Origin of the sequence: Arthrobacter sp. GMC3, from assembly GCF_002929305.1 — a bacterium.
Classification (GTDB): Bacteria; Actinomycetota; Actinomycetes; order Actinomycetales; family Micrococcaceae; genus Specibacter.
The window spans coordinates 19,963-135,305 of record NZ_PJIO01000004.1 but is presented as its reverse complement, the minus strand read 5'-3'; the positions used below and the strand labels follow the sequence as shown (position 1 = coordinate 135,305).

Below are 115,343 nucleotides of genomic sequence, written 5' to 3'. Positions count from 1 at the left end.
CGGACCACAAGCCCGTCGGCCAGCGCGTCCAGGCTCTCATTAATCTCGGTCAGCGGCTTGGTGTCGGTGTGCAGCAGTTCGATCGGCAAGCTGCCATCGCGCCACATTTGAATGTAGGCGGGGATGTCACGAACGGGGTCGGCGTCGCCCATATAGGAGCCGATCAGCCGCTTGCCTGTGCCGGCGAATTGGAGCGCCTGCACGGTGAGCATGGCGTCGGGGTGGGGCAGGCCCACCGAGACCAGGGCCCCTCCCCGGTCCAGCAGCGCCAGGCACGCTTCCATGACCTTGGCACTGCCCACGGCCTCGATGGCGACGTCGACGCCGCCGCCGGCATGTGCGGCCACGAGCCCGGGCGCCTCTGCCGGGGATCCGGCGAAGTGGGCGCCACAGCGCAAGGCCAGGGCCTGTTTTTCCGGGAGCGGGTCAATGGCAATGACGGTGACGCCGGGGATCTGGACGGCTGCCATGACGGCGGCAAGGCCCACCGCCCCCATGCCGAACACAATCACCGACTGGCCTGGGGCCACCTTCGCGGAGTGGATCACGGCCCCCATGCCGGTCAGTGCGGCACAGCCAAACATCGCGGCAACGTCGAAGGGTACCTCGTGGTCAATCACCACCACGGATTCGCGGGCCACCACGGCATATTCGGAGAATGCGGAGACGCCCAGGTGGTGGTTGATCCGCTCCCCCGACTGCGAGCGCAGCACTGACTCACCGTGCAGTAGGTCGCCGCTGCCGTTGGACTCTGCGCCGCGATGGCACAGTGCCGGGCGCCCGTTCGTGCAGGCTTTGCAGCTGCCGCAGCTGGGGACAAACACCAGCACCACGCGGTCGCCAACGTTGACGCCCGCCACGCCGGGTCCGATGTCGGCCACGGTTCCGCTTGCCTCATGTCCCAACGCCATGGGCAGGGGGCGGGTCCTGGAACCGTTGATGACGGAAAGGTCGGAGTGGCACAGGCTGGCGCGTTCGATCTTGACCAGCACTTCCCCTGCGCGTGGACTGGGGACCGGCACCTTTTCAAGGGTCAGCGGCGTGCTGTGCGCGTAGGGCCGTCCGGCACCGGCGACGCGCAGCACGGCGCTGGTCATCAGCGCCGGCTCACTCATGGGTGCTTCCCTCATAGCTTTCAATGCGGCGGCTGGCCAGTTTGGGGATGATCTGGCCCAGGCCGATCTCCTTGAAGTGCTGGTACTCCCGGTGCGCGGCAAAGCCGGCCGCATCCGTGTAGCGTTCCAGGATCACGATGTGTGCCGCGTCCTGTGCGCCTTGGAAGAAGTCGTAGGAAATATTGGCCGCCTCGGTCCGGCTTGCCGCGGCAAGCTGACCCAACAGTTCCAGCACGTTTTCCACTTCATCGGGCTGCGGGATGTAGTGGGCAATAACTTGAAAATAGTTTGTGGACATCTTTGTGATCCTCAGGTTGGGGTGACGTTGTTTTACTGGCGCCCGGCCATGTCCCACAGTTCCGGGCTGCTGGAGGAGACGCCGGTGGCGCCTGCACGCAGGGCGGCGGCCACGTCCGCTCCGGTTTTGATGAAACCGGCGGCAATGTAGGGTGACAGCGCACGAATTTCGCCCGCCTCCAGGTGGGAAACCACGGGCCACGGCATGATTTGTACCAGCGCCGGCTTGCTTTGTTCCACGGCAAGTGCGCTGCGGGGCAGGTTGGAACGGTCGGTGACGAAAACCTTGTGCATGGTCACCATGCCCACGGCGTTGGCGCGCTGGATAAGCGCCGTCTTGGTGCTGACCACACCCGGCACGCCAATCTTTTTCAGGTACTCCACAGCACCCCTGTCCTGGCCCAGCCCGGAGCAGGCATCAATGTTCACGAATGTGAACTTGCCTGCCCCGGACAGGACAGTGATGAGCCCTTCGAGTTCGTGGAGTGCCACGCTGGCCAAAATGCACACCCTGCACTCCGAGGCCAGAAAACTGGGGACATTCTCCACACCAAACACGGCGGCAATCACCGGGTTTCGTGCCAACGTTGCCGCCAGTTCCTCGGGAATCTCAGCCATGGGTTATGCGCTCGCTTTCTGGGGTGCGTGAAGGGGTGTCAACCAGGGGTTACAACCCCAGTTTGCCCGGGTTCAGCAGGTTTTTGGGGTCCAACGCGGCTTTGATGCTGCGCAGCACGGCAAATCCGGTACCCAGGGACCGTTCCATGTAGGGTGCTCGCAACAGTCCCACACCGTGGTGGTGGCTGAGCGTGGCACCGTGCTTGATGATGACATCGTTCGCCGCATCCCAGGCCGCGCGGTACCACTGGGCCCTCCGGTCAACGTCCACGTCCCCACGCATGGAGAAGTACAGGCAAGCGCCATCAACGTAGGCGTGCGACTGGTGTGCCGAGCCCGCCAGTGTGCCGGGTACGGCGTTGACCGCAGCGACCACGTCGTCGTAAATGGAGGCCAGGTCCTTCCACGGGCCAATCATTTCCAAGGTGTCAGCCACCAGGCCCGGGCTGCGTTTGAAGCCCTCGGCGCTCTTGCCGGTGAGGTAGCGGGTGTCCAGCCAGCGCTCAAAGATGGCGTCGCCGTCGAGCTTTCTGCCGGTCTCGGCGCACACCCGCTCACTGATTGCCAGGGTCGCCTCCACTGATTCCTTGGCTCCCTCATCGGCCACCAGCAGCACGTTGGTCTCGGGCAGGGCGAACTGCACGCCGCTTTCGAGGTTGTCGTACAGGCGCAGTGCCGCGGGTGTGCCGCCCTGCTGCATGATCTGCCGGCAGGCCTCCAAGCCCTCCGCGAAGGTGTCGAATCCGTAGGCGATGGCGCGGCCGTGGTCGGGCAGGCGGTGCAGTTGGAACCGGATGGTTGTCACCACGCCCAGGGTCCCCTCGGAGCCGATGAACAGTTGCAGGAGGTCGGGCCCGACGGCGGCGCGGGAGCTGTTGCCCAGGGTCACCAGATCGCCGTTGGCCAGGACCACGTCCATGCCAAAGACCATGTCCTCGATCTTGCCGTAGCGGGTGGACAGCTGGCCGGCGCCCCGGCAGGCCACCCATCCGCCCACCGTGCTGATGGCGTAAGACGACGGCCAGTGCCCCATGGTCATGCCATACTCGGACTGGATCTTCTCCTCGAAGATGTCCCCGAACACGCCCGCTTCAACTTCGATGATCTGGCTTTCGGCATCGAAGCTGCCGAACTTGTCCAGGCCACAGACGTCAAGGACGATCCCGCCGGCTAGGGGCAGCGCTGCGCCGGTGACGTTGGAGCGACCGGCGGAAACGGTGACGGGGATGTTGTGGGCGTGGGAGATGCGCATGACGGCCTGCACCTGCTCCGTGCTGGAAACGGCCACAATCACCGACTCCGGGGCGGCTGGGCGGCCGCTGGTCTCGGCGATCATGGTGGCGGCCCACCAGTCGCGGGTGCCGTCGGCCACCTGGGTGGGATCGGTTAGCACTGAATCGGCCACTGCGGCCAGCTCCGTCAGGACCTCGGTGGGAACGGGAACCGGTGTGCCACCAAAGACGGGGTCCCCGGATACCGGGCCGAGGTTTTGTGCGAAGGCCGGCTGGGTGGGGGCCCCCACCGTGTAGTTGCCCCGGTTGTAGCCGCGCTTAACTGCTTCTTTGCTGATCATGATTACTTTTCTCCCATGAGGATGGCGCGTTCATGCGCTGTTTGGTTTCGGTAGGAGGCCACCTGGGCCTCAACTTCTAGTGCGGGCAGGTCAAGTTCCTTCATCAGTAGCTCGCCCACCCGTTCGGCCGCGACGGCGGAGGCGTCGCGGGCCATCATGCGGGACCGGGTGCGGCGCGAGAGGATGTCATCGACGCTGCGAGCCATTTCGTGGCGTGCGGAGTACACCACCTCGGCCTCCAGGTACGGGAGCCCTTCCACGATTGGCTTGCCGAGACTGGGGTCGCTGGCCAGGATGTCCGTGACGAACCTGGCCTCAGTGCCGTAGCGCTCCCCTAGATGTGATGCCAGCCCGCCGGAGGCCACAATCGCCTCGGCGTCGTAGCCGGCGGCGCCGAGCAGGTAGGCGGACTTGGTCCGGCAGCGCCGGTTTTCGCCCAGCACCTTTTGCGCGGCGTCGACTGTCTGCTCGGCCATGTGCCGGGAGGTGGTCAGTTTTCCGCCCACCACCGTGACCAGGCCGTCGGGGTCGGTGCGGATCTCGTGGTTGCGCTTGACCTCGATGGTCTTGCCTCCGGGGGGTGCCACGAGTGGGCGGCAGCCGCCGATGCTGCCCACCACGTCCTCGGGCTCGATGTCGATGTTCAGTGCCGTGCGGGCGCCGTCGAGCAGGAAATCCATTTCCTCCCGGGTGCAGTTCACATCGTCAAGGTTTCCGTTGTAGTCCTCATCCGTGGTGCCCAGGTAGGAGGTGTCCCCCCACCGGGTGATGGTGGCGCGCCGGTTGCGGCCGGGGACGGGAATGGTGACGGTGCAGTCGTTGCGGATTTTGGTCCACGGGACGGCAATATGCACGCCCTTGGCGGGGCGGATGGAGGGCGCGTCCACGTCCTTGCCGGCCCCGGTCCAGTCACGCAGCCACACGCCCGTCGCCACCACGACGGCGCCGGCATGGGCACGGATCTCCTGTCCGTCCACTTCGGCCACGATCCCGCTGACCTTGCCACCGTCACGGGTGACATCGGTGACCTTGGCACCGTTGAGGACTACGCCGCCGTGGAAGGCGGCCGTGCGGGCCAGGGCCAGGGTTAGGCGCGCGTCATCGGCCCGCGCGTCGTAGTACATGAAGCCGCTTTCAAGCTTCTCCGCCTTGAACGTGGGGCAGTGTGCCAGCACCTCGTTTTTGGTCAGCTTCTGGTGGATGACGCCTTCGCGCCAGCCCCCGGCCAGGTCATAGGTCCACAGCAGGCTTTCAAAACCTGCGGCCAGGCGGCGGTCAAAAACGCCGTTGTCGGAGAGCACAGGGAACAGGAACGGAAGGCGCTGAACCAGGTGCTGGGCGTTCTTGCGCAGCCGCTGGCGTTCCAGGAGGGAGTGGCGTACCAGTGGCAGGTTCCCCTGCTCGATGTAGCGCAGCCCGCCGTGGATCATTTTCGAGGACTTTGAGGACGTGCCGGAGGCAAAGTCGTCTTTTTCCAGCAGTGCCACCTTGTAGCCGCGAAGGGCCGCGTCCATGGCGGTGTAGGCGCCGGTGACGCCGCCGCCCACCACAATGATGTCGAAATGCCCGTTGTCCAGGCGGTCAATTTGTTCACCGCGGCCCAGGGCGAGCGGGGTGTCCGAGACCATTTTGGCCCGGCCCATTTTTGGTTTGCGTGAAGGAAGGGAAATCATGGTGTATATACCTCTGTCGAGAGTTTTTTTGCTTAAGTTGTGCGGCTGGCCGCGAATGCGGTGGCTATTCGGGGTGCACCAATGCCAGTTCACTGGCGATGCGTGCCTTCCAGATATTGCGCCGCTGCAGCCGTTCGGCCGCCGAAATCTGTGGTTCAAACGTGTCGCCAGGGCCCAGCGCGGCAATCGCGTCCTGCAGGGAGTCCCAGAGGAGCCCGTCGGATCCGGCCATGAAGGCGGCACCACGCAGGGTGGCGAACTCGGTGCCGGGGCGTCGCCGCATGGGCAGGCCGGTCAGGTCAGCCTGCATTTGGATCAGTGCGTCGCTGCCGGAGAGACCGCCGCCCACAATAATTTCGGTGACGGCCATTCCTGCCACGTCGGCGTTCGCCTCAACACTGCTGGCCACGGAGTGTGCGATCCCTTCAAGCACCGCATAGGCCACTTCCGCCCGGGTATTGGCCATGGAGAGCCCGGTCAGGGATGCCCGGGCTTCCGGCTCGACCACGGGGGTGCGGATGCCAGTCAACGTGGGAATGAACATGACACCGTTTGAGCCCTGCACGGTGGCGGCCAGTTCGCTGATCTTCTTGGCCGATTCAAACCAGCCCAGGGCGTTGCACACCCAGTCCAGAGCCGAACCAGTGGTGGCGGTGAAGGTTTCCACCGCGTAGACGGTCTCGTGGTGGCGGCGCCACCCCGCCATGGTCAAGGTCCCGTCGTATAGCCCGGGTTTCAGTGGTGGGGTGGTGCCTATGAGCATGTCCACAAAGCTGCCGGTCCCATGCCCGCACATGGCCTGACCCGCGTCGAGGCAGCCCAATCCCACGGTGCTGGCGTGCTGGTCACCCATGGCGGCCAGGATGGGAACGCTGACGCCCACAATTTCATGGTTGGTATGGCCCAACAGGTCCGCATCCTGCCTTAGTTCAGGCAACAGATCCAAGGGACAGCCCAGTGCCGCAATCCAACCGGCCTCATATTCATGTGCCGCCAGGTTGTAGGCCCCCGCCGACGTCGCATTGGAGGACGTCGCAAAATAGGAACGTTCCGCGCTCAGGCTCCACAGCAGCCAGGTTTCTATGGTGCCAAAACCCAGCCTGCCCTCACGGTAGGCCGCCGCAACTGCCGGTGATTCACGGAGGTGGTGCGCCGCCCAGAGGTAGGGAGAGCGCACCCCCACTGGCCGGCCGACCGAGGCCAGCAACCGCTCGTTCCACACCGGCCCCAAATCCGCCAGCTCCTGCGCATAGCGGTTGTCCTGCCACACCATGGCGGGCACCAGGGCGACGCCGGTGGAAGTGTCCCACAGCACCGCCGTCGCCCTTTGCGTGGCGATGGCGAGCGCCTTGATCTCGACGCCGGATGCCACCGCCTGTGCCACCACGGCCTTGACGGCGTCAACGCTTTTGCGCAGGATCTCGTTGGCGTCCTGTTCCACCACTCCGGGGCGGGGACTGCTGACCGAGAGGTGCCGGTATTCCAGGCCATGCACGCCGCCGTCGGCCGTGATCCAGGCGGCACGGGTGCCGGTGGTGCCTTCGTCAATGGTCAAGATTGCCGGAATTCGCATTGCTGACACTCCCTAGTTGGCTAACGCGGCGTCACGGGCCACATCAGACTTGAAAGCGGGTGCGTTGGTCTCCTCATCGGGGCTGATGGAGGTCCTGGTGGGGTCCCACTTGATCACGGTGCACACGATGCAGGCGATCAACGGCACTACGGAGAGGATCAGGAATGTCGGGCCCAGTCCCAGATCCTCCTTCAGGATCGGGAAGACCAGCAAGCCCAGGGCCGCACCGGTGCTGCCGATCGCACCAATCACACCGTTGGCGCCGGCGCGAAGTTCACTGCGGAAGGACAAGGTGGACAGGCTCTTGCCGTTGGCGCCCGGACCACCGGAATGGAAGAGGATGAACAGGGACGGCACCAGGAACGCCAGGAAGATTGGCATTGACTGGTAGAAGAAGCCCATGATCACCAGCATGACAAACACGGCGCCAAAGCCCAGGGCGGATGCCTTGCGCAGGCCAAAGAACTTGCCGATCTTCGGTGACATGAAACCGCCCACAATGCCGAACAGGTTGAAGACGAGGGCACCCAGGGTGGCGACTACAAAGTCCTGGCCGAACAAGGTCAAGCTGATGATGGGCAGGTACCAGCCCACGGCAAAGTATTGGATGGACTGGGCCATCTGTACGGTGCCAGCCAGGATGGTGCGTGGCAGGTAGATGCCGCGGAAGATCAGGGCGATGTTGGCGAAGCCCTTGGTGGCCTGGTTCAGGATTGGGGTTCGGTCCTCTAGATCGGCGGCGACGAAGGGTTCCTTGTAGATCTTGGTCATGTACATGGCAGCACGCTCCAGCTGGCCCTTGCGGGCGGCCCAGGTGGGGCTTTCCACCAGGTAGGAGACCTGGAAGATGAACAGGATCAGGGCCACCACACCGGCGGAGCCAACGGCGAAACGCCAGATCGAGGCCCCCACGCCCATGTTGTAGAACAGGACGGCAAGGATCAAGTTGGAGCTGACGGCCGTGTACCAGACACCCTGCCAGGTGTTCAGGCGGCTCTTGAAGCGGGCCGGGGTGAATTCGGCCAGCAGGGCCATGGCGATGGCAAAGTCGATGCCGTAGGCTGCGCCCACAAAGAAGCGGCCCAGCAGCACCATTTCAAAGCCGGGGGCAAAAGCTGCCAGCCCGGCACCAATGAGAGCCAGCACCTTGGCAATGATCAACGGGGGTATGCGGCCGTACTTATCTGCCAGCCAGCCGCCGATCGGGTTGAAGACAATGGCTACCCACGACGCTAGCGAGGTGAGGGTGGCCACCTGGAGTGCGGACAGGTGAAGGTCCTTGGTCATCGGCCCCAGACCGGCGGCCAGTGCCGAGTTGGAGAACGCATCCAGGAACAGCCCGCCGAGGGCCAGCCACCAGATGAGGCCTGCCCGGCCGGAAATTTTGGGACGGGAATCGATGTATGCCACAACGTCGTGCACACCTCGAAGAACAATATTTGACAACGGTGTCACCTTTTCGCTCGTGAAACCGTGCCCGCTGGAAATACTGTTCCTATCACCCGAAAAAGTTCATGAAAAAAGGGCAGAACGTGACCTCCAACAGGAGGTCTCATATTCTTACCCTGACAAATGAGACTCTAGTCACAAGTTGGAGTTTTGGCAACTGCACGGCGGAACCCGCTACCGCTCCCCGTTAACGCGCCCCGGAGAACAGGCGCGTTAACGGGGAGCGGTAGCGGGTTTCCAGACGGAGCGCTTCGGGAACGCACGGTTGCCCGGAAACACTCCACAGTTTCCAGCGATTGCCCCCTGCCGCCGATAGAGTAAGTCCAACATCCCGCCACTCTGAGGAGTCCCCGTGAACTTAGCCTGCACCGCCGTCGTCCGGAACGGCCGCTAATGAGGATTGTGGACTTTGTGGTGATCGTCCTGATCGGCATAGCGGGCCTATTGTTCTTGCTGCTGCAGTCATGGCTGGCTGCCACCGTGGTCCGTCGCGTGGTGGGGGTTCCTATCGGCTGGCCGCGCTCCATCGTGGTGGGCTTCATCATGAGCGCCACCATGGGCGTGACGGTGCAGTACCTGTTCCGCGCCGGGACGGGCCAGAACACCAACGGCTTGAACGTGGCCCCGGCGGCTGCCGTGATGTTTCTGGTGCTGGCCGTCGGCTGGATCTTTGCCCTCGGGGTAGGTGCCCTAGTGTTCATAGAGGCGGCGTTCCCCACCGGAACCCTGCCACGGTTCGGCTCGCTTTTTACCGGCTGGAAGGCCAGGCGACGGCGCGGACGGCGCTATTCCGACGTCGTCGCGATCGCCGTGCGCCATGGGCTCGGCTCGCGTTTGCGCGGCTTTGGTCAAGGCGACAGCACCGAGCGGGAGGCCACGACGGCCCGCGCATTGCGCAATGCGCTCAACGAGGCCGGGGTGACATTCGTGAAGCTGGGCCAGATGCTCTCCACCCGCCGGGACCTGCTTCCGCCAAGCTACATCCGCGAGTTGGAGAGCCTGCAAACCAAAGCAAGCCCGGAGCCGTGGGAGCGGATTTCCGCGGCAATCCAGGAACGCCTTGTACGCCCGGTCTCCGAGGTTTTTGCCGACATCAACCCCACCCCACTGGCTGCGGCCTCGGTGGCCCAAGTGCACCAGGCGACCCTGCTGGACGGGACCTCGGTGGTCATCAAGGTCCAGCGGCCGGGGGCGTTGGAGCAGGTCAGCCTGGACACGGACATCATCTTGCGACTCGCCCGCTGGCTAAACAAGACCACCCCGTGGGGCAAGTCGCTGGGCGTGTACGCCCTGGCGAAGGGCTTTGCCGGGTCATTGGAAGAGGAGCTGGACTACCGGATCGAGCTGGAAAACATGCGCAGCATTGAGCATGCCCTTGCTACGTCGGGCAATTACTCCGTTACGGTCCCCCACGCGTACCCGGAGTTCTCCAGCGAACGGCTGCTGGTCATGGACACCTTGCCCGGGCGCCCGGTCGGCTCTGCCGGCACCGTGCTCGCCGGGATGACCGGGGAGGAACGTAGCGCCCTGGCGCAAACCTTGCTCGGCGCCACCCTTGAGCAGATCATTTCCGACGGCGTATTCCACGCAGATCTGCACGCGGGCAACATCTTCATCACCCCGGAAGGGACCCTGGGCCTGCTGGACTTCGGCGCCGTGGGCCGCCTTGACCCGGCCACCCAAACCGCACTTGGGATGATGCTCTACTCCATTGACAAGAACGACAGTGCGGGCGCCACCGACGCGCTAATTGAGCTGCTCGACCGCCCCGAGGACCTGGATGAACGGGCGTTGGAGCGGGAACTGGGGCAGCTACTCACCCGTTACCGTGTGGGTTTCGGCTCCGGCGGCAGCCAGAAGATGTTCGGCGACCTGATGTCCTTGATCATCGCCTACAGGTTCGCGGTCCCCGCCCAGATTGGGGCCGCCTTCCGGGCGCTTGCCGCCGTCGAGGGTGCCCTGCAAATCATCGACCCCACCATGGATCTGGTGGCAGCCGCCCGCACTGAAGGCACCCGGCTGATGTCCGGAAAATTCAAGCTTGGCAGCGTCAAGGACGAGTTCGAACAGCGCGCCATGCAGCTACTTCCGCTGCTCAACCGTCTCCCCCGACGCCTGAACAGAATCAGCGAGGATCTAGAACACGGGCGCTTCAACATGAACGTTCGCGTCCTGGCCCACCCCTCGGACCGGCGCTACCTGACAGGATTGTTTCAACAACTGATCGTCGCCATTTTGGCCGGATCTGCGGTGCTGGGCTCCATCATACTCATCACCAGCCATGAGGGACCCCTGGTGACGGGGCAAATTCACTTGTACGGAGTCCTGGGCTTCGCCCTACTTTTCGGCGGGTTCGTGCTGGGCATGAGGGCCCTGATGCTGGTTTTCAAGCGCGACGTCGACGACTAACTAGGCCGTTTACGCCAGCGCGGCGGCTACCGCGGCCTCGGCGTGGAGTTTGGTCGTGGAGAACACGGGCAGCGCAGAATCCTCGGCACCAATCAACAGCTCAATCTCGGTACAGCCAAGAATGACGCCCTGTGCCGCCTTGTCCTGGAGATCGTTGATGATGCGCTGGTACTCACGGCGGGACTCGTCCCGGATGACACCGACCACCAGTTCCTCGTAGATCACTCGATTGACGATCACCCGGTCTTCCGGGGAAGGAATCAAAACTTGCAGTCCGCGCGATTTCAGGCGGTCAATGTAGAAGTTCTCTTCCGTCGTGAAACGCGTACCCAACAGGCCAACGGTGTCCACCCCAGCATTTATCACTGCCTGCGCTGTGACGTCGGCCAGGTGCAAGAACTCAATGCCCACTGCGGCCTCGATGGTCTCCGCCACCTTGTGCATGGTGTTGGTGCACAACACAAGAAGTTCGGCCCCGGCAGCTTCAAGGAGCTGGGCCTCTGCGGAGAGCAGTTTGGCCGCGCCGTCCCAGTCTCCGGCACTCTGCATGTGCTCGATTTCGGCGAAGTCGACCGATGCCAGCACGCAGCGGGCGGAGTGCAGGCCGCCCAATTCTTCCTTGATACGTTCGTTGATGAGCTGGTAGTACAGGGCAGTGCTCTCCCAGCTCATCCCGCCCAATAGGCCGATCTTCTTCATGATCCTTCTCCGATCGTCCGCGACTTTTCACTCATCCTAGTTTCGACCAGTCGCCACCTGTGAGATATGGCGGCTTAGAAGCCGGTAAGTCGCCATATCTCACGGCTCGATTCCGGGTTTCAAACCCAGGCGGCGGGGTTAAGCCGCACTGAGGCCCATGAGGGAGAGAATACTGGCCGCGCGGCGTCTTCCGCTGGTTCGCCCTTGAGGACGATCGTGACCCCAACGTCTAGTTCGGCGACACCGTCGGCCGGCATTTTCACTGGAGCTAGGACGTCATTGTTTATTTCTTCTCCTTGGGTAAAGTACCAAACCACAACTTTTGCCCAACAAAAAAAGGACCCGAACATGCAGCGGGTTCGCTTCATGATCGGATCCTGCCTGGGTGACCAGTTACATATCCTTGGTTCCAAGTGTGCGGAATCCATGAGACCTGCGTCAAATCTGCTCCCGGGATCCTCCTCCCTGGCCAGGGTGAGTGCGGGGGCACCGGTAGACTCCCTGAACATGAACGCCGAGACTCCCACAGCCGAAAAAACCATCCACGCCGTTTTCCTTGATGTTGATGGCACATATGCCGACTACGGGATTGTCCCCGAAGGCCATGTGCGCGCAGTCCAGGCGGCGCGCGCGGCCGGCCACAAGGTCCTGCTGTGCACCGGCCGGCCGGTGTCCATGCTCCCCGAACACATCCTGGAGGCAGGCTTTGACGGCCTGGTTGCCAGCGCCGGAGCCTATGTGGAGGTGGCTGGCGAAGTGCTGCTGGACAGGCGTTTCCCGGCGGATCTGGCTGCCCGAACGGTGGCCGCCCTTGACGCACACCACGCCGTCTACATCCTTGAGGCCCAGGATGCGCTCCATGTGCCCGCGGCAGCTACGGATCGTCTGCGCGCCATCATCGAGGGTCACTTCAAAAAAACTGCGGATGGCCAGCCCAAGGGTTCCTCCGCCATTCTGGGCTCGGTGCAGCCCATCGGCGAATTGCTGCCCCCGTTCGCCAAGGCCTCGGTCTTCGAGTCCCCGATCCCCATGGACGTGCTGGCCTCAGAAATTGGTGCGGACATCGCCGTCGTCGCCAACTCGATTGCCGCCGAGGGCACGCACGCGGGCGAGCTGTTCCAGCGCGGCATCAGCAAGGCCGACGGCGTCGGTATTGCCATTGCGTTCCTTGGCATTGACCGGGCGGCCACCATCGCATTCGGTGACGGTGAAAACGACCTGGAGATGATCGCCTACGCCGGAATTGGGGTTGCGATTGAGGGCTCACACCCCGGGCTGGTGGCCCTGGCTGACCGCACGGCCCTGCCGCCGAGCCAGGAGGGAATCGCTGCGGCCTTCGCGGATCTTGGGCTGATCTAAGCAGCCCGAGGCCTCGCGTGTAATCCGGCACAATTTGCTGGTGACGCGAATCACGGGTAACGTAAGCCGCGCAGGCAATGCTGCCTGTAAGGATTGTTACTCGGTCACGAGGCAAGACCTGAGATGTGCGCCAGACGCATATCTTGGGTCTTTTTTTGTGCCCGAAAGACGGAACGGACAGAAAGGACTGCCATGGTTTCCGTGAATTACCGAACATTGGCCGCAGACATCCTGGAGGGTGTTGGCGGAGAAGGCAACGTGGCAGCAGCCACCCACTGCGCAACGAGGCTGCGGTTGAAACTGCGCGACGACGCGAAGGCCGACACCGCCGCCGTCGAAAAGCTGCCCGGTGTTATCACCGTCATGAAGGCCGGAGGCCAGTACCAGGTGGTCATCGGCAACGACGTCCCCACAGTGTTCGCGGAACTGGGCAAGATCAGCCGTTTCGGCAGCGACGACGCCGCCGAGGAGGCAACGCCCGAGAAGGGCAACATTTTCAACCGTTTCATCCAGATGGTTTCGGCCATCTTCCAGCCGATCCTGTGGCCCCTGGCTGCCGCCGGATTGTTCAAGGCGTTCCTGACCCTGGCCGCCAACTTCGGTTGGCTGGCACCTGCGGACTCCACTTATGTGGTCCTGAATGCCTCCGCCGACGCCCTGTTCTACTTCCTGCCGCTGTTCCTGGCCATCACGGCGGCCAAACGCTTCAAGGCAAATCAGTTCACCGCCATGGCCATTGCCGGCGCGCTGGTCTACCCGTCCATCGTGGCTTTGAACGGCACCCAGGCGAACTTCGCTGGCATTCCGTTCTCCGTCATGAACTACACCAGCTCGGTCATCCCGATCATCATCGCGGTCTGGCTGCAGGGTTACTTGGAGCGCTTCCTGCTCAAGGTGCTGCCATCGGCCATCCGCAACTTCATGACCCCGCTGCTGGCCATGGCCATCATGGTTCCGCTGACGTTGCTGACAGTGGGCCCGGCGACGATTTTCCTGGCCAATGGCCTTTCCTCCGGCATCACAGCCACGTTCACCTTCGCACCGTGGCTGGCGGGCGCCCTGCTGGGTGGCTTCTGGCAGGTCTTCGTGGTCTTCGGCCTGCATTGGGGCCTGATTCCGGTCATGCTCAATGACATTGCCACCGTTGGCTTCTCCGTCATGATGGCACCGCTGTTGCCGGCCGTTCTGTCCCAGTCCGCCGCCATGCTCGCCGTTGCCCTGCGCAGCCACAGCGCCAAGCGACGCGAAGTTGCCGCCCCGGCAGCGTTCTCTGGATTCCTGGCCGGCGTGACCGAACCGGGCATCTATGGTGTCAACCTGCCCCTGAAGAAGCCGTTCTACTTCGGCATCGCCGGCGGAGCCGTGGGCGGCGCCATCGTAGCCATGGGCGGTAGTGCAGCCAGTGCTTTCGTCTTCCCGTCCCTGATCGGCCTCCCGGCCTTTACCGCCGTCGGCAGCTTCGTCACCCTGCTGCTGGGCACGGCCGTGGCCATCGCCATCGGCTTCTTGCTGACGTTCTTCTTTGGCCCCCGCGAAACCCCTGACACGGTCGACGCCGGTGCTGCCGCTGGCTCTGCCGACGCCCCCACCAAGGAAGCCACCACCGCAACGACAACTGGCAACACCGTGGTCCTCGCCCCCGTGGCCGGCACCGCCGTCGCCCTTTCCGAAGTGCCGGACAAGGTCTTCGCCTCCGGTGCCATGGGCGCCGGGATGGCTATCATCCCCGAACAGGACACGGTCCACTCCCCCATTTCGGGCACTGTAAAGGTGGCCATGAAGTCAGGGCACGCCTATGGCCTGAAAACCGACGACGGCGTGGAGGTCCTGGTACACATCGGCATCGACACCGTGCAAATGAACGGCGAAGGCTTCACCCCTGCGGTGGTGCGCGGTCAGCGCGTGGAGGCCGGGGATCTGCTGGCCACCATCGACCGGGACAAGATCCGCGAGGCCGGTTTCAGCGACATGACCATCATGGTGGTGACCAACACCAAGAACCTGACCGCCGTCGTGCCTGTTGGCGAGGGGCACCTGGACCTCGGTGTTCCCGCCCTGGATATCGAACTCTAAGCAACGAAAAGGACCGTAGACCATGAGCAACGCAGTAACCAAGCCAGCCACCGGGCCGTTCCCTCAGGGATTCCTCTGGGGCGGCGCCACGGCCGCCAACCAGATTGAAGGCGCCTACGCCACCGGCGGCAAGGGCCTATCCATCCAGGACGTCATGCCCAAGGGCATCACCACCGCGCCCACTGAGGGCCCCACGCCTGACAACCTCAAGCAGGTGGCCATTGACTTCTACAACCGCTACGAAGAAGACATCGCCCTCTTCGCCGAGATGGGCTTCAAGGTCTACCGTTTCTCCATTGCGTGGAGCCGCATCTTCCCCAACGGCGACGACGCCGAGCCCAACGAAGAGGGTCTGGCCTTCTACGGCCGAGTTCTGGATGAGCTGGAAAAACACGGGATTGAGCCGATGGTGACCATCAGCCACTACGAGACGCCACTTAACTTGGCGCGCAGCTACGGGGGTTGGACCAACCGGGCGCTGATCGGCTTCTATGAGCGCTACTGCCAGGTTTTGTTTGAGCGTTTCGGCAGCCGCGTGAAGTACTGGCTGACGTTCAACGAAATTAACTCGGTAACTCACGAGCCGTTCATGTCCGGTGGCATTCCCACGCCAAAGGCCGAACTGACGGACACCGATTTGTACCAGGCCATCCACCACGAGCTGGTCGCCTCCGCACGCGCCACCAAGCTGGCCCGGGAAATCATGCCGGCCGCGCAGGTGGGCTGCATGATCCTGGCGCTGCCGGTGTATCCACTCACACCGCACCCGGACGACGTGGTCGCGGCCATGGACACGGCCCACGGAAGCTACGCTTTTGGTGACATTCACTGCCGTGGCGCTTACCCGGGCTATATGTTGCGCTTCTTCCGTGACAACGGGATCGAGCTGGACATCACCGCACAGGACACCGAAGACCTGAAGAACACGGTGGACTTTGTGTCCTTCAGCTACTACATGAGCGTCTGCGAAACGGCCGATCCGGCCGCGGAAAAGGGTCCCGGCAACATCATGGGTGGCGTGCCGAACCCCACGCTTCAGGCATCGGAGTGGGGCTGGCAGATTGACCCGCAGGGCCTTCGCGTTGTCATGAATGACTACTGGGAACGCTGGCAGAAGCCGCTGTTCATCGTGGAGAACGGCATCGGCGCCAAGGATGTCCTGGTTGAGGTTGACGGGGTGCCCACCGTGGAAGATGACTACCGGATCGACTACATGAACGACCACCTGGTGCAGGCCCGCGAGGCCGTTGCCGACGGCGTCGAGGTCATGGGTTACACCTCCTGGGGCTGCATTGACGTGGTTAGCGCCTCCACGGCACAGCTGAGCAAGCGTTACGGGTTCATCTACGTGGACCGCAACGACGACGGATCGGGCTCGCTGAACCGCTACAAGAAGAAGTCGTTTGACTGGTACGCCGGCATCATCGCCAGCAACGGTGCAACGCTAAGCTAGCACCTAGGGGCGGGGCCGCACAGGCCCCGTCCCTTCCACAATTCAAGTCAGGGAAAGTTACGGCATGGAAATCCTGCGCGTGTTCAACAACAACGTTGTCCTTGCCCGCGAAGCCGGCGGAAACGGCCGCGAGGTGATACTCACCGGGCGCGGCCTGGGCTTCCAGGCAAAACCTGGCCAAAAGGTGGACCCGTCGCAGATAGTGCGCATCTTTGTCCCGGAGGACGGCCGCAACCCGGACAACTTTGGCGCCATGATTGCCTCCATCCCTGCAGAGCATCTGGCCCTAGCTGAAGCCGCCCTCGAGGCGGGACGGGCGGAGCTGGCCATTCCCAACAGCACCGTGCTTGCCGTAACGCTCGCCGATCACCTCAGCTTTGCCATCAAGCGCCTCCACGACGGCATCGAGTTCGAGTACCCGCTCCGGGCCGAGGTATCACACCTCTATCCGGCAGAGCTGCGGGCCGCCCAACGCATGCTCGAGCACGTCAACGCCTCCCTGGACACCCCGCTGGATGACGGGGAAGCTGTCTCGATCGCCATGCACCTAGTCAATGCCGGATTCGCCGTCGGAGACTTGTCATTCACCTATCAAATGACGGGCGTTTTTTCCCAGCTTTTTGAGGTGATTGAACAGGCAGCCGGACGGCCCATTGACCGCGACACCGTCAACGCGGCCCGGTTCATCACCCACCTGCGCTATTTCTTTGTGCGCGCCGCCTCTGGCAAACAGCTGGATGAGGGTGCCGGGAAGTTGAGCACCGCCATTAGAGACTCCTACCCTGACGCCTACGCAACGGCCATCAGGTTGCAAAGCGTCCTGGAACTTCGACTCGGCGAGCCGCTGGCCGAGGACGAAACCACCTATCTGACCCTCCACGTAGCCCGGCTGATGACCGAAGACCGCGGCTAACTTCCCTTTTTTGCGAGCCGTGAGATATGGCGGGATAAACCCCGCTAAGTAGCCAAATCTCACGGCTCGCGCTCTCCGAGGGCCCTGTCATGACCGGCAGCCAGGTGGTGAAGGCCAAGGCCGCTGGATTATTCGGTGACTTCGCGGAGCAACCGCCACCGGTTCTGCTTCGTGGGGGCGCCGTCGCCCAGAAACTTTCCGGTTCGGGTTCCTATTCCCTGCGCATTACGGCTTCCAGAACTATTGATGGGACGGGGCGTCCGTGACATGCTGAAGAATCTCATTAGGAGGAAACATGCAACGGATCGTGCCCAACGTGTGGTGCCAAGGCAACGCTGCGGAGGTCGGAGATTTCTACTCCGCAGTACTTCCGAACACGGCAGCCGAGGTAACAATGTCTTATCCGGCCGATAACTTGCCGGACTTCCAACGTGATTTTGCCGGGCAACCACTCATCGTGGATGTGAGTGTTTCTGGATACCAGATCCGCCTCATCAATGCCGGGACCGAGTTCAGCCCAACACCTGCGCTGTCGTTCATCCTGAACATGGATCCACTATTCTTCGACGGCGGCGAGGATGAGGCGCGCACCCGCCTCCATAGCATCTGGGATGCTTTCGCCGACGGTGGCGAGGTTCGCATGGCATTGGGCGAGTACCCGCACAGCAAACTGTACGGCTGGGTCGAAGACCGCTTCGGTGTGAACTGGCAGCTCATGCTGACCAACCCTGCCGGTGAGCGGCGAGCAATGGTGATTCCCCAATTGTTATTCACCGGCCCAGTGGCCCACGCCCAGCAGGCCATCGATCTTTACACCGGGCTTTTTCCCGATTCGGGCACCGGAATGGTGGTGCCCCAACCGGGAGACACCGGCGGCCTCATGTTCGCCGAATTCAAGCTTGCCGGCCAGTGGTTTTCCGCCATGGATGGCGGCACGGACCACGACTTCACGTTCACACCGGGTCTCTCGTTGTCGTCCGACTGCGCTGACCAGGCTGAGATCGATACATTGTGGGAGGCGCTTTCTGCCGTGCCGGAGGCCGAACAATGCGGCTGGTCCGTCGATCGCTTTGGCGTGAGCTGGCAAATCGTCCCGCAAAAAATGGATGAGCTAGTGCAACGACCCGGCGCTTACCAGCGGATGCTCACTATGAAGAAGATCGTCATTGCCGAGCTGTGAAGATTCGCGATCCTGACACGTTATCTCGGCAGGCGCCCGGGGCCTGGTGCCGGGCAGCTTGCTCCGGGGTGACTCTTTTTCCTTGGCCGCCCTAGCCGCATGTTTTGGTGGCAACAGCAGGTGTCGCCTTCCTTGTTGGCGGGGCCGCTGCAGATGGGAACTAGTCTGACGTGGCTACGGACTGGCGAGATTTCTCACGACGGTCCATGACGAGCAGACCAATGACGGCAATGGCGGCGAAGGCTGCGGGAATAATGAAGACAAGGGGAAGTCCTATTGCGGCGACGCCTAGGCCACCGGCAAGTCCGCCAATCGCCGAGCTGACCGCCGTCGAACTGAGAAAGATTGCGGATGCTGTTGCTACGGCGGCGGGTAAGAGGCGCTGGGCAACGATGATTCCGAGTGCGGCGAACACACCCCAGACGGCGCCCATGAGGATTTGCCCGGCAAAAAGGCCGGCGGGAGTGCCAGTGGTGGCGAAGCAAATGTTCGCGGCCACACCGCAGGCTGCGGCGATAGCCATGAGCCGGGTCATGCCGATGCGGCGGCCAAAGATCACGGCAAGAGGCATAAGGGCAAGTTCGACGAGCGGCTGAATGCCAATGATCGCGCCGCTCAGTGCAGGAGCGAGATGTAACTGTTCGTTCATGTAGAGAGGGAGGTACGCATATTTCACCGACTCTCCCGCATAAACGCAAACGTACAGTGCCGTGAAGGCTAGTAGCGGCAGCATGGCACGGAAGGGCGGAGCCCCAGGGGGAAGTGCCGAAATTTCAGGCGCAGACGCCGGTGGGGTTCCACGGAGAGTTCCCAGGGGAATGATCTGCGCGAGCGTCGCAACGGCGACCACCACGAACATAGCGCGGAAGCCGGCATAGGCGGCAAGGAAGGACCCGAGTACGGGACCAATGACCCAGCCGGCGGTGAGTGCCATCCGCACGATCGCGACGACGCCGTCGTTGGCCGAAGTGGGGCGCGCGGCGAGCTGGTCATGAATCGCGGCGAACAGCTGGGATGTCGCAGCACCGGCGAACCCGAGCACGACGAAGCTGATAACGAAGGGCATCCACAGTTCGGTGGAGAACGCGATGCCCATCCATCCAGCGAATCCGGCGATGGCGCAGATTCGGAAGAGTCCAAGGCGTTTCCCGCTTCGGTCCGATCGCGATCCGACAACGTATCCGGCAATCGGGGCCGTGAGGTTGGTGAGGTAGTAGAGCCCGGCAACAGGGAGCGACGCGCCAAGCTCGGTGACCAGAAACGAGGCAATGAGGGGTGCGGCGGCGGAGATCCCCAGACCTGAGAGGAATAAGGCCAGCGTTGCTGCTTTGTAGAGCGGCTGTGCGAGCACCAGCCGCAGGGCCGAGGTTTTCGCGGCGTCGGTCACCACATCGACTGGTGATGTCCTGGTCATTGGGCGGCTCCTGAATATTTGCCATGAGTGTGGTGGTCGGACCACTGTGAGACGGTCTTCATTGAATTCTCCAGATGAGCGAGTACCGGCGTCAGACGGTGATGACTTCGACTCCCATGGCCCGGAGTTCATCAAGCACTTCAGCGGGGGCCGTCTCGTCGGTAACGACGACGTCGATGTCATGGAGGCTGCACGTTATGGACATTGCCGATCGAGTGAACTTCGCACCTTCAGCAATGAGCACGATTCGGCGTCCGGCGCCGATCATTGCACGTTTTGCGGCCGCATCCTCGAGGTCGTGTGCCGTGACGCCGTCGTCAATCGAGGCACCGCAGCAGCTGAGGAAGATCGTGTCGAAACGGAGCCCGCGGAGTGACTGCTCAACAAGGGGGCCCACGATCGAACCCTCTTCGGGATTCACCGAACCCCCGGGGAGAATAACGCGTGCGCTTGGGCTTCCGGCCAAGACTTCCAATGCCTGGACGCTGAATGGCATGACCGTCAGGCGGCGGGTAGCCAGATGACGGGCAACCTCGGTTGCCGTGGTTCCGCTGTCTACACACACAGCCTCGCCATCGACGACCAGGGCGGCAGCTGCAGCACCGATCCGCTCCTTCGCCGTGGCGTTCTCGAGCCGGCGCATAGCGTAGGGCAGGCCTTCCCCGCGCATTCGCACGCTCACCGCTCCACCGCGCACGCGGCGAAGGATGCCGGCTCGGGCGAGTTGGTCGAGGTCTCGGCGGACCGTGACCTCGGAAACCGAGAACGCGGACGCCACTTCGGAGACCTCCACGCGGCCACGCGACTGAAGTGTTTCGAGGATGGCTTCATGCCTGGTGTTTCCACTCATGCTCCAAACATACACGGAAAATGTTCATTTGAAGTCTCTGCGGAAATATGCCTTACATTCAGCGCATTCTTGCTGCACGCGCTAACAAAAGTTAGCCCACTCATCGCCCTGAGTCCGACAGAATATGCCCCCGACCGTACTTCGCACATTTCTAATGTTCGTTCATACATGTATCATGAATGTTCTGTCGTATGGTGCGGCTTGGAAAGGCGGTTGATTGTGGTGACGAAGCATCTGCTTGTTGACTTCGGGGAAGTGATCAGTGCGGCGCAGCCCGCGGTCACGGTCAAGGAGATGGCCGATCTGGTTTGCATCCCTGTCGATGTGTTCCGGGAACGGTATTGGGCTTTCCGTGAGCCCTACGACAGAGGCCAGTCCGCTCATGAGTATTGGGAAAAAGTCATCGGCCGGTCCGTGCGTGCATCCGAACTCATGGAGCTCCGGCGGCGGGACCTCGAGAGCTGGACACATCTGAACTTCGCGACGATTAATGCGCTGCGGGATGCACATCGAAGGGGTGCCCATTTGACGCTGTTGTCGAACGCGCCGAATGATCTCGCTAGGGAGATCGGCCAGTGGGCGGTAATGAAGCAAACCTTCTCAACGCTGCTCTTCAGCGCCCAGCTGCGGTTGACGAAACCATCGGAGGAAATCTTCGCCGTCGCACTGTCACGAGCAGAAAGGACGCCGGAGGAAACACTGTTCATCGATGATCGCCAGGAGAACCTGCGCGCAGCCCAAGCCCGAGGAATTCAGACCCATCACTTCACCACAGCCGAAGATCTCCTCACTTTGCTGCGCGGCATCGACTTCTTGCCTACCAGCAAGGAGCGCCGCTCAAAGCTACGACCCTTGCCTCGCCTGCGGGCCCGACTTTGACAACTAGCCCCATAGCCACACTCGAAAGCCTCTCGAAAGGCAACCCATGAATCGAATGCACTCTCCACCGCCCACCACAGAAGTCCGCCGCGCGCGCATCGCCGTTGCCGCCCTCTTTCTGACCAATGGTGCCCTGTTCGCAAACATCATCCCCCGCTTCCCTGGCATCAAAGCCGATCTCGCTCTGGACAATGCCGCTTACGGCCTGGCCATTGCGGCGTTCCCTGCTGGCGCCATTGTGGCCGGGCTCGCGGCGGGGACCCTGATCCGCAGGCTCGGCTCCGCCCGGGCCGCCGTAGTCGGCACGATCCTCACCGCGCTGGGCACGGTGCTCGCCGGCTTCGCGCCATCGCTCCCTCTCTTCGTCGGAGCGCTCCTGTTTGCTGGGGCGATGGATGCGATCACCGATGTCGCCCAGAACACCCACGGATTGCGTGTTCAACGCCGCTTCGGCCGGTCGATCATTAACTCTTTCCATGCGATCTGGTCCATCGGAGCCGTGCTCGGCGGCGCAATGGCTGCTGCCGCGATCGCGCTGGGCATTCCCCGCTCCATTCACCTTTCCATTGCCGCCGCACTCTTGGCCACCGTCGCCCTGATCGCGCTCCGCTACTGCCTCCCAGGCAAAGATGAGGACGCAACTCTCGCGGCTGCCACAACGGAGAAGGCCCCAGCTGTGCGCTTGCGCGGCCTCTTCAGTCCACGCCTCACCATCACGGTTATTGCCCTGGTCATCATCGCCATTGCAGGAACGCTGGTCGAAGATGCGGGTTCAACCTGGGCCGCCGTCTATCTCGGCGGCGAGCTGGGGGCGCCCGCGGCAATCGCCGCGACAGGCTTTATCGCTCTGGTGGGAGCCCAATTCGTTGGACGGCTTATCGGAGACCGTCTGGTCGATCGGTTCGGACAGCAAAGTGTCGCCCGCGCCGGTGGACTCATAGCAGCAGTTGGAATGGGTGCTGCCCTGATTGCACCCTCGATCCCCGGAACCGTACTTGGCTTTGCCGCCGCCGGCTTCGGCGTAGCTACTCTTGTCCCCGCAGCCATGCAGGAAGCCGACGAACTTCCTGGCCTCCGAGCAGGCACAGGTGTCACCCTTGTCTCCTGGCTGATGCGGCTTGGCTTCCTGCTTTCACCGCCGATTGTCGGGCTCATCGCCGACACTGCGGGTCTGCGAGCCGGGCTCCTCGTCGTCCCACTCGCCGGAATCCTCGCCGTCGCGCTTGCGGGGGTTCTCAGCGGCAAAGCCAAGCCACCCGAGAACGCCTCCCCCATTCCAGTTTCGGAAAGCACCCATGGAGGCTAGGCTAGGGGCCGTTGCCGAGTTGAGAGCCTGTCCATGGGCGTTGGCGAAGACAAGTCCTTCGAAGACGCGGAGCCACTTAGCTCTTGACTCCACCGCTGAGCATGTCGATGCGCCAGTAGCGCTGCAGGGAAAGGAAGAGGGCTACTACGGGGATAATTGATACCAGCGCTCCGGTAATTACGAGGGAGTAAAGCGCTGCTTGTCCGCCGCTGACGCGGAGCATCCCGTAGAGACCGAGTGTCAGGGGGTAGAGCTTGTCATCACTGAGCATGATGAACGGCAGCAGGAAATTGTTCCAGATGCCGATGAACTGCAGCAGGAACACCGTTACCAGCGCTGGTGTCATCATGCGCAGCCCCACCGAGACGAAAATGCGGAACTCGCTGCCACCGTCGATGCGGGCAGCCTCCATGATCTCGTCTGGAACGGATGATTCGGCGTAAATTTTGCACAGGTAGATCGCGAACGGGCTCACGACGAGTGGCAGCAGCACTGAAAAGTAGCTGTTGGTGAGGCCGAATTGAGCCAGCAGGAGGTACTGAGGGATCGCGAGCATGATGGAGGGCAGTAGAACACCCGCCACTATCAAGCGAAAGGTGAGCTTGCTGCCTCGAAAGCTGTACTTCGCCAGCGCGTACCCGGCAGAGGCAGCGATCACGGTCGAGAGAAGCCCCCCGCCGACGGCGTAAATGACCGAGTTTCCTGCCCACCGCAGAAAGATCCCGTCACGATAGGCGAACAGGCCGGTGAGATTTTCCCACAGCCCTCCGTTGAAGGAGGGCAGGTAGGCGGCCGTGTTGAAAAGTTCGGATTTCGACTTGGTCGAGGCGATGAGAATCCACAGCACCGGCAAGATGCAGTAAGCCGCACCTACGAACAGGACCAGCGTCGGAATGAGGTTGATACGCTTCGAAGCGCCAACTGAAGAGTATTGGAGAGTGCTCACTTGTTTGCCTTTCCGAGGCGCCTGCCGACCGCATTCACGACGACGGTCGCGCCAACAGTCAGGGCCACGAGCAGAAGAGCGGAGGCCGCCCCCTGGTAGATGTTGTTGGTAACGAATGCGTCGCTGTAGACCTTCATCAGCGGTACCCAGCTTGAGGTGATGGCATTGGCAAGGGGGCGGAGAGTTGTTGGTTCGTTGAACAGCTGCAGCGCCCCCAGCACAGAGAACAGCCCACACATCACCAGCGCTGGTCGAATGAGGGGGAGCTTGATCTTCAGTGCAATCTGCAGCTCGGATGCCCCGTCAAGCTGGGCGGCGTCGTACAGCTCGGCCGGGAGTCCCCGAATGGCCGTGTAGAGGATGATCATGTTGAATCCGACCACGCCCCACACGGCGATGTTCGCTACCGAAAAGAAGATCGTCGTCGAACCGAAGTAGTCGATTACGCCGCCGCCGATCGGGCTCGTCGCTGGCATGTAAAGGAATCCCCACAGCAGAGAGGCCACTACGCCAGGAACTGCGTAGGGGATGAAAATCGCAATACGAGTAAAACCTGTCAGCCTCGCGCGTTTCGCATCAAGACAAAGGGCGAAGACGGTCGCGAGGATAAGTGTTGCTGGCACTCCCACCACCGCGACCGTCAACATCCTTGTGATGCTGGCCCAAAACTCCGAGTCCGTCAGCGCTGCTACATAGTTGTTCAATCCGACAAAGATCTCCTGGGTGCCACCGCCCAGAAGTCCCCCGGTCACCTTCCTGCCCATGAAGCTGAGCACGAAGGCGTAAATTGCCGGGGCGACAGTGATGATGGCCATGAGCACAACTGCTGGCATGACAAGGAACACCGGCAGTGCGCTCGAACGCAGTTTCTTGCGCTTGGGTGGCAACAAGCGGTTCGAGGTACGTCTGTCACTATCCAGAACAGTGCTTGGCTTTTCAGTGGCTGTCGTCATTGTCTAATCCTTAGCGCCGGCGGGTAACTACTTGGAGAGGGTGAAGCCCAGCTTCGTCATGTCATCGACTGTGGTCTTTTGCATGGAAGTGAGTGCGGCGCTCAGTGAGGTGCCGTTCTGCAATGCTGTAGAGAAGCCATCTCGGTAGGCACCAAAGGTAAGCGTTGCGTTCGGTCCCCAGATGTCGAAACTTCGAGCGCTCGGGGCGATTTGGCCAATCATCTTGTAATAGTCGGGCTGGTTCGACATGAATACTGGCGGCTTGTCGAGTTCAGGCAGCGATCGTCCTTTGGTGGCCGCAGGATAGATATTGATTGTTTTTATCTGCGCGGCAAGCGCCTCCTCGCTGGTATTGAGCCAGTCCAAGAACTTTGCGGATTGTTCGGGGTGCTTGGAGTTGGTTGTCACGGCCATCGCCGCCCCGCCCCAGATTCCCGTTGTGGCGTCACCAGCTTTCCAGGCAGGAAGCGGAGCCGCGGCCCACTTCCCAGCCGTGTCAGCTGCGATGTTGGGGAGCTGGGCTGGTGCCCATGCGGCACTGATCCAACCGACCAGCGTTCCGTCATTCATCTCCGCACTCCACTGCGTGGACCAAAACGGGTCACGTTTGATGACGCCCTCTTTAACTAAGCCCTCCCAGTAGTCGGCTACCTTTGTGCTCGCCTTGTCGTTCACGGCGACTGTCCACGTGCCGTCCTTGGTGCTCCACCAATTGGCTCCGGCCTGCTGAGAAAGACCTGCGAACCAGCCTGGGTCTCCACCGCTGAAAGTACCCAGGAACTGCTTGGGGTTTGCCGCATTTACTGCGCGTGCAACTTGGGCGTACTCATCCCAGGAAGTGGGAACTTTCAGGCCCAGCGAGTCCAGGACATCCTTGCGGTAGAAGAAGACGAGTGGGGCAAAATCCTGCGGAACACCGTAGATTTTTTCTTCGAACTTCACTTGGGCAAGTGCTGAGGCATCGAACTTTGACGCTATGTCTGGGACGTATCCCCCAATATCGACGACGACGCTGTTTGAGATAAGAGCTGGCAGCGATTGGTACTCAACCTTGACGATGTCGGGGTTGGCTCCGGCTTTGTTCTGCGTGATGAATTTCGTGACAAGCTCATCCGCTCCTTGGCTTGGCACCACAAGGGAGACATGGATGTCCGGATTTGCGGCGTTCCAGATGTTAACGATCGAGTCCATGTGGGGGTCCCACGAAACGAAAGTAAGATCCACGGGCCCGCTGCTGCCTCCCGAGCTGGACGGAGAATTTGTACTGCAACCGCTAATTAGGGTTCCGACGGCGAGCGAAGCGCCGAGGGATGCGGCAACCGATAGTAGGGCACGTCTTTTCATTTTGGGCATCTCCTTTGATGGGTTTTTGGTGCAGCTATTGTGGTGCTTGCCTTGCTGGCGTGTGGGCTTGGTCAACACATCCAAGAGCATCGGAATGCGTATTCCCATACGGCTTTCATAGGTGGTCCGGCTGCGGCGGCTACGCCATGGCGGCAAGGTCCTGTTTGTTCACGGGATAGGCCGCCTCGAAGCCCCTGGAAAACAACTCAACTTCGCGCACGACGCTCTCCCCGAGCCGTCGTACTTCATTGCCCAGGGCGCCCGCCACATGTGGGGTGAGCATCACCCCGGGCAAGGTGCGAAGAACGTGCGACTCCGGTAGCGGTTCCGGATCGGTGACATCAAGGATGGCCCGGATGCCTCGGTTGCGCACGGCCGCGATGAGTGCCCTCTGGTCGACAATCGGCGCACGCGCCGTATTGATGAACGTGGATCCTGGTGCCAGCAGAGCCAGCTCCCGCTCCCCCACCATGCCAATCGTGCTCGGCAGGAGTGGGACGTGCGCGCTCACGATCGACGATCTGGCAAACAGCTCATCGAGCCCGACTTGGTGGGCGAGGGCGAGTATCGGGTCATCTTTACTGATGATGGGGTCGTAGAGGAGGACGTCGAAATCGAACTCGGAGAGAAGCCTAATCACGAGCCGGCCCACCGTTGACGCACCAATAATGCCGACCGTCCTGCGGTAGTTGCCTACCGGCGCATTGCCCGGATGGGCAGTCAAGGACTCCGCGGTTTCCTCATGCGGCAAGTGCGGGAGCACGCCCTTGCCAGCGAGCAAAATCATGCCGATTGTGTACTCAGCTACTGGCCAGGCATTCACCGCCGCCGAAGTCGTCACTCTAATTCCGCGGTCCCAAACCTCCGGGAGCAGATGGCCCTTGACTGTACCGGCGGCATGGAAAATGGCCCGGAGCTTGGGCATAAGTTCGAGTTCCAAGGCACCGATTCTCGGCGCTCCCCATCCGGTAATGAGCACTTCAAGCTCGGCCAGCATAGCTGGATCGGCTGATGCAAAGTCATTGATCGGGTGACTGCTGCACATATCCAATCGAGCACGCAGTCTCCCTTGACTCTCGGCGTCGAAGAGGGCCATCGGCAAGTGGGCGTCCATTGCGAATGCAGCGGCCGTCATGGCCGTTGAGGTATCCGACATAAATTCTTCCATTTCCTGGTGAACTGATTGTCAATGCGCCATGGCACTGAAAAATTGCAAGGAGGTCCTAGTGAAATGGCCAGCTGAGTCCTGACCGGAGCTGAGGAGCGGGCCCTAGCCCTGAGAGATGAGCTTCCGAACCAGGTACTCCTCGACTGCCTCCGGGCCTCCCTCGGAGCCGTAACCGCTTTCCTTTCGGCCGCCGAAAAAGGTGTCCCGGGCGCCGACTCCGAATCGATTGACACTGACCATCCCGGCATCAAGGAGGTGAGGCACCCGGAGGGCGCGGTCCGCAGAGCCGGTGAAAAGATACGCGGCCAACCCGTAGGGCAAGCCGTTTGCCCTCGCTATGACCTCTTCCTCGTCCGTAAAGGTACTCGTGACAGCAATAGGCCCGAACGGTTCCTCGTGCATGACTTTGGCACTGTCAGGAACGCGGGCAATCAGTGTCGGGCTCCAGAAATAACCGACGTCGGAGTTGCCCCGACCTCCGGTCATAAGACGGCCACCCCGGGCGACCGCATCGTCAATAAGGGGCGCCATTGCATCGAAGCGTCGCGCGTTGGCCAGTGGCCCCATTTGCGTGCTCTCCGAGAATCCTTCGCCGACTGCAACGCTCTCCAGGAGCGCCGCGAATTTATCGACGAAGCGGTCGTGGATCGACTCATGCACGTAAAAACGGATGGGTGACCCGCATGACTGCCCGGTGTTGTGAATCTTGGCTCCGAGCGCCTGCTCCGCCACCCTGTCTACATCAACATCGTCAAAGATGATGACAGGGGCGTGCCCGCCGAGCTCAAGCATCGCTGGCTTGGCATACCCTCCGGCAAGCTGTGCGAGATGTTTGCCCACCTGTGTGGATCCCGTAAAAGAAACTTTCCGGATGACCGGTGAGGCGATGAGTCGTGAGGAGATTTTGGCTGGGTCACCGAACATCATACTCAGGACGCCGTCAGGTAGTCCGGCGTCGACAAGTGCGTGCGCTAAGGCAAGTGCACTTGCCGGTGTCTCCTCTGCCGGCTTGATGATGACTGGGCAGCCGGCCGCGAGTGCCGCGGCAACTTTGCGGCCAGGTACGGTGAGCGGGTAATTCCATGGTGTGAAGGCAGCCACCGGACCCACAGGCTCCGAGATCAAGAGCATCCGTCCATCTTCTGCCCCGCCGGGGAATACAGTGCCGAACCGTCGTGGCGCATCGGTCGCTAGCGAATCCATGATGTCGGCGGTGTAGGCGACTTCGCCGCGAGAGTCTTGGAACGGTTTGCCGTTCTCCAGCGTCATGGCATGGGCGATGGCGTCTGTGCGCTCTCGCAGGAGTGCAGCTGCGCGCATGAGGACAGCTGCCCGCTCATGAGGCGAGGTGTCCCGCCATATCTGTGCGGCTCGATCCGCGCCGGCCAGTGCCCGGTCAATGTCATCGTCTGTAGCAACCGGAACCAAGCCAATCGTGCTGCGATCGGCAGGATTCTCGACGGAAATCCCTGCCCGTTCCTCAACCGAAATCCAGCGTCCATCAATGAGGAGGTGTAGTTCGGGATAGGTTCCGGATACGGTCGTCATCGTCACGTCGTCGATCTCCTTGCAGCATATTTCACTTTGGAATGCGCATGCAGAAAATCTGCCGCACGTCTAAAAACACGCTAATTCACCCTTGTATCCATGTCAAGCATGCGCATTCCAAATGTTTCGAATATTACCAACTTCGTTCACGAACATCCCTGTCGGTCCCCGTCCACGATCCGCAATTGTTACGTTCGTCGTCGATTCAAGGGCGAATGCCGGCCAGTGGGTCACCAAGGCAATGACGGCGGCGGTCGGCGACATGACGCATGCCGTCGGCATCGCCTGAAAAGCAAGGACTTATTGCGGCAAAGCACGTGACATTGACGCTGGCTACGAAGGTGCGGCCACAAAGTAACGGGACCGGCAGACGGTCCAGCCGGCGGTTGCTGACGGCAGCTTGGATCGCGTCGTCGAAGTCGCACGTTGCGATATTTCGCAGCGCCGTCCCCACCACCGAGGAGTGGGTTCCGCTAAGGAATCAGTTGATGCGCGGCGTCGAATCCCGGAGCACCACCGTCGCGGGAATCATCAAAGCGGGTGGCGCCTCACCTATGATGCGCGAGACAACCTCGTTGCCCACTTCGGCAATAGGGACCCGCACTGTTGTAAGGCCCGGAACAATGTCACGCAAGGTGCGTATGTCATCGAATCCTGCGACGGCGATATCCTCCGGGACACGAAGGCCCCGGCCCCTCAGCCCGGCAATGGCACCCAACGCCATCTCGTCGTTCACGGCAAAAATGACACGCCTTGTTGTAAGAACGCTGTCTTCTAGTTTGCTGACAGCCCCGAACCCGCCATCCCAGCTAAATGCCGAGTACGTGATGTTTGCATCAGACAGAGTGATTCCGCGATCGGCGAGGCCCGCTTTGAATCCCTCGATCCGGTCCTGGGTGGCAACGAGCGCCTTCTCGCCGCCCAGGACGTGATAGTCCTGGTAGCCAAGACGGCTGAGCGCGGTGGCGAGACGTCTCGCGCCACCGAAATTATCGAGGTCGACGGAATCGAAGGGCAGGTCTTTACGGCTGACGAGCACCACCCTGCCCCCTTGTTCCTCATACATCGTCAACTCCCTGACCAAGGCGTCAGAGAGGTTAGCGTCAACGTAGCCGCTTCCGGCAAGGACTATAGCCCTGGCATGCTGGCCGCGCAGCTCCCGGACGAGCTCGATCTCACGCTCGACCCGCCGCCCGGTAACGGCAATTGTCACGCGAAGCCCCGGCTTCTCGGCACTGGCCATGACAGCGGCAACCATGGAGGAAAAATATGCGTCCGCAATGTCGCTCACCAAAAGTGCCACTGTGGTTGTGGTTCCCCGCGCAACGGCCTGGGCCTGGACATTGGCTGTGTAGTGAAGCCGGGCCGCCGCATCGAGAACTTTGCGTTCAAGCCCGGCTTTCACGTGGCGGTCGCTGCCGTTGAGGACGCGCGAAGCAGTTGATTGTGAGACTCCCGCGGCATTGGCAACGTCGGTCAGAGTGACCGGGCGAGAGTGACTGTTCATTTGAGGTCGTGCCATGGGATTACACCTTCTACAGGCCGGTTGTGCCCAAAATAGTAGTTCATCGTTTGTTCCCCTGTGGCAGGGAGGACTCCGGCAATAGCCAGCGAGCCAAATCGGTAAGCATTTTGCGGTGCCCCGCGTTCTTGAACGATTGAGCGCTGTGGCCCAGTGCCGAGTACGCGACTCGACCGCTGCCTGATTCCTTGACCCAGACGAGCGGGTGCCTCACCCCTCCGCGCTCGTGCCAGGCGACCTCACGTGGTCGCCCCACAGTGACTAGATCGGTATAGAACTCGTCGTGGAGGCGGAACCGACTTTCGTTTGGGGCCCCAATTCCTCTGAAAGAAACTTCGCCTTCTCCTTCATCCGGATGCCAAGTAAAATCTTCGACCCATGAGCCGCCAATAATCGACCGCCAGATCTCAGAATGGCCAAGACCAACCGCCGAGGAATGCACCGCGAGTATGGCGCCACCGGCCTCAACATACGTGGTGAGTCGGTTCACAATAGGATCGGCATCGGCGCGGATGGTGCCCAGATTGATCACGACGAGTGCAAACTCATTGGTATCGGTGGGGAGTTGCGGTGGCGCATCGGTGATGCGCGTCGTGATGCCTAGCGAGACGAGGATCGTCCGGATTTGTTCCGTTGTGGAGGGCAAGTCATGCCACTCGTCACGGAAGGAGTCGACGTCGGACAGAATGAGCGCGGCGGTCACGCCAGCGTTTCCTCGAAAAACCGTTCCTGAGGTCTTGTACGCTCTGAAGTCGCAGAAACAACATGATGAGGGGCGGGCATGCCTCAAGTATGTCATCCGCCACTGAACTTGCTGGCGCACTGCCACGTATTTGCATCGATCGTTTCAATTCAGTAGTGCCGTCATTTCCGTTCCGGAATTCTCCAAACCGCCGAAGGCAGGGGCGTGGGACTGTATTCACGACGTCGAACGCGGCAGACGTCCAGTAGTTCTTCCGAACACTCCGCTAGAAAGGTGGGAAGTAGCGCCGCATGCGGCACTACTTCCCACCTCTGGGCAACGACGCAAGAATGTCCCCTTGCCGCCGTCAAAGCTGAACGGCGCCTTCGGACGGTCGTCAGCCGACTCCCAGTTCTGCTGTAGCTCCGCGAGTTCCTGACATCGCACCGAGGAGCTCCCGGCTGTAGGCCTCCTTCGGATCGTTGAACAGTTCCTCTGTTAGGCCCCGTTCAACAACTTTTCCGCGACGCATGACCAGCACCTCATCGGCGATCATTCGCACCACGGCGAGGTCGTGGGAGATGAAAAGGTAGCTGAGATTGAATTCATCCTGGAGCTTCGCCAGAAGGTCAAGAATCTGCGCCTGCACCAAAACGTCAAGTGCAGAGACCGGTTCGTCGCAGATGATCAGTTCCGGGTTGAGCGCCAAGGAGCGGGCGATCGCAACGCGCTGTCGCTGACCGCCGGAAAGCTCCGAGGAATAGCGATCAAACATGGATTGATCCAGTGAAACCATGTCGAGCAGTTCACGGGCCTTGGCTTCGCGAGAGATGCGGTTGCCGATCCCGTGAATCTTGAGCGGTTCCTGCAGCACCTCGCCGATCGACGCCATGGGGTTCAATGACGAGTACGGGTCCTGGAAGATTGGCTGCACTCGCTTGCGGAGCTTTTTGAGCTCGCGACCACTGAGGCTCGCGATGGCGGTCCCCTGGAAGTCGATGGAACCGCTGGTGGGATCATCGAGCCGCAACACCATTCGTGCGGTCGTGGACTTTCCGGAACCGGACTCGCCCACAATGGCCAGGGTACTCCCGCGTTTCATGGAGAAACTGACGTCGTCGACAGGTTTGAACTCGAGTCGCTTCTTGGTGACGGCGTTGCGTACCCGGAATACTTTCGAAAGGTTCGAGACCGTCAGGATCGGCTGCTGCTCTGCCTCGGCGTTGTCCGTTGAGGGCTTCTTCAAACGCACCGAGGTAGTGGAGGGGGCCGAGTTGACCAGCTTCTGGCCGGAGTAGCGTTCATCGACGCTTCACCTCGATTGTGAACTCCAATAAGGTGTCGCTGCGTTGCGATGTTTCGGCCGAGGAGGTTGGGTTTCCGGTCTCGGTGGCTCTCTGGTGCAGATTGTCTGCCGATCACATTGCCACTCTTGCCATTAAGTTCGGCACGAAGCCGGGGGGTGCGGCATTCCCGGAAATTCGCTCAACCATCGTGACCTCCGGCGAAACCAACCTCCACCTCACCCTGTGGTTGCGGTCTGTGGAACACCTCCAGGACGTGGAAGTCCGCCTGGCCAAACTTGGCTCGGAACTGGTGATCGTCGATCGTTCCATTGCTCTTTCAACCGCCAAACGCTTCGGTGCGGTCCTCGAAAATGGCCACCGGGTACGCACCGTTCCACCGGAAACGGTGGACGCGGCTTAGCATTTGTCGAACAGCGCACGACGGCGTCCGGGCCACCTTTGCGATATTTGCAGCGAATCGGCGTTGTTAGCGGCGGGCTAGGGCAGACAAACCGCTCCCCCGCCAATTCGAAGCCCCTTGGCGGGCTCGGGATCGCTCGTATCCCGAGCCCACCAAAAAAGGCTGCCTACGCCGGTTGTTCGGGTTCACCGATCGAAAGCATCAACCGGTTGGCCCAATTAAAGAACGCGCTGCCATGAATCACATCAGATAGTTCCAAGGCATCCAAGCCCTCATGCTGCAGGGCTGCGATGTGTCCAGCGTTCAGCCGCGGGGGCGTCTGAGCCAATGCCGTTGCAGCAGCCACAATGGCGTTCCAACGAGTCCCAAGGTCGGACGAAGAACCCTGATCCAGGAGCCTTTGAATGTCTTGGTGCCTATCGGAGAAGTGGGACGCGAATCGGGCGTGGACCGAGGCGCAGAAGACACAGCCGTTGACACGGGAAGTTGCTGCGGCGGCTAGCTCGCGGTCGTCCCGAGGGAGTCCTTCCTTCGTGTTGTAGAAGATGTCCTTATCAGTGCGGGTACGCGCGCCCAAAATGTCGGGATCCCGGGCTAGCAAACGAAAATAGTCGCTTGCGGCACGTGCCTTATCAACGAGTCCGGCCTGTTGACGTTCGCTGAGATCGTCAACATTGGGGGCTTGCAACCATGGGCGCCAGCCCAACTCTTCTTGGGTGAAGTACTCTGGACGGTTCAGGCTGGGGTAGGTGATCACTTGCTCGGTCATGATCCGATCCTTACTGTCTGGTCCTTTGAGGGAATAGTGGTTGGCGTGCTCGCGAGTGTGCCCTGCAGTGCTATGTCCAGGACTTGCAGCCCAGAAATTACACGAAGCTGATAGGCCAGGAATGCTACAAGTTGGGAAAGGGTTACGATCCCCGTCGTTGACCACCCCGCTTCCACGAGGGAGTGAAGTGCGGCAGGGGATGATTCCCTGGGCCGGAACACCAGCAGATGAGCGTGCTCCAACGCGGCACTCAGCCGGGTTCCCAGGGCACCACTGATTGCCTCAGGGATTTGCCACCGCAGTCCCGGCTGGTTTTCACTGCGCAATCCAATTTCCCGGTAGTCACCGTAGGGGCCCTGCGCTGCCCCGGAAACCGCTGATTCAAGGACGGCGACTCGAAGGTTGCGGTCAGAATCGTTCCCGTTCAGCCCCTCTCCATAGAACTCCGCCGCTTCGACATGGCTGTGAAGCGATGCCACGAACGTGGCGACGGCAAAGCGTTCGGACAGACTGGCGTCGTCGAGCTCGTCGGCATGAAACAGGGCCAGATAGCTGGCCTGGGTGTTCTCTCTGGTGACGGGGCGACGGCGGCGAAGCAGATCCAGGGCCGATCCCGGCGACGTCCCCAAAATTGTGTCAACGGCGTCGGTAACTGAAATGGTGCTGGTCATTTTTCTCCTTGCAAGGCGCTGGTAGGTGTGGGGGCTGCTTTCCATCCGAGGCGGGGTGCAACTTCGGATGCTGTGAGTTCCAAAGAACGCAAAATATGTTCGTGCGGCGGATCAATGGAATGGACTTGGAATGAAATATCGGTGACTCGTTCCAGGGAAGTATCTTGACTTAGCGACGCCACTACGTCCTCTACGGTCCCGACGTGCGAGTCAGTCGCTGCAATCAGGCTTTCCACATGATTGCTTTCAAAAACATGACCCTGCCGTTCGAAGTGCGGCAAGATGCGTCGCAATCCGGCCTCGGCCAGGCGCAACGCCTCGGCCCGGTCATCGGCGACAAACAGGGTGCGGGAGGCAAGGATCCGTGGTTGGGCCCCCTCTGGCAGGGCCTGTAAATAGGCGTCAATAATAGGGTTCTGGACCTCGTCAAGCGGGGCCTGGGCGGCCGCGGCATCCCGAGGTTGAGTACGGGAGAGCATCAGGCCGTCACCTGCGCGCCCCGCGCGTTCGCCACCTGATGCGGAGAACGTGGCCTGCCATAGCCGATCCAGCAAATGGGGCGCTGGCGGGTAGAGGTGGTTCTCCACGGATCCAAGGTCCTTCCCCGACCACGCTTCAATGATGAGTTGCAGTTTTTGATCGAAGAGCTCCCGGCGCTCATCGGAGACCAGCCCAAACGCGGTGAAGGAGGATGCCGTACCACCGGTGCCCACCCCCACTTCAAGGCGTCCACCGGAGAGTAGATCCAAGACGGCGGTGTCCTCTGCCACCCTCAAAGCATCTTCCAGGGGAAGGGTGATGATCCCGGTGCCGATCCTTATTCTGGAGGTCAGGGCTGCCACGTGTGAGAGGAAAACTAGCGGTGAGGGCAGGCCGCCTTCACTCTCGTGAAAATGATGTTGCGCAACCCACGCTGACTCGAATCCGAGCTCTTCAGCTTTGATGATCTGTTCGACGGCGAGGCGGTAGCGTTCGGCAGGGGTCACATCGTCGAGCAGGCGGGTAAAGAATCCGATCCGCTTGGGCGCGCTGACGGAGATGGTCATGGTTGGGCCTTTCGGTTGCCAGGGATCGCGTTGATCAGTGCTTGGGTGTATGGGTGCTGTGGGTTCGCGAAGACCTCGGACACGGTTCCGATCTCCACCTGCCGACCACCGCTCATCACCGAGACGGTGTCGGCGATTTGGCGGACCACGGCAAGGTCATGGGTGATGAAAACGTAGCTCAGCTCCAATTCCTGCTGCAGGTCCTCCAACAGTGCCAAGATTTGGGACTGCACCGTGACATCCAGAGCGGACACAGCCTCGTCCAAGATCAACACCTGCGGTTTAAGGACCAGCGCCCGGGCGATGGCAACACGCTGGCGTTGGCCTCCGGATAGTTCGTGGGGATGCTTGTGTAACAGGGCCTCCGGTAGCCTGACGCGTTCGAGGAGCTCCTTCACGACCTCTTTTCGACGCGGCTTGGGAATGGTGCCGAAATTCAGCAATGGCTCCTCGATAATGCGAGCTATGGTTTGCCTCGGATCCAAGGATGTGAAGGGGTTCTGGTAAACGAGTTGTACCTGCTGGCGGAAGCGCCGGAGCCCTTTTGCATCAAGTCCGGTGACGTCCTGGCCGGCGATCACGATCGTGCCTTCGGTGGGACGGTGGAAACCGGCGAGCGCACGGGCGGTTGTTGTCTTTCCGGAGCCCGATTCACCCACAATTGCGTGTGTGGTGCCCCGGGGGACGTTAAAGCTGACGTCGTCGACGGCGCGGAAGTCCGGAAGGTTCCTCCCTGTGGGAAAGTCCTGGACAAGGTTGCGAACCTCAACGGCGTTGTCTGCTCCGCCAGCACGAAACTCCCGGGCGTTGCCCGTCAGAATGGATGGTGCGTCGGCTAGTAGCTGACGGGTGTAGGGGCTGGAGGGCGTCCTAAGCACGTCGGCGGTGGTGCCATGCTCTTGGACCTGACCACCCTTGAGGACGACAATCCGATCTGCGCGGTCAGCAGCAACGCCGAGGTCGTGAGTGACGAATAGGACGGCCGTGCCGAACTCGGTTCGCAGGTCATCGACCAGGTCAAGAATTCGCTGCTGAACGGTGACGTCCAAGGCGCTCGTGGCTTCGTCAGCGATGATCAGTTGCGGTTGCAGTGCTATAGCCGCGGCAATCAGCACCCTTTGTTTCATACCCCCGGAAAGTTCGTGAGCAAATTGCTTGGCCCGGCGTGAGGGGTCGGGGATGCCGACGCGTTCGAGCAGTTCCAGAACTCGCTGACGCCGTTGGTCCTTCGGCAGTTTGGTGTGCAGGCGTAGTACTTCGTCGACGTGCGCTCCAACGGTGAGGACGGGGTTTAGTGAACTGGTTGGATCTTGCGGGATCAGGCTGATCTTCTGGCCTCTGATGGCTTCGAGGCGCTTTTGGGACCAGCCTGAGATATCCGTGCCGTTGAGCATGATGGCACCGCCATCGATCCGGCCATTTCCTGCCAGAAGTCCAATCACAGCCTGGGCGGTGGTCGACTTTCCGGAGCCGGACTCCCCCACCAGGGCAAGCACCTCACCGGGTGCGACGCTCAATGAAACATCGTGGACCACCCTGCGCAGGGTTCTGTGCCCGTCCGCATATGACACGGACAGATTCCGCAGTTCCAGGACAGGAACTTGTACTGGAACTGATTCAAGGGCAGGGGCCAGTTCTGTGAGGGCGCCGTTCACGGTTGTACCTTTCGAACGGAGTGGCTGATGCGGTTGGTAGAGAGGACGACGGCGACGACGACCAACCCTGGATAGGTGGTGAGCCACCATGCTGTGGCGAGGTAGCTGCGTCCCTCAGCGATCAGGAGCCCCCATTCGGGAGTAGGTGGCGGGGCGCCGTAGCCAAGGAATCCCAAAGTGGAGATTGCCAAGATCGCCGACCCGAACTGGAGCGCGACCAGGGCAAGAACTGGCCCGGCAGAGTTGGGCAGGATGTGACGGCGGAGCACTGCGGCGAACGTGCCGCCGCTACCAAATGCTGCCTCAACAAAATCGCTGCGGCGAACGCGGAGAACTTCGGATCGGGAGAGCCTGGCAAAACTTGCAACCGAGCCGATACCCACCGCTATGGCGGCATTCACCGTCCCGAACCCGAGGATGATGATGATGCTCAGCGACAGCAGCAGTCCCGGAATGGACAAAAGCACGTCGACAATACGCATCACCACAGAGTCGGTGATGCCGCCAACCGAGCCGGCGAGAAGACCCAGAAAGGTGCCCACGATCAGGCCCACAGCAACGGCGACTAGGGCCCCCGAGACTGAATGCACCGAACCATGGACGATCCGGGAGAAGAGATCCCGACCCAACTCGTCAGTGCCCAGCAAGTGGCCCCCACCGGGCGGCAGAAGCTTTTCCCTGGCGGTACCGGAGGTGGCACTTTGACTGGTGAAAAGACCGGGGGCAATGACCCAAAGCGTGACGATGCCCAAGACCAGCCAGGACAGTAGAAGGCCAGGCTGGATTCTTGAGCCAAGTAACCGGCGCCTTCGTGGTGTGCCGTCGAGGCCCGGGCCCGCAGTTCTTGCGGTGGCGCTAGTCAATGTTGTCTGACTCATGTCAGGGCACCTGTTTTTCTTTTCAGTCGGGGATCCAAAACCGGGTACATCAGGTCCACGGCCAGGTTGACCAGCACAAAGGCTGTTGCCGCGAGCACCACCACAGCTTGCAATACGGCGACGTCTTGGCTGTTGACGGCTTGTTGGGTGAGCTGCCCTACGCCCGTGCGGCCAAAGACCGTCTCGGTGACTACCGCCCCGCCGATGAGCTCACCAAGCAGGACGCCAGCTATTGTCAGCGTCGGGAGGATGGCGTTGCGAACCACATGATGACTGAGCACCCAGGCGTTGCTACCGCCCCTTGACCGTGCAACGCCAACGAAAGGTTGCGTTCGGACGTCGTCAATGCTGCGGATCAACACCTGCGCAAGTGGCGCCGAGATCGGGATCGCCAGTGTTGCCACCGGCAGAATCAGGCCCAGCCCTGCAGGAGGATTGATCACCGGGATGAGCTTTAGTTGAAAGGAGAAAATCTGGATCAACACGATTCCGAGCCAAAATACTGGAACTGAAACAAAGATCGAGGGCAGTGCTATGAGCGCGTTCCGAAGCCAGGCAAACTCACTCAGGCTGGAGAGAAAGGCAATGGCCAGTGCCAGCACCACCGCAGCGAGGAATCCCAACCCGGCCAACGAGAGTGTGGCAGGAACGCTAGCAGCCAGCTGCTCCACTACCGGCACGCCAGCTTGTACCGAATAGCCGAAGTTTCCTCTCAAAAAGTCGCCCAGCGTGTTCAGGTATTGCACGAACAACGGCGAATCCGCACCGTAGGAGGCGCGAATATCCTGGATTTCCGCAGGGCTTAGCCCCAGATCAGGGTTTTGATACTTGATCATTAATGCATCCCCGGGCAGCGCCTGCAATAATACGAACGCAACGGTGAATGCTGCCCACAACACCAGCGCGGCCTGCCCGATTCGGTTCAAAAGGTAGCGCTGCATATCAGTGCTTGTCGAGCCAGACGCCATACAGGCTCGGACGGCCCACTGCCTCGAACCCCAGCCCGTGCAGGTACGGTGCTGTTGCGTAAACCTGTGGCTCCTCGAAGATCGGTATGACAAGGGCCTGGTCGATCAGGTGGTTCTGGATATCCGCTACGTCCTGAAGACGTTGTGCTGGATCTGTTCGGGCAGTTTCGGTCTCCAGGAGGGTGTTGAGCTTTTCATCCACAAAAGTCTTAACTTTCTGGCTGCTTCCACCCTTCTGCAGAAGCGCATCACGGTTCTTCGGGTAGAACTGGCTCTTGATCACGTCCGGATCGGCACGACCAACCATCGCCACGGTGAGCGGGGTCTTTTCCGGGTCGAGGTTGTCCACTGTCTTGCTGCCGGAATCTCCGGTTAGGACGTTGAGCTTGACCCCTACCTTTTCCCACTGCTGTGCCACAAGCTGCAGCACCGCTTTGTTCTGTGGTTGCGGCAGCGATTCATAGACGTTGAGCGAGAGCTGGGCCCCGTCCTTGCTGCGGATGCCATCAGTTCCGGGCTTCCAGCCAGCCTCATCCAGCAGCTTCTTTGCTTTTTCCGGGTCATAGCCAAGCTTCGACGACAGATCAACATAGCCGGCCGCGTCCTTGGCCAGCACGGATGTAGCAACTGGGTAGTTCGCGGAGAAGATCGTCTCAACAACCTCCTTGGTGTCCGTGGCCTTGAGCAGGGCCTGGCGGACCCGAACATCTGAGACGAGGGCGTTGTCGGGGCGGAAGGCAATGCTGTCGTTAACACCCTTCGTACCCGGGGCGGAGATGGCAAAGCCCTTCGAGGTGACCTGGTTTTCGTCATAGGCCTGTACCTGACGGATCAGATCACCCTGCCCTGCGATCAGTGAGCCAGTACGCACGCTATCTTCTGGTGTTACCACGATCTTCACCGCGTCCAGGTACGCCCGCCCTTGGTGCTTGGCCGTAGTGGGCGCCCAGTTGTAGTCGGTGCGGGCATCCAGGACAACTTCTTTGCCGAGGACTTCACTGGCGACGGTGAAGGGTCCGCTGCCGATGATGTTCTTCGCATTGCCCAAGTCATCGAAGTTTCGGTCCAGGGTGCTGACGGAGACGATGCCTGAGCCGATGGTCGCCGTGCCCTGCAGGAAGCCGGGGGAAGATTTCTTGAAGAAGAACTTCAAGGTTAGCGGGTCGATGACCTCGCTGTGGTCATAGTTGTTGATCACCTCGGAGACGGGCTGGTTCAGAGCTTTGTTGCCGAGCCCATAGGTGTCGAAGTTGCGTGCGACGGCGGCAGCGTCCACCGGTGTTCCGTCAGAAAAAGTGGCGCCGCTGCGGAGTTTGAACGTGTATTCAGTCAGCTCCGGGTTGCTGCTCCACGACTCGGCAAGCCAGGGTTCAATTTTGAGGGTATCCGGGTTCTGGTACGTGAGTTTGTCGGTGATCTGGTTCAAGATGCCACCGTTGGGGTAGAAACCACCGGAGGGAGGATACAGGTTGGTGTGTGCCTGCTGTTCGAGATAGACCAGGGTGCCGCCCGAAACCGGGGAACTTGTGTCCTGGTTTGCTGGCGCGGCGCCAGTGTTGGTGCCGCAACCGGCAAGGACGCTAGCGAGTGTTAAAGCGGCGATGCCTGCTGTTAAGGCCCGGACGGATTTGGGAAAAGCCACGGTGATTTCTTCTTTCAATTCTGGGATGGTCCGTTGCCCCCTGAGGCGGGGACGGGAGCGGTCTTTGTTCCTCTAGCATCAACTTATGAGTGGCACAGTGCGGCGCCAAAGTTCTCAGACATCGGCGGACACGTCGGTTCGTACTGCGTAAAGTTCAGTCATTTTCCGCAACGCAAGGACTGCTATTTCGCTGGGCTACATGCGCTTAAACCTTGGCTTGTGGCCGACCAGGCAGACCATGATCCGACGTACAGTGCGGATTCGATGCCCAGCGTGGCCAAGGTCAGCACCTTGTGGGCTGCCAGGACTCCAGCCCCGCAATAGCTGCCCACGGCTGTGCCATTGACGACTCCCGCTGCCCTGTTCCGGGCACGAAGTTCGGCATCGGGAAGCAGTAGCCCCTCCGCATCCACATCGGCACTACTGGGCAGGTTCCTTGCCCCCGGGATGTGAGCAGGAGTTCCTGCTGTCAAGGCTGAGAAGTGCACAACTTCCCGTGCATCGATCAGGACGCCCCTGGCTGGGAGCTGGTCAACCACTTCGGTGCTTATGGTAAGCATGTGCCCTTCGCTCAAGGCCACAGTTCCTCGGTCGACGGCGGCCGCTGGTGTAGTTGTGGTGGGAAGCTCTCGAACACGCCAGTACCCGTAACCGCCGTCCAAGACTCGGATATTTCTTAGACCGGCCCACCGTAGGATCCACCAGGCCCGGGCCGCAGAGAGGCCGTTCCTGTTGTCGTACACCACAATTCGTGAGTCCGCGTTAACGCCCAAGAACCGCAGTGCTTCTTGCAGGGCCCCGATCCGCGGCAAGGGCAGAGCGCCCTCTGTTGCGGTGGATGTGGAGTTGGGGCCGGCGTCTGCCAGGACCGTATCCATCGGAACAAAGTGTGCTCCGGGAAGATGGCCGGCGTCGTACTCGGCGCGTGGATCGGCGAGGCCAGGCCGAAAGCGGATGTCCAGCAACACCGGAGCAGAGCTATTGGCAAGCTCGCGAGCGAGTTCGTCCGCGGAGATGAAGTACTGGCCACGAAGGCTACCCGCTCCGGTCGGTGCCCTATCATGCGCGGACGCTACCTGGCTCATCTCGCCACCGGCAAGCTGTCCGTAGCCGGCGCATCGTTGATCCCGCTCTGCTGGAACTGATTCTCCGGGACCGCCAGCCCCAGCTGGTCCCGCAGGGTGACGCCGTCGTAGTTCCCGCGAAACAGCCCTCTGGATTTTAGTTCCGGAACTACCTCTCGGGTGAAACGCTCAAATTGGTCGCCGAGATAGGGGGTGAGGACATTGAAACCGTCAACGCCACCGTCCTGGTACCAGGACTGCAGATAGTCGGCTATTAGTTGCGGGGTGCCCACCACCACGCTGTAAGGGACGAGATGGTTGACGAGGACATCGCGCCAGCGCACCGGGCGTTTGCTGCCCGGCACCCTTCCGGACCGATGTTTCACCAGGTCCAGGAGGTGAACGCCGCGCGCATTGAATGCCGCGGCATCGGCGGCACTGACGTCGGCCTCCAGATCGTGGCCGGCAGCCGTCCCGATCACCTCGTCAAGGACGGCGATGCTACGGCCAGTGGGGAACCCCTCACGCCCGTCGTGCTGGCCCGGTGATACGGGAACGAGTGACACCAGGGTGTCGTGGATTTCCCACGCCTCCTCGAGAGTGCTGCCGATGATGGGTAGTACCGGGGTGATTATTTTGACCGCACCGGGATTCCGGCCAGTCCCGGCCACACCGCGCCGGAGGTTGTCGGTGGCTTCCTTGGCCGCGGCCAGGGATGGCAAGGCGACAAGGGCGAGGTCCGCCCGCGTGTGGACCAGCTGCCGTGACCTTTCAGATGTCCCGGCATGGACAAGAGGGACATGTCCTTGAACCGGTCTAAGAACATTCAAGGGGCCTGCAACAGGGTGGTGAACGCCAGGGAAATCGGCACGATGCAATTTTGTGGGGTCAATGTACACCCCGCGTTCCTGGTTCGCGACAAGCGCGCCCTCGCCCCAGCTGTCCCAAAGCAACCGCAATGCGTCAACAAGTTCCGTGGCCGAGTCGTAGCGCTGCTCGTTGTCCCAGTGGGCGTCTCGGCCATGGTTTGCCGCGGCCCGGGGTTCTGCACCGGTGACGATGTTTAGCCCCAGCCGCCCGCCGCTCAGCCGATCCACTGAGGCGCTAATCCGTGCCAGCGTGTAGACGTCAGAGTACGTGGCGTTGACGGTGGCGATCAGTCCGATCCGTGAGGTAACCCCGGACAGGAACGCCACGGCACTGAGCGGCTCAATCCGTGCCGCGAGATACGGATCCCGGAATTCAAGATCCGCCCCGGTGGCGAGCCAGTCGCCGAAGAAGATGTAGTCCAGTCCGGCCCGTTCAGCTTCCAACGCCGTTGCCTTGATGACGTCAGGATCGGTGTGGGGATCATGGTGTGCCCCCGGATACCGCCACCCTGACGGGTATGCACCGACAGCACGGAACATCGCCCCCAGGATGATGGGGGGACGCTTCGGACCTCCGGTGGACGAAGAATCTGGGGAGTTCTTATGCAGAGGAAAAGTGCTCATTGCTAGAACTTATTGGGGGTCGGGCAGGCCAAACCAATGAGTCTTCATGCCGCTTAGCAGAAGGTCACGTCCGGACATGTGAGGTCATCGTTGCGAGCGCTTTTCAAATCCTTGGGGACAGCCCGGTGTTCTTGAATGGCACCACCAACGGCCCTCCGGTAATCGGGTCGGCGATGACCACTGAGTCGATGCCGAACACTTTGGCCACGTTCTCCACCGTGACAACCTCCTCGGGTGGTCCTTCCGCGACGACCTGCCCATCCTTCATCGCAATTAGGTGCGTCGCATACCGCGCTGCGTGGTTGAGGTCATGCAGCACCGCGACAAGGGTGTGCCCGTCTGCATGCAATGCACTGAATAGCTCCATCAGTTCGATTTGGTGGGCAATGTCAAGGAACGTCGTGGGCTCGTCCAGGAGCAGTAGTGGGGTCTGCTGGGCCAAGACCATTGCCACCCAGACCCGCTGCCGTTGGCCGCCAGAGAGTTCATCCACCAGACGGGAGGACAGCTCGGTTAGATGGGTTGCCGCCAGCGCGCCGGAGACTGCGATCTCATCGCGGTGCGAGAACTGCTGGAGCAGCTTCTGATGAGGATAGCGACCACGGCCCACCAGGTCGGCCACCGTAATACCGTCGGGTGAAATCGAGGATTGGGGCAGCAAGCCGATGCGGCGGGCCACCTCCTTCGCTTGGTATTTGGAGATCTCCTTGCCATCGAGCAGCACGGCTCCGTTGCTGGGGGTCAGAAGCCGTGAGAGTGCGCGCAAAAGGGTCGATTTTCCGCAGGCGTTGGGTCCGATAATGACGGTGAAGGACCCTGGCGGAATGGTGACGTTCAGGTCTGCGGAGATGGTCCGCTTGTCGTATCCGATGGTGACGTTTTCGGCACGAAGATCGCTCGAGTCGACAGCGGCCGGAAGAGTCTCAGTGAGTGTGTTCACGAGTGTACTTTCTGAGGGGTGGGAACGTGACTATTTTCTGCGTCGATACTCGCGTACGAGAAGCCAGAGCAAGTACGTGCCGCCGATCGAGACAGTGATGATGCCGACAGGCAGCTGGATGGAATTCGCCACGACATCGGCACAGGTCAGCAGCAGCGCACCAGTCAGTGCCGCCGGAATCATTCCTATGCCGGAGACACCGGTGAGCCGGCGGGCAATCTGCGGCGCAGCGAGGGCGATGAAGGAAATCGGGCCAGCGGCGGCAGTGACCAGTGCGGTCAGGGCAACACCGATCACCACCACCCCAAGGCGAAGTCTTTCGGTGCGCAGGCCCAACGCCTTGGCTGCGTCATCCCCCATCTCCAATTGCCGCATACCCGGCCCCAGTGCTAGGGCCATTGGCACCAGCAACACCAAAATGGTGAGCATGGGCCAGAACTGGTCAAAACTGAGTCCATTCAGGGACCCGGAACCCCAAGCGGCCGCGGACATGGCGTCTTGCAGCTTGGCCCGCAGCATCAGATAGGAATTGACGGAGCCGAGCACCGCGCTGACCCCGATGCCCATGATGATAAGCCGGAATCCTTCAACACCGCGGCGGTAGGCCAAGAGGTAGACCAGTGCCGCCGTCACGATACCGCCGATGAGTGAGCCCGCCGCGACAAGATAGTAGCCCGTGCTGCCGGCCACGAGCATGACCAACAAAGCACCAGTGTAGGAGCCGGCTGCGAAACCAATGATGTCCGGGCTACCCAGGGGGTTGCGTGTCAGTGACTGAAAAAGTGCCCCGCTCATGCCGAGTGCCGCACCACAGAAGATGGCGAACAGCAGGCGCGGAAGTCGCCATTTGACCACCACCATCTCTGTGCGCCGGTCCCCCTGGCCTAGGAGCGCCGACACCACATCAGAAAGTGGTGTGTGGGAAGCGCCCGCGGTCAGCGTGTAAGCTCCCACGAGAACGATCAGGGCCACGACGATGACGCCAACAACGATCGTTCGGCGATCGAATCGAAGCGAGACTGGTGGGTTCAAGGAGCGCAGCAAGTACTGGGGGCGGCCGTTCCGGGAGGGAACCCGCTCGGCAAGCTTCACAGTCCACTCACCTTCTTGCGCCGGGCCAACATGATTAGGATGGGGGCGCCGACGACGGCGGTCACCAGTCCCACACGCAGCTCGCCACTGGGCAGAATTATCCTGGCAAGGATATCCGCGACCAGTAAGAGGATCGGCGAGACCACCAGCGTGTAGGCCATGATCCAGCGTTGATCCGGGCCAACAAACCAGCGAACGATGTGTGGCACCATCAATCCGATGAATCCAATGGGGCCAGCCAACGCCGTCGCCCCACCAGCAAGCACCGTGACAGCCACAACCACAACAATCCGGGTGCCCATAACGCTTACCCCAAGAGATCTGCCCACGTCCTCGCCCATGGCCAAGGCGTTGAGCGGCTTAGCCACAAGTAGGGCAAGGATGACCCCGAGGAATATCAGCGGTGCTATCGCGGCGACAACCTCCAAGGACCGGCCACCGATGGATCCGGCACCCCAGTAGCGCATATTGTCGAACGCCTGCGGGTTTTTCAAACTGATACCCGAGGCGATGCCGCCTAGTACGGCGCTCAGGGCGACGCCGGCGAGCGTCATCTGAACAGGGTTGGCAGTGCCGGTGCCCACCGATCCGATCAGGTACACCAGCACTGTCACCACCCCTGCGCCTACCAGGGCGAACCACACATAGCCACGGGCATCGTTGAATCCCAATACCCCCACGGCGATGGTGACAAAAAAACCTGCACCAGCATTGACACCTAAAATGCCGGGGTCGGCCAGGGGGTTCCGGGTGAAGGCCTGGATGAGGGCGCCGGCAAGACCGAGCGCCGGTCCCACCACCAGCCCCACCACTGTGCGGGGAACACGCAATTCCCAGATGATGAGGGCTTCGGTGGTGCCGTCCGGATTGAACAACGCTGCCAGGACGGTGTCCACTGTCAGGTCGCGGGCACCTATCATAATGCTTGCAATGGTGACCACCACCAGTATCCCGGCGGCGGCCAGCAAGCCAAGGGTTCGGAAGGTGGGCGTGTGGACTGTCCCGCGGCTCACTGGCGTGCGGGTCTGTGGTGTCGCGCGTTCGCCGACCAGTTCAGTTGTACTGCTCACTGCTTGAATCCTGTTCGCATGGTGGGCTAGCGGAGCTTGCCGATGGCGTCCGAAAGCGGCCCGACAAAACTGGTCAGGCCCCACGGAATGCTCAGCGGGCTCGGCGAGACCAGTGACATAGTCTGTGCATGATCGCTGGTTACCACCACCGCTCCCCGGTCAATAGGGCCCCAGCTGGCGAAGATGCTGCTGGAAGCCAACGCCTTCTTCCATTGCGCACCATCTTCAACGTTCGTCACGAACACCCCAGGAGTGAGGTCCGACATGTCTTCCAGGCTCACGTTGAAACTGGACGATTCCCGGCTGGCCGCTGCAAGTTCTGAAATTCCCGGAGCTAGGACCATCCCCAGCTGCTCCAGGAGCTGCACGCGGGTGTCGGCCGGTCCATTGAACAGTACGGTTCCATCATCGGAGGGAATCGTACCGTAGGCGAAAGTGACGTCCTTGAACTCAGGATGGTCCTGTGCCGCTGAACTGATCGTCGCGTTGAGGCTCGCCTGCAGCTTTTTGGAACGTTCGGGAACGCCCAGTGCCTTGCCGACGATCTTGATGTTGTCCTCAAGAGGTGTCGCCCATGCCGTTTCCGGGTAGGCGACGGTGGGGGCGATCGCGGAAAGCCGCGTGTAGTCCTCGGCCGTGATCCCGGAATAGGTCGCCAGAATCAAGTCCGGAGCGGTGTCCAGCAGCTTTTCGAAGTCAATCTCGCCGCGTTCCAGGCTCGGCAATGCGAGCGGCAGCTGGCCACCTAGTTCCTGGACCCCTTCGCGGAACCAGGGGAAGTACCCGGCGTCGTCGGCTCCATAGCTGTTTTTCCCGACAGCAACGGGCACCCGGCCCAAGGCCACCACGATGTCCGGTGTGGTCCAACCGATGACGGCTATGCGTTCAGGCTCCTCGGTGATCGTCACCTCCCCCAGGGCGTGCTTGACAGTGACGGGGAATGCTCCGGATTCGGCCTGGCCGGCCGCGACCGCGTCCACCGCCTGTCCAGCAGTGGTGCTGCCTGAGGCGCAGGCGCTGAGCGCGAGGACTGCGATAAGTGCGATGGCGGCCAGGCGCCTCTTCGGAGCGCCCTGGGCGCGCATGCCAAAGGTACTCATGATTGTCCAATGACAGCGCTAAGCTGCGGGACAAGAACATCCAAGCCCCACGGAATTCCAAGAACGCTAACACGCTGGGTCGCGGATGAGAGTGCCTTGTCGGTGATCCAGAGGTCCTTGCCTCCTGTGATGACAGGCCACCGGGAGAACAGCGGATTCTTCAGGGAGTAGTCGACCTCGGATTGTTCGCTGGCCCAGCCCAGGAAGATGTCGGCGTCGACGGTGTCGAGTTTTTCCAAGCTCACACCGAAGCTGAACGAGTCAGCTTCGGCTTTGCCTGCGCCGGCAATCACATCAGGTGCCACCGTCAGCCCCAGGGCCTCAATGAACTTCACCCGAGGGTCGGCGGGACCGTAAATGGCTGCCTCGGTTTCGCCCTCACGCAGGTACGTGCCATAGAGGAAGCTCACGCCCTGAAATTCCGGATGGCTTGTCTTGGCCTGGTCCATTGCGGCCTCGGCACCGGCGACAAGTCCTGCCGCACGTGCCGGACGTCCCAGCGCCTGACCAATACTGGTCGTCATGGCCTGCCATGAGCTCGGCTGCCATGGCTTGTTGTCGTAAGGCAGTGTCGGAGCGATCTCGCTGAGCCGTTGGTAGTCTTCCTGGGAGAAGCCCGAGTAGGGAGCCAAGATAATGTCTGGGGCTTCACCGAGAATCACTTCAAAGTTGAGGTCGCCACTCTCGGAGTAAAACTGCTTCGTCTGCGGCGTTTCAGCAACAAGTTTATCCATGGCCTGGCGCGTCCAGGGGAAGTACCCCTGTTCGTCTCCACCCCAAGTTTGCTTTGAGATGGACGTGGGTACGATCCCCAGAGCTAGTGTCGTGTCGGCCGATTCCGAGTCCATGACCAGCACTCGTTTCGGCTCCTGCTTGATGGTGGTTTCACCGAGGGCGTGCTTGATGGTGACGGGGAAAGCGCCCGATTCGGCCTGGCTGGCCGGTGCCGAATCGGCGTCGCTGGTGCTTAGAGAGCAGCCGCTTATCGCGAGAACTGCGATGAGGGCGAAGGCGACCAGGCTCCGCTTCCGGAGTGGTGCGGCCGTAGTGGCCGAAAGAGTGCTGGACATGATCATCCTGTGTTCGAAGTGTTTACTGTGTGGCACAACCTGACAGGTTAGGACAGGGTTACCTAACATCCAAGCCTAGGGTGTTGGCCCTCGGCTATGTGGACAGCGAGTATCGCATTTCGGACAAGAGTGGTTGCGCGTGCGCAAGCTCTAGCTTGCGGAGATCAGTTCACCCGGAGTGCGGCCAACTACCTTGCGGAAGGCGGCCACGAATGCGCTAGTGGTTCCGTAACCTACTTTTCGCCCCACAGCTCCCACACTCAGGCCCTGTGACAGCAATCCGTGGGCTGAGCGCATGCGAACAAGCCGACGCCAATGCGTAAAACTCATGGCCACCTCCGCCCCAAACGTGCGCGTGATGGTTCGCGAGCTCAGATTCAATCTGCGCGCCCACTGCTCCAAGGAGCGGTCGTCGGAAGGGTCCTTCAGGACGCTGTCAACCAGCTCCCGGATCCTCGGATCGGATGGGATTGGTACCGAGATGCTGCCATAGCCGACCGGTTCAAGCATGTCGATGCAGACCTGCTGAGCCCGCAGCCGTTCCGCCGCGGGCATTCCCGTGCGGGCAAGATGGACCAGCAACTGCTGCACCGCCGCATTGACTCTCACCGCGGTGATACCTTTCCAACCGCGCGTCCAGGCCTCCGGGGTGAACAGTGTCACCCGGGAAGCAACACCGCCGTCCATGTGCCCCTCATGCACCACGCCGCGTGGAATCCAAAGTCCGATCCCGGGCAGCACGCTCCACATTCGCCCGTCGACGATGATCGTCACCACTCCCCTGGCGGACCAAATCAACTCATGCTCGTCGTGGCTATGCGGAGGCCATTGATAAGACTCTTCCTGCTCCATCATTCCGGTCGTCAGCAGGAACGAATCCGGCACTGCCCGAGGGTCGCGCACCACCCTCGCGAGGTCTTCGGCACGGGATCCGATCTTCCCGGACTCGGCGGCGAGGGCGGGAGCAGGAGCAGGAGCAAGAGCAAGCACTGATGTCACAACACAACCTTCCAAAACTATTGTTAGGCTAACCTTACTTTATGCGAAGGCCTGCGACGGCGTCCGCACTTCCTCTCACACACCCGAAGGACCAACAGTGGCAATCCCCTGCGCACCAGCACGCGTCGTGCACGTGACACGTCTATCTCCGCACATGATCCGCATTACCCTCGAGACTGTTGGCGGCTGGCGCTGGCACGTCGACGGGGTCGGAGACGAACGCGTCGACATCGCCATTCCCTGCCCCGGCGAGACCAGGGCCGAACTCGAGACGTTCAACCTGCCGGAGTACGGTCCCGGTTGGACAGGCGAGGAGCCACCATGGCGGCACTACACGATCCGTTCCGTGCACGACGACGGGCGGCGCTTTGACATAGACTTCGCCCTGCACGGACACGGAATCGCATCAACATGGGCCGAGCGGGCCGAGCCTGGTCACGTCATAGGCGTCTTTAACGACGGGGAAAGCCGCTCTTACTACGAGCCACCCTCCGACGCCGAGGTGCAGATCCTCCTCGCCGACGCAACAGGACTCCCGGGCCTCGGGCGCATCCTGGAAGGGCTGGCCGTGGGGGTTCGGGCCGTGGTGATCGCGGAGGTCGCGGACAAAGCCGATATCCTGCCCTTCGCCAGCGCCGCCGACGTCCAGTACCGCTGGCTGGTCGGCACCGGCAATGGTCTCGGTGAAAGCGCCCTCCCCGGCGCGGCCGCCGAACTGGCAGAGCCCGACGCCCCCTGGTACGCCTGGGTTGCGTGCGAGGCCTCTGCGAGCCGCGCCATCCGCAGTGATCTGCGCCAACGGCTCGGATCCCCGCGCGATCGGCATCACGCGATCGGATACTGGGCCCGCAACAAGGCTGGCGACAGGCCTGCCGATATGGACTAGCGAGGGCTGCTGGCAAGGGGCCGTGTCCCGAACCCGATATGGCTTGTCCGCTGTGGCCCTTGTTCCGGGTTCATGTTCATTCCTAGGGTTGAAAGCATGGTTTCAACTCTCAGTGCGCCCACGGATCCCGGGCGTGAAGTAGGCGGCACAGTCCCGGGCGGGCACGCCTTCCCTACCACCCCCGGCCAGACGCTGATCCACGGCTCCTTCGGCGAGGGCCGCGGACAACGGCTGGCCGTGGCCGCTGGTTGCCGCATGCTCCACCAAGTCACCGAGGCCTTGGTCCCGGTGGCCATTGGCGTGACCGTGGACCAGGCCATCGCCCCGGGCAATCCAGGGGCCCTGCTCTGGTGCCTGGCCGGGATCACGCTGCTCTTCATGGTGCTCACCTTCAGTTGGCGGATTGGTACGCGCCTGAACACCAGTGTTTTCAGCCACGGTGAACACTCCTTGCGGCAGTTGCTTGTAGGAAAGGTTCTGGATCCATTACACAGCGGTGCTGGCCGCGGGCCGGGCCGCCTGCTGAGCATTTCCACCTCGGACACCCGCCACACAGCGGGCCTGTCGTGGGTGGTCACCGAGCAGCTCAGTGCCTTTGCCGCGCTGCTGACTGCAGCCGTCGCCCTTGTCCTGATTTCTTGGCAGCTCGGTGCCACAGTGCTCCTGGCAACCGCGGCCTTCATGCTGCTCATGCATTTAGTCACCACCCCCCTGGAGCGGCGGGCTGTGCAGCAACAGGCTGCCGCGGCGGAATCGGCGCATGTGGCTTCAGATCTGGTCACCGGCCTGCGCGTGTTGAAAGGGATCGGGGCAGTCGACGGTGCTGCCCGGCGGTATCGCGCGGCTAGCCGATCATCGCTGGAGGCGGCCCTGTCGATGGCGCGCGCCAAGGCCTTATTTACGGGTGTCTCGCTCGCCCTCTCGGGTACATTCCTGGCAGCCATCGCCTGTCTCGCCTCGACTATGGCCGCCAACGGCACCATTACTGTGGGGCAACTTGTGACGGTTGTCGGCCTGGCCCAGTTCATTAAGGACCCCATGACCGCCTTGGCGTTCCTTGGTGCCGAGATCCGTGAGAAGCGTGCGGTGGCCGGCCGCCTTTCCGGTCTCTTCGCTGAAGAGAACGACCTCGACCAGCGGGTACCCGGCACCCCGGCACCTCATCTCGGAATGCCCGACGTCGACCGGACCCCTGGGGTGGCGCGAGGACTGAGCGTCGCACCCTTTGCGGGGAGTCGATTCGTGATGAATTTGGACGTCGGCAGCATCACGGGCGTTACTGCCAGCCCAGCCAACGCCCGGCGGCTCATCGAATTGCTCACCTACCAACGTCCCCTGACCCGGGGCGAGCTGTCCCTTCATGGGCGCGACGCGACTGACTTGGGACCGGAGGAGGTGGCCCGCATGGTCTTCGTGTCCGACCACGACGGGGCCGTCTTCTCCGCCAGCGTCCGCGACAACCTCGCCACAGACACGGTGGACACGGCACTGTTGGCCGCCTCCGGCCTGGATGAGGTACTCCGGCGTCTCCCCGCCGGGCTCGATTCGAGAATCGGAGAACACGGCCGGACACTCTCCGGTGGCCAGCGACAGCGCCTGCTGCTGGGCAGGGCGTTACATCAACCCCAGCCGGTGTTGGTGCTGCATGAGCCGACCTCCGCCGTCGACTCCGTCACCGAAGCCCGCATCGCCGAGTCGCTGGGACGGTTGCGCGGGCGCCCCCTGATCCTAATCACGGGCAGCCCGGCGCTGCTGGGTATTTGTGACTCCGTTGTTGACCTTGATGCGCCGCAGCCCGGGAACGTGCATGGCTCGGAGGCAAGCAATGCCCCCTAGTCAACGAACCCTCGCCGACACCCGCGAGGTGGATAGCGCCGCCGGACTTCCCATTGCCGGCACCCGGGCAACATGGAATCACACCTTGCGCGTGTTCGCCCGCCGCAAGGGGCTGATGGCTCTCATGGTGGTAACGTTGCTGGCCGGTTCCGCAACCGGGCTCTTGGTGCCCGCAGTCCTGGGCTGGATGGTGGACATTGCCGGCCGCGGCGAACTGTCCGGGGCGTTGGTTCCCGCGGCAGCTGTGCTGCTGACCGCGGCCATTGCCTCGGCGGCCCTGGACAGCTGGGGTTCCATTGCTATGGCAGAGTTGGGCCAACACGGCCTGGCGGAGTTGCGTGAGGACGTGTTTGCCACGGCACTGGCCCAGCCGTCCGAGGACCTGGAGCGCGCGGGCTCCGGAGACCTTATCTCGCGTGTCTCGGACGACGTGGAAGCCGTCAATGAAGCCATCGGTTCCGTTCTTCCCTCCTTCATCACGGCACTCTTCACGATCTCCTTGACCATCGTGGGGCTAGGTGCAATCGATCCACGGTTCGCGATTGCGGCGCTCCTGGGCATACCCATCCATGTCTTCGCCCTGCGTAGTTTCCTGCGTGCCTCCGGTCCGCTGTACCGCAGGGTGCGCATTGCCGAATCGCAGCGCGGGCAGTTCCTGCTCGAGGCGACCGCAGGCGTGAATACCTTGCGGGCCCTGGGCCACGGCAGCCGGCACCTCGCACGGATTGCCCACTCCTCGCTTGAGGCCATCGCCCTGGTCATGCAAACGGTGGTCATCCGCACACGCTTCCAGGGCCGGCTAAACGTTGCGGAGCTGGTCGGACTTTGCTCGATCCTGGCGGTGGGTTACTGGCTGGTGGGCGACGGCTCGGTCAGCATTGGCGCCGCCACGGCGGCGGCGCTGTTTTTTCACCGCCTCTTCGGTCCTATCGGGGTCATCCTCATGAACGTCGACGATCTGCAACTTGCTGGGGCCGGGTTGTCGCGGCTGGTGGGCGCGCTCCACGGTGCCAGCGGTGCTGCTGTTAGTCCCCTGTTGAGTGACGACGTCGGTTCCCCGAGGGACGGGGTCGTGTTGACGGGCATCGACGCCGGATACCTACCCGGAAAAAACATCCTTTCCGGCCTGGACTTGCACATCCGCGAGGGCGAACACCTCGCCCTAGTGGGCGCTAGCGGGGCGGGGAAAACCACGCTCGCCCGGGTTATCGCCGGCAGCCTTGAACCAACGGCCGGGTCTGTGCTGTGGAATGGGGTGCACTACGGTAGCGCAGAGGGCACACCGGGCCTGGGCCGCAGCGCCGTGCTGATCAGCCAGGACATTCATGTCTTTTCCGGCACGATCGCCGAGAATCTGCGACTGGCGGCCCCCGCCGCCAGCGATGCGGAACTGCTCGCGGCACTCGCCACCACTGGTGCCGACTGGGTGGATGCACTACCGCAGGGGCTGGCCACCGCCGTGGGCGGGGGCGGGCTCGCAATAACCGGAGACCGCGCCCAGCACCTGGCCTTGGTGCGTGCGTTGCTCAGTGATGCCCCAGTGGTGGTCTTGGATGAGGCTACGGCCGAGGATGGTTCAAGATCTTCGCAGCTGCTGGAGGAAGCGGCGCTGCGTGCAGTGCGTGGCCGCACGGCTATCAGTGTGGCACACCGCCTCAGTCAGGCAGCCCAAGCCGACCGGGTTCTGGTCATGGAGGACGGTCGAGTCATTGATGCGGGCACGCATGAGGAATTGTTATCCCGCGACGGGCTCTACGCCCGGCTCTGGCTCGCCTGGTCCGCAAACCGTTCCCTCTCATAGCTGCCGGGATCGGTGAAGCCGCCGCCCGCACCGGGGACCAAGTCCTGAGATACGTTCAAATGGATGTGCCTTCTTGGGCCAACTCTTCACGGGTAGGAGGGTCGGCGCCGGGCCGGGAGACGGTGATCGCAGCCGATCGTGCGCACCGTTCGAGTAGGGATGAGAGCTGCAATGGGCCCATTGTGGCAATGGCTTGGCGCGCCCCGCGGCCAAACACCCCTCCTGCAATCAAGCCATCGATGAGGGTCCCCATGAAAGTGTCCCCGGCACCCACGGTGTCCTCGACGGTCACTGGTACGGCTTCGACGCTGGCCCGGGAGCACTTGGTGACCGCAATGGCCCCTGCTGCGCCGGCGGTCACGACGGCGAGCACCACCCCCATTTCAAGCCACTGTTGCAATACGTCGTCCACGGCTTCGCCCGGATGCAGCCACGCGATGTCTTCGTCACTTGCTTTGACGACGTCGACACGCCCAATGAGGGACAGCACGCGTTGGCGAGTCCTGGCGGGGTTGCCCACAAGGCTGGCTCGGATGTTGGGGTCGTAGCTGACCAGGGCCCGGCCGCGGTGTTGATCGACAAGGTCCGAAACTGCACCCGCACCTGGTTCAAGTGTTGCCGCGATCGATCCGATGTGGAGCGCGTCGATCGGATCTGCCTGCTCGATGGTGAGATTCCATTCGATGTCGAACTCATAGCTGGCCGCACCGTCGGCGTTGAGGCGGGCTGTGGCCGTGGAAGTGCGCGCTGCCTGCTGTGCCTGCACCCAGACCGCGGATTTTTCCAGCCACGCCCTGGCCGTGTGGCCGTGTGAGTCCTCGCCGAGGACAGTGAGAAGTCTCGGGGTTCTGTTCAGCCGTCCGAGTGTGAGGGCCACGTTGGCGCAGCTTCCGCCGGGTTTCTCTTCGATGGTGCCGTCGGCCCGATGCAGGATATCAACGAGTGTCTCGCCAACGACGAGAATTTTGCCCTCTACCGTGGTTTCGGGGCGTGCTTTTCCTGCCATGAGGAGGGCCTTTCGTCTGTGGTTTTTTTGGGGAATGCGCCATCCCCGGCCGGATTCCTCCGGGGATGGCGCCGGGCGGGTTATGTGGTGGCGTCGAGTTCGCGGATGGTGATGCCGCTAAATGTTGCCGCTCCACCGTCGCTGTAGAACGAGATTCCGGTGTCGCCGTCGGTGAAGTGGACTTGCTGGGAGAGCACGGTGTGCCCTGCATTCACGAAAACTTCAACACTTTGGGTATCTACAAAGATTCTCAAATGCACTGACCGGGCGTTCCCGTCGATGGGTGCGGCGGCCCGCGAGTAGGGGACTAGAGAGTATCCGCTGAGGTCCGAAGGTGCGCGGTCAACGTAGACGTCGTTGCCGTATTTGCCAATGTTGGTGTGCCGCGCACCGTTGGCCGAGCGTCCGACTGAGACGCCGATGTTGCTCGCAGCCTCCCAGCTGATGTCCAGTTCCAGTTCGTAGGCTCGTCCGTTGAACGGAAGCACGAAGCTGCCATTCACCGTTTGGTTGGGAATCGTTGTGGTTGCTGTGGCGTAATTCGCCAACGCTTCAAGGGGGCTGCTGAGCAGGCTATACCGGCCGTCGGACTGGTGCTCAAGCCGCAGCTCACGCACGATCGAGTTTTGGCCGTTGTAGCCATCTGACGCATCGGTGGGCACGTCCCGCGCAGCGTATTTCCAATTGTTCATCCACGCAATGGCTAGACGGCGTGTATCCGGCGCCTCCGCGGATGGCCAGGTGACTGCTGCGTACCAGTCCCAGCCCCAGTCCAGCCACTGCGGGGTGAGGTCCGCGGCGATGAATTGTTCGCCGTCCCAGGTTCCCATCCAGTAGGCATACGTCATCGGCAGTCCTACGCTGTAGGCGTCCATGCTGGCCCCGAGCACCCAATGACGGGTACCATCTCCTGCAGTCATCTCGAACAGATCGGGGCATTCAATGCCGCCAAGTGCGTGATTAGGGTAGTCAAAGTTGAGTTTGAGGGTCCAGTTGCGCAGGTTCGTCGAGGTGTAGAAGCTCGCGTAACGGGCCCGCCCAATCACGCACACCCATTCGCTGCGCACGGCATCCCAGTGGATCTTGGGGTCACGGAACCACTCTGCGTTCTCAATCTCCGCCGGCGTTGTTGCCGTGCGCCCGTCGGTGTTGACGATGACAGGATCGGGCAGGGCAGTGAAGGTGAATCCGCCGTCGGAAGACCAGTAAAGATATTGCTCCTGGTACTTGCGGATGCCGTCGGTGGGCTTCGTGGCCAGGGCGATGACCGCGCCCGCGCCAAACCCGGCGGTGTTGGCGGTGTCCACCACGGCACACCCTGACCAGACAGGGAATTCCGGTTCAAGTGGCATCACGGTGCCGTGATGAGTGAAGGCCACACCGTCACTGGTGGTGGCGTGGTCCCAGCCGCCCGGGCCATTGTTCACACCGGAGTGCAGGTAGTAGAGCTGGTAGGCGCCGTTTGTAGTGACGGGCCGTTGCGGGTCGCACAGCCAGCCCGCTGGCGGAGTCATGTGATACTTGGCGCGCACCGATGCCTGAGCCTGTGCGGCTGTGGGCCGGGGAACACTACTCAGCATTAGTGCGAGCGCTCCGGCGCCTACGCCTTGCAGAACACTTCGTCGCGCGATGGGGTGCATCATGGTTGGCTTCCTTTCACAGTCTGGCGGGCGCGCGGGGGCGCCCGCCAGGGTTAATTGGCGGTTGGGGAATGAAGTGGTGCTCTAGACGAGGGTTGTTGCGCTGCGTGCAGAAGATAATGCTGAAAGGTTGTCCGAGGCGGGGACATCAAACGTGGTGACGGTGACGCAGCCCGGCAGATCACTGTCAAGGCGTGCCGTGACAGCACCAGCGCCCAGGACAATAAGGTTGGACGCGGTGGCTTCGCCGTCGTTGATGAACAGCTCCAGCAACGGCCCATCCAGGCTCAGCAAGAGTTGGACAGGCGCGGCGTCCATTGCGATGGTGCTCGTGGACGGGAAGGCTGCGTGGATGGCCTCCACGGCAGCGCCGTGCCGAGTGATGCGCAAGGCACCCGTGTCCGGCGAGTGCTCTATGTCTACACTCGCATCTGAATCTCCCTGAAGTTTCAGGCTCAGCCTTCCGGTGGCGGCCGGATCCCAGTGCAGTTCCAGGAGCGAGTGCCCGCTGAGTACCACCTCGGCGGCCTGCGCCAGCTCAAATCGGCCTGCCGGGACCGCGGCGATTTGCTCCAGGATGAACTCCGGCGGTCGCTGGAGGAGCCGCGGGAACCCGTCGATGGTCCGCAGTGACAACCGGCGGGGCAGAGACATGGCGCCGCGCCACGGGGCAGACGGGATGTCGCCGGCATAGGCCCAGTTACTCATCCAGCCAAGCATGATCTTCTCGTTCGCCGGGGCGTTGTCAAAGGTCACGCCGGCGTAGAAGTCCCTACCGTGGTCAAGTCGGGTCAGCCCGGTGGATTCCGTGGTGAAGCTTGTTCCGTCAAAGTCGCCGATGAGGTAGCTCATCGATGAGCCCTCGGGATCCGGGTCCTCGCCCACTGCATTGGTGCTGATCAGCAAGACCCAGCGGAGGTTCTCCGGATCGCCGTCCACGGGCAGCGGGATGAGGTCGGGGCATTCCCAGACCAGCTGCCCGGCGTCCTGCTCGGGGCCCAGGGGACCAAAGCTGCTCCGGTACTCCCAATTGGATAGGTCGGTGGATGAGTAAAAGAGCACCTGCCGATCCTCTGCTTCAACCGCGAGCAGGACCCACCGATCGGTGCCGTCCGCGTCGGCATAGCGGATGACTTTGGGGTCGCGAAAGGCGTTGGTTCCGCGGTCAAGTACCGGGTTGTGCGGGTCCTGCTCCCAGGTAAAGCCACCGTCAATACTTGTTGCCTTCGACTGGGCCTGGCGCCCGTTGCTGAAAGCACTGGTGTAGAACGCTGTCAGTTGCGGTTCACCCTGCGTTGCCACGATGGATCCGGAGTAGATCTGTTCGCCATCGCTGTATGGCAGCGCCACGGGGTGTTCGCTCCAGTGCTGCAGATCGGTGCTGGTGGCGTGGCCCCAGCTCATGTTGCCCCAGTCGGGGCCTTCGGGGTTGTACTGGTAGAAGAGGTGCCACAGGCCGCCGTGGTGGACGAGCCCGTTGGGGTCGTTTATCCAGTTGCGTTGCGGGGTGAAGTGGAAGGTGGGCCTCGGCATCACGTAGTTGTGGGAGGGCATTGCTGTTTCCTTAGATGGAGTGCCGCGGGATTGCTGGACAGGCGATGCGGGTGGGGAGCGTGTCAGAGGACGGGTCCAGGCCAAGGAGTATCCGCACACCCGCGGCGCCCAGCTCGTAGTGCGGCAGGGCCACCGTGGACAGCGGTGGGCGCAGGTGGGCCGCGATGACGTCCTGGTTGTCGAAACCCATGACAGCCATGTCCTCGGGGATCCGCAGCCCCCTCTCGCGCAACCCGTCGTAGAGGCCCATCGCCACCCGGTCGTTGTGGCAGAACACGCCCGTCACGCCGGAGCCAATGATGCTCGATGTCGCAGCGTAGCCACCCTCCTGCTCGGGCGAGGCGGGGAACACCAGCGATTCGTCATAGTCGATGCCCGCAGCTTCGAGGGCAGCGCGATACCCGGCCAGGCGGCCACTTTGCGCCGGCGAGGGCGTCGTGGTGTTGATGAAGGCGATCCTGCGGTGCCCGGCGGCCAGTAGTTCCTCAGTGGCGGTGCGCCCGCCTTGTTCCTCATCCGGCACGACGGCGGGCAGCCCACCTCCGGCAGCAAAGCAGTCCACGAGCACCGTGTCCGTTTGGTGGAGCATGGCGGGAACCGTGATTTCGCGATGGTACCAGCTCGAGTAGAGGATCCCGTGCACTTGGTGCTCCAGCATCATGGCGATGGCCTCATCCTCTGCCGCCTTGTTGCCGTCGGTGTTGGCCACGAGCAGCACGTAGCCGTTCTTCCAGGCCTCGTCCTGTGCGCCGTGGATGATCTGGCCGGCGAACGGGGTGGTGGCAATGGCGTCGGCAACCAGACCAATGAAGCGTGAGGTGCCCTGGGACAGCGTCTTGGCCAGGGCGTTGGGGCGGTAGCCCAGCTCTGCCACGGCCTCGTGCACCCGCGCCCGGGCGTCCTCGCCGATACGGGCGCCGGGCTTGTCGTTGATGACGTGCGACACCGTGGCGACTGACACTCCGGCCACCTTGGCAACATCACGCATTGTCACCACGTGGCCACCCTTGTTGTGCTCTACGCTTGTCATCCCTTGGTTGCTCCACTCTCGAGACCGCTAATCATGGCTTTATTCAGCACCAGGAAAACCAACAGCAGCGGTGTGACTGTTACGCAGACCGCGGCAAAGGTCGCGGTCCAATCGGTGTTGCCCATCGCTCCAATGTAGTTCTGCAAACCCAATGGGATGGTCTTGAGCCCGTCGGAGAGCACAAACGTGTTGGCAAAGATGAAGTCGTTCCAGATGAAGATGCTGTTGACCAGCACCACGGTGATGATGGTGTTCACCGAAAGCGGGAACGTGATCTGGGTGAAAATCCGAAAGGGGCCGGCACCGTCCAGGGACGCGGCCTCATACATTTCCCGCGGGATGTATTCGTAGAAGGAACTGAATAGGTAGACGGCCATGGGCATGGCAAACGCGGCGAGCGGGATGATCATGGACATGTGAGTGTCCAGCAGGCCGATCTTGGAATAGTCAATGAACAGTGGGACCAGCGCAATCTGCACGGGCACAATGATGCCCAGCAGGAACAGTGCGCGGACAAGCCCGCTGAGCCGGAAGCCCAGAACTTGCAGGGCGTAGGCGGCCATCATGCCTGCAATGACAATCAGCATACTCGAGCCGAGGGTGACGATGAGGCTGTTGAGAATGTTCAGCCACAAATTGCCGGTGGCGAACGCGCGGGAGTAGTTTTCCAGCGTGAACTCAGATGGCAGGGCAAACGGGTTTCCGGAGGCAAAATCTGATGCCGTGCGGAAACTGGTCAGGAACAACCACACCATCGGGTAGACCTGCACCACCACAATGAGCACTATGGTCGCCGTCAGGAGCATGCGCTGGATGCGCAGCCGCCTTGGTTTGCTGGCCCGAACCCTCGGTTTCACAGGGCTGGGTGTGGTGGGCGCGGTGAGAACTGTCGCACTCATGAGGCGTCCCTTCTGCGAAGGAGTAGGAAGATGAGGCCTACGGCAACCAGGCACTCGATGACGATGAAGACGGAGATTGCGCTGGCGTAGCCGTAGTCGGTGTGCACAAAAGCGGTTTTGTACATATAGGTGGTCAACAGTTCCGAGGACTGACCTGGGCCGCCGTTGGTGAGCAGGTAGGGAATGTCGAAACCGCGCAGGGCGAACGTGGTTGCCATGATGGTGGTGGTGATCCAGACGGGCCGGATGTGCGGGAATCGGACGTTCCAAAATACTTGCCACCACGACGCCCCATCCAGACGCGCGGCTTCTTCGAGTTCTTTGGGAACCGCGATGAGGGCCGCATAAATGATCAGCATGTACAGGCCGGTGAATCGCCACCCCTCGGGAATGGAGACGGCGGCAAGTACCGTCTGGACGTTGGAGAGCCAGGCCGTTTGCAGTCCGCCCAGACCCACCCAACCCAGGACCTGGTTGAGTAGACCCACCGGTTCCAGCGAGTAGATCCGCTGGAACAGAAAGGCGATGGCTACCGTGGAGATGACAGCAGGAAGGAGGTAGAGCGTCTTGACGAGCTCGCGGGCCCGGTGGATGCCTGTCAGGAGCCCGGCCACCAGCAGGGCCCCGCCCAGTTGCAGGACCAGGCAGATCGCCAGGTAGCCGATCGCATTAGCGAAGGCTGTCCAGAAGACATCGTCTCGGGTGAACATTTTGACGTAGTTGTCCATACCGATGAACTTCATGTCGGTAATGCCATCCCAACGGAAGAAGCTCAGGAATAGCGACTGAACAATGGGGAGTAGCACGGCAAGGCCGTAGAGCACCAAGGGCGGGATCAGGAAAACGGCAACGGAGAGTCTGGAGCGTCCCGGAAGCATTGAAACCACGGTTGTCTTGCGTATCCGGGGCGTCCGGGTGGCCGTTCTGGGCTGCGTAGTTTGCGCTGTTCTAGCCATTGCGGTTCTCCGCAAGGCTTGCATCCATGGTCTTGATAAACTCGTCGGGTTTGATGTCGCCCTGCACAAGAAGGGTAAGTTCCTGCTGCAGGCGCGAATTGGTGGCCGGGTCCAGCTGCGTGTCCCACGGCATCGCAATGGCCCTGCCCACGTCGTTGGCCTGCTCTACGGCTCGATTGTAGAGCTCTGTCGCATTGGCCGGAATGGTGGTGTTGGTGGTCGTCGTTGGCGAAATCGCACCCGTGCCGGCATAGATTTCGGGGTACTTCTTGAGCGCGAAGGCGAGGAAATCGCGAACCAGCGGATCAAAGGTCTTGGCGTTGATGGCCATGCCAATGCCCGACGGCGTGACGTACTCATTCTCCTGGGTCACAGCTCCCTTGATAGTGGGGAGGGTGAAGTAGTCAACCGAGTCGCGCACTCCGGCGTCGAGCTTGTCGGTGGCGAGGTTGCCCAGCTCCCACGTCCCGATGTTGTAGACGGCAGCCTTGCCGGAGGTGAACAGGGCTTGCGCATCCGCGTAGCCGGTTGAGGAGAAGCCCTTCTGGAAGCAGCCAGCCTGGCCCAAGCTGTACAGCCATTCAGCTGCAGCCTTGCCGGCCGGATCGGCAAACTTTGCCTTGCCATTTTTGAGATTCTGGATGTACTCGGGGCCAGCCATCCGGAACGGATAGTACGCCATGTAGCGTTCCAGCGGCCACTGGTCCTGCCCGTTGAGGGCAATGGGCGTGACGCCCTTGGCCCGGAGTGCCTTGCACATCTGCGGGAAATCATCCAGTGACTTGGGGGTTTCAACACCCGCGTCCTTGAGCAGTGATGAGTTGTACCAGAAGAACTCCAACTGGAACTCAAACGGAACCATGTACAAGGAACCGTCATCGAATCGCTGGTAGTTCAGCGCGGCGGGCCGGAAGTCCTTTTCCACATCAAGGTCCTTCAGCAGAGTGTTCACATCGATCATGCGGCCCTGGCTGGCAAGCTTCTGCGCAAACGGGGTGGCATCCGTATCGAAGAGCTCCGGCAGCTTGTTCGCTGCGGCGAGCGTCTCGTACTTTTGGATGTAAGAGGGACGATCAGGCGTGGTAATCAGGTTGAGGGAAAAACCCGGATGGTCCGCGGCGTACTCGTCCGCGATCTTCTTCATCGCCGTGATGACGCCACCGTCAGCAGGGCGGGAGAGCAACCACGAAATTTCGCGGGGCACAATCGCCCCGGAAGGGTTGGCGTTCGTTGGTTCGGTACCACTGACTGAGCCCGAACAGCTGGCGAGAGCCAGGGCCGCGGCTACTGCGGCTGCCACGAAGGCAGTCTTGCGCTTGGTAATTGTCATAGTCAGAATCTCCATTGATTAATCGGTGGGAACGTTTTGGTGAATTACAGAAAGTTCTAGCTCCGGGCTCCGACAAGTTCAGCGTCTGGCAGTGGCGCTGCAGTGGCAGCTGCGCGCATGGCCACTGAGAACTCGGTAATGGTGACTTCTCCCTCACCGGCGAACACACCGATGCGGCCCGTGGGGCGGTCGTAAAGGCGCGTGCTCATCACCGTGGAGTTATCAACGGTTGCCACGCAAATGTCACCGTCTACGATGACTTCCAGTTCGTGGACGCCAGGAACAAGCGCGACTGGCCGTTCCAGTTCGATGGCGTGCGGGACGTCGCCGGAGATCTGCCATTGTTCGGCGCCTGTTGAGCGCCGCGGCCAGCGGTCAAAGACCAGCCTCCCGCGTTTGGGTTCCAAGCGCAGGCTGTAGCCCTCGTCGCCGTCGACACTCGCCCGCAGCAGGACCCCGCATTCGCTGGTGTTCTCGGCAATGGTGAACCGGGCAACAATTCTGACGGCGTTGGGGGCATCCTCTTGAGTGAGCATGTCCACGTACCCGCCGGGGGCGCTGAGGTGGACGCCACTGAGGCTGGTGCGGACCGGTTCGGCGAAGGTGTCCCTCAGCTCGTGGGCCGGATGGAATGCCAGCGTGCCGTCCTCGCGCTGTTCGGCCTCAAGAACTGACATGGTGCCAGCCCACTGCCAGGCGCCGTCGTCGTTCCCGCCTTCGCGGGAAGCAATCCAGCCGAAGAAGAAGCGGCGGCCGTCGCGGGCGGCCGACTTGGCGGCGTAGAAGGCCCGCCCGTCCAGAGAATCATACTCAGGCGCAATCCACGGACCCGCCAGGCTGCGTGCCATGCGGTAACGGGTGGTGAATGCTTCGCTGAACTCCGAATAGACCAAGTACCACCAGTCACCCCATTGGAACACCTCGGGGCATTCGTGGGCAATGTAGCGGCGGGGATCCCAGAACGGTGGCGCGGGCTTCCAGTTTTCAAGATCCGACGAGGTGCACTGGGCAATCACTCCCCTGCGCCGTGCCGGACCCTGGGCGTGGCGGGCCGTGATGAGCATGCGCCAAAGCTGAGCATCCTCATCCCAGAAGACATATGGGTCTCGCCAGTCGGCGGTCTCGTAGCCGGCGGTGGCACCGAAGGTGTCTGCAGCGTGACGAGTCCAAGTCTGCATACCGTCACGGCTTGTGGCATGCATGACCAACTGCAGGGCCAGGCCGTCCGCACCTGTGTGGGCTGGATTCTGGCCAGTGTAAAAGGCATGGTGTACGCCGTCGGGGTCACGCACAATGCTGCCGGTATAGACGTTGAAGTCCGCGGATTGCAGCCCTCCCGAGGCAATTGCCTCACCCGTCTCACGGAAATCGATGACATTCTCGCTCACGACCCTGTGCCACGGCATGCCTTCCTTCGGGACAAGCCGTGACTCGTGGAGGTAGAACAAATGGAATACACCATCCTCTTCCCACGGGATCACATCGCCCACCCAGGCGTCGTGCGGTTTGTAAAAGCCTTGCTGAATCATCGTCACCTCAAACTAGTTGGTTAACCGGTTATTCAAGACCATAACGCCCCACTTTCGCAATGGTCAAGCGGTTAATCAAATATTTCTTGAAAGAATTTCATCATTCCCACTCCAACCTTGATTGCCCACCCGCCGCCCCGGTGACCCCAAAGGGACCTCTCGCCGGGAAGATCACGCCCCAAATGTCTTCGGGATGAAAAATGGCGGCAGCTCGCCGTGCGCTAGCGTGTCGCACTAAAAGCGCCTATGCTGAACAATAGATCACATCAACGTACTAATGTTCGGAGTCTTCCAGTGCAAGGACGCACCAGCATTATCCTCGGCATTGACGCCGGGACCACTTCCGTTAAGACCGTTGCATTCACGTTGTCAGGGCAGATTGCAGGAATCGCCCGCTCCAGCGTGCACATCGAGCGCGCGGACACCGGCGCAGCCGAGGCAGACATGAGCCATATCTGGGATGCGGCAGCTTCCACGATCACCGCCGTGGTGGATCAACTGGTGGACTGCGACGTACTTGCCATCGGACTAACAGGTCAGGGCGACGGCGCCTGGTTTGTTGACAGCAGAGGCCTGCCGCTCAGGCGAGCCGCCCTGTGGCTTGACGCACGGGCCGAGAACCGATTGGAACGCTGGACAGCGGACGGCCGTGCCGCGGCGGTTCACGAGATTACTGGATCCCCGCTTTTCCCCGGCGCTCTTCCGCTCCTCTTCGAGGAGATCGCGGCGGCGGAACCAGCAGTCAATGCCGCTCTAGACCACCAGCTCAACTGCAAAGACTGGCTGCGATACAAACTCACGGGGAGAATCGCAACGGACCCCAGTGAGGCCTCACGCACCTACCTTGACACCTCAACTGGCGCCTACTCGGAGGAACTACTCTCCGCACTCGGCCAGTCCGGCCTTCGCTCGAAGTTACCAGAAGTCCTTGACCCACAAGCCATCGCGGGCATCCTAGAAGTACGGGTAGCCCGCCAGTTGGGGTTACCTGCAGGCATTCCGGTCGCTGTCGGGATGGTGGACACGGCAGCTGCGGGCGTTGGCTTGGGCGCCATTGAATCCGGGGAGGGATACGCCATTTTGGGTACAACCGGTTTCGTGGGCGTATTGCATGCGTCCCGCCAGGACGTTCGCACCTCATCGAGCATTGTCCTTTCCACAGGACGTGGCAGCCAAGTCCTTGAATGCTTGGCCCCCATGACGGGGACCCCAAACCTTGACTGGGCGCGTGAATCCCTGGGCCTGGGCGATCTGCCGTGGCACGAGGTCGAAAGCAAAGCTAGGTCCGTTCCCGCCGGAAGCGGTGGACTGGTCTACTTGCCCTACGGTTCCCCCAGCGGAGAACGCGCCCCCTTCACTGACGGCAGCGCGTCAGCATCATGGCTTGGCATGAGCATAACCACCACACCAGCGCAGCTACTTCGCAGTGTTTACGAGGGCCTGGCATATTCGTTGACCGAATGCCTGGACGCACTAGGCCTCACCGAGGATCTGGCCATTTGCGGCGGCGGATCGGATTCTGACCTCTTGTGCTCGATTCTTGCCGATGTCTCCGGGCGCTGCGTGGTCAGACAGGATGAGCCAGAGGTTGGCGCAAGGGGCGTGGCGAGCCTCGCCGCAGTGGCAGCAGGTATTCACCCGGACCTTCGCGCCGCGGTTACTGCCATGGTCCCCAAATCGAGTACTTTTCATCCAACAACAAGCAACCTCGCGGTATACCGCAACGGGTACCAAACATTCCTTTCCACCCGAGATGCCTTGCGTCCGCACTGGCCGCAACTGCGATCCCTCCGCACTCTCTCCAAAAACCCACCCTCCGAGATGCCGGTAGCCACCGCATTTCCAACTCCGTAGGAGCAGCATCATGGAAGTTACCAACAAGCCCAAAGTCCTCGTCACCGCACCCTTTGACCCGGCCGTCGCCGAACTTCTCGCCGCGGACTTTGAGGTAAAAATCATTAACCCCACAATGTCCGGAGACTCGTTGGCGGATCGGCTTCTTGAGGCCGAGCTGTCCACGGCGAATGTTATTGTTGCCGAGCTCGACGTGGTCGATGAAGCAACACTTGCCCTGGCCCCTCATCTGCAAGTCGTCATCTCGTGCCGCGCCAAACCCGTCAATGTCGATCTTGCAGCCTGCAGCGCGCGCGGCATCCCCGTGGTGACGACCCCCGGACGTAACGCCGAGGTCACCGCAGACCTGAGTTTCGCACTCCTGCTGGCAACGGTGCGCCAGGTCAGCGCCTCGGAGCGCTGGTTGCGGGCCGGAAACTGGTCCGCGGAAGACGTCTTTGAACCCTATGAGCGCTTCCGCAGCATCGGGCTGGGCGGGCGAACTCTTGGCATCCTTGGGGGCGGTGCTGTGGGGCGGCGGATGATGAGGCGGGCACTGGGATTCGGCATGAACGTCAAGGTCTACGATCCGTTCCTGGCCAGCGACACCTTTGGCGTCGACGCAGAGGTAGTGCCCCTGGAGGAAGTCATGGCAACTTCTGACATCATCACCGTCCATGTGCCACTCATGCCCCAGACTGAAGGCCTGATCGGTACCGAGGAACTAGCCCTGATGAAACCTGAAGCGTTCCTTATCAACGCGGGGCGGGCTGCCATCATCGACGAGAGCGCACTAATGGAGGTTTTGCGGAACAAGCGCATTGCCGGCGCTGGCTTCGATGTTTACTATCAAGAGCCCCTACCCGCTAACTCCGAGTTGTTCACCCTGGAGAACGTGACTCTGACTCCGCACATTGCCGGAGCCTCCGACGACGTTATTGCCGAGCACTCCCGCATCACCGCTAAGGCCCTGAAGGCGTGGCGGCTTGGCGAACCCATGGAGGCGATCGCAAACAAGACAGCCCTCGCTCCCGCCCCCGCATGATTCCCTAAAGCAGCAAGGCCCTCGCGGTGTCCACGTCAGTGACAAGCATGTTCACAAGACCACCCGCGAGGGCTGCCTTGAGCGGCGTCACCTTGGTGGCACCCCGCGCCACCACCAAGCGATTCGGGATGCTCTTAAGCGCCTCAAGGGTAACGCCAACTACCCTGTCATCCAGCGGCCCTGTGACAGCATTTCCTGCCGCGTCAAAGAAACGCCCGCCCATGTCGCCTACAGCCCCCCTGCGCAGCAGGTCTTCGCGCTGATCCGCGGTCAGGTTTCCGAGCAGGATTCCCTGCCCTGCTTCCATGCCGCCCAGCCCGGCCACTAGGACATCTGCGCCCTCCGCCATGACCAGCACCTCCTTGACGCCAGGGTCGGCGTACGCCGAAAGTGCCGCTTCAGTCGATGCCGCAAGAAGGGGCGCCGGCAAATGAAAAGCACTCCCCTGAGTGCGAGCAGCAAGTTCTAACGCCAATTGATGCGGGTTCGCACCTTTGGCCAAACCGCCGGTACTGCCGGCTAGAGGGACGAAGCTCGCCTCCAGTGGGCGCATGGGAAAGGAACTCACGACCAGGGCCACAGCAGTGGAGAGCCCCAAGGCGACCACAGAGCCCTTCTCGATGATCTGCGACAAGCTTTCGGCACCCAAGACCGCAAAGGCCCTGTCGGCCTTGCTCGCCTCGGCAACACTGGGCGCAACCCACGCCTGCTTGATGCCATAACGCTCCACCAGGGCCTGTTCCTCATCCGCAAATAGCGACTCGGCAACGTGCACAATAATCTCGACCATGCCACTTTCACGCGCCTCGGCGAGCAGCCGCGTGACGCGCACACGAGAGACACCCAACAAATTCGCTATCTCTTGATGGGTAAGTCCGTGTTCGTAATACATGCGTGCTACGCGTCCCATAAGCATGTAGTCATCCTTTCACGAGGTACGACGGCGTCAGAACTGCCTCGCTGTCACGCGAGTCCTTGACAGGAGAGGAATATCACTTCAAGATAAAGGTACATCAGTTCAATACATTGAACAAATGTTCACACTTTTATCTGGATCTCATCCCGGTTCACTCAACGAGGAGTCTCGACATGGTCACCAGTAGTCCATCCACGCCGGAAACGCGGTTCGCAAGATTGCTGCGCCGCCAAGGCATTTCCCGTCCTATCGCTTGGGGCTTCGTCGCCCTGACAATTTTTATGGTGGGTGACGGCATTGAAGCCGGGTTCCTCTCGCCTTACCTCGACTCACTCGGCTTCTCCGAGGGCAACGTTGCCACGCTGTGGGCCACGTACGGAATTGTGGTGGCCTTGGCGGCTTGGCTCAGCGGGGCTCTCGCCGAAGCCTGGGGGCCCAAGCGGGTCATGATGGTTGGCTTTGTCATTTGGGTCGTCTTTGAACTCGTTTTTCTCTTGTTCGGACTCATGCAGGAGAACTTCACTGTCATGCTCGTCGCCTTTGGTATCCGCGGGCTCGGGTACCCCATGTTTGCCTACGGTTTCCTGGTGTGGGTGACCATTGACACTCCGGAAAAGGTCATGGGCAAGGCCGTCGGCTGGTACTGGTTCTTCTCCACCCTGGGCTTGGGCGTCATCAGCTCCTACTTCGCCGGAGCCGTCATTCCCGTCATCGGGCCATTGGCCACCCTCTGGCTCTCGCTTGCCTTCGTAGCAATCGGCGGACTCATGGTCTTGTTCCTTTTGCGTAACCCACAGACTGCAGCCGTTACTGTCCGGGACAGCGTCCGCGGAGTAGTCAATAGCGTGACGATTGTTAAGACAAATCCGCGGGTCGGCTTTGGCGGCATTGTCCGCCTCATCAACACCTTGTCCTTCTACGCCTTCGTTGTTTTCCTGACCACCTACATGGTGCGCGACGTCGGGTTCAGCCTGGCGGAATGGCAGTTCATTTGGGGCACCATGCTGGCCGCCAACGTGGCGGCGAACCTTATCTCCGGATACCTTTCCGATTGGCTAGGTCGCATCAATGTGGTTGCCTGGGCCGGTGGCATCGGATCCTTCGCCACGGTCTTGGCCCTCTACTACGTACCCACCATCATTGGCCCCGAATTCGGCATCACCATCACTATTGCCGTTGTCTACGGGCTTGCCTTGGGCATGTTCGTCCCGCTCAGCGCAATCGTTCCGCTACTGGCCCCCCAGAATAAGGCCGCAGCAATTGCAATTCTCAACCTTGGCGCGGGTCTGAGCCAGTTCATCGGCCCGGTTATTGCAGGACTCGTCACGCCCATCGGCATTGAGGCCACTGTTTGGATTATCGCCTCGCTCTACCTCGTTGGCTTTGGGTTGACGTTTGCCCTGCGCCAGCGAGCAGGCAGCGACGGCTCGGAGAACCTCGGGACGGCCATCCCGGAGCAACTTGACGTGCCCGCGGCGGACCAGGCGGTCCGTATCCAGTGAGCACCTGAGTATTGACCGGACAACTGCCCGGAACCCTCGCATTTCAATTCACCCAAGAACCAGCACCTAGGACACCTTCCATGAACGAAAACCAAGACCTCGACGCCATCCTGGCAGAACTTAGCGACGTCGGCCGGAGCGCCGTCGACCGCGGGCTGGCCCTGGCAAGCGGCGGCAACCTGTCGGCTCGTCTTTCAGCCGATACCTTTGTCGTGACAGGATCCGGCACCTGGCTGGACCGGCTGACCCCATCCGACTTCTCGATCATGAGCCTGGCCGGTGACGTCCGGGGCGGCAATCCCAACCCCTCAAGCGAATGGAAACTGCACCAGCGCAGCTACCAGGAACGCCCGGACATCAACTCGGTGGTCCACGTGCACCCACAGCATGCCGTCCTCATTGACGCTCTGGGATATGACGTCCGGCTGCTGACCCTTGACCACGCCTACTACGTCCGTTCCATCGGCACCACACCCTACTACCCCAACGGCTCGGATGAATTGGCAGAGTCGGCGGCCGAACAAGCCCGCGAACACAACTGCATCATCATGGGCAACCACGGGTGCTCAGCGTTGGGCGACACCATTTCCATGGCCTTTCGACGGGCGCTGAACCTTGAGGAGGCGGCCACCGCCACCTACCGCGCCCTGCTGCTAGGCGACACCACAAGCGCCATGCCCGCCGAGGCCTTCGCTGCCCTGCACCACGCGTAACATCCCCGATCAAGGACAGACATGACCCCCGAAACCGCATTTCCAACCACTTTTGACGCCGATGTCAGTGCCGCCACAAAGGCATTCCTTGCCGCTCCTCCCCGGCTGCTGATCGGCGGCAGGATGGTCCCTGCCAACTCCGGACGAACCATCGAGGTGGTGGATCCTGGCACCGGTCAGGTGATCACCCATTCCGCCGCGGCTGACGCGAGTGACGCTGATGCTGCCGTTCGCGCAGCCCGCCGCGCCTTCGATCCGAGTTCCCCGTGGCGCCGAATGAGTGCACTTGATCGGGGCCGCATTATTGAGCGCATCGCCCGATTGCTGGAAACCCATGCCGAGGAGTTCATTGAACTTGAGGTGCTCGACGCCGGTAAGCTTCGCTCCGCCGCCGCGGAGGTCGATCTCCCCCTGTCCATCAAGCACTTGGAGTACTTTGCCGGCTGGCCATCAAAAATAGAGGGCAACACCATTCCCGTGTCCGTGCCGGATACGATGGTGCGCACTGAACGCGAGCCTGTCGGCGTCGTAGCCCAGATCGTCCCATGGAACTACCCACTGTTGATGGCGATCTGGAAGATGGCTCCGGCGCTGGCGGCAGGCTGCACCATTATCCTCAAACCGGCAGAAAACACTCCGCTCAGTGCACTGCGATTCGGCCAGTTGGCGCTCGAGGCTGGACTCCCTGACGGGGTATTGAACATCCTCACCGGATATGGGGCAGAGGCCGGGGAGGCGTTGGTGGATCACCCGGGTGTGGACAAGATTGCCTTCACCGGATCCACCGTCGTGGGGCAGAGAATTGCGCAGCGGGCTGCCACCCAGATCAAACGGGTGACCCTCGAACTGGGCGGGAAAAGCCCCAACATTATCTTTGCGGACAGCCCCGCCCAGGAGGCTGCCACCGGGGCTGCGAGCGCCATCTTCTTCAATGCCGGGCAGGCCTGTGCCGCCGGTTCCCGGCTCTACATCGAATCGCGCGTCTTTGACGATGTTGTTGGCAAGCTCAGCGACATCGCTTCCACGATGACGGTGGGTCATGGTCTTGTTAGCGGTTCAGAGATTGGCCCGGTCATCAGTGCCCGGCAACATGAACGGGTTCGGGGCTACATTGATGGGGCGCTGGCTGACGGGGCAACCTTGTCCGCAGGCGGATCCGCCCTGCCAGATGCCACCAATCCGAATGGGTACTACATTCGCCCCACTGTTCTAACAAACGTCAATGACTCCATGACTGCGGTTCGTGAGGAGATATTCGGGCCCGTGGTCGTAGCGCAACCGTTTGACGACCTTGAGGAAATCGCGCGACGCGCAAACGACTCTCCCTACGGGCTGGCGGCTGGCATCTGGACCAAGGATATTTCCCGCGCGAACCGGCTTGCCAGACTATTGCAGGCCGGGACGGTGTACATCAATATGTACGGGGCAACAGACGCTGCGGCCCCGTTCGGCGGGTACAAGAGATCTGGGTACGGGCGAGATATGGGACATGCGAATCTCGAGTCCTATTTGGAGACTAAAACGGTATGGACAAGTCTGGCTCCGTGAAGTCTCCCATGCTTGCGGCGGCCTGCTGTAGCGCCACCAGGGCCCGGGAATGAACAATTCCCGGGCCCTGGCCCAAATTACACTGGGCGTCCTGATCCAGGTATTGGCCGTCTCGACCTGGTTCGCGACGGCGGCGGCAGTGCCGTCGTTGGTCGCCGACTTTGGCCTTGGCCCAGCGCAAAAGGCGTTGTTGACCGCCGTCGTCCAGCTTGGTTTCGCCTTGGGTGCCGTCCTCGTGGGCCTCCTTCGGCTCAGTGACCGCGTCGCGCCCTCGGTGGTTGTCCCGCTGGGCGCTCTAGCCACTGGTGCCTTCACACTCCTTCCTCTATTCAATGACGAGAGTTTGCTCCTGCTCATCGTTTCTCGTGGCGCCGTCGGGCTATGTCTGGCTGCCGTCTATCCCCCAGGAATGCGGGCCACGGTGTCCTGGTCTGCTCCGCGCTGGCGGGGCCTTGCCGTATCGACCATGGTCGCCGCCCTCACTCTCGGCACCGCAGCACCCTACCTGTTGACGGATTCGCCACTCAATGACTGGCGCCAGGTGCTCATAGTCAGTGCCATCGCCGCGGCCATAGCCGCACTGCTGGCGCTCAAGCTGCGCAATGGCCCGCATGTTCTTGCCGTGGGAACAAGCACGTTGGCGGACTTGTTCCGGCTTGCCCGCGACCCCGCGCAACGGCGAATAACTATTGCCTACATCGCTCACATGTGGGAGGTTTACGGGCTCTGGGTGTGGCTACCCATGCTGCTGGTGACTCTGCCCGCTTTCGCGGCAGGCAGTCCAACTGGAGTGGGCTTTGCAGCTTTCACCATCATTGGGGTTGCTGGAACGCTTGGGTGTCTGTTGGGCGGTGCTCTTGCCGGAGTCTTCGGCAAGAGGCTGGTGGCCCGGTGTTCGGTTGCCATTTCGATGGTGTGCGCACTAGCGAGTCCGCTGCTGGGGGTGATGCCTTCATTGCTTGCGATCGCAATATTGCTGGCATGGGGTATTTCGGTTATTTCCGATTCCCCGCTCTATTCGGCCATGACCGGGGACGCCTCCGGCGGACGGGCCGTGGGCACTGCCATTGCCCTGCAAATGGGAATCGGCTACTTCATGAGTATTGGGGCCATCTACTTCACCGCCCTGGCAGGGGCTTGGTTCGGGTGGCAGTTCGCTTTTCTGCCACTGGCCATTGGTCCCCTCATCAGTTTTATTGCGCTGCGTCGACAAAAAACCGTTTTACAGGGCGGAACTGCCCCCGGTCGTGCTGACTTCTTGACCCGGTGAAATGCTGATAGTCGGTAGCGGACAGCAACTTACATCCACTTTTTGGTTTTGAAGACGATGTAGAGCACTACCGCCAAGGCGAGCATCGCCCCCACCGCCGCTGGGTATCCAAGGGCCCAGTGCAATTCGGGCATGTTCTCGAAGTTCATCCCATAGATGGCTCCTATGAGGGTGGGTGCGAAGAGGATCGCCGCCCAGCCGGAAATCTTTTTCATGTCCTCGTTCTGCCGCTGAGCCACCAGCGTTGAGTTCACTCCTAGGATCTGTGAGAGTGCGTCGCGGAGTTCGGATACCCGGGAGCTGGCGTGGGTCAGGTGGTCGGCAACGTCTTGCAGATAGGCCTGCAGGGGTTCTGGAACTTCTTGCCGGTCAAAACCTTGGCGAAGGTCGGCCAAAACGTCTGCCATCGAGGTGGTTGTGTGTTGTAAGTCGATGACTTCCTGACTCAACCGGTAAATGCGTTCAGCGACGGCAGCGTCTCCGCTGAAGACTTGTCGCTCAATTTGTTCCTTGTCGATTGCCAGGCCGCGAAGTACAGGAATGTAGCCGTCGACGATCGCGTCCAGAAGCCGGTAGGCAACCGCTTCGGGACCAAGGGCTAGCAGGAACTCGTCGTCGAGGAGTGTACGACCGTCCCGGTCAGCGAGATCCGACGGATCCCCGGACATGGTCTCCTCGTCGGTCCCGTCGATCCATCGCTGATCTTGGCACAGGACAGCGATGGCGTGTGGGCGGACCACCACGTGAAACTCCGAGAAATCGACGCCTTCCGCGGCGTCGTTGTACCGTGCAGAACGTACGACCATGAAAAGGACATCACCGTAGCGTTCCAGCTTCGGGCGTTGACCGGCGTGCAATAGGTCTTCCAGTAGCAGCGGGTGCAGTTCCCACGCCTCGGCAAGCTCGTCGACATCCTGCGGTGTTGGTGCGGGGAAAAGACTTAGCGCCATCCGGTGTGGCGCAGCTTCGGCAAACTTCAGCGCGTCGGCCACGGATACGTGCTCCGGGGTGGGGCGAAGATGCCCATCGATGATGTACCGAGTCCGGCACGAGGAGACCGTCGCTCGAGGCATCTCGGGGGCGGGCCGCCGCTGGAATCGGACGCCCCGGCGGCGTATGGGCTCGTCATTGTCACGTAGCGGCATAAGTTTCTCTTCATTCACAATTCAGGGGTGGGCGAATCGCCCCGGCCTTGAGGGGACCATGCGCGCACCAAACTCTATGGCCCGTGCATCGACTTCCCGAGTCACTCAGCCAGCTTAGCCCGGCGATTGAACTACCCCTGATGTCCATGCTGCGTGGAGCGACCGTGAACAACACCAACCCTCAGCTAGCCGACTCGGCGGCCGCCCTCCAGGCTAACCACAAAGGTGGCCGCGGCAATGGATTCCCTGTCGTGGCTCACGAAGGCGACTGCCGCGCCCCGATTCGCTTCCTCGGCCAGTATGGAGCGGATGCGCTCCCGACTTCGGGCATCGAGTCCTGCGGCCGGTTCATCAAGAAGAAAGATTCGAGCCCGACGGGCCATTCCTTGCGCGAGCAGGACGCGTTGGCGCTGACCACCGGAAAGGCTGCCAAAGGGCCTTGTCGCAAGTTCGGCAAGTTGCACCCGGTCTAGGGCCTCGGCGACCCTCACCCTTCGCTCCCTGGTATTGGTCTTCACGGAAGATTTCTGCGACGGTCCCCAGGTTCCCATGAGAACCACTTCCCGGACAGTGAGGGGCAACGCATCCGGGATATCCACGCGCTGGACCACCAGCGCCACCTCGGCGGCCCGTTCCACCACCCCCGTCATGGGCCGTCGAACGCCGGCAAGAATCTCAATGAGGGTCGACTTGCCGGCACCATTGAGCCCGGCAATGGCTGTCATGGTGCCCCATCGCAGGTCGACGTCGACATTGTGCAGCACCGGAGCACCATCGAAATTGAAGGACAGGTTTCGCCCACGCATGGCATCGTCAGAAGAAGTCACACCTCACTCTAACCCCTATTTGATAATCGTTCTCATTATCATTAGTGTGATGGCATGCACTTGCTTACTGACCCCTTTTCCGCAGACTTCTTCCTCCGAGCGCTGCTCGGCGGCGCCCTCGTTGCGATCATCGCCGGCGTGGTGGGGACCTGGGTTGTGGTCCGCGGCATGGCATTCCTTGGCGAAGCGATCGGCCACGGAATGCTCCCAGGAGTCGCCCTGGCAACTATCGCGGGGGCACCCGCCGTCGTGGGAGCAGCGCTCAGCGCCATTGTCATGAGCGCACTGATCAGCGCACTGCAGCGGCGTGGCCGGCTATCCTACGACACGAGCATCGGCCTTCTGTTTGTTGCCATGCTGTCCCTCGGGGTCATCATCGTCTCGCACTCGAGGTCGTTTGCCACCGACGCCACCGCCATGCTTTTCGGTGACATCCTCGCCCTGAGCAGAGGGGACCTGATCGGCCTGCTCTGCGCCGCGATTGTGACAGTAATTGTTGCCGCAGCCCTGCACCGAAGCTTTGTTGCCGCGGCCTTCGACACCCGTATTGCCATGACATTGGGGCTCCGCCCCCACCTGGCCCAGCTGGCCCTGGTGGGCCTGGTAACACTTGCCGTAGTGTCCTCTTTCCAAGCTGTCGGATCACTGCTGGTGGTGGGATTGCTCCTAGCCCCGGCCGTCGCAGCCAGCCCCTGGACGTCAAGCATCCCTGTCCGTATGGTGGTCGCCGCCGCGTTCGGCATACTGGCCACGGCGGTGGGGCTGCTCTGTTCCTGGTACGGCGGCACGGCGGCAGGGGCTTCCATTGCGGCGGCGGCCATTGCCCTTGCAGGTCTCTCAAACGCCGCGGCCGGCCTCCTTGCGGTGCGCCGCAGATCGGCGGCACACACCGTCCAGAAATCCTCCGAAGACCGCCTACCCCGAGCTGTTTCCCTGCCACCCCTTGGAAAGTAACCATGAATACCCGAACACCACAGGCGGTCCTGGCCGCCGTCATTTTCCTTGCTGTCGCCGGTTGCGGCAGTTCCCCCGCCCCGCAAGCTGAGACGACGGGATCTACCCCATCAAAACACGGCGAGATCACCGGGGCCGCCGAAGTCGCTGAACCGCAGCTTCATCTCGTGGCCATCGACGCCGCGGGCAAAGCCTCCATGCTGGATCTCCTCAACGGCGCTGGCACTGAGTTGGGGTCGGTACATCCACCGCTGCGTGTCACCAGCGACGGGCGCTTTGTTTTTGCGGCCAGCACCACCGGCGTCGAGATCATCGACACCGGCGTCTGGACTTGGGACCACGGAGACCACTCCCACTACTACAGGGCCGGGCCTGCCTTGGTGGGGCCCGTTGCTGGACAGGGTGTGGCGTCCGTCGCCACCGGGCCGCTCTCCACCTCCGGCACTACAGGCTTCTTCTTCCCCACTTCCGGCTCTGCCGTTCTTATAGACAACGCGGCGCTGGGGGACGGCAGAATCTCCGAGACTCTTCGCCTGGAAATCGCCCCTCACACCGGCGTCATCGCCCCTCTGGGTGACGGCGCACTTGTCACTGAGCCGGATGGAAGCGGCACCCCCGTGCGCCTGCGCGCTGTTACCGCCAGCGGTGCGGAACTAACGACGACGGCGTGCCCCGCGGCTGCGGGCACCATCGCCACCAGGGCGGGTCTGGTTATCGGATGCGCCGACGGCGCGGTGATCGCCAGGAGCGAGGGGGCAAACCCTGTGCTCGAACACGTTCCATATCCGGAAGGGTCCCCTGCCCCGGCCACCTCATTTAGCGGACGCAAGGGCCGGCCCACGGTCGCTGGTCTCGGAGACGGCACCGGGGTGTGGCTGCTCAATACACGCCAGCGCTCGTGGGACTGGCTTCCCACCTCTACACCGGTGCTCGCCGCCGCCGCAGTGGACGACGAAGCCGGGCACGTCGTCGTCGTCAGCAAAGACGGCACTGTCCAGGTGTATGACGCAAAGAGCAAGGAGCAACTCTCTGCGACCGCGCCCCTGATGCCCGCAACCCTAGCCGATCCGGCACTGACGGGGAGGGTGGAACTCACCGTTGACGGCGAGCGCGCCTACGTCAGCGCACCGGCGGAGGGTGTGGTGTTTGAGATTGCCTACGCCGACGGTGCCCGCATTGCCCGGACCCTCACGTTGCTGACGCAGCCCGTGCACCTCGCGGAGACGGGCCGATGAGGGGCCTGCCGCAGTTGGCAGTCGCCGCCGTGCTGGCGATGGTTGTCTCGGGGTGCTCCCCAGCGGCACCGTCGCAAGGACCGCAGGTGGTGGTCACGACCAACATTCTCGGGGATGTGACGCGCCAGGTCCTAGGGGATCAGGCCACCGTGACCACACTCATGCAACCCGGTTCCGACCCGCACTCCTTTGATATTTCCGCTCGGCAGGCGGCCCTGATGGGCAACGCTGACCTCGTGGTTTCCAATGGCCTGGGCCTAGAGGAAGGGTTGCAGCAGCATCTGGACAGAGCCTCCGGCGCTGGCGCACCCATGCTGGTCGCCGGTGAGGTGATCGACGTCGTCCCATACAGCGCGGGGGACGCGAAGGGTGCGCCGGATCCCCACTTCTGGACCGATCCGGCTGCCATGCTCGACGTCGTCAACGCCCTTGAAACCGCCGTCGGAAAAATCCAGGGGATCAATAGGGAGGAGCTGGCTATCAGCGCGTCCGCCTACCGGGCTCAACTCAAGGACCTCGACGCCGAGATGACAGAGAAATTCGCTGCGCTCCCTCCGGAACGTCGCGCATTGGTCACCAACCACCACGTTTTTGGCTACCTCGCGAAACGGTTCGATTTTCGGGTCATCGGGGCCGTGATTCCCGGGGGAACCACACTCGCGGCTCCTAGCGCTGCCGACTTGCGCCAACTCAGCGAAGCGATCACCAGCGCCGGCGTTCCGACCATTTTTGCCGAATCATCCACGCCCGATCGCCTGGTTCAAGTCCTCGCCCAAGAGGCCGGCATGGACGTGCAAGTGGGCGAATTGTTCACGGAATCACTGACCGGCCCCGCTGGTGAGGCCCCCACCTACTTGGACATGATGCGCGTCAATACCCAACGAATCGTCCGGGGACTTTCTCCCTGATCACGCTCACACCACGGTGCTTGCACCTAACAATGAAAATGAGGAACCACCACATGCTTTACCAACGAAAACCCCACCTGGGAGTAGCCGCCGCGCTTGCAGGAATCACCTTGCTGGCTTCCGCCTGCGGCAACGCAGCCGGAACGGCCACCACAACGGCCTCGTCGTCCAGCACTTCCGCTGCCTCCGCCAACGCACACGGGCGCATTGCAGTTTCTTCAGAGGGCGGCATCAGCGTCCTGGACGGAAAGACTCTCGAGGTCGTTCAGAAGTTTGATTCCGAGAAGTTCACTCGGCTCAACCCCGCCGGAGACGGCCGGCACGTCATCGTGACCACGACAGCCGGTTTCCAGCTGCTTGATATGGCCGAGCCCAGACTCACCGATCTGGTGATTGGCGCTGCGGCAGCGGGCCATGTGGTCCGGCACGCCGGCAACACGGTCCTCTTCGACGACGGAACGGGGACCACCACGATTCTGAAATCCGAAGACCTCGCCCATGTCAGCGGCGCCCTTCCCCAGAAAAAGACATACACGGCAGATTCACCACACCATGGGGTATCAATCGTGCTGGCGGATGGGAAACTCCTCACCACGGTGGGTGATAAAACATCCCGTTCCGGAGCTGTCGCCATGGAAGCACACGAGGACCATTGGCATGTTGCCGCAGAGAGCAAGGAGTGTCCCGGGATCCATGGAGAAGGTACTGCCGCCCATGAGGCCGTGGTCTTCGGTTGCGAGGACGGCGCGCTGCTATACCAACAGGGTAAGTTCCGAAAGTTCACCGCGCCGGACAAGTACGGCCGGATGGGCAACGCCTTTGTCTCAGAGACCAGTCCGGTTGTGGTTGGCGACTACAAGAACAATCCCGATGCGGAAGGCTACCTACTCAACTCCGTAGCTCTCATCGATACCGAGAAGGACAGCTACAACGTGGTCCAGCTTCCCGACGCCGTCCATTACACGTTCAGGGGCGTTTCCAGAGGCCCCGGGGACCTGGCCTACATCCTGTCCACGGATGGTTCCATCCACGTTCTCGACCCGGAAGACGGAAAGATCGTCAATAAGTTCCCCGTGATCGCGGGCTGGGAGGGACCAAAAGAGTGGCAGGACGCCCACCCCGCCATCGTGGCGAACCGCGCCACAGCCTATGTCACCGAACCTGCAACGAACACCATCCACGCAGTGGACCTCACCACAGGGAAGATCACTGCATCCAAGAAAATGGACGGTGTCCCCAACGAAATCGCCATCACCGTTGGAGCGCACTAGCTAAACGACTGCGGGCAACCACGCAGTCACGCCCCGAGAAGATCCACAGATGACATGAGAATGGCCTCACCAGTTTATTGGGGGACAACTGGTGAGGCCATCTCAAATGAGACTAGAGGCTCGTGCTCACTCAGGTCAAACTCGAGCAAGGTCGCAGCCAAACAACCGCTAGAATTTAGACATTTCACCATGGGGTGTCTATGAATGAGCTGGAAACGATTGGCTGGCAACGTGAACCGGGGTCGCCTGAGCTAAACTTCGGTGCGCCCATTCGCCGCGCGCTCGTCCATCGGAGCGCAATATCCGAAGTGTTCATCACGGATATCGACCACCATAGCGCTAACCATGTCCTGATGGGTGCACAATGGCCGAGGTGGCACGTCTTTTATGGAGCCAACCTGGCTGGTACGGATTCGGCCCTAATGGCAGAAACTCTGAGACAGGCAGTCATAGCCCTTTCCCACACGCGGGGTGTCCCCCTGAACCACCAGTTCCTATTGCCACACATGGACATCACAGTGACTAACCCTAGACTCGACGGGAGCCGTCCGGCCGAGGTCAGCGTTGAACTCACTATTCGGCAGATCCAAGGCTCGTCAGGCATACCCTCGCAGCTGGACGTCGATGCCAGGTTCGTCGTGGCAGGCACCGAAATCGGACAAGGAAACGCGTCGGCCCGGATACTCGGAGCCGCAGCGTATGAACGGTACCGTAGCCGTCGCGCACCTGCAGATGCGCTCGAAACCACCACTCAGACAGGCCTGCTCGAACCTTACATCGTGGGGCACCACAGCATCCGCAATGTGCTTTTGGGGAGTCTCCTAGGGTCGCAGCGATGGCCGCTCGTAGTCGATCAGACTCATCCAATCTTCTTTGACCATCCGCTGGATCATGTTCCCGGAATGCTGCTCATTGAAGCGTCCCGTCAGGCGCTGCGGGCATCCTATGGAGTCCCCCACGCTGACTTCTCGCAGTTCAGTGCTGACTTCTTTCACATCGTGGAGTTCGGTCAGGACATTGAGGTGGTGGTGCCATCGTCAGGGGTGGAACCAAATCGGGTGGCCGTTGAGGTAATTCAGGGCGATCGAGTCGTGGTGGGCCTCAAGGGACTTCTCACTGCCGCGACGTAGCTATCCGACTAGCAGAGGACGCGCACCACCATTTCGCTTCGGGGCCGTTACCGAGCTGGGGCGAGTGCCCGCAGCATGAACTCCCACATTTCTTCGATCCGTTGCAGGACGTCCTCCCGTGAGGTCAACACGTTCGAGACCAACTGCACCCCGGTAAAGGAGGAAACCAGGAAAGGCGCAAAAGCCGCCGGGTCAATATCCCTAGCCACGGTATCTTCGATCTGAGCCCGACGTAGCAGGGCCTCCATTGTCGTGATCCAGTCCCTGTAGGGCGAAGCGACATTGGCGCTGAAGGCCGACGACTCAAAGGTTAGACGGATGCCCGCCCTCACCACCGAGTCATCGAGCAATTGCTGACCGAAAAGCCTACACATGCCAATGATTGTTTGAAGTGCCGACTCCCCGGAGCTTGCCAGGTCCGCAGATAGATTACGGACGCGCAAATGCTGCTCCGCGATCACTGCCAGAGCGAGCTCCTCTTTTGACTCGAAATGAAAGTAGAGAGCGCCCCGGGTCACCGCCGCACGCACAGTGATGTCGCTCAGACTTGCGTTCGCGTAGCCCTTTTCATCGAAGACCAGCGCCGCCCCTCCAATGATGGCCCGGCGGGTATCTTTGGCACGTTGTTGCATGGTGAGGGAAGACCTTCTCTGCGTGGCAATCGGGGATACTCTAAAGAATGTTTCCAACCAGGAACCGAGATCAGTGAAACCATCACCTGCCAGTAGCAACGACTCCAGAATCCTCGTCCTAGGTGCTGCCGGATTCATAGGAAGCCACGTTGCCACCTCCATGGCACAATCGGGCCAGGCCCACGTAACAATGCTCAGGCGCCAGCCCCACCACAGCCCCGGAAATCTCCACGCTACCACCGTGTACGGGGACATTACGGCTCCCGAAAGTCTGAGGGCTGCGCTGCCAGGGATCGACGTCGTCGTGCATTCGGCTTCCTACATTGGGCCCGACCCGGAGAAGACACGCGAAGTCAATGAAATTGGCACGATGAATGTCATCGATGAATGCCAGCGCGCCGGAATAGAGCGAATCATCTATGTCAGCACCGCCGCCGTCTACGGGACAGGACCTCACCGTGGCCTGTCCGCGAGCGAGCCCGAGTACCACCCGTCATCGGGTTCCAGCATCAGTCGTGCCCGTGCCGAGCAGATGGTCCTCAGCAACGGAGGTGAGGTGGTGCGGCCAAATCTTGTGTTTGGCCGCGGCGATCGGTGGGTCATTCCAGGGCTGTTGAAAATGATGGCCGCTGGCGGCGAATGGCCTGGCGACGGTTCTGCTCTGTTGTCGATCATAGGAGTAGCCGACCTAGGCCATCTAGTAGGAGGACTCGCACTCACCCCTCCTCAACGAGGGCAGGCCTTTCACGCCGCATACCCGGAGCCGATCGCCGTGTCCCGACTGCTTCGAGCTGTCGCTACTGCCTTCCGGACCAATGAGCCTACGTATTCACCCCATGTGGTTCAGGCAAGGATGTCCATGGAACTAGCCGGGTTTAGTAGTCACCAGATTGACATGGTCACCATGGACCACTGGTACCGTTCCGACCGGCTCTGGGACCTGGCGGGGTTGACGCCCCCAGGACTTGCAGCAAGCCTTGGTGGCCTCTCTGGGTCATATCCAGACTTGCTTCCCGAAGTTCCACCATTCCGGGTTGCTAGGGAATCCGGGGGAGGTCCATCTTAACCACCGGTCTAGGTGGACCGGAAACCGCAGTGACCTGAAGGGATCACAAATAATCGGGTCGGCCAGTTTGTTTTTGATTCAACTGAACTTTAGAATCATCCTAGGGACGATTCAGGATTCGCTGAAGCGTCACTTGCAGTCCGATTGGGGGGAAGTGCGGTCGGTACGTCGACCGCACTTGGGCGGACCTCCACGCCCACGCGATTACATGCCACTGCACCCCGAACGGGCCTGCGGACAGCCCGGCGAACGAGACCATCCAGTCAGCTGGATGTGTTCCCGCGCGGAACAAGATCTGAAATATGTCTCGCCAGGTCAGGGCATACTTGAGCCTCAAAACCCATGCTCTGATACCAACGTTCATGTCCCTTCTTCACCAGCAAGGGGCCATAGTGAGCTGTTACCGCATGGTGATGGCACGCCCCGTTCTATTCCGCCAGGAAACGGGACACCGAGAAGTCTGACTGGCGCTCAGTAACGGGTCGAGGCTGGCAGCATGCGATGTGTCTGCCCTTCGATGATCTGTTGCGTTAGGCGAGGATGACGCGGCAGGATAAGTCCATGACGATCGATGAACTCTACCGTGACCTGCATGCTCATCCGGAACTCTCTTTTCAGGAGACACGTACGGCCGCTATGGCCGCCGTTGAACTCCGGGCGGCGGGATTCGATGTCATCGAGGGTATCGGGATCACAGGCGTGGCCGGGGTACTTCACAACGGCGACGGACCGACGGTACTGCTGCGGGCTGACATGGATGCGCTGCCCGTTACGGAGGCTACCGGCCTCGGATACGCGAGCACCGTGGCCGGTGTCATGCACGCGTGCGGGCACGACGTGCACGTCGCATGTCTGATCGGCGCGGTCCGGGAACTGGCCGCCACGCGGGCGCAATGGGCCGGCACGGTTGTCGCCGTGTTCCAGCCGGCTGAGGAAGCCGGCGGCGGCGCCCAAGCAATGCTCGACGACGGATTCTATGAGAAAGTGCCAGTGCCGGACGTGGTACTCGGCCAGCACGTCGGGCCCGCACCAGCCGGGACCCTCGGCGCCCACCCCGGTGCGGCCTTTGCCTCAGCCGACAGCATCGACATCACTGTGCGTGGACGCGGCGGCCATGGGTCCCGACCCGAGACGACGATCGATCCGATTGTGATCGCCGCAGCCATCGTGGGCCGGCTGCAGACCATCGTCTCCCGCGAGATCGCACCGCAGGAAACCTCCGTGGTGACCGTCGGGCGAATCAACGCTGGCACCAAGAACAACATCATCCCGGAGAGCGCCGAGCTCGGACTAAGCATGCGCGCCTACAGCGAGGAAGTGCGGCAGCGCATCATCACCGCGATCAAGCGCATAGTTCATGCCGAGTCCGCCGCGGCGGGCGCCGCCGAGGCACTCATCGAATTCGCCGAATCGTTTCCGGTGACAATCAACGACCGTGTGTCCACCGAGCGCACGATGGCTGCATTCCGGTCTGCGTTCGGCGAAGATGCCGTCATTGACCCGGGCCCCGTGTCCGGCAGCGAAGACGTTGGCCTGCTCGCGACGGCGGTCGGTGCGCCCCTAGTCTACTGGATACTCGGTGGCGCAAACCCGGAAAAGTACCTCGCGGCCGCGAACGCGGGGACGATAGACCGTGATATTCCGTCGAATCATTCGCCCTTTTTTGCCCCGGAAATCCAGCCGACGCTTGATCGCGGAGTCGCGGCACTGGTCACCGCCTGCCGGGAGTGGCTGCGATCATAATGCGGCATATCTCAACATCTGGAGGGATCCACACATTGTAGGGCTAAACGGCAATTCGAGTGCTAACACATTTCCAAGTACCAGAGCACTTCAAGAAATCCTCCCTGACATTCGGTCGTCGTTTGGCGGGCTGCTCCGGGCACATCAGTAGCTTCAATGCTGAATATCAGAGGCCTCCATCGCGCCCCCGACGTCGCTCCATTTTGCGAGGTATGTCGCTTGGATCCTATCCAGGAACGCCGCGAGAACAATGGTTGAGCGCGCACACCAGTGTTGCCCATGACGTGTTCTTTGACAAGACGCATCAGCCAACCGAAGTGTGCGGCAGACATCGCCAAGCAACTCTCGATCGTAAGGGCGGCTACCCGACGGTTCCAACTGGCCGCCAGATGAGGTGTGGGTCTAGGCTCATGGAATCCGCGTGTCTCCTAGTCGGGGCCACGGCTGTCGCAGACCCCACGGGCTTCTATATTCGGGCCAGTCCGAAAATGATGCTGGCTAGGAGAAGGACTCCGCCGATGATAACGACGAGTCGGGTTGTCCAGGCTTGGCGCATTGTGACTTCCTTAGATCATGTCGAAGCGTTCGGAACTAACCTGGCTGTAGGGCACGCCCACCTGCGCTAGGGCCTCCTCCATCGCGTCCATCATGGGTGTTGATCCGCAAATGAGAAATTCGTAGCGCCTGTATTGGGCTGGTAACCGGCGTTCCAACATTTCAACTGAGATCCGGCCCACTTCCCCGTCCCAGTCCGGAGGCGGTGTTCCAATCACGTGGATGAGGTTGAAGTTGGGCATCCGATCGCTGAGCTGCTCCAACTCCTCACGCAAGACCACATCTTCCCAGGTTGCACTGGCATAGAACAATGTCACGGGCCGGACGTCTTCCCGCACCAGCATTGTCAATAGCATGCTGTACATCGGGGTCACGCCAACACCGCCAGCTACGAGAACATATCCAGGGCCTTGGCGTTGGTCCATGCTAAATACACCGTGGGGACCGTCGACGTACACCCGGGTCCCGGCCTCCACACGTGAAATAGTCTCTGTAAAGTCACCGGCAACCTTGATGGTCATGCTGATGGATCCTCCTGGTTGCGTGTCGGCCGCCGAGGAGAAAGAGAACGGATGTTGGGTGATGCTAAACGGGGATCGTCCAATGGCAATCCAACCGAACTGTCCTGGTTTGAAACGAAATCCGTCATGTCCAACGGGAGCAATCACCAAGGTCGTGGCGTTACCTCGTTCCGGCTTCACTTCCACAACACGCCAGGGGCGTCGGAGCCTCATCAGCGGACTAATCAGACGGACCCACACCAACAGGAAAATCAGGATGCCAATGTAGCCCTCGAAAAGAAGATGGCGCAGGGTTCCGGTGACAAAGTAGCCAACCAAACTGGCATGGAGGAGCCCAAAGAGGACTACGGCGACAGCTATGAGGCCATGCGTTAGTTTCCAAACTTCATAGCGCAGCCGAAGACGCTTGCGCCACACCGATAACCCGATCAACACCAGGAGCGCGAGAACACTAAGCACGGCGAACCTTGCCCGCCAGAGTGCCGTCACCGGATTCAGTAAAGCTAGGTACTGGGCATCTGCGATGAACAGCAGCACCGGGTGCGCCACCACAAAGATGAGCCCCACGAAAGTGATTTGGATATGAAATTTAAGCAAGGCATCGATCCCGAAAGGTGCCGCAACAACTTTGAACCGGGCAATTAACACGAACTGGAAGGCCAGCATCGATAACCCGACAAAACCGAGTGCCACCGAGAAATCGATCAGGAACGAGCGCCCTGTCGAGCTGGGATGGCCCAGGGCGAGAAGGAGCGGCGCTATACAAAAGAGAACGTAGAAGGAAAGCCATGCCAGAGCGCTGAAAGCATTCTTCACAGAACTCCCGGCCCGCATCGAGCCACCCTAACCGTTGGGGCTACCACTGGACGCGCCCCGCCTACATTGTTCCGCAACCCATTCATCTTCCACTCCTTGGACGAAAAATCACGTGAATGACCCTCAGTAGACCGATCACTATTTCCCTGAAGACTTCCCTGAACTTCGTTGACAGAGCTGCCCGCTTCTCAAGTATCCAGTCGAGCACTCATTGTTATCCTTGCAAAAATCGATCAGCGAACCCTGCCGGGAATCATGGCATCGCTTTGCAGGCATCCGGATAGGAACCCGATTTGTCGAGCATAGTATGTTTGCCATAAACCTTCGAGGAATTGGTTGCCCCGGGCGAAACGGAGGCGGTCATGGTTACACCAATTGACCCACTCGAACACAATCCCGATGACACCCGATCCGATCTTCACGCCCCAACGCCGAGGGGGCTGCCCCGGCCTTGCTTGACTCCTTCACCTGGCGAGTTGAAGTTCGTGGAGGGACATCGACGATGCCCAACTTATCCCCAACTACGCCTCTCGTTTCGACGAAATGCTCAACAACCGCACGCTCTGCGATTCAAACCGTCCCCGACAAGGCGAATTTAGCGCTCCCTCCGGCCACACGAGAGCGATCACTTCAGCCCACCTGATCATTCCAGACCAAATCCCAACCAGACCCGCCGCGCAAAGGAATGATCCACACCGGGATGTCCCCATTCGACGTCAGCAGAGCAACGCGACCCCACAACAAAGCGGCATTCAGTGGGCCAGGAACCCTGAAAATTCCAACCGTTAGCACCACCCGAAACAGCCCGCACCAAACAGCCGGAAATTCAACCGAATGTATACACCAACGACAACTATCACCGCCGGTCAAAGGCGGCTGAGTACTCAAAATCACTCGTTTGTTATCACGATTTAGCAGCCCACTGTAGGCCCGAGGATCAATCCCCGCTTGCCATTCGTGACTCTTGAGCCTTGTTCCTGCGGCATACGCGCAACAATGATATCGACCATGTTGCCGTTATTTCTCCTTCATTACGGGAGGTTTCAGGCGGCTCGGTCAGAAGGTCCCGCTGCAAGCGCGCGGCCTTCGTCATTTCAGTCAGGACGTCGTTGCAAACACAGCCAAGAACATCAAGTGGTTGTGCTTTCTCAAAAAGTCAGCGGCATCAAAGCAGGGACGATTCACATTGGCATGCCCGCCAAGCGTCAACCGGCATTCGAGATCAACAATCATGTATTGTGTGGTCTTAAGTGATTACTACCAGCAGACCGGAGACCCAATGGCGCAGCCCGCCCCAGTAACCGTCCTGGCCAACCACCTTGGCTATTCGAATGAAGGCAGCGCCGCAGTTGTGCTCAATGCACCCGATCAGCCGACTATTAACGAAGCCCGGCTCATCGGACCAACCGGGGACACCACGATCCTCGACACCCCTTTCTGGCAGGAAGTTTTCGGTTGGAGAACAGGCTGGTACGCGCGCATTTCTCTTCCGGAGACACGGAAGGCCGGCAGTTACCACGTTGAAGTCGATACCCCGGAGGGCACTTTCTCCTCACGCACTTTTGTAGTGGGCCCAAGCCGCCTGCAACAGCAGACCATCTCTGACGTATTGGCCTATTTCCGGTCATCGCGCTCTTTTGGCGAAATCGACCGCAAAGACACCCACGCAAAATTCTTCGCCGACAATTCAGGTGCGGAGGTTGACGCGCATGGGGGGTGGCTTGACGCTTCAGGGGACATGTCAAAATTCCTTTCACACCTGACCTACACGCGTATGATGAGCCCCCAGCAGATTCCCTTGTGTGCCTGGGCCTTCGCGGCTGCTCGCGACGAACTGGCCGCACGCCACCCTGAGATGGCCGCCCACCTCGGTGCCAGGCTGCGTGATGAGGCCTTGTACGGTGCCGACTTCCTCGTTCGATTCCAGTCTCGCGAAGGCTACTTCTACACTGCAATCTTCGACGCCCTGACCAAAAACCTCGATGAACGCGTGATCAATGCACCCCTGCAAAACAGCGTGCGGACGCAACGGTGGCAGGCCGCATACCGCCACGGAGGAGGTATGGCGATTGCCGCACTGGCCCGAGCAGCAACTCTGGAGATTGATGGCAGCGAAGCAAGCCGCGCCGACTATCTCAACGCCGCTGCCCGCGGTTTCACCCACCTTGAAGAACACAACACCGAGTACTCCTTCGACGGCACGGAATCGGTAATCGATGACTACTGTGCCTTGATGGCCGCCGCCGAACTCACCAACGCCCTGCGCACAGCACAAGAGGATGCCGTGCCTCAGGACTGGGGCCCGGAGCAGAAGGCAGAGTTACTTGCCGCAGTCGTCCAGGCCGGCAAACAGCGCGCCGAGAACCTTGCCAGCCGCTGGCGCACCGATGCAGACGACGTCGGCTACCTCTCAGGAGATGTGGACGGCACACCGTTCTTCCATGCGGCTGAAACCGGCCTGCCGGCGATCGCCTTGTTGCGTTGGGCCGACGTCGCGCAGGACCCGGAGCAGATTGCTGCGGCCCAACAACTGGCAACTGCACTCATGGTGGCGACACTCACCCGTGTTGACAGCACGTCCAACCCCTTCGGCTACCTACGCCAATACACGCAGGGGCTGGGCCAGTCGCCGCGAAACACCTTCTTCTATCCCCATGAAAATGAGACTGGATACTGGTGGCAGGGAGAAAATGCCAACATCTCCTCCGTCGCGTATGCGGCATCCCGTGTTGCGGACCTTGCAAGCACGACGCCGGAAACCGCGCTTCGGCTACGTCGCCTCACCAATGACTTGGTGCACTGGGTGACGGGCCTAAACCCCTTCGACACCTCAATGCTGCAAGGGCGCGGCTTCAACAATGCCGAGTATTCAACCGCCTTCCAAAACTTACCGGGCGGGATCCTGAACGGAGTAACCTCCGGATTCACTGACGAGAATGACATCACATTTCTTCCACAAGGCCCGGCACAACAAGGCGACGCTTGGCGCTGGGCCGAACAATGGATCCCCCACTCAGGCTGGTACCTGCTTGCTGTTTCTTCCGCCCGCTAACCCCAAGGAATCTTTACTGTGCCCATTCGAGCATTTCAACCCATAGACATGCCCGGCCTCTACGACGTGTGCCTACGCACCGGCGATTCTGGCCAAGATGCAAGAAACCTGTACGCCAATCAACACCTGCTTGGACATATCTACGCGGGCCCCTATCCGACCGCAGATCCGGGGCTAACATTTGTGCTAGCCGACTCTCAGGGAGTGGCCGGCTACGTCGTTGCGACAGCGGACACCAACGCTTTCGAGCATTGGTGCGAAGAAAACTGGTGGCCCCCGCTGCGCAAACAGTACCCAGCTATCCTTGCAGCGGACCCGGGTGATGGAAGTCAGGACTGGCTTCGCATTCGGGCACTCCATGAGGCAAGCCCCACTCACGACGAGATACTCAAGAACTATCCTGCCCATCTTCACGTTGATTTGCTTCCGCGAGCCCAAGGTGCCGGCGCTGGCCGCTCACTGATCCAAACGTTGATCACCGCGCTCCGTGCACGTGGAGTGACCGGTCTGCACCTCGGTGTAGGTTCGGGCAATCCCGGCGCCCGTAAGTTCTACCTGGCCATGGGATTCAGGGAGGCCCGGGTGCAGGCCTGGGGCTCGACCATGGTTTTGGAGCTCTAAACCTGCCCACAAAGTATTCCAACTGACGCAAAAGATAAGGACCCCGGCGAAACTGACGGGGTCCTTATCTAGATCTCACAAATTCGGCTACGATGCCTGGTCAGACACCGAGTCGAGCCACTTTCTGGTGGCATCCATGGTGCCCCGAGCAGTGCGCTGCCATACGCCGGTGCCCCCCGCCTGCCACGGCTTAGGCCCCTCGAAAGGCCGGTATTCAACCCCCAGGGCGTCCAGTCGCGGCAGATGAGACTTGATCCGGCCAACAAGTTCCGGCACGTTACTGACGGGGCCGGACCAAAGCACCTCGGCCAAGGCGCAGGCCCGCGGGAATGCCAAGTAATCAAGCTTGCGTTCTGAATTGACCCATTCGGTCCAGATCTGAAACTGCCCACCCAACACGTGACCTGCCTGTTGCGCATCCCAATCCGAGGGGATCGGCTCAAACTTTGCAACGTCCTCGACGGTCATGGGCCCACCCTCTGATCGGGGCTCACTTTCGTCGTCGGATTGGTCAAAGTTGAAATATGTGGGGTAGAGCGGAGAACGCACCACATCTTGGGTCCGGGCCGAACGTGCCTGCGCCGTATCTCCGCGCCAGGCAGTCACGATGGTATCTTCCAGAACTCCCCCGGTCAGGACTGCCTCATCCCACACGAGGGCGCGGACGCCCAGGGTTGCGAGGCGCCCGGCAAGGGTGCGCAGCAGATGTCCGTGCATCTGTTCGGGCTGGGTGTACCCGTGTTCAGCCATCTCCGCAGCAATGACAGGATCCCCGGCCCACCAGGACATGTCACATTCGTCGCCCCCGAGGTGCACATACTTCACCTGCGTCGCGGTGACGAGCTCCTCAAGGAGAGCGCCAAGCATTTCTGCCGTATGGCGGGCAGGGCTCACGGATGACCCGCCAGCCCAGACAGTGTCCTGAATCTGGTGGTCCTCCCCCGGCCTGCCTAACTCCGGATAGGCCGCGCGCAGGGCACTTGTGTGCCCTGGCACATCAATTTCCGGAACCAATTCGATGCCACGTTCACGTGCGTAACTGGCGATCTCGGCAAGGTCGGCCATAGTGTAGATACCGCCGTGCGGGGTGTTGTCCGGTTCCCCTTCGGGGCCCAGCTTGGTCGAGGGGCGCCACGCTGCGGCTTCCTCCAGCCGGGGGAAAGCCTCAGAGATAATCCTGAATCCTTGGTCGTCAGTCAGATGCAGATGCAGCCTATTGAATTTGTGGGCCGCGAGCAGGTCAATGTAGCGCAGCGCTGTGCGGGGCGGCTGATAGTGGCGGGCAACGTCGAGCATAGCGCCGCGCCAGGGGTATGCGGGCGCATCTTCAATGACTCCCACAGGAAGCACAACGGAGGCACCGTGCGGCAGGCCGTCTCGGCGTAGCGCGGATGCGGGCAATAGCTGGGTCAACGTGGTGAAGGCATTGACCACAGCTTCGGCGTCGGTGGCGGTGATCTCAACGCCGTCCGTTTCAATTTCAAGCCGATACCCTCCGTATGCTGCACCTTCGGGCGTCACCCCGGTGCGCACAGAGAGCCGGACGGGGCTCGAACCGTCCGGGGAACCCAGCAGACCGTGCCGGGCCAGGGTCCTGAGACTTGCATGGGCCACTGCGCTTGAATCGGGACCTTCGACACTGAGCCCAAAACCTGCGCACAGTTCAAGCTCACCCAGGCCTGGCTCAATGCTTTGGGGGCGCGGGACAAGGGAAGCGTACCTGTCATGGACATTTTCGTGTGGTGCATCACAATACAACATAAGACCACATAAGCATGATTTGAATTCTTTGTCACCTTCCGGTCCTAGTGGTTCCTATCGCAACTCCTCAGAAACGGCGCATTCGCCCCAGGCAATCCAACAAGCAAGCCCTGGGTGGCTTTTCGTAATTCCGGGAGCGTTCCGCACCGGAGACGGGTCCACGTGAAATGCTCGGTAATGTAGAGGAAGTGCGTGGCCACGCCCACTGGCTTCACTCCCCACCAGGCTACTCCAGGGTATAGCCGCGGTGACAGTTAGCTGAAAGTTCATTGAAGGTTCACCGAAAGTGTTTCGGCTCATAAGACAACCGAAGACCAAAATCAAATTTCACAACCACTTGTTCCACTGTTGTTTCTAGTGGTATGTTTCATTCACCTTCTGGTCTTGTCTGGTTTGCAAGGAAGCGCCAGGGCCGAAGGGGAAGTGAGGCACGCGTGGCAATCGACGTAAAATCGACCGCCCCAGCACCGGTCCGCCGGTTGTCCAGGAAGGACCTGCAGTCTGGGGAACCTGATCGCAAGGTGCCCTTCCTGGCCCGTTGGCGGCGGGACTACCCCCTGCTTATTATGGTCGCACCGGCGGTCATCGTCCTGATGCTGTTCACCTACATACCGCTTCTGGGCAACGTCATTGCATTCATGGACTATGTGCCTTTCCTGGGCATCAGGGATTCGGAGTGGGTTGGCTTTGACAACTTCACAGCCCTCTTTGCCGACGCCGGGTTCTGGAATGCCTTCTCCAACACGCTTCAAGTCACTGCACTGCAGCTGATCCTATTTTTCCCCGTCCCCATCATGCTCGCCGTGTTCCTGAACTCGGTGATGCGCTCGGGGGTCAAGAAGTTTACCCAGTCAGTTATCTACCTTCCCCACTTCCTGTCGTGGGTCATCATTGTGGCCTTGTTCCAGCAGATGTTCGGCGGCGCCGGCGTCGTCAACCGCTTCTTGATCAACAACGGCATCTCGCCGTTGGACATCATGTCCAACCCCGAAACCTTCAAACTGCTGATCACCTTCCAGGGCATCTGGAAGGACGCAGGCTGGGGCACCATCATCTTTCTGGCGGCCATCGCAGCGATCGACGCCAGCCAGTACGAGGCAGCGGCCATCGACGGAGCCGGATCCTTCAAGCGGTTTTGGCATGTAACGCTGCCGGGCATGCGCCCGATTATCGTGCTCATGCTCATCCTGCGCCTCGGAGATTCCCTCACAGTGGGCTTCGAGCAGATCCTGCTCCAGCGCGACGCCGTGGGGCCGGGCGCAGCGGAAGTGCTGGACACCTTTGTTTACTTCAATGGTGTGGTGGACGGCAACTGGGGTGCAGCAACCGCTGCCGGCCTGCTCAAGGGAGTGGTCTCCCTAGTTCTGGTGCTCGCTGCCAATAAATTCGCCCACAAACTTGGAGAGGACGGCATCTACAAATCATGAGTCGCTCAACTGAAACCCGCCCCGCATGGATGGGGAAGCCTACTCCGTTCGCCTCCGTGTCACGCGCCCTCGGCATTGTTTTGATGTGTGCCTTGGTCATCTTCCCGTTCCTGGTCGTGGTCTCCACATCGCTTGCAACCCAAACTGAGATTGACCGCAATGGTGGCTACGTCATCATTCCGACTGAAATATCCTTTGAGGCCTACCGCCAGATCTTCAACGGCACCCAGGTGACCAGGTCAATCATCATTAGCGTTGGCATCACCGTGGTTGGCACGCTATTCAGCCTGACGTGCACCGTGCTTGCCGCTTACGGACTGTCCCGCAAGGGTTCGCTGTTCCAAAAGGGCCTGTTGACCTTCGTGCTCATTACCTTGCTGTTTGGACCGGGCATGATTCCGGTTTACCTCATGGTCAAGAACATGGGCATGTTGAACACCTACTGGGCGCTCATCATCCCCGGTGCTGTCAGCGCCTTCAACATCATCATTATCCGCGGTTTCATCCAAAGCATCCCGCAGGAGATGTTTGAGGCGGCACGAATCGACGGTGCCTCCGAATGGCGGGTCCTGTGGCAGCTGGTCATCCCGCTCTCCCGAGCGTCAATCGCCGTCGTTGGTCTCTTCCTGGCCGTGGGCTACTGGAACAACTACTTTGGTCCGCTGCTTTACCTTACCGACACCGACAAATGGCCGCTCCAGCTGCTTATGCGCTCATTCGTGCTGCAGAACAACATCTCCAGCACGGCACAACAGATTCCCGGAATGGTCCGCCCACCACAACAAGCCGTCCAAATGGCTTTCGTTGTCATCTCCACCATCCCCATCCTGCTCGCTTACCCTTTCCTCACCAAACACATGTCCAAGGGCATGCTCACCGGGGCTGTCAAGGGCTAAACACGCTTCACCAATCAGCATCCAACACACCTAGCTACCCCATCACCTACAAGGAGTTACAACGTCATGACGCAACACAGTGGTTCTTCATTCGGCGCCCCCACTTCCAGCATTCCCCGCCGCAAGATGCTCAAGTTCTCCCTCTTTGGTGCCGTAGGCCTGGTGCTTTCACCTGCCGCGCTGACGGCCTGTTCGAATGGAAGCAAGACAGCACTTGCCGGTGGTCAGGAAGCCGTTGCCTTGCCAGCCTTTGCGGCACCCGTCAAGCCAACACCCACCCTGCCTGGCACGAGCGACGGTGTCATGGACGTGTACGCCTCATTCCCCATGAATGGCCCGGTCACCGTCAAAGACGTCGTAGGCGACGGTAGCGAATTTGAATTCCTGGTCATGACGTACGGCCAGCCCGCTCCGCCCTTGGAAGAGAACGCCTACTGGCAAATCCTGAACAAGGAGCTGAACCTCAAGCTCAAGCCAGTCATGGTGCCGTACGCAGACTTCCCGCAAAAGTTCCCGGCCATGGTTGCCGGCAACGACCTGCCCGACGTGGTCTCCGTACCCGTAAACATGACGGTGAACCGGCTGCCCGAGTTGGCCAAGACCCAGTTCACCGATCTCTCGGACTTCATCTCCGGCGACGCCGTCAAGAAGTACCCCAACCTTGCAGGAATCCCTCCCTACGCCTGGAAGAACGGACTGCTCAACGGCAGGATGTACGGAGTACCCAAGACCGACCCGGTTTTCGGTGGTCAGATGTACACCAAGCCGGATGTCTTCGAGAAGGCAGGCGCCAACCTTACCCCGAAGTCCCTTGAGGAGTTCGAGGAGTCCATGAAAGCAGTGACAGACCCGAAAGCCGGCGTCTACGCACTCGGCAACCCGATCACCGACTTCATTTTGCAATCCTACGGAGTGCAAAACAAGTGGACGCAAGCCAGCGACGGCACGTTTACTTCCCACTTTGAATCGGAACAGTTCATCCCCGCCATCGAGAAAATGGCCACGTACTACAAGGCCGGCTATTTCCACCCGGACACCGCAACTCTTGAGAAGACCCGTCGCGATTCACTGTTCCGCACCTCCAAGCTTGCCATGACGTATGACGGCAATCGCGCATTCGGCATCATCGCCGACGACCGCAACCTCGTGTTCAGCATGATGCCGTCCTTCGGCTTCGACGGCACCGCCACACCCACCTATTGGACCGGCAAGGGCGCCTACGCCATCACCATGCTCAAGAAGACCACCGATGAGAAGAAGATCGACCAATTCCTGAAGACCATGAACTGGTTGTGCGCACCGTTCGGCTCAAAGGAGTCATTCATTGCTTCATACGGCCAGGAGGGGACAAACTATGAGATGCGCGACGGCGTCGCCATCCTTACAGAACGTGGCCAGCGAGAACAGGACCTTGGTTTCGCCTACATTGCTGGCGGACCGCAGGTCTTGGTGAATCCTCAGGGTGCCCCCGGAGTTGACGCTGCAATCCACGCCTGGCAGACCTCGGTCATCCCGTACCTGGCGGAAGATCCAACCGCCCACCTCTATTCCCCGACCCAAAACAGCAAGGGCGCCTCGCTTGAGCAGGGCATGACGGATGCCATTACGGCCGTTTTTCTTGGCCGGTCAAGTTCCGCTTCGTTGAAGAGCGCCGTTTCTACTTGGAAGAGCAATGGAGGCGAGAAGATCGCGACTGAATTTGCTGAGGCGGTCAAGGCGTGAAACTAGCCTCCCCTTTACGGGCCCAGATCATTGTCGATGGCACCGATCTGCACCACGACCTGTTGGGTGCTGCTGCCGCCCTGCGTGATGTGGTGGCTGAGGGTGGCGTCGTCGCTGACGCCGCCCTCGGCCTGGACCGCTTCATCCAACAGCCTCCGGCCACAGCCGAGGCAGATGTGTACGTGCTGTACCGTTCGTCGGTTGTCTTCGACGTGGCGCAGCAGAAGGCCTTGGCCGACGACGTCGCAGCCGGCAAAGGTTTGGTAATACTTCACAGCAGTAACCTATTCGGGTTCACTGAGGCGGGGATGGCCGGCGACGGCATTGCGCACGACCTCTTCGGATCGCGGTACCTCTCTCACGGCGACCACGGCTCGGAAGGCTATTACCAAGTCATCGTGGCTGAGGATCACGCAGTGACGGCGCACATGACGGACTTTCACCTTGAAGATGAGTTCTACGTGATTGAGGTTAACGCTGACGTCCGAGTCCTTGCCCACCGTGTAACCCCCGAGGGTGAGCACCAACCGGTTGTCTATGTACGCAATCACGGTGAAGGGCGGGTGGTGTATGTGGCGCTCGGCCACGACATGAGGGCTTGGGGCAACCCGCATTTTCGGCAATTGCTTCGTCAAGCTGTCCTTTGGGCCGGGGGTGTCACGCTGGACTCGGTTCAGACCTGGTCGACAAGGTTCCCCTTGGGTAACGGGCGTTTCATCGGCCCCGATGCCGCCACTGCTGAGGAGCGAACATCATGAGACCCGCTGCGGTCCAATTGTGGTCGGTGCACTCCGCTGCCCGCAAGGACCTTGACCGGGTGCTAGCTGAACTGGCTGGCCAAGGCTTCCTTGCAGTCGAAACCATAGATCTCTACGGGCGCACTCCTGTGAAATTCCGCCAATCACTAGATAGGGCCGGCCTGGACGTCTGTTCGGCCCATGCCCCATTTCCGACAGGGCAGACCGGAGAGGCCACGCTTGAGACCTACTCAGAGCTTGGCGTGGACACTCTTGCCTGGAGCCTGGAGGAAGAAGAGTTCAAGGACCGGGAATCCCTGCTGCGCGGGCTTGAACGCGTCAACGATGCTGCCGAGCGGGCAGCAGCCCATGGCATGCGAATTGCCTATCACAACCACTACTACGAATTTGCTGAGGCCACAGGATCCGACGCGGGACGCACCTGGTACGAGGTGCTGCAGGAGGAAAGCGATCCCCGGGTCCTCATGCAGCTTGACCTGTATTGGGTGGGCGTTGCAGGTAAGGACATGGTCAAGGTGGCCACGTCCCTGGGCGATCGCCTGGTCTCGGTCCATGCCAAGGACGGGCCGGGACACGGCCTCAGCGATGTCATGGTGCCGATCGGAACCGGTGCCGTCGACGTGCGCCCGGCCCTCGCAGCAGTGAACCCCGAGTGGACCATCATCGAACTTGACCGGGTTGAAGGAAACATGATTGAGGCGCTGGGTGCCAGCTACAGGACTCTCAAAGAAGCCCGACTTGTCTATGGAAAGGAAGAAGTATGAGCGCGCGAGTAGTACTTTTGGGAGGAACCGGCGTCATCAGCTCTGCCGTGGCGGCCCGGGCCGTTGCCGCAGGGTTGGATGTGACTGTGGTGAACAGGGGACGCACAACAACCCGCCCCGCTATTGCGGGCGTGCGCACCCTTCACGCAGACGTCCACAACCCCGCAGAATTCGCTGAGGTGCTCGGCTCTGAGCACTTCGATGCCGCTGCCAGCTTTGTTGGCTATTCGCCGGTAGATGTCAGCGCCGAACTCTCGGTCCTTGCAGATCGCGTTGACCAGTACGTCTTCCTCTCCACGTGCTCGGTGTACGCACACCCGGCGCCACTGCTGCCGATCCGTGAATCTTCGCCCCGCCGCGCTGGATTGTTCGACTATCCGGCCAACAAGATCCTGTGTGAGAACACCGTGGAGGCTGCCTACCGTGACGGCCTCCCCACCACAATTGTGCGACCATCGCATGTTTATGACCGGACCACCCTTCCTGTGCTGTCGGGATGGACTGCCGTTGACCGCTTCCGCGCCGGAAAGCCCGTGGTGGTTCACGGAGATGGCACATCCCTGTGGAACATCATGCACGCTGATGATTTTGCCGCCGCATTTGTTCCTTTGCTCGCCAACCAGCGGGCCGTGGGCGAGCAGATCCACATCACTTCCGAGACAGCACTAACTTGGGACCAAATTCATCGCACACTGGCCCGCGCTGCCGGAGTTTCCACTCCGTCTTTGGTGCACAAGTCGAGTGCAGACATTGGCCGCGAGGTCGATTGGATGGACCTGGTCCTGGTCGAAGATTTCAGGCACACCGTCCTGTACGACAATTCACGTCTGCAGCGGCTCGTCCCCGGCTTTACCGAACAGCGCAGCCTCCTCGACGGGCTCCGGGAGTCAGTCGCCTGGTTTGACGCAGATCCCTCGCGTTCTCGGACTGATCCGCACATCGATGCTGCATTTGACCGGCTCAGCGCAACCCAGCTCCTGCCGACGTCGTAATGGCAATCGCCCCACGTGGGCCATAGCAACTACCGGCTAAGTGGCCGGTTGAGAGGAAAAAGAGAATGACTACCCATCGAATCGACTTTCACAGCGCGCGTGCTGCCCAACCTGAGGCGCTGGTGCGCATGGCCGACCGGGTTGCCGCGCAGCTCGATCGGATTCAAACTGATGTGGCCGGCTGGGCTGCCCAGGGTGGACCGGTTTTTGTGGGCATGGGAGCAAGTTACGCAGCTGCCGCACTCCCGGTGCGCATCCTGACGGAGGCAGGTTTTCCCGCCTCACGCGAGATTGCCTCCGAGCTCCTGGCAGCTAAGGAGGGTGTGGCTGTCGGCATTTCCCAGTCGGGCCGCAGCCCGGAAACCCTTGCCGCTGTAGGGTTATGGGAATCCTCAAAACGTTGGTCGTTGACGAATATCGCTGAGAACTCCCTGACCGCCTCAGTTCCTCAGGGGCAGGCCATTGACCTTGGTACAGAGCACGATTCCTATGCCTCCACTATTGGATACACTGGGACGCTTGTTGGCTTGGCCATGCTTGCCAGTGTTATTGCAGGGGCCACGACTGCCCAAGCCCGTGCAGAATGGAATGGCATTGATGGGCACCTGCGCGCCCTCGAAATCCAGGCCGAGCCAATTGTTGCCAAACTGGTTGACGCTGCGCTCACCTCAGTGGGCGCCGACGTCATCGGTTCCGGAGCAGACCGCGCGGCTACCGAGGCGGGCGCGCTCCTGCTGCGCGAGGTTTGCCGCATCCCAAGCTCTGCCCTGACCACTCGAAACTACCTCCATGGCGAGATGGAGTCTGCTGGGAACACAGTCCATCTGGTGGTGGGCGACGATCGTGAAATCAAATTGGCCACCACGCTGGCGGCCGCTGGACACCCCACTTTACTGATCACCGAATGTGACATTGAATCAAATGGCGCCTTGTTTGTCCTGCGCCTGCCAAGAACAGGCTCGACGGCGATTCGCACTGTGCTTGCCACCGCCGTGCTGCAGGGCGTTGCCGAGGCGTTTGCGCGTGCTCGTTCCGTGGAGATTGAGGAGTTCGTTTTCTGGCACGACGACACAAAGATTGAGGTAAACGGATGACAGCGGTTCTGGGCATCGACGTTGGCGGGACCAAGACACAGCTGCGTGTTGAGGCTGCCGGGGCGATCATTCTTGACCATACGTTCCCCAGTCATGGCTGGAGCACCCATGCACCCGGTGAGGCGGCTCGCTGGCTCCACGTCAAGATTGCCGACGTCGTTAGGGAACTGGGTCACGCTGCGGCACTGGCACAGGTGGCCGTAGGTGCCCAGGGCTGCGAATCCGAGCGCCAGGCGAAGGAATTGAGCGCCGAGTTGACCTCACTCGCGGGATTGCCGTGCCTGGTCGTCAACGATGCCGAACTGGTGGTTCCGGCCGCGGGTTTGCAGTCCGGCATTGGCATGATCGCTGGCACCGGATCAGTGGTAGTTGGGCGGCATGCGCAAACGGGCGCCGGGCTTTCTGCCGGCGGATGGGGATGGGTTCTAGGCGATGAGGGGTCGGCTTCGGCGCTTGTCAGGGACGCTGCCCGGGCAGTGCTGACCGCAGCCGACCGCGGCCTAGCACCGGACCTCTTGGCACCGGCTCTCTTGGACGCTTTTGGCGTTTCCGATCTGGGCCAGCTGGCCATGGTGATGAGCTGGGACGGAGGCGTAGAAACCTGGGCACCTCACGCACCGCTGGTCTTCGAGGCCGCGGCATCGGGCTCGGCATTAGCCTCCGGAGTCATCACCGCCGGCGGATCCGCCCTAGCCCGGCTCGTTGACAATTTGGTTGCGCGCGGCGCAAGCGGAGAGATGGTGGTTGCCGCCGGTGGCGTAATCACCTCCCAGGAGACCCTGCAGGCTGCAGTCCGCTCCGAGTTGGCTCACTTGCAACCACGCTTTGAGCTAGTGATTCTTGACCAGCCTCCCGTGGTTGGTGCCGTGAAATTGGCCCGCGACGCACGCCAGGACGTCGCCAAATGAGCCGGACCATGCGTGCAACGGCCATTGTGGGTGAACGCACCTCCACAGTCATTGAAGTTCCATTCCCCGAACCAGGGGCCGCCCAGGTACTGGTGCGCGTCACTGCGGCCGGGGTGTGCGCTTCGGAGAAGCCGTTGTGGGAAAATCACGACGGCGGCTCGCCATTACGCCTCGGCCACGAGTTTGCCGGGGTAGTTGAATCGGCAGGGGCCGATGCGTGGGGATGGCGCCCGGGCGACCGGGTGACGGGCCTGGCGGACCTCACCTTTGCCGAGTACGTTCTGGTTAACACGAAAGATCTGTTTGCCTTGCCAGACCACGCTCCCGATGTTGCCGGCCTGGGTGAACCCCTTGCCTGCGTCATGGAAGCCGTGGCGCGCTGCGGAATCGGCCCGGGCCAGAAAGTCGCCGTTGTTGGTGTGGGCTTCATGGGGCAGATTGCCCTGCAGGCTGTCCGCGCCGCAGGAGCCGATCACGTTGTGGCGGTGGATGTACGGGAGGCACTGTTCGCCAATGCTCTTGCCCTGGGCGCCAACAGGGTTGCCCTGACCGAACAGATCGTGGACGCCGAGCGCGCCAGCTTTGATGCCGTCATCGAACTCTCGGGAACGGCCGCCGGCCTCCATGCTGCGGGTGCGTTGGTGGGCACCCACGGCACCCTCTGCATCGCCGGTTACCACCACGATGGTCCCCGCCAGTTGGACGTTGAGTGGTGGTACCGCGGAATCACTGTCATCAATGGTTTCTCGCCCATCAGGGAACGGCAACGCGCGGCGCTGCGGGCAGGACTAGAGCTGATTGATGCGCGCCAGCTGACCCTCGAACCGCTAGTAACCCACACCTTTGGCCTTGACGGCCTGGATGCCGCCTACGCGCCACGCCAGCCAGGTTCCCTGGCAAAGATCAAGGCCGTCCTGATTCCCTGAGCGGATTCGCTGGTGTTGTGTGCCGCCCTCGTGGGGCCTGCAACATCAGCGAGAGCGCGAAAAGTTGGTTCGCAGGCGGTATCGCTCTCCCACGTAGGAAATCGTTGAAAGCGCCACAGGCCGGTGGTCCCGACCGGTTGTCACCTGGCGCATCACCAGCAGCGGAGTCCCGGGCGCAACGTTTAGCAACCCGGAAGTTGCTTCGTCGGCGCCCACCGACTCTATCGTGGCGTCCGCGCGGTCGGGTGATGCACCCGCAGACCCGAGCAAACCAAAAAGTGAGGCCTTGGCAAAATCAACCCCCGCGATATCCGGCAATAGGGCCAGCGGCACCACCGAGGTATCCACGGCAATCACTACATCGTCCATCTTCCGAATGCGCTCAAGCCTCAGGACCGGCGTGCCCGGGGCAATCCCGAGGGACTCAGCCTCGTCCATGGTGGCACTAGCTTGAGTTTCCCTGACCACCACTGCGCTCGCTACGAGCCCCATCCTTTCAGCAGTCTCCGAGAAAGATTCGAGCGAGTTAGGGAATTCCTTGGATGGCTCCTGGCTTGAGACGTACCAGCCGCGACCGTGCGAAGAGGACAACACACCTTCTGACACCAAATGTTGGAGCGCCTTGCGCAACGTTACCCGGGAGATATTCCACCGCTCAGTGAGCTCCCGCTCCGAGCGAAGCCGCGTTCCCGGCGCCATGCCATTCGCGGCGAGCTCATCCTTGATCAGATTCACTGTCTGCATCCAAAGAGGCTCGGAATTGTCCGGGGTAATGATGGATTCGGACTTCAGCATTGAGTCTCCTGATGTTGCAGTGGACAGACGACCGCCGACTGAGACGGACGCCCAAACGGGACAAGGCAAGTGTCAGTCCCTGGAATGCAGCTGATCAACAACAGACACTTGGTAATGCCACTCTACTCCTTACGTATCAAGTGGCCAACAGTGGTCTTAATGTGGTCTGCAAATATGTGCCGATAACCGCAATTCTGTATTGAATCTCATACCGTCCGCAAACGAACAGGGAAGCCCCTGGGGCTGCCCCGGCTTTGCTTGACTCCTGACTTGTGAGGATACGTTCCTTGCAGCAAGGATATTGATATGCCTAAGCCTTTCCCCGCCGAGTTTCGCCGCGATGAAAGTTGCTGTGGCTCGTAATTATGAAGCGCCCATTGCTCAGATCGCTAGGGACTTCGGAAGCTTGCGAAGCGACCTTACATAACTGGCTCAAGAAAGCCGATATCGAGGACGGCTCCCGCCCGGGCGTGAGCGTTGCCGAGGCGGCTGAGCTGCGGGATGCGAAGAAGCGGATCCGATTGCTGGAGCAGGAGAATGAGATCCTGCGGCGGGCTGCGGCGTTCTTCGCCCGCGAGCTGCCCCCAAAATGAGCTACCCGCTGGTCCTTGACCTCGCCGCGGACGGTGTCCCCGTCGCGGTGGCCTGCTTCGGTGCTCGGCTTCTCCAAGCAAGCGTTCTGCATCTGGAAGGCGGCCCCGTTGACGGACCGGGATTGGGCTGATGCGCACCTGATCAACGCCGCGCTGGATGTCCACCGAGACGACCCGGCATTTGGCTACAGGTTCATTGCCGACGAGTTGAAGGACCAGGGCCTGGCCGCGGGTGAGAACCGGGTCCAGCGGCTGTGCAGCAGCCAGCGAATTTGGTCCGTGTTCGCCAAGAAACGCGGCCTGACGCGCAAAGCAGGTCCGCCCGTCCATGACGACCTAGTCAAGCGGGACTTCACCGCAACGGCACCTAACCGGCTCTGGCTGACGGACATCACCGAGCACCGCACCGACGAGGGCAAGCTGTACCTGTGCGCAATCAAGGACGTCCATTCGAACCGGATCGTCGGCAACTCGATCGACTCACGCATGAAGGCATCCCTGGCCGTTGCAGCGCTGCGCAACGCGGTGTCGCTCAGGTCGCCACTAGGAACCGTGGTGCATTCGGACCGTGGCTCTCAATTTCGCTCCAACGCCTTCGTTCAGACCCTGAAGAGCAATGGCCTGACCGGGTCGACGGGCCGGGTGGGGGCGTGCGCCGACAATGCCGCGATGGAGTCATTCTTCGCGCTACTACAGAAAAACGTGCTCGACCGGCAACGCTGGACTACACGCCAGGAGCTGCGGCTGGCGATGGTGACCTGGATCGAGCGGACTTACCACCGGAAACGCCGACAACGACGACTTGGCCGGCTAACCCCGATCGAGTTTGAGACAATGAATACCGGCCTCAAAGCCGCCTAGAAACACCAAACCCCGAGAGTCAACGAAACCCGGGGCAGTCCCGTCCGCCACATTTGGTTTTCGGTGCCACTGATGGACACGCAGCTATGGAGCGCCGGAACAAAGCCTATGTCGCCTCCGGTAAAGAGGGCCCAGAATCTGTAGGTCAGGGCGGGCAGATCGGCACTGGTACCTAAGGTGTCGTGCCAGCACTTGGTCATGGTTTCCAAGAGTTGCTCGGGATTGGCTAGTTCTTTGCGGCGCCGGCCGTAGTCAATCAATTTGCCCTCCGCCGTGTCGAGGGACTCCAGGAAGGACTTGAGCCGGCAGGCCTGACGATCTATTTCACCGACCCTTGCCCGATGCTTGCTCTGTTGAGGTGTCCGTAGACCGTTGAGCGCGGGACTTGGAGGAGATCGTCGACGCGTTGAACGGTGTGGGTGCCAGCGTCGTAGAGCTCTTAGGCGTGGTCGGGTTTGAGGTTGGGACGCCTTCCTCCGGCTCGCCCACGGGCGCGAGCTACCGCGAGTCCATATCCTTACTACACAAAACGGTCCCTTTTCTTGCAGCGACCCCAACTACATCTGGCGAAACCATCCCAAACCCGCCGATTCAGGCCACTGCACTCCTCCAAAAGCAACCACACTCCCTAAACCGGAAAACGGACGCCAGAGTCCGCCCACGACACCCGAAAAGCTGGCTTAGCGTACTCTGACGTCCGTTTTCTCAAGCGACCCCACCGAGAACCAATCCAATGGCGGCGCAGCGGTACCTTCCATCGCGCTCCGCACCCAAACAAACTGGGCGGCTCAGGAACGCTATAGGAGTTGCCAAGCCATGATCGCAGGACCTGCGAGTGCCAACCTTTCTGGACGACATCAACGGGCCAGTAAACTAGCTGGCCATCAACCTGCCGGTGAGTCGGAGTCCTCACTCCGGAAGCGGCTGACATAGCCCACCCGTGACTCATTGACGTGCGCGGCCATCAGGGTCCCGGCGTCGTCGGCGTTCCCGGCGTCGATGGCCGCCATGATGGCCCAGTGCTCGCTCCAGGAATGCTTGCCCCGCGATTTCACATCGGCGGCGTACAGCCACTCAATCTTGCGGGCAATCTGGCGCAGCAGGGCCGTCAGCGAGGTGCTTGAACCCAGCTCCGCAATGGCCAGGTGAAAGCGGATGTTCAGCTCCGGCAACCGTTCCTGCAGGTCGGCGGCCACCGCCTCGTCGCCGTCATGCAGGATTTGGGCGATCTCCTTGCGGATGCCCCACCAGCCGTCGTCGGGCCGACCCGCGGCGAATTGGGCTGCGGCTCGGCGGGCGGCCCTGCGGGCAATGACTGCCTCTAGGGCCTCCCGCACGGCGAAGAGATCCTCCGCTTCATCGAAGGGGATGGCCGCCACAGTGGATCCTGCGTACGGCTTGGACTCGACAAAGCCCTCCATCTCCAGGGCACGCAGCGCTTCCCGGACCGGCACCCTGGAGATCCCGTACTTGCTTGCCAGGGCTGCTTCCGTCACACGGCTGCCGGACGGGAGCACTCCAAAGATGATGTCGCGGCGAATCTCGTCTTGAATGCGCTGTTTGGGTGCCGGTTCCGTTTTATCGGGCAAATGCTGCGCCGGGGATCGCTCCAAGGAGTTCCTTCGTGTAGTCAGCTTCGGGGGCCATAAAGACTTTTTCGACACTACCGTCTTCGACGACCATACCCGATTTCATCACCACCACCTGATGTGCGATCTGCCGCACAACGGCCAGGTCGTGGGTGATAAAGAGGTAACTCAGGCCTAGTCCGTCCTGCAACTCGGCGAGCAGGTCCAGGATCTGATCCTGCACCAGCACATCCAGGGCCGAGACGGCTTCGTCACAGATCAGCATCTCGGGTTCAAGGGCCAGGGCTCGGGCGATGGCCACGCGTTGACGTTGCCCGCCGGAGAGCTCGTTGGGCCTGCGCTGTGCTACGTTGCGCGGGAGCGCCACCTGGTCCAGCAGCAACGCCACCCTGGCCCTCCTTGACGCCGCGTCGCCCACCTTGAACACCCGCAGGGGCTCGTCGATGAGCCGTTCGATGCTGTACGTGGGATCCAGGGAACCGTAGGGGTCCTGGAATACGGGCTGGACCTTGCGTCGAAGCGCCCGGCGCACCTGTCCAGTGCTACTCGTGATGCTTTTCCCGTCAATCAAGGCTTCGCCGCTGGTGGCCTGCTCCAGACCCAGGATGATCCTGGCGACAGTGGTTTTTCCGGACCCGGACTCGCCCACCACGGCGGTGGTGGTCCCCCGTGCCACCGAGAAGGAGACGTTGTCCACGGCCCGGAACGTCCCGCCCTGGCTGCGCAGGGAAAACTCTTTGACCAGTCCCCGCACCTCCAAGATGGTGTCGGTGCCGGCCACCGGCTCCACCGCTTCGAGCGCGACTGTTTCCGTGCCGCTCACCGTCGCCAGAAGCGACGGCGCGGCCGCCACCAGCTGCCGGGTGTAGTCCTGTTGTGGCCGGAACAAGATCTCCTCGGGCGTGCCGACTTCCACGATCCGCCCGTCGGCCATGACGATGATGCGGTCGGTGCGGTCGGCCGCCAGTCCCAAATCGTGGGTGATGAACAGCAGCGAGGTGCCTCGGGCGTCCACCAGAGTCTGCAGGTGGTCAAGGATCTGCCGCTGGACCGTGACGTCCAGGGCTGAGGTGGGTTCATCGGCAATTAGCAGATCCGGCTCCCCCGCCAGGGAGATGGCAATCAGGACCCTTTGGCGCATTCCGCCCGAAAATTCGTGAGGGAATTGGTTGTAGCGCCGGGCGGCGTCGGGAATGCCGGCCTCGGTCATCAGGGCCACGGCGCGTTGGCGAATATTGTCCCGTCCGTGGTGGCCATTGGCGGCCAAGGCGTCGGCAATCTGGGCGCCCACCTTCATGACGGGATTCAGGTTGGACATGGGGTCCTGGGGTACCAGCCCGATCCGGTGCCCGCGGATTTGGCGCAACTGCTGTTCACTGGCCGCGCCAAGATCCTGTCCGTCGAGGGTCATCGAGCCTGCGCTGACCCGGCCGTTCCCGGGCAGCAGGCCAAGAATGGCCCCTACCGTGGTGGACTTTCCGGAGCCGGATTGGCCCACAATGGCCACCCGTTCCCCGCGTTTGAGTGTGAAGTTGACCCCGTGCAGGACGGGACCGTCGCCGAAACTGACTTCGAGGTCCCTCACCTCCAAGAGCGGTTGCTCCGATCGTTGCGTTGAATTGTTTTCGTTGATCTTAACGTCCTGCGGCATATCCTTGCGCCCCTCTCGGATTGGCTGATGCGGTGAGCAGGCCGGTGTGCTTGTCGCGGCCAACGGAGGACAGTCGGCCCAGGGACCAGTCCCCGGCCCGTGTCACGACGTGGCCGCGACGCTCAAGATCCTCAATGACGTCCGCGCCTAGCCTGTCTTCAACGACGGCGCCTCCGGGCGTCCAGGTGCGGGGCCAGAACGACCCCGCAATGGAGGTGGTGTGCAAGGCTGGCGCGTCGACGGCCTGCTGGGGCGTGTACCCGCCAACCAGTGTGCGTAGCAAGAACAGCAGCTGCCATTGGTCTTGCTGATCACCGCCCGGGGACCCGAGAGCGGTGACGGCAACCCCGTCTTTCAGCACCAGCGTGGGTGTCAGCGTGGTGCGCGGCCTTTTCCCCGGTTCCAGTGATGACGGTGCACCTTCTTCCAGCCACGTCATTTGCAGCCGGGTGCCCAGGCAGAAGCCAAGCTCGGGGATCGCCGGGGATGATTGCAGCCAGCCGCCCGACGGCGTCGCGGAAATCATGTTGCCCCACTGGTCAACGACGTCGATGTGGCAGGTGTCCCCGCGCGTGACGCCGCTGGCGCGCACTGTCGGCTCGCCGACGCCGGCAAAGGTTCCCCCGCCGCTGCCAACCAGGGCCGGCGGCAAGTATTCGGTGCGAAGAGGTGGGAAGAACGGCGTGCTTCCGGGAACCGCCCCGGGCCGGTATTCCGTACTGGCCCGCTCCCCGATGAGGGCCCGACGCGAGGCCGCGTAATCCTCACTGAGCAGGTAATCCAGGTCCACATTGGCGTCCCCATAGTAGGCATCACGGTCCGCGAAGGCCAATTTCTGGGCCTCCAAAATGGTGTGCGCGCCCAAGGCTGTTGAGGGGTCAAGCCGTTCGTCGTCGAACCCGGAAAGGATGGCCAGCGTCTGCAAAAGTACCGGCCCCTGGCCCCAGGGGCCGGTTTTGGCGATCGTGTGGCCGCGGAATTCCAGCGTGGCCGGTTCATCGTAGGCAGCCTCACAGTTGGCAAAGTCGGCCAGGTCCATGACACCTGCATGGTCGGTGCCGGAGGAATGCCGGTGGGGTGCGGCCAAGAAGTCGACGGCGGCCTTGGCTACGAAGCCCTCGGCCCATTCGCGGCGGGCTGCCTCGATGCGGGCTTCCCGGCTGGTGGCCCCGTTGGCACCGGCGGCAATCAGCCGGTCCAGGACAGTGGCATAGGCCTCATTGCGGATCAGTTCGCCGGCTTGGGGGATTTTTCCTCCGGGCATCCAAACGTCCGCTGAGCTGGGCCAGTGCTCGGTGAAAAGATCGGCCACGGTGGCGATGGTGGTGCCCACCCGGGCCAGCATGGGGTGGCCGTTGCGGGCGTAGCCAATGGCAAATTCGAGTACTGCGTCCAGTTCCCAGCTGCCGTGATCTTTGAGCAGCATCAACCAGGCGTCCACGGCGGCGGGGACCGCGGCGGCCAGGGCGCCGGCACCGGGCACTAGTTCCAGCCCTTCGGCCAGGTAGTGTTCGCGGGTGGCTGCGGCCGGGGCGGGCCCCTGGCCCATCAGGACCACCGGTTGGGACGGTCGTTCCGCCGTCGTGAAGAGCGCCGTCATGTCCCCGCCGGGGCCGTTGAGGTGCGGTTCCACCACGTGCAGCACAAAACCGGCGGCACAGGCGGCGTCGAAGGCGTTGCCGCCGCGTTCCAGGACTGCCTGGGCGGATGCCGTGGCAAGCCAGTGGGTGGAGGCGCTCATGCCGAAGGTGCCCTGCAGTGTCGGTCGGGAGGTGAATTCATCGGGAATTGTATACGTCACGGGTTACTTTCGGCTCGAGGCTGTGGGGTCAAAGGCGTCGCGCAGGGCGTCCCCAAAGAGGTTGAAGGCCAGGCAGATCGCGGCGATGCCCAATCCGGGAATGATCGCCGCCGTGGGAGAACGGAACATGTACTGCTGGGCGTCGGAGAGCATGATGCCAAGGCTGGGTGTGGGCGGTTGGATGCCCAATCCCAGGAAGGAAAGCAACGCCTCGCCAATGACTGCCACCGGCATGATCACCGTGGCCTGGACAATGATGGCACTGGCGGCGTTGGGCAGCACGTGGGTGAAGACAATGCGCAGTCCTGAGGCGTCCATGGTTTTGGCGCCCAGGACAAAGTCGCTTTCCTTGATGCGCAGGGTTTCACCGCGAACCACGCGGATCATGGTGGGGATGTGTGCAATGCCGAGTGCGATCGCGGCATTTTGCAGGCTGGGGCCGCTGATGGCGGCCAGTCCGACGGCGATGATCAGGAACGGGAAGGCCAAGGTGACGTCGGTCAGTCGGGAGATGATCGCATCGAGCCACTTCCAGTAGCCCGCCAGCAAGCCGAGCGGTGCGCCCACCACCACGGAAAGCAGCACACACAGGGCGCCAACCTCCAGGGAGGCGCGCATCCCAAAGAGCATGCGGGAGAAGATGTCCCGGCCGAGGTCGTCGGTGCCCAGCAGGAAGCCAACGGTCCCGGGTTTTTGGAACGGCGTGGCAAAGTGCACCTCGGCCGGCCCGTAGGGTGCAATCAAGGGTGCGAAAACTGCCAGGAGGACCACGATGGCCAGCAGCACACCGCCGGTCATACCCAACTTGTTGCCGCGCAGGGACCGCCAGAGCCGGCCGCGGCCGGACCCCAGCCCGGCACCTTTGTCGGCGTCCACCTCGGTGCGGGGGCGAAGTTCAGTGGTTGCCATCAGTTGCTTCCTCCGATTCGTATACGCGGGTTGATGACCGAGTAGAGGATGTCCACACTCAGGTTAATGACAATGTAACTGAGCGTGATGACCAGAACGACAGCCTCAATCACGGGGTAGTCGCGGGTGAACACCGCATCAAGGGTGAGCTTGCCAAATCCTGGCAGGGCAAAGATTCGTTCGGTCACGACGGCACCGGAAATCAGCCCGCCCAGTTGCAGGCCCACAATGGTCACCACCACGATCAATGAGTTTCGCAGACCGTAGCGCATGAGCACCCGCCCGCCGCTGAGGCCCTTGGCTTTAGCGGTACGCACATAGTCGGTGCTCATAGTTTCAATCATCGATGCCCTGGTTTGCCGCATGATCACCGCAGCCAGGGAGGTACCCAGAATGACGGCGGGCAAGGTGAGGTAATACAGTCCGCGCAGGGGATCGGAAAGTACGTCAACGTAGCCGGAGGCCGGGAACCAGCCCAGGGTGACGGCCAGGTACAGGATGGCCAGGATGCCGAGCCAAAAGTTGGGCACCGACAATCCAATGAGGGCGAAGCCGTTGGTGAACCATTCGGGCCATCGGCCCCTGAACCGTTCGGCGATGACGCCGAAGAGGATGCCCACCACCACGGCCACCACAATGGCGTAGGCGGAAAGCCACAGTGTGACGGGCAAGGTGGTGGCTATCAGCTCAGCCACGGGAGTGCCCGTGCGGGTTGAGGTGCCCAGATCCCCGCGCAGCAGGTTTCCCAGAAATGTCAGGAACTGCACGGGCATGGAGGCATTGAGGCCGAGTTGTTCGCGCATGGCCTCGAGTTGGGCGGGGCTGGCGTCTTCACCGGCCATGGCCAGTGCGGGGTCCCCGGGAAGCATGCGCACACCAATGAACACCACCACGGTGGCCAAGGCGAGGGTGAGGGCGGATTGCCAGAGTTTTGTGGCGACGTAGCGAATCACTTTCCTTGTCCTTTCTGGGCTTGAACAAAGGCGGCATTGCTCAGGTGGACCACGCCGTCGGAGTAGGTTGAAATGCCGGCCACCGAGGTGCTGTAAGCGGTGAGGCTGCGGGTGCGGTAGAGGTAGATGATGGGGTTGTCCTGCTGGACCAGTGTGACGGCCTGGCCATAAAGTGCCGCGCGTTCAGCCGTGTCATTGCTTTGAGACGCGGCCGAAAGGAGCTTGTCCATGTCGGGGCTGCTGTAACCGGCCACGTTGTTCCCTCCACCGGTGGAGAGAAAGTTGTACATGTTCCCGTGCGGATCGGCCCGGCCGGACCACCCCAGCTGGAGCAGTTCAAAGGCGCCGCGGTTCTGCACATCCAACAGGGTGGAGTACTCCACCGGCTGGATGGTCAGGGCAAAGCCGCCGTCGACGATGGCCGCCTGCAGGGCCTGGGTGAAGCGCAGGCTGTCGGGGGTGTTGCTGACCAGCATTTTCACCGGGTAGGGAATGGGGGCTCCGGCCTCCTTCAAGAGTTCCTTAGCCTTGGCCGGGTTGTACTCCGGGCAAGCCTCACCAGCGGGAGTGGAAAACGGGCTCGACGGCGGGATGGGAGAGCAGGCGGCGTCATACCAGTTGTTGAAAACCGTGTTGACGAGGGCCTTGCGGTCGATGGCCATGGACAGGGCCTGACGGACCAAGGGGTTTTGGGCCAGTGGCGTGTCGATCGTGCCATAGGGCTTGCCCACACCGTCGGTATTGCCAATGTTGATGGTCAGGCCCTGGTAGCCCAGTGACCCCACCTGCAATACTCCGACGTTGCGCTGTTGGGCGAGGGCATCAACGTCCTGCGGCGAAATCGAGTCGGCCACCTGGACATCCCCGGAACGCAGGTTGGCGGCCCGGATGTTGGAGTCCGTCATGATGCGGTAGGTGATGGAGTCCAAGTGGACGTTCTTGGCGTCGTAGTACAACGGATCCCGCTCGACCGTGATGGAGGTCTGCGGCACCCGCTTGACGAACTTGAACGGACCCACGCACACCGGATGGTCGCTAAAGGCAACCTTTTCGTTCGCAAGGGCTGTGGGCGAAAGAATCATCCCGGCCCTGTCGGCCAGCGCGGCGGTCAACGGGGCAAAGGGTTTCTTGTAGGTGATTTCCACGTGGGTTGCATCAACCGCAGCCACGGTCTTGATGGGCCCCAGCTCGCTTTTGCGCCCGGAACCCTTCATGGTCAGGCCGCGCTCAATGGTCTGGCGGACGGCGTCGGCGTTGAACGGCGTGCCATCGGCAAAGCTGGCATCGGCTCGCACTGGGATTGTCACGGTCAAACCGTCAGGGGAAATCACGGGCATCGCCGTAGCCAATTGCGGGACCAGTTCGCCGTCGGCGTCAATGTCGTACAGCTTCTGGCACATGGTCTGCATGACGTAGCGGGTGTACAGCGACGAGGATGTGGTGGGGTCCAGGCGGTCAGGTTCGGCCGACAGGGCCATGACCAGGTTCCCGCCTTCAACGATCTTCTGATCGCCGATGGGCGCGCTGAGCACGTCGGTGCGCGGCGGTGCGCTCTGCAACGGCTGAATGGGAACGCACGCTGTTGTGCCAACAGTCAGAACGACGGCGCAGGCAAGTCCTACTGTCAGTCCGGCTGCCCTGCGTGGCCAAGTTCCGGAGGCGGCAATCCCTAATTGCCATCGCCGGGGGCGGAATATGAGAGGCATAAATGTCCAATGATCGGTCTCAATTGCATGGAACGAATGATGATTGTATACAAATCTTGTTGTAGCCTATACTTCGAATACTTTGATTTCAATAGATGACCAAGGAAATTGTTTATGAGCCGACGCAGTTCCCACACCACGGATCGACTCCACCTAATACTGATGCTCGCGCTGACATTTTCCACCGGCGTGGTGGATGCGGTCGGCTACCTTGGCCTTGACCGGGTGTTTACCGGAAACATGACAGGCAACGTAGTTGTTTTGGGCATGGCTCTGGCAGGCGGCGCGAACCTGCCAATCTTGCGCCCGGTACTGGCGCTGCTGTTCTTCATGGCCGGGGCTGCGCTGGCTGGGCGCGCCTTGCGGCACGCACCGGCGGGTTGGTCGCGCCGCACCAGCGGCGCCTTTGCGGCCGTGGCGGTGGGCCTGGCCGCCCTGGCCCTGTTCATCGCTTTGTCCCCCGGGGAGGTTTCCGAGCTCGCCGGCAGCGTGGCCACCTCGGGGATGGCCGCCGTCATGGGCGTCCAGGCCGCCGCGGCCCGGCGGTTGAAGGTCACAGATGTGACCACCGTGGTGGTCACATCCACCATTACGGCCTTGGCCTCAGAATCACGGCTTGCCGGCGGAAACGGCAAGTACTGGCAGCGCCGGGCTCTTTCAATCGTGCTGATTCTCTTGGGCGCCGTGGTTGGAGCCGCCACCCTGAATATCGCGTTGTGGCTGGGCTTGGCCGTCTCGGCGGTACTCACCGCGGCCGTGGTACTGGTTGGGCACCGTCGCTACCGGCAGGATACTGCGGCAGCCTTGGCCCTGCCAGTTCAATCAGGCGAGGAAGTCACCGCCAGCTGAGGAAACCATCAGTCCCGCGGTACTGGTTGAATCAAGCTTGTGAATAAGGGGAATATCCGTTGCTAAGCTTTTGACCGATGAATGCCATCGTCGAGGCAAGGATGCCGTATCTAGGCCTATGACCTCCGAATCGGCCGAGGTGCGGGAGCTGAAGAAGCGCAACCGCCTGTTGGAACAGGAGAATGAGATCCTGCGCCGGGCTGCTGCCCATCTAGCCCGGGACACCAACCCAAAATGATGAACCCGCTGGTCACGGATCTTGCCGTCATGGGGGTCCCTGTGGCGGTGACCTGCAGGGTGTTGGGCTTCAGCAAGCAAGGCTATTACCGGTGGCGGGCCAGCTCGGTGACGGACCGGGACTGGGAGGATGCGCACCTAGTCAACGCCGCACTGGGCGTCCATGCCGACGACCTTGCCTTCGGATACCGTTTCATCGCGGACGAGCTCCCGGAGAAAGGTATCATGGCGGGCGAGAACAGGGTCCAGCGCTTGTGCCAGGACCACGGCACCTGGTCCGTGTTCTCCAAGAAGCGTGGCCTGAACCGCAGGCCCGGGCCGCCCGGCCACCACGACCTGGTCGAGCGAGATTTTACCGCCGCAGCGCCGAACGAGCTATGGCTGACGGACATCACCGAGCACCCCAATCCCGGAGGAATTGCGATGAACCCTTGAACAAAGGGTTGCGAGGCCGCCTTTGGGCAATTTTTCATGGCCGCCAACAACCGAGAGGAATCGCAGCACGGTCTTCAGGTCGAGGAAGGGTCACCAGGGAACCCCGGGCACCCTCCCCAATCCAAGCAGACCCCACGGGAACCAATGACACCGAACTCCCGGTGCTGGATGGCGAAGGTCGTAGGTTCCGGACCAAACGCTAGGACCAGCGTGCATCACTGTGGAAGAATTCCAACCGACATAGCCCCTCGGAAATTCGAACCGAAACAGCCGGCGCTCAAGTGCGGGTATTTCAACCTCATGTAAATGCCAACGAATACTATCGACGCAGATCAGAGCACGTTGAGTACTCAAAACCCCTCATTAGTTATCAACGTTCATTAGCCCCGCTTGCGATTCAGCGGTCAGCACAAAGCTGCCAATAGGCTGTTTTGCCTTGTTTCTGCATGGCGCGATTGCGACAATGCAAGATACTAAATAGTGGCTGTTCTGTGTTCAAAAGTATGGGTTTTGTATGACGTGGTGGGAACTCTGGCCCGACTGCTACACAACCTCAAGTGCAGCCACATCAGCCACATCAGCCATCAATGCTGCGCTTCTCATTTTACTCTCGAGGGACTGCCCCGGGTTGCATTGACTCTCAAGCAAAGCCGGGGCAGTCCCGTGAAGCAACCTGCGGGCCGCGCAACGCCCGTCTCTCTGGCACCCTCAGTGGCTTATTTCATCCCGACTATGGCATCACATTCGCCGTGGAGAATACCGTGACTGGGAGAGATAAGGCTTGCCTGCAGGGAACTAATGAGCAGTCCTGCTTGAGCGACGTCTTCGCGGTCAACAACGTAAGTGAATGACGCTGTCAGGCACCTGTAAGGTTCGATGACTCTTTGAGTAATCTCTGCGGATGTTGGCTGTGTGGTGTACCGCAAAGGAACTAGCTGCGAATTCGTCAGCGATCTGAGAAAGAGACAGACATCGCTCAATCTCTCATTTCTGGAGTTGAGGATCCATGCTGCGAAAGTCAGCGTTTCGCCGACTCCAGCCGCGGATCAATCCACTGTGCAGACCAGGTCAATCCCAGGAACTGTGGGATCTTCAGATGATGCGGAGAATCTCCCCAAGGGGCAGCTGGCCTCCTGAATGGACCGGTGGTACATAAACGACATTCGACGATCGTCCTTTCTATGTCATGTGGCGGTTCAATTGGTGCGGTTCATTCGACGGATTCATCACCGGCAGGTGCAAGCTGTGGAGTTAGCTGTCTCGGTGCGTTTGCCATCCGCGCTCCGTGCACAGCCAGCATTCACCGACGGGGGTAGAAAAACTGGAAATCATGACGTCGCTTGCTCAAAGAGCTCGCTGCTGCTTGGTATCACCGGTATCGCTCGTCATCCGTTGCCACTCAGTCACTGTTAGGTAAATGAAGCTACTGGCTTGCCGCTCCAGCTATCTGCACACGCACACGCACACGGACACGGATACGGACACAAATTCGTCCAAGACAACCCCTGTCAGAGGTGCCGCTGGGATATGGAAATTGGGCCCCCGAAAAACTGCCCCGGACTGGCCGACCGAGACAAGATTAATCAGCAATGGATGATTCGCAGCAGCCATCCCCTTGGATTGGAACTCTCAGACGAGGCGCATGAATTTTGACCTAAAGCATATAGATGGCCACAATGAGCTTTCCCGATGGGAAAGCATGTCTGTCACTTTTACCGCGCTCGACATCGCAGCTTGCCAATTTCAGCTTGTGATCCCTTTTTCGCCTCGACTTCTTCGCGGGAATCAGCTTCAGGGAAGAAGTACATCGAAATCGTGATGAGAGCGAAAAGTGACGGTACAAACAGGAGACTGCCAGGTGGCTCGCCCTGCAGAGAGCTGCCAATAAACGGAGTGGCCAACCTTTGAGAAAGTTGACCACTCCGTTTTGGACACCACAACTAGTCCCTGAGCCCGCCGGTCGCTTGTGATCGGCGGTCTGCTATTTCTTTAGCTCTGTGTTCGACGGCGACGGATGACCAGCAAGGCTCCACCCATTAGCGCTATCGCAAGACCGGTAACTCCAATGCCGAAAGCTTGAACGCCCGTGGAAGCAAGGGGACCGTTGTTGGCTCCCGGGGCAGGCGTGGCCGGCTTCACAGCTCCGGGAGAGGGTGCCGGGGTCGATGGATTCACAGCACCCGGAACATAAGTAACGGTCACAGTTGCTTCAGTCGCGTTTCCACGCACATCACTAACCTGATACGTCACCGGCGTCGGATTGCCAGAGAAACCAGCCTCGGGCGTGAACGTCACAGAACCCGTAACAGAATCAATAGTCCAAGAACCCTGACCAGGCACAACGAGTTTAGTCACCGGCTTGCCATCAGCATCAAGAACCTTCACCGTCGTCGGATCAAGGTCACCCTTGTCATTACCCAACACCGGAACCTTCACAGCAGAACCCTGAACATTATTCAACGACTCATCCGCCACAGCACCCGGAACATAAGTAACGGTCACAGTTGCTTCAGTCGCGTTTCCACGCACATCACTAACCTGATACGTCACCGGCGTCGGATTGCCAGAGAAACCAGCCTCGGGCGTGAACGTCACAGAACCCGTAACAGAATCAATAGTCCAAGAACCCTGACCAGGCACAACGAGTTTAGTCACCGGCTTGCCATCAGCATCAAGAACCTTCACCGTCGTCGGATCAAGGTCACCCTTGTCATTACCCAACACCGGAACCTTCACAGCAGAACCCTGAACATTATTCAACGACTCATCCGCCACAGCACCCGGAA

General features: G+C 61.2%; 94 protein-coding genes and 2 pseudogenes (1 of these 96 running past the window's edge). 40 read left to right on the top strand and 56 right to left on the bottom strand.

Annotation, left to right across the window (positions count from 1 at the left end; genetic code table 11):
* The 7 genes from CXQ94_RS09055 to CXQ94_RS09025 form a co-directional block, all read right to left on the bottom strand.
* On the bottom strand, positions 1-1,097 hold the 5' portion of the coding sequence (locus CXQ94_RS09055; RefSeq protein WP_104089288.1) for an alcohol dehydrogenase catalytic domain-containing protein. Its footprint begins 25 nt before the window's first position; the window shows 1,097 of its 1,122 coding nt (coding positions 1-1,097); it begins with the start codon at positions 1,095-1,097; its stop codon lies off the left edge, out of view.
* A gap of 10 nt (positions 1,098-1,107) precedes the next feature.
* Positions 1,108-1,413, bottom strand: a complete 306-nt coding sequence (locus tag CXQ94_RS09050) for a putative quinol monooxygenase (protein ID WP_104088826.1) — start codon at positions 1,411-1,413, stop codon at positions 1,108-1,110.
* 32 nt (positions 1,414-1,445) lie between these two features.
* Positions 1,446-2,030, bottom strand: a complete 585-nt coding sequence (locus CXQ94_RS09045; protein ID WP_219817015.1) for a glycerol-3-phosphate responsive antiterminator — start codon at positions 2,028-2,030, stop codon at positions 1,446-1,448.
* Between the two features lie 49 nt (positions 2,031-2,079).
* Positions 2,080-3,603 carry an FAD-binding oxidoreductase gene (locus CXQ94_RS09040; RefSeq protein ID WP_104088823.1) on the bottom strand — a complete coding sequence of 508 codons (1,524 nt, stop codon included), beginning with the start codon at positions 3,601-3,603 and terminating at the stop codon, positions 2,080-2,082.
* A 2-nt stretch (positions 3,604-3,605) separates the two neighbouring features.
* Positions 3,606-5,276: a glycerol-3-phosphate dehydrogenase/oxidase gene (locus CXQ94_RS09035; RefSeq protein WP_104088820.1), complete on the bottom strand. Its 1,671-nt coding sequence runs from the start codon at positions 5,274-5,276 to the stop codon at positions 3,606-3,608.
* A gap of 64 nt (positions 5,277-5,340) precedes the next feature.
* Positions 5,341-6,849: an FGGY family carbohydrate kinase gene (locus CXQ94_RS09030; protein ID WP_104088817.1), complete on the bottom strand. Its 1,509-nt coding sequence runs from the start codon at positions 6,847-6,849 to the stop codon at positions 5,341-5,343.
* Positions 6,850-6,861: 12 nt separating this feature from the next.
* Positions 6,862-8,295 (bottom strand): nitrate/nitrite transporter, encoded by a 1,434-nt coding sequence (locus CXQ94_RS09025; protein WP_104088814.1) that lies wholly within the window; start codon positions 8,293-8,295, stop codon positions 6,862-6,864.
* Positions 8,296-8,691: 396 nt separating this feature from the next.
* Between CXQ94_RS09025 and CXQ94_RS09020 the strand changes: the two genes are divergently transcribed.
* Positions 8,692-10,707 (top strand): AarF/ABC1/UbiB kinase family protein, encoded by a 2,016-nt coding sequence (locus tag CXQ94_RS09020; protein WP_104088811.1) that lies wholly within the window; start codon positions 8,692-8,694, stop codon positions 10,705-10,707.
* 9 nt (positions 10,708-10,716) lie between these two features.
* Here CXQ94_RS09020 and CXQ94_RS09015 read toward each other — a convergent pair whose 3' ends face one another.
* Positions 10,717-11,406, bottom strand: a complete 690-nt coding sequence (locus CXQ94_RS09015; RefSeq protein ID WP_104088808.1) for an aspartate/glutamate racemase family protein — start codon at positions 11,404-11,406, stop codon at positions 10,717-10,719.
* Positions 11,407-11,832: 426 nt separating this feature from the next.
* Here CXQ94_RS09015 and CXQ94_RS09005 point away from each other — a divergent pair, with 426 nt between their 5' ends.
* From CXQ94_RS09005 to CXQ94_RS08985, 6 genes are all read left to right on the top strand, one after another.
* The gene (locus CXQ94_RS09005; protein WP_258066903.1) at positions 11,833-12,765 is read left to right on the top strand and encodes an HAD-IIB family hydrolase; all 933 of its coding nucleotides are present in this window, start codon (positions 11,833-11,835) and stop codon (positions 12,763-12,765) included.
* Between the two features lie 192 nt (positions 12,766-12,957).
* Positions 12,958-14,838 carry a beta-glucoside-specific PTS transporter subunit IIABC gene (locus CXQ94_RS09000; protein ID WP_104088802.1) on the top strand — a complete coding sequence of 627 codons (1,881 nt, stop codon included), beginning with the start codon at positions 12,958-12,960 and terminating at the stop codon, positions 14,836-14,838.
* A 22-nt stretch (positions 14,839-14,860) separates the two neighbouring features.
* The gene (locus CXQ94_RS08995) at positions 14,861-16,291 is read left to right on the top strand and encodes a glycoside hydrolase family 1 protein (RefSeq protein ID WP_104088799.1); all 1,431 of its coding nucleotides are present in this window, start codon (positions 14,861-14,863) and stop codon (positions 16,289-16,291) included.
* Between the two features lie 64 nt (positions 16,292-16,355).
* Complete coding sequence (locus CXQ94_RS08990) at positions 16,356-17,204, top strand: PRD domain-containing protein (RefSeq protein ID WP_104088796.1); 849 nt, start codon at positions 16,356-16,358, stop codon at positions 17,202-17,204.
* 89 nt (positions 17,205-17,293) lie between these two features.
* Positions 17,294-17,470 carry a hypothetical protein gene (locus CXQ94_RS22570; protein ID WP_181034144.1) on the top strand — a complete coding sequence of 59 codons (177 nt, stop codon included), beginning with the start codon at positions 17,294-17,296 and terminating at the stop codon, positions 17,468-17,470.
* Between the two features lie 29 nt (positions 17,471-17,499).
* Positions 17,500-18,384 (top strand): VOC family protein, encoded by an 885-nt coding sequence (locus CXQ94_RS08985; RefSeq protein ID WP_104088793.1) that lies wholly within the window; start codon positions 17,500-17,502, stop codon positions 18,382-18,384.
* Positions 18,385-18,544: 160 nt separating this feature from the next.
* Here CXQ94_RS08985 and CXQ94_RS08980 read toward each other — a convergent pair whose 3' ends face one another.
* Positions 18,545-19,798: an MFS transporter gene (locus tag CXQ94_RS08980; RefSeq protein ID WP_104088790.1), complete on the bottom strand. Its 1,254-nt coding sequence runs from the start codon at positions 19,796-19,798 to the stop codon at positions 18,545-18,547.
* Positions 19,799-19,889: 91 nt separating this feature from the next.
* Positions 19,890-20,648 (bottom strand): DeoR/GlpR family DNA-binding transcription regulator, encoded by a 759-nt coding sequence (locus CXQ94_RS08975; protein WP_104088787.1) that lies wholly within the window; start codon positions 20,646-20,648, stop codon positions 19,890-19,892.
* A 222-nt stretch (positions 20,649-20,870) separates the two neighbouring features.
* Here CXQ94_RS08975 and CXQ94_RS08970 point away from each other — a divergent pair, with 222 nt between their 5' ends.
* Entirely contained in the window at positions 20,871-21,527 is a 657-nt protein-coding gene (locus tag CXQ94_RS08970) for an HAD-IA family hydrolase (RefSeq protein WP_181034143.1), read from the top strand.
* Positions 21,528-21,582: 55 nt separating this feature from the next.
* Positions 21,583-22,833: an MFS transporter gene (locus CXQ94_RS08965; RefSeq protein ID WP_219817022.1), complete on the top strand. Its 1,251-nt coding sequence runs from the start codon at positions 21,583-21,585 to the stop codon at positions 22,831-22,833.
* Between the two features lie 76 nt (positions 22,834-22,909).
* Here the strand turns inward: CXQ94_RS08965 and CXQ94_RS08960 are convergent, their stop codons facing one another.
* The 8 genes from CXQ94_RS08960 to CXQ94_RS08925 form a co-directional block, all read right to left on the bottom strand.
* Positions 22,910-23,779 (bottom strand): carbohydrate ABC transporter permease, encoded by an 870-nt coding sequence (locus tag CXQ94_RS08960; protein WP_104088782.1) that lies wholly within the window; start codon positions 23,777-23,779, stop codon positions 22,910-22,912.
* Positions 23,776-24,732, bottom strand: a complete 957-nt coding sequence (locus CXQ94_RS08955) for a carbohydrate ABC transporter permease (RefSeq protein WP_104088779.1) — start codon at positions 24,730-24,732, stop codon at positions 23,776-23,778. The genes CXQ94_RS08960 and CXQ94_RS08955 overlap by 4 nt, the downstream gene beginning before the upstream one ends.
* Before the next feature lie 27 nt (positions 24,733-24,759).
* On the bottom strand, positions 24,760-25,923 hold the full coding sequence (locus CXQ94_RS08950) for an ABC transporter substrate-binding protein (protein WP_258066900.1): 1,164 nt from the start codon (positions 25,921-25,923) through the stop codon (positions 24,760-24,762).
* Between the two features lie 292 nt (positions 25,924-26,215).
* A complete protein-coding gene (locus tag CXQ94_RS08945) occupies positions 26,216-27,232 on the bottom strand; it encodes a hydroxyacid dehydrogenase (RefSeq protein WP_258066899.1) in 1,017 nt (338 codons plus the stop codon).
* A gap of 114 nt (positions 27,233-27,346) precedes the next feature.
* Positions 27,347-28,792, bottom strand: a complete 1,446-nt coding sequence (locus CXQ94_RS08940; RefSeq protein ID WP_104088777.1) for an NAD-dependent succinate-semialdehyde dehydrogenase — start codon at positions 28,790-28,792, stop codon at positions 27,347-27,349.
* Between the two features lie 481 nt (positions 28,793-29,273).
* Positions 29,274-30,314, bottom strand: coding sequence for a LacI family DNA-binding transcriptional regulator (locus CXQ94_RS08935; protein ID WP_219817013.1), 1,041 nt, complete (start codon positions 30,312-30,314; stop codon positions 29,274-29,276).
* 43 nt (positions 30,315-30,357) lie between these two features.
* Positions 30,358-31,017 carry a ThuA domain-containing protein gene (locus tag CXQ94_RS08930; RefSeq protein ID WP_181034142.1) on the bottom strand — a complete coding sequence of 220 codons (660 nt, stop codon included), beginning with the start codon at positions 31,015-31,017 and terminating at the stop codon, positions 30,358-30,360.
* 376 nt (positions 31,018-31,393) lie between these two features.
* A complete protein-coding gene (locus CXQ94_RS08925; RefSeq protein WP_104088768.1) occupies positions 31,394-32,248 on the bottom strand; it encodes an ATP-binding cassette domain-containing protein in 855 nt (284 codons plus the stop codon).
* 71 nt (positions 32,249-32,319) lie between these two features.
* On the opposite strand from CXQ94_RS08925, the gene CXQ94_RS08920 reads away from it, so the two are divergent.
* The gene (locus CXQ94_RS08920; RefSeq protein ID WP_104088765.1) at positions 32,320-32,703 is read left to right on the top strand and encodes a hypothetical protein; all 384 of its coding nucleotides are present in this window, start codon (positions 32,320-32,322) and stop codon (positions 32,701-32,703) included.
* A gap of 166 nt (positions 32,704-32,869) precedes the next feature.
* On the opposite strand, the gene CXQ94_RS08915 is transcribed toward CXQ94_RS08920, so the two are convergent.
* The 15 genes from CXQ94_RS08915 to CXQ94_RS08845 all read right to left on the bottom strand — a co-directional run bounded on the left by CXQ94_RS08915 (position 32,870) and on the right by CXQ94_RS08845 (position 49,160).
* Positions 32,870-33,472: an alkylhydroperoxidase domain protein gene (locus tag CXQ94_RS08915; RefSeq protein WP_104088762.1), complete on the bottom strand. Its 603-nt coding sequence runs from the start codon at positions 33,470-33,472 to the stop codon at positions 32,870-32,872.
* On the bottom strand, positions 33,469-34,143 hold the full coding sequence (locus CXQ94_RS08910; protein WP_104088759.1) for a CMD domain protein: 675 nt from the start codon (positions 34,141-34,143) through the stop codon (positions 33,469-33,471). The genes CXQ94_RS08915 and CXQ94_RS08910 overlap by 4 nt, the downstream gene beginning before the upstream one ends.
* Positions 34,140-35,189 (bottom strand): putative FMN-dependent luciferase-like monooxygenase, encoded by a 1,050-nt coding sequence (locus CXQ94_RS08905; protein ID WP_104088757.1) that lies wholly within the window; start codon positions 35,187-35,189, stop codon positions 34,140-34,142. The genes CXQ94_RS08910 and CXQ94_RS08905 overlap by 4 nt, the downstream gene beginning before the upstream one ends.
* Positions 35,186-36,844, bottom strand: a complete 1,659-nt coding sequence (locus tag CXQ94_RS08900) for an ABC transporter ATP-binding protein (protein WP_258066896.1) — start codon at positions 36,842-36,844, stop codon at positions 35,186-35,188. Before CXQ94_RS08900 ends, CXQ94_RS08905 begins: the two co-directional genes overlap by 4 nt.
* Entirely contained in the window at positions 36,841-37,722 is an 882-nt protein-coding gene (locus CXQ94_RS08895; RefSeq protein ID WP_104088752.1) for an ABC transporter permease, read from the bottom strand. The genes CXQ94_RS08900 and CXQ94_RS08895 overlap by 4 nt, the downstream gene beginning before the upstream one ends.
* A complete protein-coding gene (locus CXQ94_RS08890; protein WP_104088749.1) occupies positions 37,719-38,663 on the bottom strand; it encodes an ABC transporter permease in 945 nt (314 codons plus the stop codon). Before CXQ94_RS08890 ends, CXQ94_RS08895 begins: the two co-directional genes overlap by 4 nt.
* Before the next feature lies 1 nt (position 38,664).
* Positions 38,665-40,332, bottom strand: a complete 1,668-nt coding sequence (locus CXQ94_RS08885) for a TIGR04028 family ABC transporter substrate-binding protein (RefSeq protein ID WP_104089270.1) — start codon at positions 40,330-40,332, stop codon at positions 38,665-38,667.
* 182 nt (positions 40,333-40,514) lie between these two features.
* The gene (locus CXQ94_RS08880; RefSeq protein ID WP_104088746.1) at positions 40,515-41,417 is read right to left on the bottom strand and encodes a sulfurtransferase; all 903 of its coding nucleotides are present in this window, start codon (positions 41,415-41,417) and stop codon (positions 40,515-40,517) included.
* Positions 41,414-42,889, bottom strand: coding sequence for an NtaA/DmoA family FMN-dependent monooxygenase (locus CXQ94_RS08875; protein ID WP_104088743.1), 1,476 nt, complete (start codon positions 42,887-42,889; stop codon positions 41,414-41,416). The genes CXQ94_RS08880 and CXQ94_RS08875 overlap by 4 nt, the downstream gene beginning before the upstream one ends.
* Positions 42,890-42,992: 103 nt before the next feature.
* Positions 42,993-43,829 carry an ABC transporter ATP-binding protein gene (locus CXQ94_RS08870; protein WP_104088740.1) on the bottom strand — a complete coding sequence of 279 codons (837 nt, stop codon included), beginning with the start codon at positions 43,827-43,829 and terminating at the stop codon, positions 42,993-42,995.
* A 30-nt stretch (positions 43,830-43,859) separates the two neighbouring features.
* A complete protein-coding gene (locus CXQ94_RS08865) occupies positions 43,860-44,921 on the bottom strand; it encodes an iron chelate uptake ABC transporter family permease subunit (protein ID WP_104088737.1) in 1,062 nt (353 codons plus the stop codon).
* Positions 44,918-45,991 carry an iron chelate uptake ABC transporter family permease subunit gene (locus CXQ94_RS08860; protein WP_258066895.1) on the bottom strand — a complete coding sequence of 358 codons (1,074 nt, stop codon included), beginning with the start codon at positions 45,989-45,991 and terminating at the stop codon, positions 44,918-44,920. The genes CXQ94_RS08865 and CXQ94_RS08860 overlap by 4 nt, the downstream gene beginning before the upstream one ends.
* Before the next feature lie 26 nt (positions 45,992-46,017).
* Complete coding sequence (locus CXQ94_RS08855; protein ID WP_104088734.1) at positions 46,018-47,091, bottom strand: ABC transporter substrate-binding protein; 1,074 nt, start codon at positions 47,089-47,091, stop codon at positions 46,018-46,020.
* Positions 47,088-48,161: an ABC transporter substrate-binding protein gene (locus CXQ94_RS08850; RefSeq protein ID WP_104088732.1), complete on the bottom strand. Its 1,074-nt coding sequence runs from the start codon at positions 48,159-48,161 to the stop codon at positions 47,088-47,090. Before CXQ94_RS08850 ends, CXQ94_RS08855 begins: the two co-directional genes overlap by 4 nt.
* A 150-nt stretch (positions 48,162-48,311) precedes the next feature.
* Positions 48,312-49,160 carry an AraC family transcriptional regulator gene (locus CXQ94_RS08845; protein WP_219817012.1) on the bottom strand — a complete coding sequence of 283 codons (849 nt, stop codon included), beginning with the start codon at positions 49,158-49,160 and terminating at the stop codon, positions 48,312-48,314.
* 97 nt (positions 49,161-49,257) lie between these two features.
* Here CXQ94_RS08845 and CXQ94_RS08840 point away from each other — a divergent pair, with 97 nt between their 5' ends.
* From CXQ94_RS08840 to CXQ94_RS08830, 3 genes are all read left to right on the top strand, one after another.
* Positions 49,258-50,046 (top strand): siderophore-interacting protein, encoded by a 789-nt coding sequence (locus CXQ94_RS08840; protein ID WP_104088729.1) that lies wholly within the window; start codon positions 49,258-49,260, stop codon positions 50,044-50,046.
* Positions 50,047-50,142: 96 nt separating this feature from the next.
* Complete coding sequence (locus CXQ94_RS08835) at positions 50,143-51,882, top strand: ABC transporter ATP-binding protein (RefSeq protein ID WP_181034141.1); 1,740 nt, start codon at positions 50,143-50,145, stop codon at positions 51,880-51,882.
* Positions 51,872-53,683, top strand: a complete 1,812-nt coding sequence (locus tag CXQ94_RS08830) for an ABC transporter ATP-binding protein (RefSeq protein WP_104088723.1) — start codon at positions 51,872-51,874, stop codon at positions 53,681-53,683. Before CXQ94_RS08835 ends, CXQ94_RS08830 begins: the two co-directional genes overlap by 11 nt.
* 55 nt (positions 53,684-53,738) lie before the next feature.
* Here CXQ94_RS08830 and CXQ94_RS08825 read toward each other — a convergent pair whose 3' ends face one another.
* The 8 genes from CXQ94_RS08825 to CXQ94_RS08790 form a co-directional block, all read right to left on the bottom strand.
* A complete protein-coding gene (locus CXQ94_RS08825) occupies positions 53,739-54,689 on the bottom strand; it encodes a PfkB family carbohydrate kinase (protein WP_104088720.1) in 951 nt (316 codons plus the stop codon).
* An 80-nt stretch (positions 54,690-54,769) separates the two neighbouring features.
* Entirely contained in the window at positions 54,770-56,332 is a 1,563-nt protein-coding gene (locus tag CXQ94_RS08820) for a glycoside hydrolase family 32 protein (protein ID WP_104088717.1), read from the bottom strand.
* An 81-nt stretch (positions 56,333-56,413) separates the two neighbouring features.
* Entirely contained in the window at positions 56,414-57,883 is a 1,470-nt protein-coding gene (locus tag CXQ94_RS08815; protein WP_104088714.1) for a glycoside hydrolase family 32 protein, read from the bottom strand.
* Positions 57,884-57,893: 10 nt separating this feature from the next.
* The gene (locus CXQ94_RS08810; protein WP_104088711.1) at positions 57,894-58,913 is read right to left on the bottom strand and encodes a LacI family DNA-binding transcriptional regulator; all 1,020 of its coding nucleotides are present in this window, start codon (positions 58,911-58,913) and stop codon (positions 57,894-57,896) included.
* A complete protein-coding gene (locus CXQ94_RS08805; RefSeq protein ID WP_104088708.1) occupies positions 58,910-59,812 on the bottom strand; it encodes a carbohydrate ABC transporter permease in 903 nt (300 codons plus the stop codon). Before CXQ94_RS08805 ends, CXQ94_RS08810 begins: the two co-directional genes overlap by 4 nt.
* A complete protein-coding gene (locus tag CXQ94_RS08800) occupies positions 59,809-60,690 on the bottom strand; it encodes a carbohydrate ABC transporter permease (protein ID WP_104088705.1) in 882 nt (293 codons plus the stop codon). The genes CXQ94_RS08805 and CXQ94_RS08800 overlap by 4 nt, the downstream gene beginning before the upstream one ends.
* A gap of 70 nt (positions 60,691-60,760) precedes the next feature.
* Entirely contained in the window at positions 60,761-62,098 is a 1,338-nt protein-coding gene (locus CXQ94_RS08795) for an ABC transporter substrate-binding protein (protein WP_104088701.1), read from the bottom strand.
* A gap of 56 nt (positions 62,099-62,154) precedes the next feature.
* The gene (locus CXQ94_RS08790; protein ID WP_104088698.1) at positions 62,155-63,627 is read right to left on the bottom strand and encodes a glycoside hydrolase family 32 protein; all 1,473 of its coding nucleotides are present in this window, start codon (positions 63,625-63,627) and stop codon (positions 62,155-62,157) included.
* A gap of 294 nt (positions 63,628-63,921) precedes the next feature.
* Between CXQ94_RS08790 and CXQ94_RS08785 the strand changes: the two genes are divergently transcribed.
* Positions 63,922-65,481, top strand: a complete 1,560-nt coding sequence (locus CXQ94_RS08785; protein WP_219817010.1) for an FGGY family carbohydrate kinase — start codon at positions 63,922-63,924, stop codon at positions 65,479-65,481.
* 10 nt (positions 65,482-65,491) lie between these two features.
* Complete coding sequence (locus tag CXQ94_RS08780) at positions 65,492-66,505, top strand: NAD(P)-dependent oxidoreductase (RefSeq protein WP_104088692.1); 1,014 nt, start codon at positions 65,492-65,494, stop codon at positions 66,503-66,505.
* Between the two features lie 4 nt (positions 66,506-66,509).
* Here the strand turns inward: CXQ94_RS08780 and CXQ94_RS08775 are convergent, their stop codons facing one another.
* Positions 66,510-67,415 (bottom strand): sugar-binding transcriptional regulator, encoded by a 906-nt coding sequence (locus tag CXQ94_RS08775; RefSeq protein ID WP_181034140.1) that lies wholly within the window; start codon positions 67,413-67,415, stop codon positions 66,510-66,512.
* 179 nt (positions 67,416-67,594) lie between these two features.
* Here CXQ94_RS08775 and CXQ94_RS08770 point away from each other — a divergent pair, with 179 nt between their 5' ends.
* From CXQ94_RS08770 to CXQ94_RS08755, 4 genes are all read left to right on the top strand, one after another.
* Complete coding sequence (locus CXQ94_RS08770; protein WP_104088687.1) at positions 67,595-68,923, top strand: MFS transporter; 1,329 nt, start codon at positions 67,595-67,597, stop codon at positions 68,921-68,923.
* A gap of 80 nt (positions 68,924-69,003) precedes the next feature.
* Entirely contained in the window at positions 69,004-69,636 is a 633-nt protein-coding gene (locus CXQ94_RS08765) for a class II aldolase/adducin family protein (RefSeq protein WP_104088685.1), read from the top strand.
* A 21-nt stretch (positions 69,637-69,657) separates the two neighbouring features.
* Positions 69,658-71,184 (top strand): aldehyde dehydrogenase family protein, encoded by a 1,527-nt coding sequence (locus tag CXQ94_RS08760; RefSeq protein WP_104088683.1) that lies wholly within the window; start codon positions 69,658-69,660, stop codon positions 71,182-71,184.
* 49 nt (positions 71,185-71,233) lie between these two features.
* On the top strand, positions 71,234-72,454 hold the full coding sequence (locus tag CXQ94_RS08755) for an MFS transporter (protein ID WP_104088680.1): 1,221 nt from the start codon (positions 71,234-71,236) through the stop codon (positions 72,452-72,454).
* A 29-nt stretch (positions 72,455-72,483) separates the two neighbouring features.
* Here CXQ94_RS08755 and CXQ94_RS08750 read toward each other — a convergent pair whose 3' ends face one another.
* Positions 72,484-73,599 carry a magnesium and cobalt transport protein CorA gene (locus CXQ94_RS08750; protein WP_104088678.1) on the bottom strand — a complete coding sequence of 372 codons (1,116 nt, stop codon included), beginning with the start codon at positions 73,597-73,599 and terminating at the stop codon, positions 72,484-72,486.
* 185 nt (positions 73,600-73,784) lie between these two features.
* Positions 73,785-74,426, bottom strand: a complete 642-nt coding sequence (gene aztA / locus CXQ94_RS08745) for a zinc ABC transporter ATP-binding protein AztA (RefSeq protein WP_258066890.1) — start codon at positions 74,424-74,426, stop codon at positions 73,785-73,787.
* 54 nt (positions 74,427-74,480) lie between these two features.
* On the opposite strand from aztA, the gene aztB reads away from it, so the two are divergent.
* The 5 genes from aztB to CXQ94_RS08720 all read left to right on the top strand — a co-directional run bounded on the left by aztB (position 74,481) and on the right by CXQ94_RS08720 (position 79,924).
* A complete protein-coding gene (gene aztB / locus CXQ94_RS08740; RefSeq protein WP_104088675.1) occupies positions 74,481-75,380 on the top strand; it encodes a zinc ABC transporter permease AztB in 900 nt (299 codons plus the stop codon).
* A 2-nt stretch (positions 75,381-75,382) separates the two neighbouring features.
* Complete coding sequence (locus tag CXQ94_RS08735; RefSeq protein WP_104088672.1) at positions 75,383-76,615, top strand: ABC transporter; 1,233 nt, start codon at positions 75,383-75,385, stop codon at positions 76,613-76,615.
* Positions 76,612-77,523: a zinc ABC transporter substrate-binding protein AztC gene (gene aztC, locus CXQ94_RS08730; RefSeq protein WP_104088669.1), complete on the top strand. Its 912-nt coding sequence runs from the start codon at positions 76,612-76,614 to the stop codon at positions 77,521-77,523. Before CXQ94_RS08735 ends, aztC begins: the two co-directional genes overlap by 4 nt.
* 53 nt (positions 77,524-77,576) lie before the next feature.
* Positions 77,577-78,794, top strand: a complete 1,218-nt coding sequence (gene aztD / locus CXQ94_RS08725) for a zinc metallochaperone AztD (protein ID WP_258066889.1) — start codon at positions 77,577-77,579, stop codon at positions 78,792-78,794.
* 200 nt (positions 78,795-78,994) lie between these two features.
* The gene (locus tag CXQ94_RS08720; RefSeq protein WP_104088664.1) at positions 78,995-79,924 is read left to right on the top strand and encodes a ScbA/BarX family gamma-butyrolactone biosynthesis protein; all 930 of its coding nucleotides are present in this window, start codon (positions 78,995-78,997) and stop codon (positions 79,922-79,924) included.
* 47 nt (positions 79,925-79,971) lie between these two features.
* Here the strand turns inward: CXQ94_RS08720 and CXQ94_RS08715 are convergent, their stop codons facing one another.
* Positions 79,972-80,556, bottom strand: coding sequence for a ScbR family autoregulator-binding transcription factor (locus tag CXQ94_RS08715; protein WP_104089258.1), 585 nt, complete (start codon positions 80,554-80,556; stop codon positions 79,972-79,974).
* A gap of 73 nt (positions 80,557-80,629) precedes the next feature.
* On the opposite strand from CXQ94_RS08715, the gene CXQ94_RS08710 reads away from it, so the two are divergent.
* The gene (locus CXQ94_RS08710) at positions 80,630-81,622 is read left to right on the top strand and encodes an NAD(P)-dependent oxidoreductase (protein WP_181034139.1); all 993 of its coding nucleotides are present in this window, start codon (positions 80,630-80,632) and stop codon (positions 81,620-81,622) included.
* A gap of 561 nt (positions 81,623-82,183) precedes the next feature.
* Positions 82,184-83,365, top strand: coding sequence for an amidohydrolase (locus CXQ94_RS08700; RefSeq protein ID WP_104088655.1), 1,182 nt, complete (start codon positions 82,184-82,186; stop codon positions 83,363-83,365).
* 566 nt (positions 83,366-83,931) lie between these two features.
* Here the strand turns inward: CXQ94_RS08700 and CXQ94_RS08695 are convergent.
* Entirely contained in the window at positions 83,932-85,257 is a 1,326-nt protein-coding gene (locus CXQ94_RS08695; RefSeq protein ID WP_181034138.1) for a ferric reductase-like transmembrane domain-containing protein, read from the bottom strand.
* Positions 85,258-86,497: 1,240 nt separating this feature from the next.
* On the opposite strand from CXQ94_RS08695, the gene CXQ94_RS08690 reads away from it, so the two are divergent.
* Together CXQ94_RS08690 and CXQ94_RS08685 are read left to right on the top strand one after the other, a co-directional pair.
* Positions 86,498-88,309, top strand: coding sequence for a glycoside hydrolase family 9 protein (locus CXQ94_RS08690; RefSeq protein WP_258066887.1), 1,812 nt, complete (start codon positions 86,498-86,500; stop codon positions 88,307-88,309).
* 18 nt (positions 88,310-88,327) lie between these two features.
* Positions 88,328-88,930 carry a GNAT family N-acetyltransferase gene (locus CXQ94_RS08685; protein ID WP_258066886.1) on the top strand — a complete coding sequence of 201 codons (603 nt, stop codon included), beginning with the start codon at positions 88,328-88,330 and terminating at the stop codon, positions 88,928-88,930.
* 87 nt (positions 88,931-89,017) lie between these two features.
* Here the strand turns inward: CXQ94_RS08685 and CXQ94_RS08680 are convergent, their stop codons facing one another.
* Positions 89,018-90,691 carry a beta-N-acetylhexosaminidase gene (locus CXQ94_RS08680; protein ID WP_104088646.1) on the bottom strand — a complete coding sequence of 558 codons (1,674 nt, stop codon included), beginning with the start codon at positions 90,689-90,691 and terminating at the stop codon, positions 89,018-89,020.
* Between the two features lie 434 nt (positions 90,692-91,125).
* Between CXQ94_RS08680 and CXQ94_RS08675 the strand changes: the two genes are divergently transcribed.
* The 9 genes from CXQ94_RS08675 to CXQ94_RS08635 all read left to right on the top strand — a co-directional run bounded on the left by CXQ94_RS08675 (position 91,126) and on the right by CXQ94_RS08635 (position 100,178).
* A complete protein-coding gene (locus tag CXQ94_RS08675) occupies positions 91,126-92,118 on the top strand; it encodes a sugar ABC transporter permease (RefSeq protein WP_258066884.1) in 993 nt (330 codons plus the stop codon).
* Positions 92,115-93,014, top strand: a complete 900-nt coding sequence (locus CXQ94_RS08670; protein ID WP_104088640.1) for a carbohydrate ABC transporter permease — start codon at positions 92,115-92,117, stop codon at positions 93,012-93,014. Before CXQ94_RS08675 ends, CXQ94_RS08670 begins: the two co-directional genes overlap by 4 nt.
* 66 nt (positions 93,015-93,080) lie before the next feature.
* Positions 93,081-94,736, top strand: coding sequence for an extracellular solute-binding protein (locus tag CXQ94_RS08665; protein ID WP_104088637.1), 1,656 nt, complete (start codon positions 93,081-93,083; stop codon positions 94,734-94,736).
* Entirely contained in the window at positions 94,733-95,494 is a 762-nt protein-coding gene (locus CXQ94_RS08660) for a ThuA domain-containing protein (RefSeq protein WP_104088635.1), read from the top strand. The genes CXQ94_RS08665 and CXQ94_RS08660 overlap by 4 nt, the downstream gene beginning before the upstream one ends.
* Entirely contained in the window at positions 95,491-96,258 is a 768-nt protein-coding gene (locus CXQ94_RS08655) for a sugar phosphate isomerase/epimerase (protein ID WP_104088631.1), read from the top strand. The genes CXQ94_RS08660 and CXQ94_RS08655 overlap by 4 nt, the downstream gene beginning before the upstream one ends.
* On the top strand, positions 96,255-97,250 hold the full coding sequence (locus CXQ94_RS08650; protein WP_104088628.1) for an NAD-dependent epimerase/dehydratase family protein: 996 nt from the start codon (positions 96,255-96,257) through the stop codon (positions 97,248-97,250). Before CXQ94_RS08655 ends, CXQ94_RS08650 begins: the two co-directional genes overlap by 4 nt.
* 65 nt (positions 97,251-97,315) lie before the next feature.
* Complete coding sequence (locus CXQ94_RS08645; protein ID WP_104088625.1) at positions 97,316-98,344, top strand: SIS domain-containing protein; 1,029 nt, start codon at positions 97,316-97,318, stop codon at positions 98,342-98,344.
* A complete protein-coding gene (locus tag CXQ94_RS08640) occupies positions 98,341-99,252 on the top strand; it encodes an N-acetylglucosamine kinase (protein ID WP_104088623.1) in 912 nt (303 codons plus the stop codon). Before CXQ94_RS08645 ends, CXQ94_RS08640 begins: the two co-directional genes overlap by 4 nt.
* Positions 99,249-100,178 (top strand): zinc-binding dehydrogenase, encoded by a 930-nt coding sequence (locus CXQ94_RS08635; protein WP_104088620.1) that lies wholly within the window; start codon positions 99,249-99,251, stop codon positions 100,176-100,178. The genes CXQ94_RS08640 and CXQ94_RS08635 overlap by 4 nt, the downstream gene beginning before the upstream one ends.
* Before the next feature lie 45 nt (positions 100,179-100,223).
* Here the strand turns inward: CXQ94_RS08635 and CXQ94_RS08630 are convergent, their stop codons facing one another.
* Entirely contained in the window at positions 100,224-100,973 is a 750-nt protein-coding gene (locus CXQ94_RS08630) for a GntR family transcriptional regulator (protein WP_104088618.1), read from the bottom strand.
* 306 nt (positions 100,974-101,279) lie between these two features.
* On the opposite strand from CXQ94_RS08630, the pseudogene CXQ94_RS08625 reads away from it, so the two are divergent.
* Positions 101,280-102,427: pseudogene (locus CXQ94_RS08625) on the top strand (IS3 family transposase).
* Here the strand turns inward: CXQ94_RS08625 and CXQ94_RS08620 are convergent.
* From CXQ94_RS08620 to CXQ94_RS08590, 7 genes are all read right to left on the bottom strand, one after another.
* Entirely contained in the window at positions 102,424-102,687 is a 264-nt protein-coding gene (locus CXQ94_RS08620) for a hypothetical protein (RefSeq protein WP_104088614.1), read from the bottom strand. The pseudogene CXQ94_RS08625 and the gene CXQ94_RS08620 overlap by 4 nt on opposite strands.
* 624 nt (positions 102,688-103,311) lie before the next feature.
* Positions 103,312-104,040, bottom strand: coding sequence for a GntR family transcriptional regulator (locus CXQ94_RS08615; protein ID WP_258066881.1), 729 nt, complete (start codon positions 104,038-104,040; stop codon positions 103,312-103,314).
* Positions 104,006-105,667: an ABC transporter ATP-binding protein gene (locus tag CXQ94_RS08610; RefSeq protein WP_104088611.1), complete on the bottom strand. Its 1,662-nt coding sequence runs from the start codon at positions 105,665-105,667 to the stop codon at positions 104,006-104,008. Before CXQ94_RS08610 ends, CXQ94_RS08615 begins: the two co-directional genes overlap by 35 nt.
* Positions 105,651-107,468, bottom strand: coding sequence for a gamma-glutamyltransferase family protein (locus tag CXQ94_RS08605; protein ID WP_104088608.1), 1,818 nt, complete (start codon positions 107,466-107,468; stop codon positions 105,651-105,653). The genes CXQ94_RS08610 and CXQ94_RS08605 overlap by 17 nt, the downstream gene beginning before the upstream one ends.
* Before the next feature lie 3 nt (positions 107,469-107,471).
* Complete coding sequence (locus CXQ94_RS08600) at positions 107,472-108,377, bottom strand: ABC transporter permease (protein WP_104088606.1); 906 nt, start codon at positions 108,375-108,377, stop codon at positions 107,472-107,474.
* Positions 108,377-109,330: an ABC transporter permease gene (locus CXQ94_RS08595; RefSeq protein ID WP_104088604.1), complete on the bottom strand. Its 954-nt coding sequence runs from the start codon at positions 109,328-109,330 to the stop codon at positions 108,377-108,379. Before CXQ94_RS08595 ends, CXQ94_RS08600 begins: the two co-directional genes overlap by 1 nt.
* Positions 109,327-111,036, bottom strand: coding sequence for an ABC transporter substrate-binding protein (locus tag CXQ94_RS08590; protein ID WP_104088602.1), 1,710 nt, complete (start codon positions 111,034-111,036; stop codon positions 109,327-109,329). The genes CXQ94_RS08595 and CXQ94_RS08590 overlap by 4 nt, the downstream gene beginning before the upstream one ends.
* A 114-nt stretch (positions 111,037-111,150) precedes the next feature.
* Between CXQ94_RS08590 and CXQ94_RS08585 the strand changes: the two genes are divergently transcribed.
* Positions 111,151-111,885: a YoaK family protein gene (locus tag CXQ94_RS08585; RefSeq protein ID WP_104088600.1), complete on the top strand. Its 735-nt coding sequence runs from the start codon at positions 111,151-111,153 to the stop codon at positions 111,883-111,885.
* A gap of 97 nt (positions 111,886-111,982) precedes the next feature.
* Positions 111,983-112,527, top strand: a pseudogene (locus CXQ94_RS08580) (IS3 family transposase); the annotation flags it as partial.
* Positions 112,528-114,546: 2,019 nt separating this feature from the next.
* Here the strand turns inward: CXQ94_RS08580 and CXQ94_RS08575 are convergent.
* Positions 114,547-115,343 (bottom strand): cadherin-like domain-containing protein (locus tag CXQ94_RS08575; RefSeq protein ID WP_181034137.1); only part of this gene is annotated, 797 nt, incomplete at its 5' end.

Coding starts and splice junctions, on each gene's coding strand:
- CXQ94_RS08940 (WP_104088777.1), bottom strand. CDS start 28,792: ATGACGACCGTATCCGGAACCTATCCCGAACTACACCTCCTCATTGAT.
- CXQ94_RS08585 (WP_104088600.1), top strand. CDS start 111,151: ATGAGCCGACGCAGTTCCCACACCACGGATCGACTCCACCTAATACTG.
- CXQ94_RS08610 (WP_104088611.1), bottom strand. CDS start 105,667: ATGCCGCAGGACGTTAAGATCAACGAAAACAATTCAACGCAACGATCG.
- CXQ94_RS09020 (WP_104088811.1), top strand. CDS start 8,692: ATGAGGATTGTGGACTTTGTGGTGATCGTCCTGATCGGCATAGCGGGC.
- CXQ94_RS08665 (WP_104088637.1), top strand. CDS start 93,081: ATGACGCAACACAGTGGTTCTTCATTCGGCGCCCCCACTTCCAGCATT.
- CXQ94_RS08810 (WP_104088711.1), bottom strand. CDS start 58,913: ATGACAAGCGTAGAGCACAACAAGGGTGGCCACGTGGTGACAATGCGT.
- CXQ94_RS08775 (WP_181034140.1), bottom strand. CDS start 67,415: ATGGGACGCGTAGCACGCATGTATTACGAACACGGACTTACCCATCAA.
- CXQ94_RS09005 (WP_258066903.1), top strand. CDS start 11,833: ATGAGACCTGCGTCAAATCTGCTCCCGGGATCCTCCTCCCTGGCCAGG.
- CXQ94_RS08980 (WP_104088790.1), bottom strand. CDS start 19,798: ATGACCAGGACATCACCAGTCGATGTGGTGACCGACGCCGCGAAAACC.
- aztC (WP_104088669.1), top strand. CDS start 76,612: ATGAGGGGCCTGCCGCAGTTGGCAGTCGCCGCCGTGCTGGCGATGGTT.
- CXQ94_RS08995 (WP_104088799.1), top strand. CDS start 14,861: ATGAGCAACGCAGTAACCAAGCCAGCCACCGGGCCGTTCCCTCAGGGA.
- CXQ94_RS08635 (WP_104088620.1), top strand. CDS start 99,249: ATGAGCCGGACCATGCGTGCAACGGCCATTGTGGGTGAACGCACCTCC.
- CXQ94_RS08825 (WP_104088720.1), bottom strand. CDS start 54,689: ATGGCAGGAAAAGCACGCCCCGAAACCACGGTAGAGGGCAAAATTCTC.
- CXQ94_RS08935 (WP_219817013.1), bottom strand. CDS start 30,314: ATGGCACGACCTCAAATGAACAGTCACTCTCGCCCGGTCACTCTGACC.
- CXQ94_RS08815 (WP_104088714.1), bottom strand. CDS start 57,883: ATGCCCTCCCACAACTACGTGATGCCGAGGCCCACCTTCCACTTCACC.
- aztD (WP_258066889.1), top strand. CDS start 77,577: ATGCTTTACCAACGAAAACCCCACCTGGGAGTAGCCGCCGCGCTTGCA.
- CXQ94_RS08795 (WP_104088701.1), bottom strand. CDS start 62,098: ATGACAATTACCAAGCGCAAGACTGCCTTCGTGGCAGCCGCAGTAGCC.
- CXQ94_RS08850 (WP_104088732.1), bottom strand. CDS start 48,161: ATGTCCAGCACTCTTTCGGCCACTACGGCCGCACCACTCCGGAAGCGG.
- CXQ94_RS08670 (WP_104088640.1), top strand. CDS start 92,115: ATGAGTCGCTCAACTGAAACCCGCCCCGCATGGATGGGGAAGCCTACT.
- CXQ94_RS08770 (WP_104088687.1), top strand. CDS start 67,595: ATGGTCACCAGTAGTCCATCCACGCCGGAAACGCGGTTCGCAAGATTG.
- CXQ94_RS08590 (WP_104088602.1), bottom strand. CDS start 111,036: ATGCCTCTCATATTCCGCCCCCGGCGATGGCAATTAGGGATTGCCGCC.
- CXQ94_RS08820 (WP_104088717.1), bottom strand. CDS start 56,332: ATGATGCACCCCATCGCGCGACGAAGTGTTCTGCAAGGCGTAGGCGCC.
- CXQ94_RS08780 (WP_104088692.1), top strand. CDS start 65,492: ATGGAAGTTACCAACAAGCCCAAAGTCCTCGTCACCGCACCCTTTGAC.
- CXQ94_RS08875 (WP_104088743.1), bottom strand. CDS start 42,889: ATGAGCACTTTTCCTCTGCATAAGAACTCCCCAGATTCTTCGTCCACC.
- CXQ94_RS09000 (WP_104088802.1), top strand. CDS start 12,958: ATGGTTTCCGTGAATTACCGAACATTGGCCGCAGACATCCTGGAGGGT.
- CXQ94_RS08700 (WP_104088655.1), top strand. CDS start 82,184: ATGACGATCGATGAACTCTACCGTGACCTGCATGCTCATCCGGAACTC.
- CXQ94_RS09040 (WP_104088823.1), bottom strand. CDS start 3,603: ATGATCAGCAAAGAAGCAGTTAAGCGCGGCTACAACCGGGGCAACTAC.
- CXQ94_RS08915 (WP_104088762.1), bottom strand. CDS start 33,472: ATGACCGAGCAAGTGATCACCTACCCCAGCCTGAACCGTCCAGAGTAC.
- CXQ94_RS08720 (WP_104088664.1), top strand. CDS start 78,995: ATGAATGAGCTGGAAACGATTGGCTGGCAACGTGAACCGGGGTCGCCT.
- CXQ94_RS22570 (WP_181034144.1), top strand. CDS start 17,294: ATGACCGGCAGCCAGGTGGTGAAGGCCAAGGCCGCTGGATTATTCGGT.
- CXQ94_RS08645 (WP_104088625.1), top strand. CDS start 97,316: ATGACTACCCATCGAATCGACTTTCACAGCGCGCGTGCTGCCCAACCT.
- CXQ94_RS08890 (WP_104088749.1), bottom strand. CDS start 38,663: ATGCAGCGCTACCTTTTGAACCGAATCGGGCAGGCCGCGCTGGTGTTG.
- CXQ94_RS08765 (WP_104088685.1), top strand. CDS start 69,004: ATGAACGAAAACCAAGACCTCGACGCCATCCTGGCAGAACTTAGCGAC.
- CXQ94_RS08895 (WP_104088752.1), bottom strand. CDS start 37,722: ATGAGTCAGACAACATTGACTAGCGCCACCGCAAGAACTGCGGGCCCG.
- CXQ94_RS08965 (WP_219817022.1), top strand. CDS start 21,583: ATGCACTCTCCACCGCCCACCACAGAAGTCCGCCGCGCGCGCATCGCC.
- CXQ94_RS08715 (WP_104089258.1), bottom strand. CDS start 80,556: ATGCAACAACGTGCCAAAGATACCCGCCGGGCCATCATTGGAGGGGCG.
- CXQ94_RS08830 (WP_104088723.1), top strand. CDS start 51,872: ATGCCCCCTAGTCAACGAACCCTCGCCGACACCCGCGAGGTGGATAGC.
- CXQ94_RS08945 (WP_258066899.1), bottom strand. CDS start 27,232: ATGTCGGATACCTCAACGGCCATGACGGCCGCTGCATTCGCAATGGAC.
- CXQ94_RS08955 (WP_104088779.1), bottom strand. CDS start 24,732: ATGACGACAGCCACTGAAAAGCCAAGCACTGTTCTGGATAGTGACAGA.
- CXQ94_RS08750 (WP_104088678.1), bottom strand. CDS start 73,599: ATGCCGCTACGTGACAATGACGAGCCCATACGCCGCCGGGGCGTCCGA.
- CXQ94_RS09030 (WP_104088817.1), bottom strand. CDS start 6,849: ATGCGAATTCCGGCAATCTTGACCATTGACGAAGGCACCACCGGCACC.
- CXQ94_RS08880 (WP_104088746.1), bottom strand. CDS start 41,417: ATGAGCCAGGTAGCGTCCGCGCATGATAGGGCACCGACCGGAGCGGGT.
- CXQ94_RS09045 (WP_219817015.1), bottom strand. CDS start 2,030: ATGGCTGAGATTCCCGAGGAACTGGCGGCAACGTTGGCACGAAACCCG.
- CXQ94_RS08790 (WP_104088698.1), bottom strand. CDS start 63,627: ATGATTCAGCAAGGCTTTTACAAACCGCACGACGCCTGGGTGGGCGAT.
- CXQ94_RS08855 (WP_104088734.1), bottom strand. CDS start 47,091: ATGAGTACCTTTGGCATGCGCGCCCAGGGCGCTCCGAAGAGGCGCCTG.
- CXQ94_RS08975 (WP_104088787.1), bottom strand. CDS start 20,648: ATGAGTGGAAACACCAGGCATGAAGCCATCCTCGAAACACTTCAGTCG.
- CXQ94_RS08905 (WP_104088757.1), bottom strand. CDS start 35,189: ATGACCATCTCCGTCAGCGCGCCCAAGCGGATCGGATTCTTTACCCGC.
- CXQ94_RS09050 (WP_104088826.1), bottom strand. CDS start 1,413: ATGTCCACAAACTATTTTCAAGTTATTGCCCACTACATCCCGCAGCCC.
- CXQ94_RS08985 (WP_104088793.1), top strand. CDS start 17,500: ATGCAACGGATCGTGCCCAACGTGTGGTGCCAAGGCAACGCTGCGGAG.
- CXQ94_RS08800 (WP_104088705.1), bottom strand. CDS start 60,690: ATGCTTCCGGGACGCTCCAGACTCTCCGTTGCCGTTTTCCTGATCCCG.
- CXQ94_RS08950 (WP_258066900.1), bottom strand. CDS start 25,923: ATGGACTCGATCGTTAACATCTGGAACGCCGCAAATCCGGACATCCAT.
- CXQ94_RS08910 (WP_104088759.1), bottom strand. CDS start 34,143: ATGACCAGCACCATTTCAGTTACCGACGCCGTTGACACAATTTTGGGG.
- CXQ94_RS08650 (WP_104088628.1), top strand. CDS start 96,255: ATGAGCGCGCGAGTAGTACTTTTGGGAGGAACCGGCGTCATCAGCTCT.
- CXQ94_RS09015 (WP_104088808.1), bottom strand. CDS start 11,406: ATGAAGAAGATCGGCCTATTGGGCGGGATGAGCTGGGAGAGCACTGCC.
- CXQ94_RS08835 (WP_181034141.1), top strand. CDS start 50,143: ATGGTTTCAACTCTCAGTGCGCCCACGGATCCCGGGCGTGAAGTAGGC.
- CXQ94_RS08640 (WP_104088623.1), top strand. CDS start 98,341: ATGACAGCGGTTCTGGGCATCGACGTTGGCGGGACCAAGACACAGCTG.
- CXQ94_RS08735 (WP_104088672.1), top strand. CDS start 75,383: ATGAATACCCGAACACCACAGGCGGTCCTGGCCGCCGTCATTTTCCTT.
- CXQ94_RS09035 (WP_104088820.1), bottom strand. CDS start 5,276: ATGATTTCCCTTCCTTCACGCAAACCAAAAATGGGCCGGGCCAAAATG.
- CXQ94_RS08630 (WP_104088618.1), bottom strand. CDS start 100,973: ATGCTGAAGTCCGAATCCATCATTACCCCGGACAATTCCGAGCCTCTT.
- aztB (WP_104088675.1), top strand. CDS start 74,481: ATGCACTTGCTTACTGACCCCTTTTCCGCAGACTTCTTCCTCCGAGCG.
- CXQ94_RS08680 (WP_104088646.1), bottom strand. CDS start 90,691: ATGTTGTATTGTGATGCACCACACGAAAATGTCCATGACAGGTACGCT.
- CXQ94_RS08600 (WP_104088606.1), bottom strand. CDS start 108,377: ATGGCAACCACTGAACTTCGCCCCCGCACCGAGGTGGACGCCGACAAA.
- CXQ94_RS08760 (WP_104088683.1), top strand. CDS start 69,658: ATGACCCCCGAAACCGCATTTCCAACCACTTTTGACGCCGATGTCAGT.
- CXQ94_RS08990 (WP_104088796.1), top strand. CDS start 16,356: ATGGAAATCCTGCGCGTGTTCAACAACAACGTTGTCCTTGCCCGCGAA.
- CXQ94_RS08755 (WP_104088680.1), top strand. CDS start 71,234: ATGAACAATTCCCGGGCCCTGGCCCAAATTACACTGGGCGTCCTGATC.
- CXQ94_RS08805 (WP_104088708.1), bottom strand. CDS start 59,812: ATGAGTGCGACAGTTCTCACCGCGCCCACCACACCCAGCCCTGTGAAA.
- CXQ94_RS08655 (WP_104088631.1), top strand. CDS start 95,491: ATGAGACCCGCTGCGGTCCAATTGTGGTCGGTGCACTCCGCTGCCCGC.